Below are 115,343 nucleotides of genomic sequence, written 5' to 3'. Positions count from 1 at the left end.
GAGCGATCGGCTGTATCCGTAGCGGGATCTGCGCAATTTGGCCGCGCCCGGCCAAATCTTCAAATTCGGGCAATACCTTGCGGCTAGTCTGGCTGGCCAGGAGACGGGGCGGCCTTGCGCATATTGATCCGCACATCGAGAACGGCCATCTGGGCGCGCCGGCTGGGCAGCATTGCCGTGCCGCTGGTAATCCTTGCCGTCGTGCTGCATCGGTTTCGGCTGATCACGTCGGATCTGTTTGTCGTGGCAGCGCTGGTGGCCGGGGTTGTCGCGGCGCTTGCAGTGATCGTCTCGGTGCTGGCGCTTGGGCGGCTGTGGCAGAGCGGTGACCAGGGCTGGGGCAGGGCGCTGGCCGGGCTGCTGTTTGGTCTCGTCAGTCTGGCGCCCTATGGCTGGTACGGGAGCCTGTTGCTGCGCTATCCGGCGGTGACCGATATCGCCACCATGGATCGTGACCTCTTGCCGCTGGTGTTCGAGCCGGGCACTGCAGCCATGCCGGCCCCAAAAATGCTGTCAGCGACAGAAATGGCCGCGGAATTCCCCAATGTCGAGACGCGGACCTATCCGCTGGGCTTGGTGCCGACCTTTGGTGTGGTGCAGCAATTGGTGGCGCAGAATGGCTGGGACATCCGCCTGCTGCGCGAGCCGGGCGAGGTCGGCCAGCTCAATGCGCAGGTGATGACGCTGCCCGGCTGGCGCGAGGAAGTGGTGGTCCGCGTCACCGGTACGATGGACAGATCTGTGGTCGACATGCGTTCGGCCTCATTGCATGCGCTGCATGATTTCGGCGCCAACGGGCTGCGCATCGAGGCGTTTCTGGCGGCGCTGGACGATGCGGTGATGGTGCTGCTGCGCGACAATCCCGGCGCCAACCAGCCCGTCGAAGCGGAAGCCGAGGCGCAGGTCGAAACCGAGCCGGCGGCGGCCAATTAGGCCAAGATCGTGCTGCCCCACAGGCGACGCTTGACCGTGAGCCGGCCCAGGCCCTCCAGATATTCGACATGCGCATTGATGGTCATGGCGGCGGCCAAGCGGACCGTCAAGGATTGCTCGGGATAGATGCGCGCGACGATTGCCGAGATCGTCCGGGCGCCGGCCTGCACGGCCTCGACGACCTGCTCATTGCGCATCTGGCGATGAGCCCGAAGCGCCCTGGCATAGGCCGGGCCGTCCGCGATCGGGCCGCCATGCGCGGGAACATAGGTCTGCTGCGGCAGGGCGATGACCTTGTCCAGCGAGGCGAAATAATCCGCCATCGAGCCATCGGGCACCGAGACCAGCGTCGAATTCCAGCCCATGACGTGATCGCCGCTCAGCAGAATGTCGCCGCTGGAAAAACCCAGGTGATTGGCGCAATGGCCGGGCGTGCTGTGGACCGTGATGGGCAAGTCGCCGGCCATGATGGCCTCGCCATCGACCAGCGTCCGATCGGGCACCAGGTCCCAGTCGCACGACTTGCGGATCGGATTGCGCTCGAATCGGCGCAGTGGGCGCGACAGGCGATGCGGGCCGCCGAACCACAGCGGAGCATCGAGCTCACGGCTGAGTCGGGCGGCCGATGCGCTGTGATCGCGGTGGGTATGCGTCAGGATGATTGACTCGACCTTGCGGCCGGCAATTGCGCTCTTCAGCGCTGCAAGATGCGCGGCATCGTCGGGGCCGGGATCGACCAGCGCCAGCCGCTCATGGCCAAGGAGAAAGCTGTTGGTGCCGGTAAAGGTATAGGCGCTGGCATTGGGCGCGGTGATGCGGGTGATCCCTTCGGCCACGGCAATCGGGTGGCCGGTCTGAGGGGTAAATGTCCTGTCGAAGGAAAGGACTGGACCGGGCACTGCCATTGCGCTCACTTTGCCGAGAGAATATGAAGTCGATGACGAACGAGAGCGGCCCGGGAGGGGACGCCGGTTCACATGTAAGCACGGAAGGTATGAAATGGCCGTCACTTTGACCACGCCCAACACGCTGCTCGGCGCGTTCCAACCCAAGGGCGATGCCGCCAAACTGGCATCCAATCTCGCGACGGTTGTGCTCGGCACCTTGCTGATCACCATTTGCGCCAAGATCAGCGTACCGGTCTGGCCGGTTCCGGTGACCCTGCAGAGCTTTGCCATCGTGGCGCTGTCGGCGGCCTTTGGCCTGCGCATTGGCGTGGCGACGGTTGCGCTCTACCTGCTCGAAGGCGCTTTCGGCCTGCCGGTTTTCGCCACCGGCGGTGGTCTCGCCTATCTCGCCGGCCCGACCGGTGGTTTCCTGCTCGGCTTCCTCGTGCTGGCTGCCATCGTTGGCTTTGCCGCTGACCGTGGCGCCTCGGCCAGGCCGCTGACGCTGTTCGCCGTCATGGTGGGCGCTGAAGCCCTGCTGCTGGTGATCGGTTTTGTCTGGCTGCTGACCCTCTCCGGCCAGGCCGGCTGGATCGACCAGAACAATGTCGTAGCCTCCGCCTTTGCCGGCGCGATCCAGCCCTTCATCGTCTGGGATATCCTCAAGATGGCCCTGGCGGCGCTGACCGTCACCGGCCTTTGGAACCTCGTCGGCAAGCGCTGATCGGTATTAGAAGATTTGTTGAAAGGCCGGCCTCGCGCCGGCCTTTTGCATTTCAGGGGAGCCGCGCCGCAATCTGCTCGAGCGTGCGGCTGAAGGCTTCGCATTCGCCCTCCGGCAGGGTTTCAAGCACCGCCTGCAGCTCCAGTGTCGGATCGCTTTGCAGCAACGCTTGCCCCGCGCCGGTCAGTTCCAGCAATTCCGCCCGCCCCTTGGGCTGGTCGGCGGCCTTGGCGACAAAGCCCTTCTGCAACATCGTCCGCACAGTGCGGCTGACCGGACCATTGGCGAGGCTCTGGAACCGCGCCAGATCACTGGCGGTGCGCAGCGCCTCGGGCGCATTGGCAAAATAGCGCAGGGCGACCCATTGGGCGGGAAACAGCCCACCGGCATGGCCGCGCGAATGCAATTTGCGTGCGGTCAATTCCAGCAGTTCGGCAAGCGCGACGGGGCAGGCCACGATCGACTCCGGCGGACCCGCTGCTCGCAAAGGCGCATCAGCATGGAAAGGGTCCGGTTCCGTACAAATAATAGCGGATCGGCAGCCATTTGCCCAATCACGCGTCGCGTGAGCGTTAAGTTTTAGCTGTGCTCACTGGTACAATAGTCGGCATCCCGGCAGGCCGGCCGTGCGGGCAGGGGGCTGGTCCTTTTGGCCCAGACTGCCTAGAAGGCGATCCCACCAGATATCAATCGATGAGGCAGCAAGGGCTGCCGGATGGAAAGACGACATGAAGGTTATTTTTGACACCGATCCCGGCATCGACGATGCCATGGCGCTGCTCTATCTGAGCAAGCTGGCCGAAGTGGAATTGCTCGGGATCACCACCGTGGTCGGCAATGCCGATATCGCCACCACGACGCGCAATGCGCTGTTCCTGCGCCAGCAGTTCGACATCAGCGCCCCGGTGATCCGCGGCGCGGGCGAGACGCTGGACGGCGTCAGCAAGCCCGAGCCGGTTATCGTGCATGGGGTCAATGGCCTGGGCGATATCAAGATTCCCGCAGTCAGCGAAGACGGGCTGCAGGCCGGCACTGCCAGCCAGTTCATCATCGACACGATCCGCGCCCACCCCGGCGAAGTGACCATCATCGCCGTCGGCCGCATGACCAACCTGGCGCTGGCTCTACGGCAGGACCCAGCCATTGCCGGCATGGCCAAGCAGGTCATCATCATGGGCGGCGCCTTCGGCTACCAGGGCCGCAGCGGCAATATTTCCCCTGCGGCCGAAGCCAATATCCATGGCGACCCGGTCGCCGCCGACGAGATTTTTGCCGCCAGTTGGAAGGTTGTCGTGGTCGGCCTCGACGTCACCCATGACATCATCCTGACCTCCGATTATCTGGCCACGCTGTCGGCCGAAGTCGGCGCCAATGGCGAACTTCTGGCGCAGATGTCGGACCACTACGCCAAATTCTACATGAACGTCATGGGTCTCGCCGGCGTCGTCGGCCATGACCTGCTGGCCGTGACCTATCTCCTGCATCCCGAATGGTTCGAAACCCGCGAGGGCCCGGTCGTCGTCCTGACCGAAGGCATTGCCGCCGGCCAAACCATCCAGATGCCCTCCACCCGCAAAAACGGCCCGTCCCCCTGGGCCGACCGCCCGGCGCAGCTGGTGTGTATCGCGGTCGAGGCGGAAAAAGTGCTGCAGCATTATCGCGCGACGCTGTCGCGCTAAGCCAACAAAAAGCCCGGCTTCCAAGGAAGCCGGGCTTGATTGGTCGGAGTAGAGTGATTCGAACACTCGACCCCCTGCTCCCGAAGCAGGTGCGCTACCAGGCTGCGCTATACTCCGTCAGGAAAGCGACACGGGATCCATGATAGCGTGGCCTTGCGGCCTGTGCTGTCCGTCGCGATGGGCCGGGTTATAGCCGCGCTTGGGCTGGCGTTCAAGCGTCTCGCACAGGGTTTTTGCGGGTGTTTCCGGTGTGTTGCGAAGCACGGTTAAACCGTGTAGGAACCGCGCCACGGTGGGGTGTCGCCAAGTGGTAAGGCATCGGTTTTTGGTACCGACATTCCCAGGTTCGAATCCTGGCACCCCAGCCAACTTGCCCTAAGCCATTGAGCTGCTTACGGTTCTCCAAAAATGCTAGGCCAATCAGCGACTTGCTACACAAGTCTGCTACACAGATGGCTGGGGAACTGACTTGAAAGGAAGCTCCAATGTGGTGCGTCGCGGGGGGTGGTTACACTTCCGCCGCCGAGTGCCGCAGCACCTCACAGGGCGCTTAGGCCGCCGCGAAATTACCGGCAGTCTCAAAACCTGTGACCATCGGCTTGGACGCCTACGAAGTAAGTATCTATACATTCGGACTGAAGCCCTCTTTGCCGCCTTGGAGAGCAAGATGCTGAGCGACGACGACGTGGCCAAAATCGTCAGCGAGTTCTACGCAGTCGTAGCTCAGATCGACAATTTGAACCGGCTGACTGCCCCTCCTTTGACAGTCGACGAACAGGCGGCACAGCTTCTCGATCTTGCCGACCATAGGGAGCTTCTCAAGTCCGAACTTGGTCGGGGGGACTACACTTTCGCGTCGCTTGCGGCGTCAGTCGCAATAGCGAAGCTTGGAAAAGAAGTCAGCGCGCTAGAGCGCCGTCAGATCGAGCAGGTTCTGATGAGGGCTGGCCTGGACGCGACCAAAAATGTCGAAGCCCGGCTCAGCGGGGATTTCGGCTATTCGCCAGCCGACGCGTTACTGCAACCTCGTCGAAGAGTGGAAGCCGAGGAGCGCATTGCGGTCACTTCTGCACTGCCAACGTCGAAGCAGCCCAGCAGAAAGTCGGCAATTATTTCACAGGCATCCGAAGTCTTTCTCGCGCATCAGACCAAAGACCGGATCTGGGACGCGCAGACATTGTCCCAGGCTCGAAAGACGTATTCCCTTTTGGTGGACGTGTGTGGCGACGGCGACTTGATGCAAATCGGTCGAAAGGAAGCACGGGCGTTCAAGGAAACTCTACAGGATCTGCCGGCTGATTATGGCAAAGCTGCTCTGTTCCGGGGGCTCCGGACCAGCGAAATCCTCTCTATCGACAAGCAGCGCGAAGGTTTATTTGAGCGGCTTTCCACACGAACAGTGAAGCGCCATTTTTCTGCGGCCAGTGCACTTTGGCGGTGGGCAATAATAGAGGACATCGCCTCAGAGAACCCCTTCCTTGGCTTCGCGTTCCCAAGTGCGCTAAGGGCCAATGAACAGCGTGACATGTGGCTTGATGAAGAGCTGGAACGCCTTTTCGAGACGCCTGTCTGGACGGGTAGCCATTCAGCAGGGCGCAGATCGATTGCTGGCGACCACATTATTAAAGATGAGCGGTACTGGCTACCGCTCATCGCGGTTTACTCAGGACTGCGGCAAGAAGAGATCGCGCAGCTCCACCTCGAGGACATCCGACGTGTTGAAGGATATTGGATATTCGATATCAACGCTAAACCGCCGCGAAAGCTCAAGAACCGCAACGCTGTTCGCAAAGTTCCGGTACACACGCAGTTGATTTCGCTGGGTCTCATGAAGCTCGTTAGCGAACGTAAAGAGGCAGGACAAACCTTCTTGTTTGATTTTACCCCCGGCGGCGCCGATCAGCGGTTTGGACATGCCTTTTCGAAGTGGTTCACTCGCTACCGGAGGGATGTGGGGCTATACCGCAAGGGCCTGGACTTCCATAGCTTCCGACATACCGCCACAACCTTAATGCAACGGGCGGGTGTGCCAATCAGTGCGATCGATGAACTGACGGGCCACGCGACGCCTGGTGAGACTGCGCGCTACAGCCACGGGCTGTCGATGGAGCAGCTTGTGGCGGGCATAGAGGCGATTGATTTTCGCGTCAGGTGGGCCCCAAAGCCTAGTGAGGCGAGCCGATAATTTGGCCCTGCGGTTTGTCGACGCTTCTTAGGAACCGAACCGCTTCGGCGGCGCGCGCTGCGGCGACGAAGATTGCTCGACTGTCCTGCCTGAACATACCGAGCCAGTGGGTGAGATACTGGGCGTGATCTGGGCGCGGGACATTAGTGATGCCAAATTCCGCGCAGAGAAATGCCGCGCCGAGCTCGGCCACGAGTTCCTCGGCGCAGTAGGCATGGTCGCCGAACCGTTCGCCGAACTCCCTGTCAAGTCGGTTGCGGGCACCCGACCAGTGAACGAGCTCATGGAAGGCCACGGAGTAGAAAGATTCCGTAACGGTGCTGGTTGTCGTCCCCATGAAACATTCAAGCGCGGGTATCTGGATGAGATCGGACTTTGGGTCGTAGTAGGCGCGGTCGCCTGAGTACCGAATTTTTGCCTCAGTGGTTTCGATGAACCTATCGACCTCCTCAAGCCGCTCTAGCTGTCCGTTTGTCGTGATGGGCATAGAGGGTGTGGCAGGTAGATAGCCTGCAACTTGTTCTGCATTAAAGACATGGGAAGCTCTCGCGAGACGGCGCCGACCGGTGTCTTTCGGATCGTTTGGATCTGGCTCCGCCTCGTGCTCTTTGTAGAAGACCACCGTCACCGCTCGTTCGCCCTTAAGAACTTGTGCGCCACATTCCGCCCACTGCCGATATGTGGCCCAAATTGGGTGAGTGAAATTTGATCGTCGTGCTGCGATCCAAAGACTTAGTATATTTATGCCGGAATAGGCCTTTCCAGTTAGGGCGTTGATCGGCAGATGGAGTCGTGCGCTGTCCATATGCCAAGGCATCACGAAAGTGCCCGTACCGCGTTCGATCGCAGCGATAAGCTCGCGTGTCACATCTGCATGAAGGTCGCGAGGCGAGGGGGCTGGCGTAGGCATCTGGCGCTCCAAAGCGGGTGGCAGGAGCTTCAAGGAAAGTAGCCAGAACTTTCGTCAATCGGCTAGGCCCGGGGGACGTAGCCGTTGATCAAGGCTGCAGCGATACATCAACCAGTACCGAATCTGTCGGCTTCACTGCTAGATTACCAGCGAAGCCGCTGGCTAAGGTTGGAGTGTCACCTATGCTGAGGCCAGCTAAGACCGAACGGCGGCACTGCCCTAAGGTGAAGTGGGGGGATATGCGGCATAGATCCCATGAATGTGGAATTGATACCCACAAGCCGCCATCTGCCCCCAACTCTCATTGTACATGGCGGCGCCGCCATAGGGGCTGCCATATTCAAGACGCGCGATGTCAGAGATCAGTTTGTCTTGAAGCGCAGCGTTGTAGTCCGAGCCTGATAGCGAAGAAAGGGCCTGGTTGAGGTCTGCTACAAAGGGGGCGGTATGAACACCGATAACGAGGTCCAGATCTCCATAAGTCGGCGGGAGGTCAAGCCCGGCCGCTGCAAGGTTTGCCCTACTAACCTCTAGGTAGGTCTGTGCTCGGACAACGCAGCCAAGCATCAGACCCAGCGTGAATGTAGTAGCGCTGACCGAAGGAGGAAGGCGACTCTGGGCATTGGCCTGCGGTGCTAGCATATGAGCGGTCGCAATGATGGCACAGGCGATAAGAGCTTTAGAACTAATCATAGAGAATCCTTATTGGCCATGATGTGGCCGTCCGCTCTGAGAGCGGCGACCAAGATCTGCCGAGAAACGACGGGCTATGCGGGCAGGGCAGCGGGCTTCTTGGTGCGGCCGCGTGAGCGGCCGGTGGGAAGGGGGGCGGCCGACAGTTCGATCTCTCCTGCCACCTGGTGGAAGTCCGTGTACCGGCGGCTGAGGGCAAAGCCGAGCTCCCTGTCGCCGATCTCAACCATAGTGTCGAAGCACTCCTCGAGAGTGCAGTTGACGAACCGGACCACACCGTCTTGGGTCTGGTCGAGGCAATCGGCGTAGGCCTTAGCTGCGTTCTGAACCAGATGGTTGTCATTAGGGCCGATCAGCATGAACCAGCCGACATCATAAAGTTCGGCATCGAGCATGCTTTGAGCGAGGCAGTGCTCACGAAAGAGTTGCTGATATGGAGACTTCGAGACCTCCACGGCTTCCAAATCGACGAAGAGGCGTGCCTCATTGGAAATCGCAAAGTGTCTTGGGTTGATGACGCTTGGGGCCGGCTCGAACATCCCTTCGGAGTATTTGACTTCAACGGCTATGAAACCGCGCTGCCCTAGGGGCGTCCGTCCTCTGATGATGACGTCAAAGGCGGTGTAGTCGCCGGTGAAAAGTGCGTTGCCACGACCCGGGGAGTGCTCGAACCGAATGTCCTCTACCTCGACCAAAGTGCCCGGTAGAAGCGTTGCGATGAAACGGCTTGCCGCATCCAAATCGAGCTTCAAAGCAGCGAACAGATTGAATGTCAAAGGCATTGACGAGAGCAGGTTGCTGGTGAGGCGTTCGACTTCAAAGAGTGCTCCGATCTCTCGGAAAATGAGTGATCGGCGCACCACCTCAACAATCGCAGGCGAGAGGAAATTGGCGCCTGCTGCTGCGTTTGCCGGCGCTAGGCGTGACCCTAGCTTGTGCCTTTTGTCGTTGCCGTCAATGTAAGAGCCAATAGAGAGGTTCCGATCTTTGCGCCAAAGGGCCTGGAGAAGGCGGGCGGCGCTTCGAAACCTCAGATCGGTAGGGACATAGACCTTGTGGCGACGAAGCACGGCTTCTGGAACCAGCGGTACGACGTCGAGCCGAGGTAGCATGTAATGATCGGCATAGGCGGTAGATGCAGTGCCGATCGGGACAAGTTGATTGCTCATGAACTCTCCTTTTGAGGAGATACGATTCATCGTTGCAGCCAATTTGTTTCGTCAGGAAGGCGCCGTTAGCTGCACATGAGAAGGTGCCGCAAAACCTTAGCTGTCTGCGCTCTGCTACTCAAGTTCTGACTGAACTGCAGTGGAGTTGCTGAGTGTGGATTATGCAGTGTGAATGCTCGAAGTGTCGCGAGCAGTTAAGGGCATTGTCTACAAGAGCGGCGAACGTAAGGGAAAGCGGATCGAGGTAGGTAGCTAGATTGTGGGAGTGTAGTGTAGCAGAGCTCAGCTTCTGAGAGGATGAGACAGCTCAGAGTGGCATTATCAGGGGGCAGGCTCTTGATAATACAGCGTTACGCTAGGTGATTGTGCAGGCCAAAGTACCTTTGCGCCGCTCCTTATAGGCTTAGGGCTGTAGCGTTTGCTGTGACTGGTAGCGGGTGGGGGAGCTGGAAACTGCGCGGGAGATGCCTAGGTTGAGCTGGGACTAAATGAACGAGCGTGATAGTTTCCCACCTCAATGAGCTTTTCGCGGTCAGCTTAAGGTTCTCACAAGCACAGATCTTCAAGCTTTAGCAGACGCTTGAGGCAATATTCCGGTGCGTATCGCGAATGCTGCGTTGCGAGACGACACGCTCGACAATAGTGTGCTGAATTATTCCAGATTAAGTGTTTAACGTGATCGATATTACCATCCGTCGCATGCTTGAGATGCACCCGCGGGGGGTGTCGAATTCTCAATTGCTTTGGCGTTTGAGATCTTCGGGCATCCGAGTCGCGCCGAGTGACCTACTCGATGGCTTGAATGCGCTGGTTCAGCGTGGCGAGGTGCGGCACAACCCCGACGGGAGGTGGTCTGTCATCCGTGTGCCAGCTGCCCAAAATCAGAAAGAGCCGCGAGATGTAAACGTCCAGAATGCAGGCAAGGCAGGTGTCCTTTACGGCGTTTCGGCTAGCGTTAGGTCAGTTCCTACAGAACCTCCAGAGACGGCCCCGGAGATCGAAGACGGACGGCTCCCGGATCTTCGTGCTCTGCTGACGTATTATGCAGCTACTCAGCGCCAGGACCCGAGAGGTCAAATTGAAGAATATGGCGACCGCCATGGTGTCGCGTGGCAGTTGTTTCATGCCCGCGGTCATTGGTGGACTGACGCTGAAGTGCGCGTGCCCATGGAGCGCTTGCCCGAAGCGTTCCGAGAGGCTCTAGTTCGTCGCAACACAAAGTCTGCCGCTATTGGCTGGCCGATGACCGTGTTCAAGACCGCCGAAGGCGATGCCTGTGTGCCTGGGATCCTGGTGCCAGTCACCTGGAGTATTGATGGAAGCGACTTGCGCATGGTGCCAGAGCCGCTCCCGCCCAGCATCAACCCTGCTTGGCTAAAGCGAGTGGCCAGAAACTCCAAATGGACCGCCGACGCTCTCTCAGAACTTCTTGTCAGTGATGAGGCCCCAGGACTTGGCGAGATTGGTGATCGGATTCGTAATGGGCTAGCGACGCTAGGCGGGGGAGTATTAAGTCCGGGCGGCCTTGCCATGGAGATGACCCTCGGCGAACCTGGTATCCGGAATGCCGCAGGCGTTTTTCTCGCCGAAGACAGATCCTTCACCAAAGGTACTGCCAACGATCTGGAGACTCTGGTCGGTCTGCCCGAGGCCGCACTAACCGAAACATCTCTCTTTGCGGCTCTAACAGGTCAGACAACTGATGCGACCGGGGTTCACCCGCTGCCGGTGTCGGACCTGACCGACTCTCAGCTCGATGCGGCAGATACGGCACTAAGTCAGCGTCTGACCGTAGTGCAAGGGCCGCCTGGTACAGGGAAGAGCCAGCTTATCCTTACCCTAATCGCGTCTGCCGTTGCGAATGGAAGCTCAGTCCTATTTGCTGCGAAGAACCACCAGGCGCTAGACGAAGTCGAATCGAGACTTCAAGACGTCGTGCCAGATTTACCGCTGCTCATACGCGGGCGGGACAGCGAAGGCGAAAGGGATGTGAGTTTCCTCGACGTCTTGAACCATCTCGCCCGCGAGCCCACGCGGAGTGGCCAGCAGGTCTCAGCCCTCGATGCTCAGTCACTTAGCGTGCTGGATCGCTCGGCGAGTAAGGCTCAAGGCCGTCGCGATGCCAAGCTGTTAAACGACGCACATCTGCAACTCTCGGAGCTTACGGAGAGGAATTTTGCGCGCTCCGAAGCCCGAGTCTCGCCGGTCGCGCGGTGGATTGCGGAGTTAGGTGCCCTGTTCAAGCGCAGAAAGGCCGGTTCACTGGCAGATAGGCTTTCCGCGGATGCAACGGAAGCTGAGGTAATCCGGAGACGATCTGAGCTAAGTTTGCTGATCTCAAATTTGGAGCAGGCCGAGAAAACTCCTTCCAGTGATGGTGATGACGTCGAGGCGAATAAAAGGCTGCTCCTTGCGACATCGCAGGACCTTACTCGACCAACGGTCGAGCAGGGGCAGTGGTTGGCCGATCGTAGCGGTGATTTACAATTCAAAGGAACGAAGCGGGCCAGAGGTCTAACACCAGAAGATGCTCGTGCGGTTCTAAAAAATCGACCTGTTTGGGCGATGAGCACCTTGTCGGTACCAGCCAGAATACCTTTGGTGCCCGCGCTGTTTGACTATGTCATTTTTGACGAGGCCAGCCAATGTGACATCGCATCGGCGCTGCCATTGATGGCGAGGGCCCGGCACGCGATTGTGGTCGGTGACCCCATGCAGTTGCGCTTCATTCCTAGCCTTGGAAACCGGACGGAGCATAGTTTGATGGACGCGGCGGGTTTGCCGCAAACTAGACGCTTCGACTATGCTCAAAGCTCCAATTCTCTTTTTGACTTTGCTGCGCGACGCCCACTTGCCGTTCGCCACTTTCTCCGCGATCAGTTCCGGTCGGCGCCTGAGATCGTCAACTATTTGAATGACGATTTTTACAACGGTCGGCTCGTCAACCGGCGAGAAGATGATCACTTCAGGACGCCGCGCGACTACAAACCGGGTCTTGCCTGGGAGGACGTGCAGGGGCAGACCAGGTTCGATGAAGGCGGGACCGCTAATCCCCGCGAGGCGCAGCGGATATGCGAGATTCTTCTTAGGCTCTCGGCCGATGCGACCTTCTCCGGATCAGTCGGTGTCTTGTCGCCGTTCAACGCGCAGGTTGGGCATATTCAGCGGGAAGTGAACACCAGACTTACGGCCGAGCAAAAGAGCAAGATTGCCCTTCGCATATCGACGATCGACAAATTTCAAGGCGGCGAAGCAGACGTCATAATTTTCTCCTTAGTGCTCACGGACATGGCTCCGATGAACGCAAAGTCCTTTATTCAAAAAGAGCGTCGGCGGTTGAACGTGGCAATCAGCCGTGCGCGAGCGGTTTGCATTGTAGTTGGAGATTTAGCCTATGCGCAGCGCTGTGGGATCAAGCATGTACAGTACTTGGCTCAACGTGCGTCGGGCGTCCGAACCACACCACGGGCGCCGTTTGACAGCTTGTGGGAGCGCCGTATGGATACGGCAATGCGCGAGCGCGGCTTAAATCCAATTCCGCAATATCCTGTCGGTTCCAAGTCGCTGGACTTCGCGCTTGATCCGGATGGTGCAAAAATCAACATCGAGGTGGACGGGCGACGCTGGCATGTTGATCAGGACGGCGAGCGCAAGATTAGTGATCGTCGTCGAGATGCGGAAATGGCCGGGCGGGGTTGGTCTGTGATGCGCTTTTGGGTTCACGAACTCGCAGACGATATGGGGGCATGTATTGACCGAATTGAACGCAAATACGCCGAGCTCAAGCGTGGTTGATCGCAAGCACAGGGCCGGATTTGGGGTGTGGGTTTGGCTCGTAGGCGGGCTAGGCGGCCTTGTTGTCGTGCTCAGCCTTTCTGTCTTTGTGCTCGTTCAAGACAATCAGAGGGCAATGGATGCGCGAGAAAATGCCGTGCTTCGCCGGGAGCAACAGGCCGAGCTCGTAGGGCAGCAAAGACAAGCGCTCATAGACGAGATAGCCCAGCTAACAAGTCGTCGTGACGAGGCTTTGGCATCATCGACGGATGCACAGCGGGTCAAACGAGATCGAGACCAGGCGCTAGAGGCGCTCAATGAGGCGCTGGCCGAGAAGGATCGCGCAGAACGAGAGGTCCAGGCGGCAGAAAACGCACGGCTTGATTCACAACAAGCGGCCAGTTCTGCCGCAGCCTTGCTTTCCGATACGGTCGCCGCAAGAGCAAGTGCCCAGGATGAGGTCGCCGAAGCTCGAACAACCCTATCGGGAGTACAGTCCCAAATTACCCAAGCTAACCAGGAAAGGCTCGATGCGGCCGCCGCTTTTGAAGCTGCAGCCGCCGAGCTAGAGCGCATTCAGGTCGCTCTCTCTGAGGCCGAAGCTGAAAGAGCTCAGTTAACAGATGACGCAATATCCCTTCGGCGTGAACTGTCTGAAGGTGCGATTGACCTGGCGGCAGCCAGCCGATCAGAAGCTGCCGCCGAAACTGCTGCGGAGAAATCGAGCGAGAGGGCGACCGCCGCGGAAGCGCGCGAAAGCGCCTCGGAGGCCCGCGTTGTCTCATTGGAGACTAGGGCTACCCAAGCTCAGGAAAGAGTGGATGTCCTTTCGGCAGAGGAAGTGCGCGTGCGGCAGGCGGTTTCAGATCTAGAGGCGCAGCGAACCTCTCTCGAGACTGAGACAGCAACACTGGCCACCAAGGTTGCCGCCCAAATTGTATCGGCAGAAACGGCGGCTGCCCAGGTCGAGGAGGCGCAACTTGCGCTGGCAGAGGTCACCGCTAAGGTGGCCGATGCCCAGTCAATGATTTCGAGGGCCGACGCTGATGCAGCGCGTGCAGCTGCTGCAGAAACATCCAAGAGAGAGGCAGAAACGGCACTTGCAACTGTTGCCGCGCAATTGGACGCTCGCCGTAGTGAGCTTGGCGCGGTCGAGGCAGAGCTGACCGCAGTTCGGGCCAAACTGGCTGCGATTGAGGCCACAGATGAGCAGCTGCAGACGACCCAAGCCAATCTGACGGCCACGCGCGCTCGTCTCGCCGAAGTCCAGGCTGAACTTGGCAGCTTGCAGTCTCGGCGCGAGCAGGTTGTGAGCGAGATAAGGACACAAGAAGCCGAGCTTGCCACGCTCCGAGCCACGATCTTGGGTTCTGAGGAATCTCCTGACGACCAAATTGAGCCTAGTCCGCCTGAGGATGTCCCTCCTGAAAATGCCGCTTCTGGCAACTGAGATATAGCCCGATGGAAGCCTCTACACTCGTCTTGCCGGCGCTTATCGCTTTGTCACTGTTGGCAATTATTACGAGCGCAATTGGCATCGTATTTCAAATCAGGCGCGAGCGGATGCCCGACGCAACGCGCTTTGAGAATGTTCGGGAGTTGCGCGAGCAAGAAGAGCGGACATTGGCAGACCGCCGCGCTGAACTCAGCATCGTCGAGCAGAAAATCCAAGATCGCGATCGCTTGATCGCGGAGGTGTCCGCGTATGACGAAAGAGTACAGCAGCTTCGTGCAGAACTTGAATCCCTCGAACCTGCGCGGGCAGACATTGAAGCAACAAGACGGGACGCGGCGGACGCTGCGGCTGAGTTAGCAGAACAGGTTCAAAAACTGGCTGACGTCGAGGAGAGGTTAGCTGAACGCAATAGGCAGTGGGACAATCTGGACGAAGAAAAGGAAGCAAAGAAACAGGCCATCGAGGCCGCCGTACGGCGCCTTGAACAAATCGGCTCCGACATCGAGCGCATGTCAAGTGAGCGACTAGCTGTCGAAAAGGAGCTGGGCCCACTACTGGCCGAGCGGGACGCCGCATTGCGTGCCATTGCCGACTCGCAGCTGGTTGAAGCCCGCGTCGCTGCCATGACAATTCAGCTCGAAACGCTGGCGGCGGGCGTGTCGGACGCGCTTGAGCAGAAGCGGGACTTGGACACAATTCAGGCGGGGCTGGCCCAGTCCCGAGTGGAACAGGCTCGGCTGGAAGAAAGTGTTACAAGGCTTGCGGCCTTGAGAGCCAAACTCTCGGCAGAGACTTCAGGAGATGTGAGCGAAGCAGATGAGGCCGCACTGATCGCAGATCTGCGGCAAAGTCCCAACGCTCTAGCTTCACCAGCCATGCTTCGAGGCAGTAGGCGGTCTGAGACCGAGGCTCTCCAGAGTGTGTCTGGGTACCTCAGAGATCTGGGTCTAAAGTACTCAAAGAGGACTGTTCGCTCATTTCACACGGCTCTCAAAATCAACGACTTCTCGCAGCTCACGGTGCTCGCGGGCGTCTCTGGGACCGGTAAGAGCCTTTTGCCACGTCGCTACGCTGAAGCAATGGGTATCCATTTCCTTCAGATTGCGGTGGAGCCCCGCTGGGATAGTCCGCAAGATCTCCTAGGGTTCTATAACTATGTCGAAAAGCGATACCGTGCGACCGATCTCGCTCGGTTGATGGTGCAGCTCGATCCGTACGATACGAGTGGTCTTCGCGAAGGTGACCGATCAGATCACATGGGGCTTGTCTTGCTAGACGAAATGAATCTGGCCCGTGTTGAGTACTATTTCTCGGAGTTTCTCAGCCGTTTGGAATCGCGCCCGCGCCAGTCTGATGTGGCTGATCCTGTCAAACGAAGTGACGCGAAGATCCCTCTCGATATCCGCGGACTTAGCCGATCTCTGTCATTGTTTCCGTCACATAATGTGATGTTTGCCGGAACAATGAACGACGATGAGAGCACCCAAGCTCTCTCGGACAAGGTTTTGGACCGCGGCAACGTCATGCAGTTCGCCGCGCCAAAGACGTTCGAGAAGCCCCGTGCGGATGCAAATGTGGAGCGACCAAAGGGCGCGCAAAGTTTCAGCCAGTGGCGGGAGTGGATCCAGACTGCTGATACCATGGTGGTTCAGAGGCGGCAGTTGATTGACGGTCATGTCGAAAAGCTTGCTGACATCATGGAACGGTGTGGGCGTCCGTTTGGACATAGATTGCGCGATGCGATGCTTGCCTATGTCGCCAACTACCCCGCAAACGATGGTAGCGGTGGAGATGCTGTAGCGCTCGCGGATCAGGTTGAGTTTCGTATCATGCCCAAGCTACGCGGCTTGGAGATAGATGGTCATGCGCAGGAGCTTGATGACCTAGAGATCTTGCTGCGAGACCTTGGTGACATGGAGTTCGCCAATCGCGTCGGTGATCTGCGTTCTCAGCAAAGTGCGGGAACGGGTTTGTTTGTCTGGCGAGGCCTGACTAGGGGAGAATGAGCACCGAACCTGAAATCTGGTTTCGACCATGGGCGCTAGCGGATGCAGAGGGGCGCCATAGAGCAAGGATTGGCGCTGATGGCCTTATCGTGCCAGAGGCTCATCGAGCCGCGCTGTGGCTCTATCATCCGAAGACGCGTACTGTCGATTACAGTCATAATCGCGGCCTCGAGCCGCTATTAGGTTTCGATATCGCTGGCGCTGATCGCAGCTTGGGCCTCATGCCCATGGCATTGCGAGGACAGACGCGAATCAAGCTGCCGGGCGTTTCCGGGACGGTGATTTCCTGGCCATCAGCGCCTGCTCGCCCGCCCGCAAAGCAAAATCCAACCACGGATGAAGAGGTCAGGGCCCATCGCCTCATGTTGCGCGGGGAATCGGTGTGGGATCGCCTGCACGAAGTTGATTTGGCAATCGCTGACCCCGCAAATCTTTGGTCCGAACTCAGGCGTCAATGGGTGGACGAAAATGATGACGCGGATCCAAGAATGGACGTCATTGTACGCCACGCTTTTCAACTGAGCCGCACTTTAGATGAGTTGGACCGTGCTCCTCGGCGGGTGCTACGTCGTACTCATCAAATGACCCCAATCTCTCGTGTCCAGGAGATGGATCGCCGAGCAATCAACTGGCTGGTCAAACAGCCTGGAGAGACCTTAGCCGAACGGGCCGGTGACAGTCAGCGGTTGCTTGCTGTGGCTCGCCAAGAAAGCTTCGACACGCTTGAGAACCGGGTCGTTAGATCATATGCGGAGCTAGCCGGTTATGTTGCCAGGGACTATTTGGAGCGCATTGGCCGAAAGCGGCATTCCCGAAGAGCGGAACGAGTTCGCGACTTTGGCAAAAAAGCAAAGCGGCTGGCACGTGACCTAGCAGCTCGAGGGGTCAGAACGGCCGAGCCAGGGATTACGCCCAACTATGTGCTTCAGCAAAATCCGCGATATCGTTCTGTCTGGAATGGTTGGCTCGAGCTCATCCGTCAAGATCGGTTGCTTGATGAACTATGGCGTTGGCAAGCAGCGTCATGGGAGGAGTTCTGCGCTCTTGCTCTAATGGTCGCTATCACCACCGTCCCGGGGTCGCGTTTGATCGCGTCGTCGCCGCTCCGCTTTCGAGATGAGCAGAAGAACGGATCCTGGGTTCAGCACGATAACCCTCTTGGTGTGTTTTTTCTGCCCGAGCAAAAGCTGGTTATCGATGTGCAGTTCAGGATGACCGAACGCTCCAGCGCACAAGCGGACCTGGGGGCATCGCTTTGGATCCGTTTTGGTCACACGGACGACCCGAACGGATTTCACAAGTATGTAGCAATTTGGCCGATTTGGGACGTTACGGGCGGAGTGGTTCAAGGCGAGGCGCAGGAGGTCGCATCATTCCTGCCACGGTATCGCCAGGCGTCGGTTATCGGCGGGCTAATAATCCGACCGGCAGCAGAAGGGCGGTGCGACACAGAGACACATGCAGGCGCACACGTTGTAGCGATGGGATGCGAGGGGGAAGCGCTCCGAGATGCAATCGCCGCAATGTCGAGGTTTGTTTCTTCTCAGATAGTGCGTGAGGCCAAACAGTGAGGCGCTGGGTTGGACTCGATCTTAATGGATGGCGAGACATCGCTGCGCGTGACTGGGAGCCGGAAGATCCGGACGCTCTCTTGTCAAAGCCAAAGTTGATTGAGGGTGGACTGGGAAGCTTGTCTGTCCGCCAGGACGCGGGCGATTGGATCGGGGGGCCACAGGCCGCACTTGCTCCGCATGGCCGCGGGGCGGGGTGGGGCAGAATTGGCGCGCCGATCCGGCGACGGCGAGTGGCGGATCTGTGGCAAGAACTGCTAACTACACCAGTAAGTGATACGGCCGCGGCTTGGTATGCTGCAGTGGACGCATTGGCTAGAAATTCGCAGTCGCTGATGCTGACCGTACCTGACCTTCCCGTTTTTGACGAAGTCGCGCAGTCCCGCACGCTCGCGGCGCTAAAGGGCATAAAAAGAGCGCAGCCGAGACTGCTTTGGAGGTCAGTTGCAGTTTTTTTGGACAGTCTCCACGAGGGAGTATTATCGACTTCAACCGAGCGGAAGCCCGTGCTTGTCCTTGTTCATGGCGAGGACGGCATTGAGGCGCAGCAACTCGTTCTTAGACGTGTTGAGGAATATCCCGGACATTTCGCGCCCGAGCGAGATGGATATGGCCGATTGCTCTTCCCCGAGCTCGGGTTAAAGACGCTGCACGAGCGTCTTGCGCGCGCAATGTTAGAAGCTAACTTGGAGTTGGCAGAAGGGCGATCCGAGGCCAGTAGAACTCCGATTGGGATGCTGATGGGAGAGGTATCGGCAGGTGATGTTGAAATCCTAAGACGGAACAATGGGACTTGGATGGAGGTCGAAGCGCCCGATCTGCCATCCCGCTTGATGCCGCCGTTGGATCGACCATCGCTGGAAGGGCTCAATGCCGAAAAGGTTCTTATAGCCTCTCCGTTGTCTCCCCCGCTCCGCGCCCAACTCGTTGAGGAATTGAGAGGCATCTTCCCATCCATCGAAGTCCTGCCTTGGGAATCTATTGCCCGGGGCGCATTGAGGGCTGGCCGGCTAATTGAGCGTGGACTGCCGCATTATTTGGATCGGCTTACGCCAATTAGTTTGGCGGTGATGGACGGGGAAGGGCCGTCGTTCCACAGTCTTATGCCAACGACCGCTACTGTCCCCGCTAACCGGGAGTATGTTTCTGAGCCTATCACTGGTCTGCGTTGGGGGAGGGGGAAGACCCAAATTGAGTTCTTCGTACTTAAGGGCCACGTTCAGACGGACGACGTCGAGGTGCGACATTGGACTGTGAACGCCGATACCAGCCCTTCACAGGATGCGGGTGTTGAGCTGCGGCTCCGCCAAACACCAGGGCAGAGCTGGGCGAAGCTTTCGTTGACCTCCAAGAACTGGGACGGCCTACAAGCAATCGAGCTGGAGTGGGACCGTCTTCGCCCAGACCCACGATCTCCAGAGGAGATACTTGCCGCACTGGAGCGCCCAAATCCGACGGTTCCGCGGAGGATTATAGAAGAGCCCCATTTGTTGGCTTGGATAGACGACGGCGGCGTTGTCGGCCTTGCTACGCGGCTAGAATCACATGCCCCAGTTAAGGACCTAGCCCAGGCGATCCGCCGCAGCAAATGGGTAGCGGATCTGGGGCTTGGTTTCCGCCCAATCGGTACCGACGGCACTTTTCCTGCCAACTTGCTGCCCCACACACAGAGATTGTTTAGTGAACGGCTGGAAGAGGCAGAGCGGCAGATTGTAGAGGTATGGCGCGGGAATGGAGTTTTCAGAGACAATTCGGCACTTCTGTTCGCAACCTGGGCTTTTGCCAGATGTCCGGTTCAAATTCAGGAAGCGTTGGTCGAAACGCTCGAACGCGAAGCTGAAACTGGAAGGGCTCCACTGCTTGCCACAAATGGCGCGAGAGTGGTTATCATTGCAGGTGCTGGGCGCGCGGTTACAGGCACAGAACGTTTAGGTCGAATGTTCCACACCCTGGTCAATCGTCAAACAAATACGGTGATCCTATCAGCGCTTTCATCTGCCTTATCACGGCGAGCAGAGGCACCTGGCGCACTCACGCCGGCGCTTGTGGCCAAAATAGCCAGCCGGCTAGATTCCGTGCTGGATGATCTTGTCGCGCAGCGCAGTTTCAAGATTAAGTTCAAAAATGCTCTAACGGTTCTAACGGGGCTTTTGCGTTACCGAGAGATAGAGCCGTGGGCTCTGGTCCGAGACAGAAATTTATCGGCGGAAAAGCTCGCTCTCCGATTGGAGAGCGCTAAAGAAATACTGTCCTCTCACGCCGGCACAGTTCCGCAAGGTGCTATGAAAATCGCAATCGTTAGTGATCTGATCGACTACCTGTCAGGTGTCGGTGGAGATCCCAACATCTTGCGTCAGATTGAAGATCTGGGCGACACCGAAGAGTAGCGGAATTGCGGGGCACGACATTTTCCGTCGAAGTTAGAGATCTCGAGTTCGCAGTTGCGCCTATCGCAGAGGCTGAAACGTTTACCGCGGTCAGCTCGAACAGCTGGGCATTTGGCATTAGCGAGGGTCTATATCCCGCCGGAGGCAATCGGAGAGGATTCTGGCATCTAGGCCGCACTCCCAGACCGTGGCTTCAATGCCGAAGGCAGCGAATGTTTCTTGAGCGGCCAATGAATTGCGGAGGCAGCTGTCCTCGGGCCTTCTGCAGATCAGTATGAGACCTGGGACCAGCGCGGTGGTTGTTGAATATGTGAGGGACTGACCAACGCCCTCTTTGAATTTGTCAGCCCACTCCACTTCGATTGCATGAGTGCGACTGATGCAATCTGCTCGACCATAGTCGGCAAGCCGAACTTCCGTTCGCATACCCGCGCAAAGCGCGTCTCTGAAATCTGCCTCGCGCCAGGTTTCGTCGCCGCTGGCCAGACTAGCTGGTATAGAAAGAGCGATAACCACACCCTGCATTGCAAATCTCGTGCGGCGTAAGCGACGGTGCTCGATTGGAGATTGGGTCGCGGTACGGCCCCGGTTAGCGCGGAAGATAAGATCAGCCTGCAGCGCTCCAAGCATCATACAAACACGGCTATGAATGCCGTAACGGCCTAGTCGCGGGACCTTCATGTTAGCTCAGCAAAATAGTTCATAACGTCGCGCGCTTGGCCGAGGCCACTGCAGTGGAAGCGCGTTAGAGCGCGATCCTGGAGTTCAGGAACGTTGACATTGGAATTTCTGGATTTGTCCGCCGCATATAGCGTTCGATCGATTGCCGGGAGCACGCGGGCTGGGGCTATGGCAAAAGGCATGAAGATTGCATTGTTAGATCCGGACGACAGGTCAAGTGCCATCGCATCGCCACGTCTGTTAAGAAAGATGGATATGTACTGAGTTCCTCCAACGGTTCGGCTCGGATGGGGGGTGAGCCGCTTGTCATGTAGGGCACTGTTGTTCAGGGACTGAATGATCTTGCTGATGGCCATTAGCGATCTCCATTGAGGGCAGGGAAGTGGCGCGAACTTCAAAGTCCGCGCCCACTCGAGGGACGCAGAAGTTTCATAACGCTGTCGTTAGGCACTGGACTTCGTGTGTTTCGACAAGTTCGGAACAGGTACTCGTCACCTAGCCCGCCGCGAGGCGATCACGTCGACCTAGAATAGCCATCACCGCTTTGCCCACGAACACGGGTACCGGTGCCTTCAATGCGACCGCAAGTCGTTCAAGCGCTTCAACATCAACTTCGAGACTTTGGTCTGGAGAAAGCAGTAGTTCAACGAACTGATCAGTCACACGAGCCTGCTGCAGCAGTTCAGCTTGACCACGGGAGAGCATGCCGAGGGCCTTGTTCAGTGCTACCTCAAAGGGCACGCTATCAGCGTTGAACAGACTACTAACTATTTCCGCTGCATCATTTGCCTGTTCGCCGAAGCGCTTAGTGGGCACAAAATTTCGTCGGCCCAATAACCAGGCCAGGGCCTCGTCGTTATTGACTTGGTTCTTTTCACCTTTTTTGGAGCCGGCGATTGTCTTAATGCCTTCTCCGCTGAGTGATGTTCTGACTGCGGATTCGCCCATATTGGCGAGCAGCGCCAGGTCTGAAACCGTCAGATCCCAGCCGGTGTCGAGGCCATAGCGGGCCATGAACGTGTCCAACACTTGCCGCAGCTTCTGGGGGTTGAGTTGGTCGAGGGGCGTCGGTTCGCCGTTGTAATCGGTTTGTGGAAAGCCGGTCAGGATACCGCTGACTTCATGTGCCCGCTCGTCCCATCTGACGCCGTCAGCAATAGCCACTCCGACTTGATAGGCGTGATCGTAGGCATCCATGACGACGTGATAGAGGAAGTGATCTTCTATCGGGATTAGCGATAGCTTCTCGGTGTCGTCCCCTCCGAAGTCGTAGTCCTCAAGTTCGACGCCAAGATAATGTGCGGCGACTTCCAACTGACCTTGCATATGGCCGAAGCCTGCAATTAGCGAGGCCATGCCAAGGGCCGCTCGCCTAACCTCAGTGACAATCTCTTCGCGCGTGAAGGGGGCACGGCCATCAATAGGCTTTCGGAGTTTGGTCAATTGCGACCTCCATTGAGTTCCGCGATTTGGGCGCGCAGGGCGGCATTTGCGGCAAGAAGTGGAACTGGGTTGGTCTTGGCTGAAGCGAGACGAGGATCCTTACGTCCTAGGAAGATCGCCACCCGTTCGGCGTTCGCACCGCTAGGATGAGGAAGTCCCGCCAGAATGCGCGACTTATCGAGGAGACCTGCACCGGCTAGATGGGTTAGTGCAGACTGAGCTTTAGGCCCTAAGGGCAGCCACAGCGCATTGGGCAGCAAGACCGCTTCTTCGGCTAGGTAAGTCTCCACCATCTCGCGCAGGATCGGTGTCCGCAGCATATCGGGATTACCATTATAGTTCAGACCGTCCACGAACACTGGATAGCGCAAGGCGGACGTGAAATGAACGTGCTCGGCGCCGGGACTGAAAAGCGCATTCGTGCTGGTGAGAGAAAATAGTCGGTTCACGCCAATCGCGTCCAGCATTGACACGAGATTATTCCGCATCGCGCCACCGCTGAAACTAGCTGTCAGCTTTGCGCGGCGGAGCACTTCTGGAAGGGGCACTCCAGCCAAGTGGTGCTTACGCGCCTCAGTAAGAGCGGTGGTCGCCTGCGAGAGACCAGGCGTGATGCCAACAACAACCAGCTTTGCGCTGGGAGCGACATGGTCGAAAGGCGCGTAGGTCACCTGGATCTTGCTATGCTGAGCGTAGACAAGCTCGGGGATCACGCGAGGGTCGGGAGCATTCCAGTGAGAAATGGCGGCGAGAAATTGCTGTGCAGTGGATAGGTCGTAAGCCAACAAGACTTGTTCCTGTCTGTTTTATCGATTGCGGGGGCCGCGGCATTCTCCGCGAGCGGCTGTAACGATCGTCTTGTCATCGCCGACCACGACTTAGACGCCGAGGTAGCGGGAAAGGGTTGAGACGACCTGACGAGGGTAGAAGTCGCTAGCAAGATCGATTGCTGTCCGGTCCAGCGTGTAGGAACGCAATGCGCCTCGGATCGAGCGGCTCGTTCCGAAGTCGTAGGCTGCCGAAAGAACGTAACTTGGTAGGGACCGCTGACACTTGCGGGCATGGGCGTGATCGCTAAGAACCATTTGGGCACCTCGTTTGCTGATATGCAGTACATAGCGATATCAATCGAGCTATGCAATCATAAAAAGCATGCCAGCATATGCGGATGTTATTTTTGATCACCTCTGGGTTGGTGAGGATTGGATGGCCTGTCCCATGAGATCGCTCCACGATGGCGGAGCCATTCCGTTGGCGCCAAGGATAAGGCTAGTCGTTCCCTCGCCGACTACATGTAAAGCAACCCGGTGGCAGGGAGCTTGGGAGCGATCTAGAGTGCGCAGTGGAGCACAGGGGAATGCATGCCTGAATTGGACTGGACCAAAGATCTCGCCGCCGCCGGCGGGCTTGCCAACACCACTCTTTATCGGATGGCCGCCGAAAATCCGGGACACGCGGATGCACGACTCGTCGCCGATAAGCTGCTCGTAATCGGTCGGGTATATTCGGCCGCCGTCACACGTGGCGCTGGCCAACGCGATCATCTTAACGAACAGCTTCCAAGGAAGCTCTACGACCACCTCGCCGAACGTCTGGTCCGCGTCAATTCTACGCTCGACGGTCAGCTTGCTCAGCTTAACAAAATCGATCGCATTGATGTCGACAACTTAGCGGCAGTTGTGGAGTGTCACCGTTTTCTCAACGGCGAGCTGGTACAGTCGATCAAAGATTGGCAAGGACCGAATAGGTCCCGCGAAGTGCAGGCACGCGACTCCTTTGTCTCAAAATACCTACACTTTCACGCACCGATGGCCTTCTTCATTCTTGATTCCTTAGCGCGAAATGCCCTTCGGGTTGACGGGCGTAGTCGGCCGGTTGAATGGCCCACTTATTTCGGCCCTGAACTCCGCACGCCATACGCTGCCCACTGTCTGAGGTTGCTCGCGTACATTGAGCTCAATTACCGTGATCAGTGGTGGACACCGCGAATGGTGGATGGGCATCTTTTGGGGTATCTCCCAGATGAGCGTTAGAAAGGGCTCGCGGATGCTTAGGTCCGCCGATGAGCCGACTTTCTATCGTTTGGGCCACCCTTAGAACCTCCAAAATCGGCCATAGCGCGAGGAAGAAATTTATGAGGATGTGCCATCCCAGCAAACACTAGTTAAGCCTCTCATCAAGCTGACATCGACACGCTACTGAGCTCCGGGCAGTTTGGCGGCATGGAAGATCAGGCAAAGCGTCAGGCTCAGCGTTCCGACGGCAACGTCTTCGCTTTCCGGCGCCTAAAGTGGGGTGGTCCTCCGGCGCGGTTTCGTGTGGATAGTATTCTACGTGGAGGCTTTGTCGCGCCGCTTAAGCCGCCCGCAGTGTTGCTCGACAATGGCCGAAAGCAGGATGACGGCGCCGTCGAAACTGGACACCCAAACAGCACATTTCCGGGCCCGTGCGTCACTGATTTGGATCAGCGGCGAACACGCGAGCGCATTGTGGATGTGACCATCTGGATCGCCACGGTTATCTGCGTGTCTGCTTGTGTAGCCGCGATTGTCTGGACCGGTTGGGGCGCGTGAGTAAATTAGGACCGACCAAGGACGATCTTCACGCCGAGATCGGTCGTACCGTTCTCATTTGGGGGGGCTTGAGGGCGAGTTGATTGATGCCAAAATCAGCTGGAGCCACAGTACCGCCTACACAGGTTCTGACCGCCTGATGGCCTTCCTAACGGGCCTTGAAGAGCCGAGAGGCATACTAACGCTATCCCCGCTCACTGCTTCTCTTCCGCTGCGCGTCGCCGACGCTCGACTTCTAAACCAGCTCTGTTACCGACCAGACCGCCAAAAATGGTAATGACCACGACACCGAGGCCCCAAGCTGAGAACGCGCCGCCAAACACTGCGATGCCGAAGCCCGGCATGAAAATCAGCGCCATCCCAAACGCCAGCGCAATACCTACAGCTGTCCACTTCCTTTCTGATGTTTTTCCGATGTAGTCGCGAGCCATCCCGTAAGTTGCGATCGCGGTCTTCTTGAAGTCGTTAATTTCCAGCGCCATCGTTGCCCCTATTGCTTGGCGTTCATTCTTTTCATCGTCAAACCCGAGATCGACGCCATCCAGCTGCACGAGCTTCCTCTTCAGAACAGAACCATCGCTCACCATGCGAAGCGCTGATGCGAGTGTCATTGTAGTATTTCTGGCCAGGCACATGGTAGATGCGCTCGCCCTGCGTATTGATATTGCCTTTGATAACGCAATTCCCTTGCTGAGCTAGGACCAACGTAGAGTTCAGGAAGATTGCTAATAGCGCAGGAGCAATGAGCTTCAGATTGCGAGCTAGTCTCACTTTAAATGCCCTACCCAATGTTCCTCGGAGACGATTGATATCGGATAGCCTTGCTCTCTCCATTCTACAGCCTGAAGGATTTTGTTTCCAAACGAAGAGTGCTTCCAAGACTCCGTTGCATAGACGCCGATGACCAGAACGTTCGTCTTCTGAGCTATGCCGCCAGCTGTTGCGCCCCGCTCTATCACCGCCGCCTCGCAGTGTTTCCGCTGACCAAAGTTAAACGTTCCAGTGAACGTATAGCGAAGGCCAGGAAAAGTTAGCGCCGGCGTTGGACTGCACAGCGGCAAACTAGTCGACTTTAGCGGCTCGCCAATCTCGAAATCACGATTCGAAAAGCGGCTCAGGGTGTCGAGAAGTTCGCTCTTCTCCTCTTCGTCCGCGACGCCATCCGCAAGGATTTCATTGACGCGGTTGTAGAGTACACGGACGAGCGGCTGACCGCTGACCTCAAGGTTTGCTGCCAACCACTTTTGCAGAAACTCGACCTCGCTCTGGTTGATATGGCCGTCGGCAACTAACCCTCTGGAAATTCCGATAAGTTCATCAATCTGTCTGCTTGAAATTCGATCACCGCCGACGCGGTTGTTAAATTCTTCGGTCATGGCCCCCTCAGCGCACCAAATATCTCACCACTTTTCACCGAGATTGGAAAATGTGCAAGCCGAGTACACTTCGAGGTGAGTTCGTTGACATCGCGACGGATCTCCCAGCTTTCTCAGTTCATCATTGTACAAGGGCGCCTTGAGCCCCAGACCCCGCCCTAGGCCTGTCGGGCACTAGGCGCCCCAGTCCGGCGATTAAGCGCAGCTTTTCGATTTCCCAAAAGCGGTCGTTTGATGAGGAATCATGACCGGCGGCAACGGAGGTGGTTTGCTGCCTCAGCCGAGCAGAGCGCTATGATGACGCTGCGGCAGGGGTGTAGTGGAGGATTTGTGCCGTGGGGCCGCGCAGCGTATAGGGCCGATCAAGTTCCTGATAGAGAACCTGGGCTGAACTATACCGTCGACGGTTCAATCCCGAGGTCGCTGAGCAACGCCAAACATGTCGCTTCGCCCTCATGGGCACATTCTGCGTCTCTACGATGTGCCGGAACACGCCTGAACCGTGCCAGATCGGCCTCCAGCTTGCGGACCAGTCGGGCGCGTTCGGGATTGGTATCTGGAACCCGGGCTGTCAATTTGCATCCACCTTGTTGTACGCGATGGCGATGTCGATTTGCTGTTCGATTTCATCGAATACCGCAATGACCAGTAGTTCGCGCTCAGCGTCCGTCTGACCCGAAGCGGCATCAACCTTAACGGTGAGGGATCGCAGTTCACGGTCTCGGCGCAACACATAGCCAGCCCGGAACTCTATGAAGTCGGGCTCGCTCCACAGGTCCACCAAGAACGTTTCGAGATACTGGACATACCGCTCCGAAAGCTCCGCGCTCAGCCGCTCGACCGGTGCCTTCATGTCGACCTCCTCCGTCACGCTACCCCGCTTATCCCCGTCAGCGCTAGTGGACCTATTCTTGCGGCACCAGCACGGAGGTAGACATGAGACTTGATCGAGAAAGCAGGCGGGCTGTAGCGCAGTTTTTGAACGGTATCGCTGTGGCAATCATTGGTATCGGCGCAATTACCCCAATTCTGGCGGGCAATCCGTCGTGGACGGTACTCGCGTCGATGTTCTCGAGTGCTGGTCTATGCGCTGTGGCGTTGTGGGCGGTCAGAGGCCATTGAGGTTAGCTGCGATATGGCGCGATGGGGTTTGGCAACCTGGCCGGCTCAAGGGAACGAGCGGGATCCCAGACGTCCGAAATCTTGGCATACTCTCGCCAAACTCCGCCGTGCAGGTTGGCTCGCCAGTCTCGCAATTCGTCAGATCGCCCTCGAGCCGCCTCGTCGTTCTCGGGGCTGACCGGCGTAAATCGCTGCCGCACTTCAGACTCTCGGATTTGAGGTGCCAGGTGGCCGTAGGTGCGAAGAACTGTTGTGGGATCAGCATGGCCCAGTTGGGCGGCCACGGCGTAGACCGTAGCTCCGGCCTGAACCAGCTGGCTCGCATACGTGTGGCGTAGTCCATGAAAGGTGAATTCATCCGGTAGCTCGGCGGCACGCACTGCATTCTTGAAGAGTGACTTCTGGTTGCCAATCCAGGGTTTTCCGCTCTCGCGGACAAAGACGAAGTCTTTCCGCTTGCGGCCGCGCACCAGGTCCAGGAACCAAGCCATTCCCTCGTCAGGCAGAAATATGAAGCGTGCCCGGTAATTTTTGGCTCGGGGAATGTACACGCCATAGCCGTCGCGCCCGACGTCTTCGCATCTCATGTTGAGCAGTTCGTTTGAACGGCAGCCAGTGTAAAGCGCGCCCAGGACAAGGCGTTCGAGGTCGGGTCGGCACTGAGCGATAAGGTCTCGGCACTCTGCCCGCGACAGGTGAAGTGACCGGGGGCGATCAACTGCTGGCAAGCGCCGCAAGCACCGCCACGCGCGTTCACTCTCGACCTTCCCGCTCTCCCAGGAAATCTGGAAGGCCACGCGAAGAATTCCGATAAGCGTATTTACGGTCTTCTTGCGCTTGCGAAGTTGCTCATCGTCGAGGCTCGCGATGGAGAGCTGCGGCCCCAGCGCGCGGCGCCCACGCTTTACCGGTGTTTCGAGCACGTCCCGCACAAAGTGGCGCAGGTGCTCGCTGTTAAACTCGTCGACGGCCAAGTTCGCGAGGCGCGGGATGATGTGGTAGTTGATCAGCGAAATGCATGTTTCGAAGTGACTCTGCGCCGCCACCAGACGTTTCCATTCGACATACTCGTGCATTGCGTGGGCCACGCTGTATGAGCCTTCGATCGGGCACACGATGAGGTCTTGTTTTACTCCCAGTGGGCTGGGTTCGGCGGCCCAGGGGAGAACGGTGGAACTGTCGAACCACTGATGGGCCGCTGCCAATGCCGTTTCATATGTGAGGCCCGCTGGACGCGCTGGAGAGACCGCCCAGCCTAGCCGACGGCGATAATAGCCACCTGCCCGCGTCCGTATCCGGGCGTACCACTCATCACCTTTGAGACCCTTGCGATAGCCCAGGTGGCGGGTCTTAGCGATCGGCTGGTAGTATGGGCCATACCTGACGGCCAGCCCCGCCAAAACGTCGTCTGCACTCAGATCGTGCTTGCTTAGCCGCATCGTGGTCATGCCGTGTCCTCTGGGGGAGACCGTGCGGCATTTTCCGAATGACTTCTTGTTTGACGTTCAGCCTGATGGAGCTTTCCACGCTGTTTGCTTTGCGTGGTTACCCTTAGCCAAAGATGCTCATCGTGAGTTTAGCCATCGCGCCGGCGTGGCGAGAACAGCCCGGTTGGCCGACCGTCAGAGCCCGCAATGCGCCCCATTCGGGTCATTTAGGTACCTCGCGCGTTGCCACAATTGTGGACATCAGCCCTTCCACGTGTGGATCGATGTGTGAGGCCATAGTTTGCCTGATACGCCGTCGTCAACGGTGGCCACCGAACGCACTCCGTTTGTCTCGCTAACCGCCGATATCGATGACCAAAGCATCGAGCGGCTTGCCGTTGCGAAAAGTGTTGGCAAATATGAGAAGCCCGCGGCACAGGCACTGCCCACACAGCTGCTAAGAAAACGCCTGTCAGAACGGTCAAGCCGGACAGCGACTACATGCAGCCGGATGAACTTTGAAATTGGAATTACCAGATTATATCAGAACCGAGTTGAAGATCATGGCGGTACAGCAGCAAGCGAGCCTGCGCTACGTCATGATTATCTCCTGAAGGCCTTGCGGGCAGAACATCCGAGGTCGAAATGATCGAGGATGGAAGAAGAAACCTGTAGAAGCTGGATTGCTATTTCTATGGATGTTCACTCTACTTAAGCTGAGGGCAAACCATGGAAAAACAACAAGGGGCGGGTAAACCCGTCGCCGTCGAAGCAACAATCCTATTAAGTGGCGGGATCGATTCAGCTGCTTGTGCACATTTGCTGATGCAGCAAGGCGCAACGGTGAGGGGCGTTTTCTTCGACTACGGTCAGGCGGCCGCTGTTCCTGAGTTTCAGGCTGCTAAGCGCCTCGCAAAGACCCTCGGGATCCCAGTCAAAAAGTTCAAATTTCCCAGCTCTACAAAGCTCGGCGCCGGTGAACTTACGGGCCGAAACGCATTCCTGATCTGGGCATCCATATTTGTAGCACGTGCGCACACGGGTCTGGTCGGGATCGGAATCCACTCCGGCACGCCGTACTATGATTGCTCCGCAACGTTTCTAGAGCGCATGCGCGTCTTAGTCGAAGAGCATACCGAAGGTGGCCTTACAGTGGTGGCTCCATTTGTGAATTGGTCAAAGGGGCAGATATTCGACTATTTCATCGCGTCTAAACTCCGCGTCGACCAGACATATAGCTGCGAGGCCGGGACAAATCCCCCGTGCGGTATATGCGCCTCATGCGGCGACCGCAGAGCACTAGGATGCTAGCGGCCCGGAGAGGATTCGGGAGAGAAGGGGCCTTGGCGATTGCGACACCGCTGCTGGTGCCTTCGTTTTCCAGCAAGGGCTTTCCAGACCTACAAGCTATTCTCGCCGCAACAGAGCGGGTTATCGATTCAGCGATCTTGGTGAGCGCCTATGATTATCATCATCGGCATCTGTCCGGAGATGTGGATTTTGCCGAGGCGATTATTCTCGACAGTGGCGGTTACGAGTCGGGGACCGATTTAGACCTGTCTGAAGTTGCCGGCGCACCGCACGTCCCACTCTCGTGGACCAGGACTCAGCATGCGGAGACGGTCACAGGGTGGAATAGTAGTCGCCCTACAATCATTGTCAGCTACGACCATCATTTGGATCGCGTAAGTTTAGCCACACAGATCGAACGCGCCAGAGCCGACATCCCATCGGGGGGACTGCTTTTCTCTGAACTGCTTCTCAAACCCGAAGCCGTGGGCTCAGCGTACTTGGATATTGCTCGGATTGTAGCAGTCGCAACTGAACTAGTTACCTTCGACGCAGTTGGGGTCACCGAAAAGGAAATTGGTGACACCGTCCTGGCCAGGATGGTCAATATCGCCAAACTCCGGATGGCGCTTAACAAAGCAGGGGGCGAGGGGACGCCGATCCACGTTTTTGGGAGTCTGGATACAATATCTACCCCCCTTTATCAGATCGCGGGTGCCGATGTGTTCGACGGCCTTACCTGGCTCCGATATGCCTTCGACGAAGGACTTACAATTTACCGGCAAAATTACGCGGCTCAAAAGCTTGGCCTCGACTTATCCCCTGACCTCTTGAGCGTGACTACATGGTTCAACAACTACCGTTACCTGCAGGACCTGCAGCTGCAAATGTGCGCGTTTGCTGAATCAGGCGATTTTTCTGCGTTCCGCCACAACGCCAGTCTTTTTGCTGGTGCTTGGGAACAACTTAGTTCGACGAGGGAGACCTGATATGGGCGGCAGCGGCGGCGGTGGTGGTTACGGAGGTGGTCTTGGCAGCGCTGCGCAGCAGTTGAAAGCTGCGCTGCAGGAGGTGCAGAGCCTCGCCTTCCAGACCGAGCTTTCATCGAAGCTGAGTGAGTTGCTCTCTAAATTCAATGACCGGGACGTTCAGCTTGTCAGAGAGCGCCTCGATCAGATCGAAAAGGTGCTGGGCGACAAGTTAGATAGCGACATCGAGCAGCGCTTTGGCGGATCGGTCGCCAAGCATACCTACGTCGACGGCCTCAGCGACATAGACTGCCTGATGGTCCTGAGGGACCAGGCCTTGATCGGCAAGGGGCCGCAAGCGACGCTCGCAGCGTTTACCGATGCCCTGAAAGAGAAGTTGGGCTCTCAGGCCGAGGTGACAAAAGGGAACTTAGCCGTCACCGTCAGGTACGGCGATGGGATGGAAATTCAGCTGCTTCCGGCGGTGAAGCAGGGTGAGGGGATGAAAATCCAGTCATCTCGCGACCAGCACAGCTGGTCCAAGATCAATCCTGGAAAATTTCAGGAGGCTTTGACCCGCCGCAACGCCGAGTGTGAGGGCAAGCTCGTTCCCGTGGTCAAATTGGCTAAGGCCATCATCTCAAACTTCCCAGAAGCGCATCAACTGGCCGGTTACCATGTTGAGAGCTTGGGGATCGACGCATTCCGAGGCTACACGGGTGCCAAGACGGTTTCTGCGATGCTGCCGCACTTTTTCCAGAAGGCGCAGGATCGCGTTCTTAAGCCGATGACGGACAGTACCGGCCAGTCAGTGCATGTCGATGGATACATGGGCAACGCTGATAGTGCCGTTCGGACGAACGCGAGCCATTTGTTAGGTCGCATCGCTAAACGCATGTCGAATGCATCAGCGAGCGGTTCGATGGAACAATGGTCGAACTTGTTCGGTGAAAAATGACGACGCCGGAGAGAACTCTGACAGACGAACTCCGCTCCATCCGGCGGCGCGCCAACCAGCAATCGTCAATTCATGCCCATTTGCGCGACAGTAATGCGTTTCGTTCTAGCCTGCTGGACTACGGCACACTGGCCGTTTCCACGTACTTGGTCGCTCTTATTTTTGTTGAGCCGCAAATAGGCATACGCCTGACCTTCGGGCTGGACGTTCAGCTTTGGGTTGGAAGCCTCTCGCTACTGACCTTTTTTCTGTCGATTGTGCAATTCAAAAGCGACTGGAAAAGCAAGACTCAGGCGCATGCCCGTTCCTGTAAGGAATACTCTGTCGTGACCGGAGATTGTCGTGAACTGCTGTCGAAAGGCAGGTCTGTCACCAATCAGGAATTTCAGCGCCTACGTACGAAATATGACTTGGTCTCTGAGCTTGGAACGCACATCCCTGATCGGGATTTCCTCACTGGCAAGGCGCATCACCTGCGGAAGGTATTCATAAGCAGATACCTCGACCGCTATCCGGGCGCCTGGGTGCCTTTGGTAAGAGCACGCCTGTTACTTAGGGACACGTTGAAACCACTCGGGACGGACGATGGCAACTGAACTTCGCACCGATCGGGCTCTTGAGCTTTTCGAACTTGCTGCTCGCACAGTCGCGGCTGCAGGGTACGAGTGGGAGAAAGAATGGCAGAGGGCGCTCACCAAGCAGCCCTTTTCAGAGGCAGATTTTCTGCGCGAGGCCGCGTGGGTCGTCCTTTGTAGCGGGTTTCGCGAAGCAACGGTGCGGAGTGCCTTCGACTATGTTTCACTTTGCTTTTGTGATTGGGAGTCGGCACAGGACATCGTGACATCAGGCAACCGGTGTATTGAAACTGCCTTGTCAAAATTTAGAAGCAGGCCGAAGCTTCAGGCCATAATGTCAATTGCAGAGACTGTGGACGGGGTTGGGTTCGCCGACTTTAAGCGCCAAATCCTCGCAGGGCCGCAGCAAACACTGATGGGCTTGCCCTATATCGGCCCGGTGACATGGGCGCATCTCGCTAAAAACCTTGGGCTCGATATTGCCAAGAACGACCGGCATCTGGCACGCTTCGCAGAAAGTTGCGGATTTAACGATGCACAGTCGCTCTGCGAGGTTATCGCTGTCCGCACAGGCGAGCTGGTGGGCGTCGTGGACGTGATCCTCTGGCGTTTTGCGGCCCTCGACGCGGGCAACCGGCAACCTGCCTAGCCTCAAATTGCCTCAAATGCGACACGCGATGCGCGACTTCAAATCCCGGAATCAGGGATAAGGGTTCGGGAGGGAGATGTGAAATGGCTCCCTCGTTACGTGTGATAATTGCCGCCATGATTGGAAAACGCTTTCATCGCACCTTTTAAGACGTCGACGACGTGCAGATTGGTCTGTGCCTTTCAATGGCGCCAGCATAGTACGTGAGAGGACCCTCCGGCCCCAAATGTGTCGCGGGCACCATCGCGCGCCCGATGGCTGCTTTCCTTAGCGCGCCGACAAAAGCTGCCAGTCCGCCGTCGGCCCCATTTCAGCCGTTTGGCACCAGGCGCTTCCAACGTCCGCTATCGTCGGCGCACCGCAAAAAAAGCCGCCGGTCAGCTCACGGCCCCAAAACGGCCGATCCAAGCTCTGGCTCCCTGCAACCCGCTGTCAGGGCGGTCGAGACTAGACTTCGCGATCGGGATAAGAGTTGGACATGTCCAAGGTGTCGCGGGTGTTATGCCCCTGCTGTTGATACCGCGCCGCTGTTCACAGATATAAGCGCGAGCAATTGCTCGCGAATTTTCTGCCAAGGCTGGTTTAGATCAACTGTGGCCACGGTGACGTACTGCCCATGGACTTCGAAGCGTTCATTAAGCGTCGTGCCATTGCACGGGTAGAGTAGCAGCCCCTCAGCCTGCTGCAGTGTCTCATCCTGCGCACCAGCGTTCTTGAGATAGCTGAACAGCTGATAGAGATTTCCCGAATGAACCGTCTCAGCCTGATAGTAAGTTTGCAGCGCAGAGGCGTAGTACTTCGTATCGATGATGATGTTGCGTTGCTTTGACTTAAGGAATACGTCGACGCGCATTTGGGGCAGGGGCGTACCTCGTATTGACGAGATGGAGTTGGCTTTCCATCGGATCGAGAGCGGCTCCACTGAGAATTCTCGCTGCTCAACGCGGTAGAAATTGCGAACAAAATCCTCAAACACCCTGGCCATCTTGCGCTCATCGCGAAGAACGTCCCGGAACGTGAAGCCGCTTCCGCCGTCATCTGGAAGAAGGCAATCAAATGCCAGTTCAGCCACGCGCAGCAGGAAGCTGTAGTGTGCGTTGTTCCTGTTGAGGCGGATGGCCGCAAAGTCGCTGGCTCTAAGCCAGAGATCCGAGACACCACACATCTGACGCGCGACGGCAATGAGTTCGGTGCTCAGCTCTCTGTCTAGCGTTGCTAATGCGGCCATACGGCGTAGCGTGGCTTTGAGAACACGATTGTGGTGGAGATCTTGGCTGAGCTCATCAAACTCGCAGTGCAGACGCCGGATACCAGCCGCCCGCAAACGCGCGCTCGCGCCGATGGCAATTCGGCCGCGTACTGTCGCGATCTGATCTTCAACCGGCAGGTAACCACGGTCCAGCCCTCGCCTTAAAAGAGAGCGGGCACTGGAGAGCAGTACTCGAGCAAGTAGATTGGGAAGGTCGGCAGTTCCAGCGTTGCCAACCTCGACTGCGCTCGCCTCCTCGAACCTGTTCCAGGCGTAGGCGAAGAGATAGTAGATATTGCCAATGGGTATGGTTGAATTGGTCACTGAGCGATCAGGAGCTCATCGCGCCAAGTGTCAGCCTTTTGCGGCGCATCGAACCAATACTCCCTTAGAAGGGGAACAATTTCTGTGCGAATGATCCTATTGTACCAGGTGCGGTCGGTTTCTCCCGCAGTCGGGGCGCCACAGAAGAAGCTATGACCAATGGCAAATCCGGCTCCCAGGTTGCTGGTATCGCCTACAATCTCGCGATTGAGCCTCCCTATTTGAGAGATCAGCGTTTCTGAGACCGCGCGCGTAATCCCAATTTTCTCAAGGTGCGTCAGGAACTTTGGCGAGTCCAAATTTGGCGCGAGATCAACGAATGCGAACCGCCGCCTCAAGGCATAGTCCACCACAGCCAGAGATCGGTCTGCCGTGTTCATCAGGCCCATGAGAAAGACGTTTGCTGGCACGTGAAATTGCGCTCTTCCGGACGCCAGCGACATTGCCCATTTGGGGGACCGCTTATCGCCTTCGATGAGGAGCATAAGCTCGCCCAAGATCTTGCTCAGGTTTCCGCGATTAATCTCATCAATTATAAACACGTAGGTTCTGTTCGGGTCGGCCTCGGCTTGCCGACAAAACTCGACAAACTTCCCTGGACGAAGCTCAAAACCGGAAGTGGTGGGGCGGTAACCCTCCACAAAATCCTCGTAGGCGTATGACTGGTGGAATTGAACGAAGCCGACGCGACTTGGGTCTTCTTCTCCCATTAGTGCATAGGCAAACTTGTGCGCAGCAAAGGATTTGCCGACGCCGGGTGGGCCTTGCAGGACAACATTCCGTTTCGCTCGCCACAGGATTAGCAACTCTTCGGCAGTTTCTTTATCCATGAACAAGGGCTCGAGTGCGTCCTCGAGAGTGTATGTTGTGCGAATTTGGTCGGGGGCGTCGGAATTGTCGGATTCAACGAACGGCAGAGGCTTGCCGGCTTGGTGTTCATAAGCGCGGCTTAAAATTGAAAGAAGTGTCGGTGTTGCTTCCGTCAGATATGCACCTTGATTGAGTGCCAAGCTGCGATTGAAGAACAAACCTTTGACGCCGCTAGAGGCCAATTCGCGCAACTCTGACGCGAACGGATCGGTCTCTAGGAATGCTGCCCGGGGAAGGGGTGGAACAAGCGGCTGGTGGTCTTGCAACGGGATCCGATATGCCGGCTGACTGGACCATTCGCTGCCCTCTAGTCCGACAAAGTTAGGATCGGCCACTTCAGCGGCTACCGAGACGCTCGATATTTCCTCGTTGTCTGTGAGGTGAAATACGATGTCCCCAGCCTGCACCTGGAGCATGTTGCCATAGATGTTTTTGCCGTCTTTGGATTGCTGAGGGGACCATAACGCGAGTCCCAAAGCATTTTGTCCCTCCAGCCGGTCATCTCGTCCCGCTACGATGGTCTTTTCAATCCAATATCGTTTGGGCAGAGGTCCTCGATCGTCACCATACTGTTTGGCCCAAGACGGATGGTTGCGAAACCATGAGATGTCTTGAGACTCGTCGAAGAAGACGAAAGCGATCAATCTATTGGCAAGCTCACTGCCAGGTCTAACGGCCCAAATTGTCGGCCGGTAGGTATAGAAATACCATTCGCACGGCTCAAACTCTAAATCCCAGGCAACGGAGACGCTTTGACCGTTTGCTGGGTTGTCAGTTATCACCCCGCGCGCTTTGATGCGCATAACCGAAACGCTTTGATTCCTGTTGTCGAAGGGCAAGTTCCGCTTCTGGACAAACGCAGCCTTGATGGCAATGCGATCACCAATTTTCATTGATTTGATTTGGGTAGTTTCGTTTTGGTCGGGAGTTCTGATCTCCCACATCCCATCCTGAACAAAGCGTTGGGTCTGGTCGTCATTGCCGCCAAATGATGCGCCCACAATCCAAAAGGTATCATCAGTTCGCACTTCGTCGTTCTGAGCTGCGCCGCTTAGGAACTGGGCATATTGTCCAAGCCAAGCCTTGGTGTTCGCTATCCTGTTGAGGGGATCACTGGACTCTGGAAACAATGCGCGGAAGACGGTGCCGCCGGCGCGCGCATCATCACGCATCTGATCAAGGCTGATACGGATTGAAGCGAACTGATCGTCGCTGAAAGCGCTATCGAGATCGCTATGCGAGATGTTCAGCTGACCAAGCTCGCGCTCGAGCTTCCGAAGGGCATTAGATCGAGTATTTACGCTGTTCTTTGCGCCACCGCGCCCAGCGAGCCATTCCTTGAAGCTGTCATACTGCACAGAATCATCCCCCTCATTGTGGTATCGAAGCTCTCATGTCCTTCGAAACTGTTCTAGGCTGTGCCATGCTCCTGCAACTGACGGGATAGTCAGCGGCCCAGGCAGCAGGACGCTGGCGACCCAAGCAATACATTGGCCACTGCACGTTGCATCTCTATGGGACGCGTCTGCCAAGGCAGCTACTGAAGGTTTTGCCAATCTCTTTGAGCGTCTTAATCGTCTCAGGAAAATCAGAGTTGCCAGTGAACACTTCCAGCGATCAGCTCACGCAATCATTCTCATTGGCTTTTGACACCATCCCGCGTGTCGATGAGGTCGTGACAGACGTCTTAGCGATGGATCTGTTGTACAGCTCGCCACAGTTTTTGAGGAGACTGCTGGACCTTGCGGGTGAACCGGGTGAGGCAAGCATTATTGCCATGCGCCGGTCAGTGTTTGATACATCCCTGGGCGAAACGGACATTGAACTTGTCGTTCGAAGCGAACGCGGTCGGCACGCCATATTGATCGAAAACAAGATCCGCGCGCCGCTGATGGATCGCCAGTTTGAGCGCTACCAGATGCGGGGTACTGAGGGCATTGCCAAGGGAAAATGGGACCGCGTTAGCATTATTCTAATGTCGCCCAAGGCGTACTTCGAAGCTCTGGATCGGAACCACGCGCAGCATATCAATGCCAATCTGACATATGAGGCGATTGTGGCGTTTCTCGCGGATCACCCAGAACAAGCTTTCAAGCGACATGTGTTCTTGTCGGCGATTGCCGATTTCAAGAAAGGATATCAGCGACTGCCCGACGCGCCGATGATGGCGTTTTATGAGCAGTATTGGTCACTAGCCTCGTCAGAATTCCCGCAGCTTCGCATGCCAAGGCCTGGTGTAGTTGGCAAGGACGGTAGTTGGATCTATTTCTCACCACTCTATGGCGGCGGCGCCAAGGTAAGGTTGATCCACAAGTTCAAAGGGATTGGTTGCGAGCTTGGGATAGCGACCTATAGGGCGCAAGAATTGGCAGAGGCAATCGAACCACTCCTTGATGAGGACATGGTGATGCGCGTCACCAAATCTGCAGCCTACGTCAACCTCAAGGCCCCGCCACTCAAACATTTGCTGCCTTTTGGCGACATTCGCGATGACGCAAAGGTGGGACTAGTTCAGCTCGAGAGACTTCGAACTTTCGCGCTGAGGGATGAGGTTCGTAAAGTGATCTTAGCTGTGATCTGAACAAGGACCGGTATGCCGCCAGTGTTAGGGCAGGGCCGTAAAATCGGCGCGTTGGTATCCTTCGACGAGCTTCGCCAAGGCTTTGGGGGCGATAACTTGAACCGCATCCCCCCACTGATAGAGGTGCCAAGCCATCTCGTAATGGCCCGAGGCTTTGAACCGAACCGTAATCGAGCCATCGGAGTTTTGCTCGACCGTTTGATCGGGATGAAAGCGCCAGTTCGCTGCTGAGACGGCCGCCCTGGCAGCGAACCGCCATTCAACGTCCTGATATTCTTCCTCCCTCCAGAACACGCCAAAGCAGCGACGAGCATGGTCGGCCAGGGTGAACCCTTCTGGCATCGACCTTGCTGGTTGATCGGAGACCCTTGGCTCGAGGATCTTATCCATGCGCCAGTGATTGGCGTCTGCCCATTCTGGTGAGTTCGTAGAGCGAGCTATGAGGTACTTGCGCGGTCCGAGGAGGACACCCACGGGTTCAACACTACGTCGCACCTTTTGGTCTCGGTTCTGGTACACGAATTCCAGGCAGCGGCCCTTGAGAATGGCTTCGCTCACCGCCTGTTCAACATCACGGCTAACTTCGATCTGAGGGCCAGGCTGGGCGACAATCGTCTGGGAGTCCCGCAAGGCCTCAAAGTCGACTTCAAAGCTCGCCCTCCGCCGGGCATCAAGCGTCGTCTGAAGCAAGATGTTGATCCGCGATAGCCGCTCTGCGCTATCCCGATCGCCCAACCTTGAGAGGATTTGGGTCGCGTGTTCGATAGCTGCCAGGTCGGCAGGGTCGATCAGCGGCAGATTGGCTAGATCTTTGGTTCTGAGTGACCAACGCCAACGGCCGTCATCTGCGTCAATCGACATCTCGAGCGCCGGCCCAAATAGCTCGTCGAGTTGGTTCAACATTCTTTGTCGCTGGCGGATGAGGGCCGAGCTCGACTGGTTGCCACGACCTTTGTTGGCGAGGAAGTGCTCGATCTCTGTGGCGGACATGCCGTACCGACTGCTGGCGAGGAGCAACGCTAAGTCTAGTAATTCCTTGGCTTTTTCATAGGCCATTGGGAGTGCCCTGCATAATCTCTCACCCCCAGATTATCTGGTCGACCATTTTTGTCGACCCCTTCTGGCATTCTCAGTTTTGTCAGCGGCTGGTGCCGGAGAGACGGGAGCGAGAGAATGAATGGCCTAAACTTGAGTGCACATGCCACCACCCGCATGCATCAACGTGGCATCCGGAGCGAAGTTGTTGAAGCCCTGCTTACATACGGGCGGTGCGAGCGCTCTCGCGGTGCCGATGTGTACTTTGTGGACAGGCGCACTCGAGAACGGGTTCGCGAGGAAATTGGGGGCAAGCGTTTCGCAAGGATCGAGAAGAGCTTGGATGCCTACTTGGTGGTTGGCGAAGACGGCACGCTCATCACTGCCGCTCGCAGCCTTCGTCGCTTTCGCCGTCAATAGGGGGCATTGATGCTTCGCAGTTTGAGCGCTCAATGGACAGCTTTGTTTGATGCACCGTTTGGTGCCTATGAGCAGGATGTTCTTCGCCGGTATGCTCTTGCAGCATTGCTGCCTGAAAAGGGCCAACGGGGCCACGCCATCTCGGAATCGTTCCTGAAGTGGTATCAGAACCATCGTGATCTGTTGGGTTTTCGTGTCGCGCCACTAGAAGCCATCTTGCGAAGAAGCAAGGCAAGTCGGGAGTTCCCGAGCTTGATCGAATGGCAGTACACGATGCGAGATCTCCCAACCTATACAGCCAAGCGTCCGACGCCTTCGGCGTTTCAAACCCGTCTCAATTGGGTCGCCGATACATTAGGTTTGAGCGTTAGCGAGAGTGCCTTTCTGGGCGCCGTCGTTCGGATGACCCGTGTCCAACCGTTTTTCGAATTTTATGACGCGGTAATGGTTGGTCACAATAGCGACGACGAAGTTCTGGCCACTACCGCGGCCAGGATGGCTGGACTGACACCACGCGAAAGCTGGGGCATTACCGACCGCCGGGGCGCGCTTGTCCAGCTGGGTCTCATCGAAGACCGTGGAGGCGGGGACGTTGCAGCATCCGCTACCGTAGTTGATCTGCTTGCGACAAGGTCAAGCGACCCACAGGTGCTGCGCCATTCGCTTTTGGGCCAGGCCTCCAAAACAGAGCTTTCGTTGGCTGACTTCGACCATCTAGGGGCGAGCAGCCGAACGGTTTTGACCCTCCTCGATGGAGCTCTTGAACGCGGTGAGAGTGGCGCGAGTCTGTTGTTTTATGGAGCGCCTGGCACGGGCAAGACCGAGTTTGCAAAGCTCGTGGCTTCTGAAATTGCAGCTGACGTCGTGTTCATCGGGGAACGGCGGACTGACGCCAGCGCTCGCAACTTTCGATCCGAGCCGTCGCGGTCGGATCGACTGTCTCATCTCGCTTTTGTCTCAGCATTGGCGTCGCGTGCGGGTAGGGTCGTTCTTGTCATTGACGAGGCGGATGAAGTTTTTTCTGGTGTCGACGACGAGGATGGCTTCAGCCGCTCTGGCTCGAAGGTCTTTATGAATCGGGTCGTCGAGAATTGTCCTGTACCCATGATCTGGATCACTAATCATCCCGACCGTTTGGGCGAAGCTGTTCTGCGCCGCATGCTGTTCGCCGCAGAATTTCGTGATGCAGATCGCTCCACAAGGCGCCGCATCATTGAGCGCCACGCGTCCGAGCACAAAATCCAATTGTCTCCTCTGGCACTTGAAGGGCTGGCTGGGCTGCCAGCCACACCTGCACTTCTAGGGACTGGGTTGCGAGCTGCCGCAATAGCCGCTGTTCAGAGTGAAGACGCAGGCCAACTTGCAATCTCTGTAACTCGGTCATTGCTCCGGGTCGCAGGGCGAGTGATCCCGCCGTCATCGTCGGGTGAAACCATGGCTTTCGATGCCAGTTTCTCGCAGGCCGATGTCGACCTTCCCGAGCTTGAGAAGCAGGTCGTGGCTGCAGGTCCAGGCGCCTTATCGTTTCTTCTGTCTGGTCCGCCGGGAACAGGAAAAAGCGCATTTGCCCGTCACCTTGCAGAGCGCTTGGAGCTCGAAGTGCTGGAAAAGAAGGGGTCAGACCTTCTTGGTATGTTTGTGGGCGAGACAGAGAAGCGAATAGCGGATGCTTTTGCCCAAGCTGCTGAAGCAGGTCGGTTCTTGATCTTGGATGAAGCTGACTCGTTGCTGTCCGATCGCGCCGGTGCCCAGCGCAGCTGGGAAATCAGCCAAGTCAATGAAATGCTGACCTGGATGGAGCGACATCCGACGCCGTTTGCGGCCACAACCAACCTGTCAGGGCGTTTTGACCCCGCAACGCAGCGCCGCTTTCTATTTAAGGTGCAGTTTGCTCCCATGGTTCCAGCACAGATACAAGGTATCTTCCGTCGAACCTTCGGGGTGGATGCACCACCGCATGTCTCGAGTTTGCCCCAGCTCACACCTGGCGATTTTAATGTTGTCGCCCGCCGAGCAAAAGTGCTCCGAGTGACCGATCCTATCCTTATAGGGGACATGCTCGAAAAAGAAGTTCTGGCAAAACCCGGTGTTACGCGCCGTATCGGCTTTTGAGAACTCTCTCGAAACTAAATGCCAACAAGGGTGATATTGCGATTTGAAGTTGAGCAGTATCATTTCTTTGTCGATGGGCTGATTGATTCCGAACAAGTTCCGTTTTCTGAGTAAGTTATGTTCTATCCATTCCTCGTGTCTGATCCTCGCTCTGGGTTGCGTTTTCGTCCAAATGACAAGCTGCTGAGTGAGCTCGCGCTTGCTCCCGCAGAACTTGAGTGGCTTCCAGGCAAAGCGATAGCTCGCATTGTGGAGCCGGTTTGGGCCGATAGCCTGGCCAACGCTCCCGTGGAGACAATTGCCGCTGTGTCGTCGGCTTTGGCCAATCTGGTGGTTGCGACGCCGAATCTGCGGCTACCAAACTTGGAGGCTATGCCGGAGGGGCGCGCGAGACGACATCTTCTAGCGCTAGCTGGTATCTGGCGTGAGTTAGGGGAGGCGCTGCCTCAAGGTTTGGGGGCCGTTCGACACGCATTGGAGTTGTCGCATGGCCGCTTTTTGAGTGCACTACCTGTTGTCGAAGGATCATTGGATCCTGTGGCGCCAGCCGCGATGCGGGCGCTCTATTATCGACTGAAAAGCGAGTTTGGCACGGTTCCAAATCAAGAAGGCAGTCGACTAGCGGCCCCTGGCACGCGACTTCACGCCGTGCAGGGTGGGCTCACGGAAGCGACCATCGAAGTTGGCAAACGGGATGGCAGCATCTCCTTTTACGGACTGAGGGACCCCAACGCCTGCGCTAACTTTGCTGCTGCCCGGGCCCGAATGATGATCGAGGCCGGTGAGCCCGCAAACTCGATCGCGGTTATGACGACGGGTAACACACGGCTTCTGGAGCGGGCGTTCGCGCATCAAGGCGTCCCACTTTCAGGTCTGCCGGGACAGCTTCCGAAAAGAGATGTGCTGGGGGAGACGGCGCTATTCTTGCTTTTGGCTAAGCGTTCACCGACGCCGTCCATGGTGCTTGCTAGCTTGGCGTTGTCGCCGGTCATGCCTTGGGATCCCCAAATTGGGCGCGATCTAGCCGAAAGCCTTGCTGGCGGTGATTATCGGGGTACAGCCCTGCGTGATACGCCAGCTCATGTGGCACTGTGGGATGACATTCGAGCCTCGGCGAGTAGCCTTTCACAGCTGCGATTTCTGATTGACCGCATTTGCTCGCAGCTTTCTCAGGGCCAGGCTTTGCGCGAGCTTATCGCGATACCACAGGTCGAAGGAACGCCAGATTGGGATGGACTGCTCCGTGCGATTTCAGTCGGACCGCACGCTATCGGAGACCCGGTCCGAAATCTGGAAGGTGTCAGCATTTGGAATGCCAGTGAGAGCCCATGGCGGCCCTGCTCTCACCTGATCGTTGTCGATTTTACCGAGGGGGCCTATCCAAGCCGACCCCGCCCGAACCCCCTATTTTTGGATAGCGAAGTTGTTGCGGTGCGTGAAGCAACTGGCTTGACGCTTTTCGGTCGGGCAGAGGGTTTAGCTGCTAGCCTTTCCCTGTTTGACCAGCAGATCCAGGCGGCGGCACAAAGTGTCACATTCTTGGTGCCAAGACGCGACTTGGCTGGGTCACGGCAGGCGGCGTCTGCTGGCATGTCACTTATGGCGAGAGTATTTGATGGGTCGCCCGATGCGAGTGACTTGATTGTCGATTTGTCGACGGTGCCGCCCGAGCAGTGGCCCATTTCTCATCATCAACCGCCACCGCCATCCACGACATCGTCGCCGCTCGGCGCGTTGGACCTATCCGGAAGAGACCTGCTGGCGCTGAGGCTCGACGAAAACGGCGTTGCGAAACCACAGTCTCCATCGCGCCTAGAAACTCTATTGGTCAGCCCCTTCGCATGGCTTTTGGAAGAGTTAGGTGTGCGAGATCTGTCTTGGGCGTCCGAAGGTCTGGACGTGATCATTAAAGGTAACATCGCCCACGACGTTTTCGAGAACCTGTTTGTGCCGGGTGATGCTTTTCCGGATGCAACGAGCATGCCCGAGACGTTGCAGACGATATTTGATCGTGCGCTTGGGCGACACGCAGGTTTCCTTCGCGGATCGGCGTGGGAAATGGAGCGGCGGGGCCTAGAGAGCGATATCTTGCAGGCGGCGCTGAGGTGGCGCGAGCATTTGGTCAATCTCGGCGCCAAGATCGTCGGCAACGAGATTTGGCTGGCCGGAACGGCGCATGGGGTTTCATTGAGAGGCAAAGCCGACGCTATCCTTTGTATGCCGGACGGCAGTCTGCTTGTTGTTGATCACAAGAAAAGTGGCACTGCCGGGCGCAGGAAGAGAATGGAGGCTGGATGGGATCTGCAAGCCGGCCTCTATCGCGATATGATCGCGCGCCCGACGCGGTCGGAAGGCGATGGCATGGATCCGCTCGTCGGTCGCAGGGTTGGCATTGGCTATCACCTTATGAATGACGGCGGTTTGCTGACGTCGGGTTTCTTGCCTGTCGCAAGCTCTACGGCGCGAGACATGGGAGAGCTGATCAACGAGGGGGCGGTTGCCAAACTCGGCGAGCGCTTAGGTGAGCTCAAGTTGGGGCGGATCGTTCTCAATACGACCGATGACGAGGCCTTCTTCAAGAAGGAAGCCGGCTTCACGCCCTATGCTCTGACTGATGGTTTGCTTTTGGTTCGAGCCTTCGTCCAGCAAGCGGTGGCGGAGGAATAATTATGGATCAAGGACTGACCATTGTCCCGGCCGGCGCTGGGGCAGGCAAAACGCATCGCATCAAGACGCAGCTCTCAAACTGGGTGAAGCGCGGAGTCGTTCGCCCTGACCGCATCTTGGCTGTGACGTTCACTGAGGCTGCTGCTAGCGAGTTACGTGAACGCATTCGGTCGGGCTTGCTGGCTGATGGTCTGGTGACGGAGGCAATGGCCGTTGAGCGCGCCTATGTGTCAACCATCCACGGTTTAGGGCTGAGACTGCTGAGCGAGCATGCCTTGGCGGCAGGCGCATCACCCCAGCCGCGCCATCTCGGTGATGCTGAGCGGGATCTACTGATTCGCCAGTGTCTTGCTCATGCCACGGCCCTTGATCCGATAAAGGCGGAACCAGCCCGCTTCGGATACCAAGCCAATTGGCAGTCGGGCGATACAATCGAGGATGCCCTACGCGGCAGAGTTTTGTCGATGATCGACTTGCTCCGAGGTCTGGGCGATAACGGGCGATCCCCACACATTACCGCGCCCGCACTAACGCGACTTGACGCATTGTATGGGCCCGTTTTGAGTGACGCTAGTGCAGCAGCGGCAGCTCTTCATTCTTGCGTCCGGGCAATGACCACCGCCTTTCCGAATGGCGGCATGGAAACCGTGACGGCAAAAACCCCGAGAGAACGGCTCGATAAGGAAGCCCAGCTCTTTGCACGGGTGGTTCGATCGCCAGACCTGCTCGATCGCGATTGGACGATCTGGCAAAGCCTCCGCAACCTGTTCCTATCAAACAGGAGTAGCAAAACCCCGCCTGGTTACGATGAATTGGCAACGACGATTATGTCCGCCGCTGATGTCCTGCCAAGTCATCCAGGGCCGCTCGAGGACGCAAAGCTCCATCTTCAATGCTTGGTATCGTGCGCCCAAGAGGTGATGACTGCATATGAGGCGCGCAAGAAAGCGCTCGGTCTCATAGATTTTGCTGACATGATCACAGGTGCCGAAAAGCTGTTGCGAACGAATAGCTTGGTTCGCGACGCGGTGTTGGGTGAGATTGACTGCGTCATCATCGATGAGTTCCAGGACACCAATCCTGTTCAGTTCGCCTTGCTCTGGCAATTGGGTTCAAGGGCGCCCCGCAGTTTGCTCGTTGGCGATGTGAAGCAGTCCATTATGGGCTTTCAGGGAGCCGATCCAAGATTGTCGCAAGCTCTGGCGGCGACCAACCCGGATGCGACTGAGCCACTTGGTTCAAATTGGCGCTCAACGCCTGCGATGATGGAGTTCATCAATTCCATGGGCGCTGGGTTGTTTGGAAGCGGATACAACCGACTCGAGCCAACCCGCAGCGCCGTCGACGGCCCGGCGCTAGAAGTTCTTTACGCGAGCAAAGGTCGAAATGTTCAGGCTTTCGCAAAGCCGCAAGAGCATGTGGCTGAACGCATCGTTCAGATTCTCAACAATGGGGAACTGGTCACCGATAGAACGACGCAAGCTGAGCGCCCAGCGAAACCTTCAGACATAGCGTTGCTTGTCTGCCGTCATTCTACAGCTATGCGATATGCCCAAGAATTGCGGGCCCGGGGCGTTCCGGTCAGAATTGCAGAAGATGGTTGGGCAGGAAGCCTCATAATCCAAGTTGCGCGGGCCGCGCTGAGCTTTGCTGCAAATCCATCTGACACACACGCAGCACTGGTGTTGCGTACGCTAGGTCCCGATCCGTTGGACCTACAAAAGGCAGTGTCGGACCTGGCTGATGGAACGTTGCGCGAGGATCCAGTTCTCGTCCGCCTTGCTGAGCTTTCGGATCGGCTGGTTGGAGTGCCAGTTTCTGTGGCTCTGGAACTCGTTCTTGAAGCGTCAGCAGTCTACCGCTGGGCAGCGTCGCTTGTTGATGGGTCCCAAAGTCGTGCCGACTTGCTCCGCCTTCAGGCCGAGGCTGAAGCGTTTGAAGCTGCGCACCGAGATCTCAAGGCTGCCTCGGGATTTCACGGGGAGACTGCAAAAGTCTTTCTGGGCTGGCTGGATGCGCAGGGAGGTGAGCGTGACTTTGATCGCCGTCCGGACCCATCGTCCATCGGTGCGGATGCTGTTGAGATAGTGACCTGGCATGCCTCTAAAGGGCGAGAGTGGCCGATCACCGTTGTAGCGGAATTTGACAACGGCATTGAGGAGCGACCGGGGACATCCTCGACGCGATTTGAAGCGCTGGACAATATCAACGACATAGCTGCTGTCCTTGAGTCAGCGCAGTTGATCCATACTCCGACGATGGTTGCCCCAGAGGCTCAAACTCGGTTTGTCGAAGATCGCCGAGGTGATTTTGAGACCAACGCACGGAACTTACTCTATGTAGCGCTGACGAGGGCTAGGGATAGGCTAATCCTTGAATGGCCAGGGTTTATGAAGGACCGCGAGGACGACGCCCAGCTGGCTCGCGCCCTGTTTCACGTTTTCGAGGACGCATGCCGGCCACGCCGTAAGGCAAATAGTCTTGCTATCGGCGACGTTGAGTGCGCTGCTTTGATCACCAACCTTCCAGAGCAGGCTGGCTTTACCGCATATGTTGCGCGGCAAGCCACGGGCCTACCCGAGATGGGTCGCGCTACGCCTTTGCCCTCGATCAGTCTAACGCCATGGCGACTTCAGCCCTCCCAATCGTCTTCGTTGGGCTACGTCCCAGAGAGCCACGCGGTTGTGTTGGGTGAACCGTGGGCGAAGTCCACAAACGACATAGATCGGGGCACCGTGTTGCATTTAGCACTGAGGACATATTTGACACGGCCAGACCTGGGGCCAGCGCTGGCTGAAGCGACGGGGCTTAGTTCGGAGGTCTTGGGGCTCGTCAGTGAGCGCGCAGAGGCCATCAGACTTTGGCTCGAAGCTAAAGGTTACAAACAGTTTGAATGTGAGGTGCCTTTTCTCGGGCGCACGGCGGGAGGGGCTGAAATCCCAGGCGTGATCGATTTGCTGGCCACCAATGCCGCCGGCTCGATTTTGATCGATCATAAGACCGGAGGAGCAGGGACTGGGCTTGGTGGGTATTGGCCACAGCTCGCAGCTTATGGGCGAATTGTCTCTCAGCTGATGCCCAATCAGCCGCTTCAGCAGGTCGCCATTCATTGGGTCGATCAAGGCACGCTGGAAGTCGTCGACTTTGCGGCGGTTGGGCTTCATCCGCAAACAATGGGACTGAAATAGTGGCTTGGGGAATTTTGTCGCCGGATGCGGTTATTTCGCAGCGACGTCAGCAGAATTTGGAGCTTGGCGCAGCAGTTCGTTATTTCAACGACGCCGCCGTTCCGGGTTTGGGTGGCATGTGGTTCGCCATGCCCGTCGTGTGGTCTGTAGTAGCGGTCTCGATTGCTGAGAAGCTTCAGCAACCTGCGCTACCCGTTGGAAACGCCATCGAAGCTCTGGCTATGAGTCAAGCCAAGGACGGTCCGATTGATCGGCGTGTGCGCGGAAAGCGTAAGCTGCAGGGACTGACTGACTGGAGCTTTGAGAAGCTTCGTAAGCGCGGCACTTATGTCGTTCAACCAATCCGTATGGCTATGGTCCAGCCGTTGGTCGCTTTGGGGTTTGCGCAAGGCAGCCGCTATGGCGCTTTCCAGCTTCACACGGCCGGCAAGCGGATGCTCGAGTTGCCGATTGTAGAACACTACCGTGATACGTTGCTCGCCTGGGCTAACGGCAAGAACCCGCGTGGACTTAGCGAAGTCATAGCCGCGATAAGCCCGACCGAAGATGTTCGCCCTGAAGTGCGAAAATTGATCCTCGCAAGGCTTATCGATGGGGAAGATCAGGCCAGTACGCGCAGGCGCAATTTGGTCTCGTTGGGAACCGGCCCTTCCTCGCAGCAGCTTGAAAACACGCGGCCACCGCCTGGTGTTGACGACGACCATTGGCGCGACTTGCGCGGTGGCGCGGCATTCATGGAAATCCGGGATGCGGCACTGTCTGTTCTTGATCGCCTTGAGCAGCGGCTCTTGAAGCTTCGCGACGACAACGAAGCGGTTCGGCTATCGGAGGAACAAGCTGCGTCCGCCGCTGAAGAGGAAATTGAGGCACTAGGTCGTCTAACGGATCGCCTTGGTGATCGCGTCAGAGGCGCAGACGAGCCAGTTAGTAAGGCTTTCCTCGCCGAGCTCGCCAGCCTTGATCCACCACACCTTGTGCGACGATTAGCAGAGCGCGATGGAACGGTCATTCGCTGGCACGGCGACCAGTTGCGATTGGGGGCAGCGGCCGGCGAGCTTAAAAGAAATGATGAGCTTGGAGAGGAAGGTATTCCGCCGAAAGATGATGTATTCGCCCCGCAGCTCTTTCGGCTGTACAACCTTCATTGCTTAGCCACGGAGCTATCTGGGAAAGCCAATCCAGGTGTTACTCGGCATGAGGGAATTGCGTAATGCAAACAACCCTTTATACGCTCTTCATGCCGCCAGAGGACTGTATTGGCGATTTTGGCTTCATCACCGGCTTTACGGCAACTAAGCAAGTCTTGGATCAGATCAAGCGCACATTCTCAGGTGAGGTTGCTCGGCCTGCGCTCGCGGCTTTCATCCATCCCACGATAGATGCACAGTCTGACATACCGGGTCTGGCGTGGATGTGGATGCGGTTGGAGAAGCGAGGATACAACTTGCTTCATGCCAAGGTGGCACTGCTTGGCTTTCGGAAGCGAGAGGGCCGGGGATATGTCATCCGATTGGTGGTCAGTACGGGCAATTGGACCCAGGACCCATTGACCGACAGCATTGATCTGTTCTGGTCGATAGATGTCGATCTCGCGCAACCTAGCGACCAAGACTGTTCTGATGTTCAGGCGGCCTGGAAAATGTTCTCATGGCTCCGACGAAGGGCCGACTGTTCATTGATTGAACAGGAGTATGATGGGCATCGACCCGATAGCTTGCTCGCTGACGCCGTTGCGTTGCTGCCCAAGACCGATTTGGCGCCTCGCTTCGTTGACAGCAGAACGCAACCTCTCCTGTCCCAGGTGACTGAGCGAGTGAGCGGTCTAACGAAGGCGAACCGTTTGATCGTCGGCTCCGGTTACTTCGAAGCCGCTGGCGACGGCGATGCTGGTTTGCTTGAGCGGTTGCGTGAAGCGTTCGTTAAGGACAAGGCGCTGACCAAGAATGCTACGCTCGATTTATTTCTCAACCCACTGTCCTGCCAAGGGATTGCCGAACGAGCCACAGCACTCACAGGTCGTGGCTGGGCGTTGCGACGGGCATTCTCGGAGAAGCATGGCGAGGACGGAAAACTTCATGCAAAATTTGTTCTGGTCGCCAAACTTAACGCCAACGAGGAAGTAAAGGGCAAGCTGTACCTGGGATCGGGCAACCTAAGTCGGGTGGGGTTTGAAACAGCAGCCAGCTCAGGTGGTAATCTTGAGGCTGGCGTCGTCATTGATCTACCAGACAACGCCACCTGGCGTGGCAAGGCCGGCATTTCCATAATGCTTCCGTTGCAGTTCGAAAACACAGTGACCTTGAAGGCGCTACGGCCGGGCGACGATTTTGTTTCTCCCGAAGAGCCGACAGAGCAACCACCTGTATCTTGGTTGGTTTGGCGCGATGGGGTGCTCATGGGCCCCGATGGTGCTGAGATCGATGTCGTAGACGCGGGAAATCAAGTGGTTTGCACGCCGTGTGAATGGCCTGGCCCCCCGCCGTCCATTGTGACGTTGGCGCATGGTGGTTGGCGTCTGCCGGTCATTGCGGAGGGTGTCTTGGTTGTGCCGCGTCGATCAGAGCTTACTGTCGAAGATATCTTAGCGGGTCTGGCAACATTTCCTGAACCCCAGGAGATAGATCGACCGGATGATGCCCCAGAGGGGGAAGAGCCGATTGTGACTGATCAGCCATCAGCAGGGGCTCCAGAATCCGCATATGCTATTCGGAGGATGATGCATCTCTTGGTCAAAATCAGCGAGGCGCAAAAGCGCGTTGATCAAAGAGACTGGCAGCGCTGGTGTCGTGAGCTGCGTGGCAATCTGAGCGACATCGTAAAAACAGAGCATGCGATGCTGGAGTTTTTCCGCAGCGCCGGCGCAGACCCGCTTTCTATTTTGGCGGATCCGCGCATGAGGCCACCGCGAACCCAAGACACGATCCTTCGTGCGGCACTTGCAGATGTAAAGCAGGTCTGGGGCCTCGCGTCATGTCCATCGCTTTGGGACAGGGAGGCAGATCACAAATGAATTGGGAGACTGTCGCCGAAGAACTAGATGCGTTTGCAGTGCAGCAAACTGAGCTGCTGGACCTTGGTCAAAGGTCAACCTTGGCCGAACTCGCACGCCGGATTCGAGCGGGCCAACGCGCTGCTCTGCTGGCCGATGAGGTGGGTATGGGCAAGACGCGGATCGCTGTTGCGCTCATCGAAGCAGTGCGACGCGCTGGTGGTCGCTCCGCCATCGTTCTGCCAGCAGGGTTGGGCGTTCAATGGCAAAAGGAGCTTCGTCGCTTTAGACAAGACGACCGCACGCTTTTGCCGCTGCGCAGTTACTATAGCTTCATCTCGGGCTATCTGCGCGATGGAGATCCTGAGGGTAATGCGACGCGTATCGAAAACCACAAAAAGTGGATGAACGATCGGCGGCAGCAACGGGAACTCCCAGAAAATGACTGGAGCAGCGAGAGCGTTGTGATGATTTCTCACACCTTCGCGGCGATGCGATTTCCTCATGGCGGTGAAAATGCGGCTCATGGATGGCGACGGGAGCTGTTGCCAAATGTAGCTCGTCTTCTTGAGGGGCGGCGCCGCAACTTTGTACGCGGCAATTTCTACAACAACGAAATTGAGCTTGTTCGCGCGAGCCGCAGGGCAGCTGAAGTGATCGCCGAGGCGATCACGAAACATGCGCTAGAGTGCGATCTATCTGGTGATCAGAAGTGGCTATCGGCCGCTGAATATAAGCGCAAAATCTTGCCGCTGATCGGCTACGCTTTAGGTCAGTTCGACTTGGTGGTGGTCGATGAGGCCCACAAATCGCGCGGAAGCGACTCCAGCTTATCCAACATTTTGGGCCCGGTGACATGGGAGGGTTCGGATCCATTCCGCTTAGGAATGACCGCGACACCGGTCGAGTTGGAAGCAGACCAATGGGTCAACACGCTGGAGAGAATAAGCGGCCGCGACGATGATCGAGACGTGTCTGATTTGGGCGAACTGGCAAAGTGGATCCGCGGTTACGTTGAAAGTGTCCAGCGCATCAAGCGGGAGGAGCTGGACAACCCGCTTACCTCGGCATTCGAAAGCGCAGCGACAGAGTTTCGTCGAGCACTGCAGCCCTTCGTCATACGGCGCGACAAGCGTGACGATCCCGAGTTCCAATCCTTCCAAGATCGCTTCGGAGACTATCGTCTTGTGAAGGACTTGATCGTTGTGCCGAAAAATGAGGGCTTCACAATCGATTGGCTCCGACGGTTTTGCGCTGCGGAGGCATTGTCTTTTTTACCGCAAGACGATCAGCGCATTAAACGAGCCAGGATTTCGGTGGCACAGGGATATGGCTTTGGCCTATCGAGCGACGAGGATGCCGACACGCCTCTGAGCCAAGATGAAGGCAATGAGGGTACTCACGAAGTTTGGCTAGATGCGTTCGGTAAGGACGCCGGTGATATTTACGATCACCCGGCAATTTTGGCTGCGACGCGGCTGATTGAGGGCTACGCTACGCGCGGCGAGAAGGTGCTCGTGTTTGGGCGGTTCATTAAGCCGATGGACGCCCTCACCAAGCTGCTAGACGCTCGAGAAATGCTCCGACGGTTGCGCGATGGGCAGCATTGGCCTGGCAAGTCTGTCCATAAGGAGAGCATTGCCGCAGTATTGGCTGCGGCACGGGACCAAGAATTGGCGGCACCAGCAGCAGGGATCGCAGCCATCGATGCCATTCTGGCTACGAGATATGGCGAATGGTCCAATGCCAGGCGTTCGGAGCTAGCGCGCTTACATCGTGAAATCGAAATGCTGGCCGAGCATGACGCGTTGGCAGCACTATTGGTGCGCTTCTTGGCCCCAGATCCAGCTCAGGAACTACACGGCGACATCGGCTCTCTGCTTGAGGCGCTAGATGCTCGTCGTCCGTCGTCAGCACATCCTTGGACTGGCGATGAGATACTGATGCTATTTAAGGCACTGATTGGGGAATTGTCGGGCGACGACGAAGAGGAAAGTCATGAGACCTTACAAGCGCGTCTGGCATTGCATCTGGCTGACTATTCAGGGCGCGAGGGCAACTTTGCGCGTATGATGTCGGGCGCGACAAATCCGCAGACGCGGCGCCTGCTTCAGGCAGCGTTCAACCGGCCCGCAAGTTGGCCCATGGTACTGATAGCCCAGTCGCGCGTTGGTCGTGAGGGACTGAACCTTCATGAAGCCTGCCGTACGGTAGTCCTGCTGCATGCAGAGTGGAATCCTGGCGTTGTAGAGCAGCAAATCGGGCGGGTTGACCGCAAGGATAGTCTTTGGCTGAAAGAGTTACGGGAGTGGGAGAGTAGGGGGGCTGTTGGAGATCCGCCTCGCATCGTGATCCACCCGGTTGTCGTCCAGGGGACCTATGACGACTACAATTGGCAGGTCCTCAAGGAACGATGGTCCCAACTGCGGGCACAGTTGCATGGCGATGTTTTGCCTCATATCGTGCGTGCGGGTGCCCACAGTGCAGAGAAACTGTCCCTTATAGATCGCATCGATAACGCCACGCCTCGTTTCGCGCCTCCCAGCGTTAGGCTGGAGAAAGGCGATTAACTAGGCCACGGTCAGCGTGAAAACGCCTCACCATCGTCACCTAGATAATTCCGTGCGCGCCGTTCATGGGGCCGACGCTCGAACTCCGACCATGTCGTCACACACTCTAGAGGTGTCGGACAGGGTGAAGTCATTCCTACGTCGGAGCACGGGGGCATTGCCGATTGCTCTGCTCCACAGCGCCATTTCCGATGTCAAAGGCCTTGCGCCCAATCCCGGGTTTTGCTGGGCAACACTGGGAGGTCTCTCATTTCGAGGCCGAGGAGCATCGCTTCGCCAATAAGCTGTTTTGACAGACAAATTGTGCCAGTCGCAGCCCGAGGGCATCCAAAAGTGCGTTAGAAACGGTTTCCTAGAATGGACCCTTTGCCATCTCTAAGTTCGGAGAAGCAGGGCTTAATTGAAACATTCTACCTTTTTGATACAGCCAGCTACGGGGATTTGCGCCAGCTCTCTATATACTGGGCAGGCAACTAATTTCCGCCTGCATCCGAAACCAAGTCAGGATGCAAAATGGCCGCCAGCCATCACGATAATCTCCCCGTTTCTATCGATCACGTCCAGCTGGACGCAGACAGTGTGTCGTCCGACACCAATTCTCAGATTTACGCAGGAGCACCTAATCCTGCCGAGTTGGAGATCCGGGCCTACCTCGAAGCGAACGACCTATATGTGGGAAGCGACGGCGACATCCGTCTCCTTGAAATCCCCGCCAGCTCTGCTGCTGACATTGCAACTGTTGCCACTGCCGCCGCACCAGCGGCACAAGCGGTTATTGATGACCTCTTGCTCGCGTGTTCGCCCCATAAAACGAAGATTTTGAATGCTGCGCTGCGCAAGGTCTTGCGCGACGATGGGCGAGATAGAAGGAAGTCTATTGTCGATGGCATTGCGTGCCCCACGCAATCCGACAGACAATGCGAATTGACGGTCGCATCTTTCCGAGATCTGCTCGCCAAAATGTTAGACGGTGACGCGGATATCAACACCAAGGTGCTGTGTCACTTCATCTATCAGGTCAAGCGCAAGCTCTCAAAACTCCCTGTTCCTGACCACTTGATGCCCGTCATTGTGAGCAGGCAGCAGGGTGTAGGCAAGACCACCTTTGTCAACCGGTTGGTTGAGCCGATGGCCGAGCTCGCTAAGTCGGTTCTGTTCTCCGACATTGCGGACCCTCGTTCCATCCACGTGTTTCGGCATACTGTGCTCGTTGTCGACGATATGGAAAAGCTTAGTGCCCACAACATCCCTGTCGTTAAGAACCGGATCACTGGCGAGGATGTGACAGGCCGAGGAATGCGTTCGAACCGGGAATTGAGTACCCAACAGCGAGCAACATTCATCGGAACCTCCAACATGTCCGTCGCCGCTCTCGTTCCCGATGAAAGCGGCAACCGCCGGTTCTACGAGATGACGTTCCGCGCCAATTCGGCAGCGGCGGGGAACACTGGGATCTGGGACGATATCAACGCCACCGACTTCAAAGCCTTGTGGCGCTCGATCGACCCATTCGGTGCCTCGCCCCTGGCGGATGTCCGACTGGAGATCTTTGGCAGGGGTAGTCAGTCAGAGAGCAAAAGCAGCGTGCATAGTTGGTCCAGGCGGCTGGACATTGATAGCGAGGCGGTGGGTCGCGTTCTTCAACCGCAGGGTGCACCGTCGCTCGACTTGTACGATTTATACTGCGAGCAAACCCAAGACACTCAAACCTCGGTACAGAGCTTTGGCAGGTTGATGCGCGAGGCGACGAAGGATGCGTCCGTCCCGTTCAATTGGCCCAAACGTCATGCACGTGGCTTTTTCTTCCCGCTTCGTGGAAAGTAATCTTCGGTGGGCGAAGCGAATTACCATCGCGCCGCGTATACATCATACATATCCTACATTTTCAGCATAATGCCGGTTCCGAATATGAGTGATTTACACGCGGAGTGGAGTGACCTCTATCGTCCTCAAATTTACGAAGACGTCCTTGGTCAGAAGACGCCTTGCGCGTTCCTAGGAGGGCTAACTGCAAACGGTCAGAAGCACAAGCGCAACATACTCTTGTTTGGCGATGTCGGGTCCGGCAAAACTTCCCTTGCGCGCATTTTCGCGGCAGCGCTCAACTGTGCTTCTCCGGACCCTGAAACTGGTTCACCATGCTTGAAATGCAAGCATTGTGATGGCGAGCCGGATAATCTGTTCGAGTATGATGTTCCTGGGAGTGGGGGCAGCGTCTCCGAGATCGGCCGGTTCGTCGAACAGAATGCTAGGAACGGACGGCCAGATCGGCCGACTGTCTTATTTTTTGATGAAGCGCAGAGCCTTGAGCTAAAGGCCTGCCTTTATCTGCTCAAGCGTCTAGAGGCGGCTCAGATCGATGCCAAGGCTCCGGTTTTCGTCTTCGCGACCACAGCACCAGAGAAGCTCGCGCCCGCCCTTCGGTCGCGCCTAGAGAGGCTGCACGTCGCCGCATTGGACCGTGATGACTGCCATAATCTCCTTCGATGGATTACCGATAGCGAGGGCCTGACTGTTGAGGACGGGGTGTTCGATTTAGTCATACGGTATGCTGGCCGCCAACCGCGCAATTTGATTGCTGCCCTAGAGCTCGTCGCGGATCGCAGGTTGAAGGTGGTCCAAATTGCTGAGGCTAAAGAAGCGTTCGGTTACGATCAGGTCAATGATCTCGAGGAGTATTTCATCGCCCTGGGCAAGGGCGACATAGACGCGGTGTTGCGTATATTTTATCGATGGCGCTTGCCCATTGCGCAAAGAATTCAATGGGTGGAATCCTACCTCGCATCATTCTATCTGCGTACGATCAACGGCTATGATGCCCCGGGCGACGCTGTGGTCGATAGTCTGAATCGAAGCCGCCAACGGGTAGCGGATGCCTTTCTTCAGCGCCTAAATCTGACCAGTATCGCCGAACTGGCACCAACCTGGCGCGCCATGATGGAGTTTTGGGCTGACTTTCCAACTCGCCCATCGGAAGCAAAGTGCGAGTTGAAAATGGGACTGTTTCATGGGCGCACTATCGATGCCAACTGGGCGGTGTCCGTACGGACCGTCCTGCCCAAAGCAAATGTTGGATCCGGCATTGCAGAGCGAATTACTGACGACGCAGATCTGGATGAGGGTTATCTCACATCTGCAGAGGCGAGAGACATTATCAATGCGTCGTCTTTTTTTACTCAGCGTAGCGGGAGGCTGTTCAACTTCCTGATTAAGGTGCTGCCAAAATCGGGGGCTCATACTTCAGATGATGCAGCAGTCGGTCATATTGATGACAAGGTGGTCGAGATTGAAAATCTGCTGGCCTTGGTAGACCCAGCGGTGCCGATGGCCGCTATCCGTGTCGCCGAAAACACGCCACTGGGCCCGATTGGTTTCGTCGCAGTGAGTTTGCCGAGGCAAGAGCATCCAGACGACCCAAAATTGTCTCCGCTACTGCGCATAGAAGATTGGGTAAAATCCGTCCCAGACCTGACGATTTTGTTTGGCGCGACGACGCGATCACGCGCCATCAACCTGCATTGGAGTATCGTGCGTACGCTATTGGCTGGCCATGTGTCGACTGAGATCGGCATGGTCGAGAAGATGCAAAACTCGGGCTTGGCATCAAACAGCGGCCGTTACACCACTCGCCTTCTTGTTGAGCGCGTTCGCTACTGGGGCCAAGCTTGCCCAGCACTCAGCCAAGGAGAGCTAAGTGGACCTGCCCAACTGAGCTCGAAATTTGCGGCGGGACTTTTCGACAAAGTTACGACCGGCTGGGAAGTTGAGGCCTTTGCCCGGCAAACACTCCGATCGAAAGGACCATTACGATGAGCGATTATGCTTGATTTAGAGTTCATAGCCAACGGGCCCGCCTTGGGCTCACTGGTGCTCTATCGATATAGGCACGAACACCTTCGGCGTGCCGTGCTCGCGAAAATCCAACAGGGCGTCGCGGCAAGTGGCAATCAACTGGTGCTCTGTGATCAATCTGAGTTTGTGAGGCGGATACACGGAGAGGGACTGTTTGTCTCCAAAACGGAGGTGCCATTCCTCGACTGGAGTGAGTTTCTACAGGAGTCTCTGAGGCGGAGTGGACTGCGCCCCGCCGTTCTCACGGACAGCGATGAGCTATCTTCGTGGATGGATGGAGGAGAATCAAGCGAGCAAGATCAGGTTGATTATGGCCTGGGTGGGTTGGTCGAGATGGCGAGGCATCGACCATCAGGGTCACCCTCGGCTATCTTGCTGGTAGATCAGGTATTCGTAGAGGATTGGTGGCACGACAAGTCTGCTGACGAGCTGCAAATTGACAGTGTGGCCGATTTCAAACGGGCCGACTTACCGGCACTGGTGCGGGCTCTTGCGGATGGGCAAGACACTATAAGACTCTTGAAGTTGAATAGCGTCGCCCAAGAGGCATGGAACGCTGGCTATCGCTCCGGCGACATGGTGGAGATCATTGACACAGCATCGGTGGCTCTCCTGGCCAATCCTAATTGGAGTTTGCCTGACGAGGAGAAGGCTAACCAGTCAGCGCGTCTATCCAAATCTGTCATGGAGGACGTCATCTTTGGCGCGCAAACGAGACGGCTTGAGGTAATCGAGACCCTTCTTCTCACGGGCTTTTCTGGTGCGCGCATACTAAGAGAGCTGGTCCTAGCAACTATGCGCGCTAGACCGTCGCCAAGCGCTTCGCAAGGTGCCGATGGGGTCTTGTTTCAGCTGAGCTGTCATCGATGGGCAGTTTGGCTCGGTGCTTTGCTCAAACGCGCCCCGAGCCTGGCTTCTGCCGAAGACAACAGCGATGCCGTTTGGACGCGGCCAGATCGCAGGTTAAGCTCGCTATTCTACTTCTTAAGTGAATTTCAAAGGGTGCAAAGCATCGCTAATGCTTGGGACGAGGACCATGAACGTTTGGTTGAAGCTGGCGCTCGATGGTTGAGAAGCAATTTCTTGGACTTGAGCGAGCGGATCTCCAACGGTCTCGAAGGCTTGAAATATGGCAACGGCGAAGCCGAATTCAAATATTTGTCCCGTGATGCCGAGCTGTTGGTCAACGCGCAAAGCTGGCTGACCAAAGACGCTGATGAGGTCACCGCGCGGGAAGAGGCAAAGTGCTACGACGCGCTGGAATCCCTATCCGAGCTAGATGGGCAATCCACGCTAAAGTCTATGTTCTTGAGGCCGTTCGACCACCGTCTTGAGAACGACCGAGCTTACAAGAAGCCATTCCTGCTTGTGGGAGAGCCTGAGGTTGGAAAGCGGAGGGCGGCGGACATATTGGCGCGATTGTTCATTTGCGAGAAGGCAACAGTAGAAACGCCACGGGTGTGCGGGAATTGCGCTGGCTGTCATTCGACCGGTTTCCGCATCGCCAATGTAGACACTTTGGATATAGTTGATCTCGGCGACATGAAGGACTTCCTCCGTGGGCGAGCCCGCAACCGCGGTACAGTTATGGGTCCTCCGGTCACGGTGCTTCACAACATAGATTACTTGCCGGGCGCGATGTGCTTGGAGCTCTTGAAGTCCTACGAGTCGGCCTTTGGGACAGGCCTAACGATTTTCACAGCCACAGATAAGATCGACGTGGACGCGGCTCTGATGTCACGTTGCGTTGTCGTTCATCTTTGGCCTCATAGACCCTGAAAGCAGTGCTATGGCTCTGGGTGGGCACGTTGGATGCGGCAAGTTGCGCGATATTGCGTATGAATGCCAAGCCTAGAACATCAATGAGCTACATCCGCTTGACCCTGACCATGCGGAGTTGGTCTCCATAAGCGGTGGTAATAGACCTAGTTCGTCACCATTCTATGCAGCTAGCCGTCCTCCACAGAGAGCACGGGGACCACGCCTCAGACACGGTCATCAAACCCGTCTCATGCGTGGTCTTCATTCTACCCCATTACCGCCGGTCTCCACTCGACCCCATTTCGGACGTTCAAAACCTTCCTGGAACCTGCCAATAGCAGACGTCGTCCAATAGAGACTTCACCACTATTCAGGTCCACCGCAAGTATCTCGACGGGTCCGGTTTAGCTGAAATGCTCGTAGAGCCACAAATTGCAACTGCGGGAGTAACCCCCGGGCCACCGCCCGGGGAAACTATGCTCAGGCCTTCAACTCAGCCAGAATGCGGGTCGTAATATCGACGTGTTCCTTGAACACGGCATGTGACAAAGTCGCCAAATGGCGGCCATGCATCTCAGCCATGTCAGTGTTGTCAGCTGATGAGTTGGCCAAGAACCCTTCTGCCAGGTCGCGCAGATACTCATGATTTTCGAGCTGTGCCTGGATGTAGGCGATGTCGAAATCTGCACCCGAAGCGGCTTCAATCTTTGCTAGGGTAGCCTTGGCCTTTTCGTCCATTTCAGGGACCTCGGTGCCGAGATCACGCAGGACCTCGGTAACTGCCATCGCTTCGGCAAGCTCGTATCCGGCAAAAATCTTGGCGTGCTCATTGGTCGCCTTTTCTACGGCGATCTTGCTGGTAGCAAGCGAAAGTTCGGCTGGCCCGATGACGCCGTTCCGGAAATCCGCTTCAGTCTTTGCCGCGCTGGGGTCGATCATCGCGGCGAAGGCGGCGGTGCGAAGGATTAGCGGAGAGGCTATGGTCATAGCCACACCCGTCAGAATTACACGACGATCCATATTGTCTCCTTGATGCGCACTCGACGGGAAGCCGGGCGTTGGCGCATCGGGACCACAAGGTTTCGCGACCGTGGACGTTCCGTCACGTTTAGCAGCGTGCCTGACGGTTACGTGAACACCATGCTGGCAAATCCCGACCCCATTTCGGTCATCAGCGAGCGTCGGTGCAACATCCAAAAGCTGCCGTCGTTGAGCGACTGCCTCACCGCCGATGGCGGCAAGGCAGTGGTGGCGTACTAAGCGGTCATAGCGCCGTCGATGGTGACAGCCGCGCCATTAATGAAGCCGGCGTCTGGGCCAGCCAGATAGGCACGAGCGCCGCGGGCTCGGACGCATTGGCCATTCGACCCGCGGGCACCCTGCCGATGATGAATTCTTCCATGCCCGAGGTCATGTCGGTGGTCGTCGGCCCAGGCTGGATGGCGTTTACGGTAATGCCCCTTGGGGCAAACTCGTGCGCCAAAGCGCGCGTCATGGCGGTCAGCGCCGACTTGGAGAGGCCATAGACGCTGGCGCCCGGCACCGCCGCGCTCACCGCGACATTGCTCGAGACGTTGATGATGCGTCCACCCGACTGAAGGTGGCGCCCCGCTTCCTGCATAGCAAAGAACGGCGCCCGGACGTTGATTGCCATGGTGCGGTCGAAATCGGCCTGGGTGAAGTCGTCGATCAATGCATGGACCAGCGTTCCGGCGTTGTTGACCAGAATATCCAGTCCCCCGAGACGCTCGACCGCTTGGCGGATGGCGACCTGCAGACGTGCCGGATCGGCGCTGTCGGCGTGGAGGGCCGAGGCTCTGCCGCCTGCAGCGACGATATCTCGAACCAGGACCTGTGCGGCGTCGGGACTGGCCGAATAGGTGAAGACGACCAAGGCGCCTTGCTCGGCGAGCTTTCGTACAATGGCAGCGCCTATGCCGCGTGAGCCGCCGGTCACTACGGCACGCTTGTTGAGCAGGGGAAGGTAGGCTGACATGTGGTATCCTTTAGTAATGCAGGGAGAGGCATTTTCTGGACTGTTCAGTCCAGAATTGGGCAGGTTGAGCGGTGATGTTGTTTGGCAGGCGCGACTACATGGCTGAGAGCGCCTTCATGGCAAAGTCGGCGACCGCGGCCAGTTCGTCACGACTGGCACCGGCCTGGGCCCGGACCGTCAGTCCCTGCAGCGTGGCATAGAGGAAACTGGCTGCCGCCGTGGCGTCAACGGCCTTGGAAAGTTTGCCCCGCGACTTGGCGGCTTCAACGAGGCCCGCCAGCATGGTCTCAACGCTCGTTGCCGTGCCGCGGGCCAAGGCGGTGACTTCCGGCTGGGCATGGCCAAAGGCGGTGGTCGCGTTGATGCCCATGCAGCCGCGGGCATTCTCGGCAGCGCTGCGCCGAGCAAAGATTGCTAGAAACCCGTGCAATAGGTCGAGCGGGGAAGGGTTGTCCCCCAGGTGGTCGAAGAAGTTCTTGTTGTCGAGCTTATGGTAGCGCCGCAGGCTTTCGAAAAACAAGGCCTGCTTGTCGCCAAAGGTGTCGTACATGGACTGGCGACCGATCTTCATGCCCTTGAGCAAGTCGTCCGTCGATGCAGCTTCGTAGCCCTTGGTCCAGAACACCTCAAGTGCTCCGGCCAGGGCTGCGTCGCGATCGAATTCTTTGGTCCTTGCCATGGACTTCAACTAAGCATTCTGGACTGATGAGTCAAGAATTATATTGCGGTGGAGCGCAGCAGCATCGATCAACCGATCGACACGCCCGTCATGGCCTCAGAGACCTGCCACAGCCGCTCGGCCAGGGCATAGTCGGCGGCCCACGGGGCAACGCCCTTGCGACCGGCTTCGGCCGTGTTGATCGCAGCAATGTCGCAATCTTCCAGATAGACCCCGCCCATCCCGGCCAGTTGCGCACTGGTTGCGGCCCAGACCGATGTCGCGGCCGCCTGCGGCACGGTCTTCATGCCGCGGGCCGGATCGACCCGCACATTGCCATGCTCATCGCGTGCGTCGAAGCCGGCAATCTCCTCCTCGGACAGATGCCGCGCTAGGCCGGTTAGCACCTGGCCCGGATGCAGCGAAAAGGCGCGGACGCCGACTGCCTTACCCCCCGCATCCAACCCTAGGGCGAAAAGCGCATTGGCCGTCTTGGATTGGCCATAGGCCACCCATTTGTCGTAGGGACGAATGATAAAATCGATGTCGTCGAAATCCACGCCGGCAATCTGGTGGCCGCGCGAGGAGACGCTGATGACCCGCGCATCGCCGCTACGGAGCAGCGCAGGCCACAGGGCTGCGGTCAGCCGAAAATGGCCGAGGTGATTGGTGGCGAACTGGCTCTCATGACCGTCGGCGTCGCGCGACAGGGGGGCGGCCATGATCCCGGCGCCATTGATCAGGGCGTCGATAGTCCGGCCGCTTGCGACCACGCGCGCGCCCAAGCCGGCAATCGAGGCAGCGTCGCTGAGGTCAAGCTGGTCGATCTCTACATTGGCGATGCCGCTGAGGGCTTCTGCCGAACGCTGCGGATCTCGCGCCGGAACAATCACCTGTGCGCCGGCCCCGGCCAGGGCCCGCACCGTTTCGAGCCCGATGCCGGAATGGCCGCCGGTGACGATGGCGGTCTTGCCGGTGAGGTCGATGCCCTTGGCGACCTCCGCCGCGGTGCTGGCGGCTGAAAAGGGCGAGCCGATGGGATGTTGAAGATGGGTCATGCTGGGTCTCCACTGGTATTAGCCCTGCATATGGCTTATCTCGGTGGACAATACAGACAGTGAAATCCGAGATACTATCGTGATCGTCCAAACCATGCCGAGCGATGCTCTGTCGGCCATCCTGACCACCATCAATGCCGTGGCCCTGTGCTCGATCAGCCTCGAAGCCGGTGGCGACTGGGGCATTCGCTTTGCCGCTCCGGCCAATATCAAGTTCAACGTGGTGCGTCGCGGCAGCTGCTGGCTGCTCACGGCGGACCAGGAGCCGGTGCAGCTGACAGCCGGCGATTGTTTCGTCGTTACCAACGGCGCCTTCGATCTGGCCAGCGCGCCAGGTGCGGCGACGGTGTCCGCCCATGATGTCTTCGCCGACTCGAGCATGGCCGCCCGGCTTGGGGACGGCAGCGAGTTCGCTATCCTGGGGGGCAGCGTGCGGCTCGATACCGTGGATGGCGTGCTGCTGTCCGATGCCCTGCCGCGCATCCTGGTGATCAAGGGCGGCGCGGCGGCGCCGATCGCCTGGCTGCTCGACCAGCTCGACCGCGAATGGGATTCGGGCGCGCCCGGAGCGCAATTGATGTGCAATGACCTACTGCGCCTGGCCTTCATCCATGTGCTGCGGGCGCATCTGGCACAGCGCTCCGCCGGGGATGCCGGCTGGCTGAGCGGGCTGACCGATCGCCACGTCGCCCCGGTGCTGCAGGCCGTGCATGCCGCACCGGAACACGACTGGACGCTCGGCGAATTGTCACGCTTGGCCGGCCAGTCGCGCTCGAGCTTTGCCGCGCGCTTTAAATCCCGTGTCGGCATCGCGCCAATGGACTACCTCACACGCTGGCGCATGCGCTTGGCGGCGGGCAGGTTGCGGCGGGGGGGCGAGCCGGTCTCCAGCATCGGCGCGGCACTGGGCTATCGCTCAGACAGCGCCTTCGGCGCCAGCTTCCGCCGCATCTACGGCATCTCGCCGGCACGCTATCGCAGCGACCTGAGGCTTGCCACCGCTGGCAGCGCAACGCATTGACGTTGGACCGCTGACGGCTCAGCCATTTACGTGGCTCAGCTTGTCGGGATTGCGCATCATGTAGATGGCGCGGATCTTGCCGTTTTCGATGGCAAAGGCGGTGGTCTGGAGGATCGCGCCCCGCTCGCGGCTGACATAGCCGGGCAGGCCATCGATCCAGGCCGGGCGAATGAACCGGGTCCAATCCGGACCGAGCTTGCGATAGAGCCCGCCATACATGCGCAGCACGTGGTCCATTCCGATGATCGGGCGCAGGAAGGCAAAAACCTTGCCGCCGCCATCGGAGTGCAGCACCACGTCATCGGCCAGCAGGGCCCGCAGCGCGGTGACATCGCCGGTATGGGCCGCGGCAAAGAAGGCCTGGGCGATACGATCGCCATCGGTCCGCGTGACCGGAAATCGCGGCCGCGCCGCCTGCACGTGCTTGCGGGCCCGCGAGGCCAATTGGCGCACCGCCGGTGCATCGCGGCCCAGCGTGGTGGCAATTTCGTCGAGCGGCTGGCCAAACACGTCATGCAGCAGGAAAGCGGCCCGCTCCAGTGGCGAGAGCCGTTCCAGCGCCAGCATCAGCGTCATGGTCAGCTCGTCCGTATCGAGTTCTGGCTCCTGCTGTTCTAAAATCGGCTCGGGCAGCCAGCTCCCGACATACAGCTCTCGTCGCGCCCGGGCCGATTTCATTTCATCGAGGCAGAGGCGCGTGACGATGCGGGCTAGGAAGGCCCCGACATTGCTGACGGCCGATTGATCCGTCGTGGACCAGCGCAGCCAGGCATCCTGCACGATGTCCTCGGCAGCCGCGCGGCCGCCCAGCATGCGATAGCCGAGACGCACCAGCCGGGGCCGGTGAGTCTCGAATAAGTCCGAGGCCTGATCAGGCGTCATAATCAGCCTCGGGAAAGGGCGGGGGCACGGCAAAGCCGACCTGCAGCCGGTTCCACAGATTGATGGCGCCGATGGCCAGGGTCAGGTGAACCTGTTCCTCAGCCGTGAAGGCTGCCTCGAGGATTTCATACTCGGCTTCGTCGACATCGGTCTCAGACAGCCGGGTCAACGTCTCGGTCCAGGCCAGTGCTGCCCGCTCGCGCGCGGTATAATGCGGCGCCTCCCGCCATGCGTCCAACAGGTACAATCGCATCTCGCTTTCACCGGACTGGCGCAGGGAGGTGGCGTGCAGATGGATGCAATAGGCACAGCCATTGATCTGGGACGCGCGCAACTTGACCAGTTCCAGCAGGTCCGGTTCGAGACTACTCGCCTTGAGCGCCGCTTCAAGCGCCATCATCGACTTGATGGCAGCGGGCGCAAGGGCGAGGTGATTATGCAGCCTGGCTTTCATCGCCTGCTCCTCAGCGCGGGGTCTGGCTGGCGAGCCAGTCGGCATAACCAATCGTGCCGAGGCGGGCCTCGCCGCGCGGCAGCAGCGTGTCGTCGGCCAGGCGGGCGCCGAAATAGGGCGCTTCCGGCGTGCCGATGACGGCGCGAGCATCGCCGATGTCGCGCAGATACCGGGCCAGCAGCTCCGACATGCGGACCTTGTCCGGGCCAGCGATTTCCAACGTGCCATTGAGCGGGGCGCCGAGCGCGATATCGGCCATGACGGCGGCCACGTCGGGCGAGGCGATCGGCTGGATGAAGGCGGTCGACAGGGTAATCGTGCCCTCGGCGCCGGCCGACTTGGCGATCCCGCCCAGGAATTCGAAGAACTGGGTGGAATGCACGATGGTGTAGGGAATGGGCGCGGCCTTGACCAGCGTTTCCTGCGCCTGCTTGCCGCGGAAATAGCCGCTGTCGCCGAGGTCCTGCGTGCCGACGACCGAAAGTGCCACGTGATGGTGCACGCCGGCTTCCTGTTCGGCGGCCAGCAGGTTGCGGCCGGCGGTTTGAAAGAATTCGAGCACCTCCGCATCCTCGAAGGAGGGCGAATTGGCGAGGTCCAGCACGACTTCAGTGCCGGCCATGGCCTCAGCCAGGCCTTCGCCGGTGATGGTGTTGACGCCCGAACTGGGCGAGGCGGCGATGACCTCATGGCCACGGTCGAGCAGGATTTTGACCGTCTTGGAGCCGATGAGGCCGGTGCCGCCGATAACGAGGATTTTCATGTTTTTGGCCTTGCTGAGGGACGCTATGCCGGGACGGCGACGTCTTCAGCACCAAGACGAGATGGCCAGAGGCTTGTGTGACATGGGGGGCTAAAAAAGAATCTGCCGGCGGCATGTCACACCATGGGCAAGCGTCTCGTCTTGTGGGCATCAACCTGAGATCGGGGCCGCACATGCACGTTGGAAAATCCTATCGACCCATGGAATTTGCGCTGTGGTCGCGCGGCAGTATCGTTTTCATGGTCGTCGTGAGCCTCTGCGCTATCGGCGTCTACAATATCCCCTCGATTGCCGGCTTTGCCGTGCCCTGGCCGATCATCGTGGTGTTGGGCACAACGGTGTCGCTGATGGCCGGGTTCAAGAATGCGCAGGTGCTGGCGCGCAGCGGCGAGGCGCTGCAGGCCTTTGCGCAGGTATCTGCCAGCAGCCGCATGCTGTCCCGCTTCTGCTGCGATTTCACCGACGAGGCGACGAAGCGCGCGCTGATCTATCGGCATATCGCCTGGATGACCGCGCTGCGCTTCAGCTTGCGCCGGCCCATGCCGTGGGAGTCGATGGGGCGCAAGGCCAATACCGAGTTCCGCAAGCGCTACCACATCATCGAGGACACGACGTCCCTTCTCGACGAACTGGCTGCTTTGCTGGGTCCGGACGAGTCGGCAAAAGTGCTGGATGGCGGCATGCTGGCTGCGCCGCTGCACCTGCTCAGCAGCCAGGGTCACCAGATCAATCTGCTGTTTCGCGACACCGGCCTGGCGCCGCAGGTCTATACCGAGCTGCTCAAGCTGATGCGCGACCTGCACGACCAGCAGGCGCGCTGTGACCGCATCAAGAACAGTCCTTACCCGCGCCAATATGCCATCGTCAGCACCATGTTCGTTGCCATCTTCTGCACCCTGTTGCCGTTCGGCGCCGTACCCGTCTTTGCCGAGATGAGCCGGCTTGGCGGCATCTGGAGCGTGATCTCGATCTGGCTGACCATCCCCTTCAGCACGCTGCTGGGCTGGATGTACATGTCGCTCGACCAGGTCGGCGAGAACACGTCCAACCCCTTCGAGGGCGGTGCCAACGACGTCCCCATTTCGCCGATCTGCCGCGAACTCGAGATCGAACTGCGCTCTGCCATGGGCGAAGTCAACCTGCCCAATCCATTGCTGCCGCGCAATGGCATCGCCACATGATGGCCAGCCAGACTGTCATGCGCCGGGACAACCGAAGGTGTGCTATTTTCCATTGTGTCAGAAAGGGGGGACAGTCCGGCTCCCACCCAAGATCAGCCGGTCAGCTACCGACCCCATTTCGGTCGTTCGCGTCTACCTGCGCAGGCGCTAAAAGCGGCCATTCCTCGCACCCTCGCAAATAAGTCGCAGCCTTGCGAAGCGGAATTTTTGACTTTCGGATTACAGTTCCCGAAAATAACGAACCGCACGCCAGGGTTCAAAACCTGAAGCCTCATAGAGGGCGCGAGCTGGCTGATGGCCAGGATCATCCCCAGTTTCAATAAAGATTACCTGCAACCCTTGGCTACGCATAGTCTCGACCGAATATTCGATGAGAGCCGTGGCAACACCACCTCTTTGAAATTCTGGATCTACCGCCAACATGTATATCTCGCCCATTTTGATTTCTTCATGGGTCTTCACCGCGGCCCAACCTATAACCCCATTTTGAGCAACTGCCACCGAGACGCAATCCGCCTCGCCATCGAGCACGCGTTCAATGTCACTTACCTGACGGGTAGCCCATCCATCGGGATAAAAGGCGCTGTAAGCAAATGTCGGCATCGTAAGCTGGATGCCATCGAATACCCGCCGCCAAGCGCTGAGAGACAACGAAAGTATTTCTGACTTGTGTTCGGGCCGATACATTTCAATATTAAATTCCAATTTGTGTACCTCAGTTCATCCTTGAATTGATGCTTGGCAGTAAGTGAACGGCAGCTGACAGTCATCATCGTGACGCTGCGTTCCAGCGCGCTTATATTCGAGTGCATAATTAATCAGGTGTGTGAATGCTTCAGAGTGGCACCAACGCGGTGGCCTTGGCTCGGCCATCACCGAGGAGGTCTTGTCAGCGCATGAATTGACGGAGAACCGCCTGACCCCCTCAAGGCCGCTTGGCCACCAAGTCTATAAATTCTCGCTTTGCCGCTGTGTACGCGGCGCGATTATTCTGGAATTGCCCACTGAGACGCACTTTCAAATCCTCGTACCTAGCCGCCAGCGTGGGATCGGACCGTAGCGCGTCTCGGAACCGCAGATTATGATGCCAGACCGCTCCATCAAACTCGACAACGTGCACCAGGTGGGTCCGCTCCTCTCCCTTCCCGAAAACATGGTCGTGAGGGACACCGGCGTTGCGGGCATAGTCATAGCCGAGTTTGGCAAGCATGGGCTCGAGTAGTGGACCGGATGAGAAATCCTCGATGCCGACCATTATGTCCAATATAGGCTTTGCTCGAATGCCCGCGATTGCCGTGCTCCCAATATGCTCGATTTCAATGAAGCGGCTACCCAGGACATGTCTGATCTCCGATGCCTCAAGATCATAAGCGTCGGTCCACGATGGATTATGGGGAACGAGCTCGACCATTCCTTGGCGCAGACCAAGCCCGAAGTCAGTTCCTATGTTTCTGCCGCTGCCAACTTTCAAACTCATTCTCAAGGTTGGTCCATTCATAGATTTGGCCGGATGGCAGGGACCAGTTTTTCTTCCAGCATCGCCCGATCTGTCACAAAGAGATGGTGTCCAATGCGGTTGGTTTCGCCAACAAAGTCCTGCAGCGCCTTGCTACGGGAAAGGTGAAACGAAATGTCGCCCAATATGACAAGACGGATCCCATAATTCTGCATCTTCTGAAAGAAGTGCCCTGCCAGCTGGTTGTTGAGACGGAAAAACTCAGAAATGAAGCGTTCGGCGGAAACGACAATGATGTCGACGTCCCGACCGTATGTCGCTCCGATCAGGTCGAGTGCATCCTGCTCCCTCGACAGCATCGGACCACTGCTCCCGACGAACTGCACATTATGCCCGCCTATGCGCTCCACACTTTCGTTTCGGATATTGAAGCTCTTCCACTCCTCCTGAAGCATGGCAAAAACCTTTTCATCGCCCCATTTGTCGCCGAAGCGGTCGTTCGCGATCAGATGGCCCTCCTGACGCATACCTAGCCGTTCCAGAAGTCGGACCGATGGTCCATTGGCAGCATCGACCCTGCCAAAAATCCTGTGAAAGCCAAACGCCTCGAACCCGGCGGCGAGTAGCGCTCTGGCCGCTTCTGTCGCGTAGCCACGACCGCCAAAGTCCGGGCTGAGGAGGTAACCCAATTCGGCCTGTTCAGCCTGGACGCTGGTCAGTTTCAAAACCACTTCACCAACCAGATTGTGATCTTCCTTGGTGACCACGGCCAGCTTGAGCGTGTCACCATCGTTCAAGAAGGGTTGGCGCAACAGGGTGTTGAACTTTGTATCTAACTCGGTCTCGCTGGGCACAGCCGAATAGAGGTATCGGTAAACCTCGGGAATCCGGTGGTAGGCCGCGTACTGGGCCCGATCGCCTTCGGTGAAGGCCCTGAGGGTTAAACGATCCGACTGTAGAGGCAGGATTGTCAGGTCGAGCTGCATGTTCATTTCCAAGGTCTTGGCCGCAAATGGGTGACTATCGACAGACCTGGACAGATTCCGTCAGCTGCGCGCCGGCTTGAAGGTGACAGGACTTGTCCAACCGCTTTCGTATGTGGCCGCCGGCGAACCAAGAAGGGAACTGCCATGCAACGACGTGATTTCCTGGCCCTGTCGATGGCGATGGCCGTTGTTCCGCCAGCCTTTGGAGACCAGACTATGGAAATGACTGCAAAAACTGTCTCTCACGCCGGCATCGAGCTGGCGACCGAAGCCGCGGGCTCACCGGAGAAGGGAACAATCCTTTTGGCGATGGGTGCCACGGCATCAATGGTCTGGTGGCCCGACACAATGGTGCAGGCCCTGGCACAAGGAGGCTATCAGGTTATTCGCTTCGACCATCGCGATACCGGTCAGTCGACGACCAATGCTCCTGGCGACGTGCAATATGAGGCACAGGATTTGGCTGACGACCTGCTTGCCATCCTCGATGCCTATGACGTGCAGTCCGCTCATTTCGTGGGTATGTCCTTGGGCGGTTATGTCTCCCAGATCGATGCGATCGAGCATCCCGATCGGGTGCTCAGCCTGACCTTGATCGCTTCGGAGCCTGTGGGAATTGAATACCAAGGTGAAGGCATCACGCCAGAATTCATGGAGCACTTCAGTGCCATGGGCACGCTCGATTGGAGCGATGATGCCGAAGTGGCCGACTTCATGCTGGGTATTGCCCGGCTCAGCGCAGGTTCCGGTCGCCCTTTCGACAGCAAGCAGGCAATGGCACGCATCGAACGCGAGCTGGCGCGTACCGACAGCATTCAGAGCGCCTTCAATCACTCCATGGTCGGTGGTGAACTCGGCGCCGACGTCACGGCGGCGGGGATTACCCAGCCCTTGCTTCTGATTCACGGTAGCGACGACCCCATCATCTCGGTCGCGGCAGCCAGAAAGTCGGCCGACGTTGTGTCTGACGCAACGCTCTTGGTCCTGGACGGGGTCGGTCACGAATTGCTCGCGGAGGACGTGCCCAAGATCGTGGAGGCCATCCTGGCCCATTGCGCGAAGGTCAATTAGACAAGTGATCCGTGAGGCGTGTCCCGGATGCGGTGGGTCGTTCGAGCAATCGGACGGCCCCGTTCACGCCTACATGGCTTCGTCGCCGGCCTGCTTTGCAGCCTTTGGCGCTGTACTGGCTGTGGAATACAGTTCGCCCGACCTGCAAGCCACGCATCGCCTGACGGTGGACACCTGGGCGGTGCAGCATGTCGGCGACCCGAAGGACCGGCGCGCCGTTCAGTCGGTCGGTCTGCACCTGTCGCGGCTCTACCTGCAGCTTGCCACACCGCGAACGCCGATCGAGACCAATGCGGTCATGCTCGATTTTTCTCGCTTCAAGCAGACGCTGAAGCCCTTGGTGTCTCCTGGTCGTTTTGCGATGACTGTGGCCGATATTGTGCCAGTTATCGGCTCCGACGCGCATCCGGGCGTGGTCCGGGAATGGGCCATGCGCACTTGGTCCGATTGGTCCGATCAACATGCCTACATTCGAGACTGGGTAGTGCGGAACGGCCGATATGGCGGGGGCGCCTAAGCCCGTCCCGTTTCAGTCACGTCATCCAACTTCGAAATCGACAGTATTGGCGACAGCATGGCGAGCAACAACTGCGCAGCAAATCCAAGTGCCACCACCATCAGGCATAACCCGACGCCACCGACGCTGGCCGCCAAAGTCCCCAATAGAGCCCCGAGTGGCCGAACCCCGAACGTGGCCAATGTCATCAGACCTGAAACGCGACCCAACTGATGTCGGGGCACGATTGCCTGCATCAGCGACATGCTGTTGATGGTCCAGAGAACCGGTCCGAAGCCGAAGATCAACATCCCAGCGGCAGCAAAGCCCCAGCTTTCAGTTGTATAGGTTAAAACCATAAGCGCGGCGCTAAGAAACCCACATGCCGGACCGATGATCATCACGATCCCCATGGGCAGCGCTCGATGGAAAACAGGGGCGGTCAGGGCTGCCACGATCATCCCGGTGCCAAGGAGACCCAGGATCGAACCAACCAGCGTGCCGGAGGCGCCCAGTATATCCGCCAAGAACACCACGAGGACGGCGTGGAGAGCGAAGGCGGAAGCATTGAAGACAAGGGCGACGGACACCACCCATCGCAATAGGCCATTGTGCAAGATGATACTGGCGCCATCCACCAAGCCACGGAAGGGCCTAATGGAGTCGCGACCGTGAGTAGACGCCGGCTCCTTGATAGCAACGAATATGACCGCGGAGGTCAGGGACAGACCCAAGGCCAGGGCTAGACCTGCAGCGCTCCCAATGCGCGCGACCAGAAGTCCTGCAGCGGCCGGTCCTGCGGTCATGGCAATACTCCGACCGAGCTCGAGCCAGGTGTTGGCACCGGGCGTGTCCTGACGCGACACGATCGAAGGCAGCAAGGCCGGTGAGGCTATGACGAAGGTGAGCGTGCCCACTGCGCAGAACGCGCCAATGATTGATAGTGCAACCAGATCGAGTTGCCCTGACATGACAAGAAATATGCCGCAAGCCAGACCGAGCACGCGCAACAGCTGGCCGGTCGCCATCAGGTTCGCTCGATTGGTGCGATCGGCCAAAACACCAAGCGGCAAGGCGAGCAGGAAGTAGGGCAAGGTCTGCGCCACCTGCAACAGGCCGGTTCCGGTAGCATCAGCGCCCGCGATGAGTACTGCGATCAATGGGAGCGATGTGAATAGGACCTGCTCAGAACCGTGGGCCAGGAAACTTGACCAGGCCAGCCCGCGGAAGCTGGCCGTGGAAACCGGTGCCACCATTCAAGTCACTCCGAACTATCATCGAGGAAACCAATGACGGTCCCAGCCAGACTTGGACTGTCGAATATCGTTTGGTGGGTCAGACCAGGAAGGACGGCGAGTCTATTGCGGTTCAGGTCGCCGCCGACCCACCCGGATTCTGCTTTACCGCCCCCCAGGAGCTCGAAGAACCGCGCCGCATGCGAAATCGGGACTGCGTCGTGATCGCCGACCACGATCATAGTGGTAACATTCATCTCCTGCAGGTCGTCAGCGTAGTCGAACCGGTGGCTGACCAAATTCCCCAGTTGATCAAGCAGCTTCGGCCAATTGGCCTCAGGATCAGGGTTGAAAGCTGCAAATTCGTCGTAGACCGGCGTGTTCTTCATGGGTTCGGCAAGACCACTGCTTAGTCCTGCCATCTGCTGGAACTCTTGGGATTTCCATCCGCCATTGTTGAAGGGCACGGACACCAGGACAAGTTTGTCGACAATATCGGGATGACGAATGCCCAGTTGCATGGCCACGCCGCCTCCGATTGAATAACCAACGACATCGGCCTTGGCATATCCCAGTTGAAGAAGAAGGTCAGCGACATCGTCTGCCAGGTTTTCGTAAGTCATCGGACGGGCATGCGCCGGTGTACGGCCATGTGCTTGGAGGTCGATGCCGATGACCTGTCGATTGGCGGCCAACAAACTAAGGACTGGGCCGAACATCTCGACCGTACCTAGGCCACCGTGGAGCAGAACGAGCGGCACGCCTTCCCCGTAAGTGGCATAATAAACGTCCACGCCGTTGGCGCGAGCATATCCAGAAGTGGTCGGATTAGGAGCGCCATGCTCTTGAGCTGCCAACCCCGGCACGGACAATGCCAGCGCCAGCAGGCACGCATTCAAACGTACTAGCATCGTAATCTCCTATGTGTCTCAGCGCGTCGTCGCGGCAGCAACACGGTAGGTTGACTGCGTGAGACCGGATTGGAAGGTGGACGTTGCGACGTGTTGGAGGGAAACCTCTGAGCCGTCGCCAAAAAGGCCTATTCCTCGTCCGAGCAGGATCGGCACACGCGTCAGGACCAGATCTTCAACGAGGCCATCAGCGATGAACCTGCGAATGACCGAGCCACCGTCAACGTAAATCCGTAACAGGCCTTCTTCGGCAGCAATGGCCATAATTTCATGAGGAGACCCGGATACGATGCGGACCGAGCTTTTCAGGTCTACCGGAACATCTTGTTCTGACAGATGGCGCGAAAGTACGAACACCGGCTTGTCGAATGGCCATTTTCCGAAGGTCAGGATTTTTTCGAAGGTGTTGCGGCCCATGACAACACCGTCGATGGACTCCATGAAGCAGTCATAGCCGAGGTCTTCACCTGTCCCGGTGTAAGGGTCCAACCAGTCGATGCTGCCATCCAACCTGGCGATGAAACCATCGATACTGACTGCGATGTAGACATGGCCAGTCGATTGGGTGCTCATGGGGCACACCCTTCGATGGCCTCGCAGATGTGCAACCGGACCTCGACAATCCTACGGCCTGAGAAGGTGAACTGTTCGGCGAGAAAAATAATGGTCGGACTGTTGAGGAGCCCGGCTTTGATCGTGGCGAAGACCGTGTCCCCGTCACCGAACACGTCCAGCAAATCGAAGCGGTCAAAGTCGTAGAATTCGCGGACCGCAGGATAAAATTCCTTAAATTCGGCGAGCCCCCTGAAGGTCCCGCCAAAAGGCAGTGACGCGGGCTCATGCATGACTAGGTTTTCGTCGAACCGCTCGGGATAGTCTTCCAGCCGCTTCTTGTTGCCGATCATATCGCGGATGAAAGCTTTGTTTTCTTCGGTAGTGCTCATGGCTTGAACTCCCTCGCACCAATCAAGCACCGAGGGTTGGACAGTTGTTGTCACCAGCGATCGCGCCATGCTGCCGATCTAGATCAGACGAACCGACATGCCGCCATCGACCTGCATGGGACTTCCGGTCATGAAGCTTGCGCGGTCGGACAGCATGAACATGGCAGCCTGTGCGATTTCGGTGGGGCGGGCCATGCGCTTGACTGGATGCAGGCCGGCTATGAAGGCCATGGCGTCAACATTTCCCCCGCCACCCGCCGGGGTAACCGTGCCGCCAGGTAATAGGGCGTTCACACGAATTGCGTCGATGGCGTGTTCCGACGCGAGCGACTGGACAAGCCCCAGCATGCCGGCCTTTGAGGCGGCGTAAGCGGCCATGCCAGGCATGCCGCCGTTGCTGAAACCCACAAAGGACGAGGTGAACACAAGCGATCCGCCCCCACGACGCATAAGCGCGGGTATTTGCGCCTGTGCGGCCAGAAACGCGGATGTCAGGTTGACGGTCATGACCGTGCTCCAGTTCGCATGGGTCATTTCTGTCACCGGCACCATATCGCCAACGATGCCGGCATTGTTGAACGCGCCGTCAAGGCCGCCGAACCGTTCTTCAGCGCGGGTGACCAGCTCGTTCGCATAGGCGATGTGTGTGACATCGCCCGGCACAACCAAGGTTCTCTGAAGAGCTGGATCGATTTCTTCAGCCAGAGCTGTGAGCTTGTCCTTGCTCCGGGCGCCGAGGACGACATTGGCTCCTTCCTGCAGGAAAAGTCGCGCAGCGGCTGCCCCGATACCCGAGCTCGCACCGGTGATCACGATCGTTTTGTTGTCCAGTTCCATCTCACTCTCCATCGATGTTGGACGTGTACTGGCCGGCCCGCCACGCAGCGACCCGGTTTTGGCGACCAACATGCTGACAAAAACTGTCCAACATGCATGATGAATTGCAGGTACACGACGAGTACGGACCAATGATCCGATCACAACGCCTTATGGAATTGCTGCAGCTGCTACGGGCTTACTCACAGCCCGTCAGTGCTCGCGAGCTAGGTCGACGGCTCGGCGTGTCCTACCGCACTATCTATCGCGACATCGAAACCCTGATGGAAACCGGCGTCGATATCCGGGGCGAGCAAGGCGTCGGTTACGTACTGGAAGACGATGGCAGAATTCCCCCGCTACGATTTACCGAGGCTGAGGAAGAGGCGCTGTTCTTCGGGCTTCAAGTCGCCGCGGCACGCTGCGATCCGATGTTGCGAGAGGCGGCGCTACATGCTGCGGCAAAACTGCGTGCCAGCATAAGAACGCCCTCGTCGCAAAGGCGTGGCCCGCAGCGCGGCAAAACTGTGTTTGGAACTGTCACTCCCACCAACTGGACGCCGATGATGAATGTGGTCCGTGCGGCCATGAGTGCACAGGCCAAGCTTCTGGTGGACTATCGAAGCAGCGAAGGCACCTTTAGTGCGCGTACCGTCTGGCCTCTGGGCCTGTCGATGAGCGACGAGAACCTGCAGGTGATCGTGTGGTGCGAGCAGGCCGATGACTTCCGTCACTTGCGAGCGGATGGCCTGGAAGACGTTCGAGCATTGCAAGAAACCTTTCCCGGGGATCGCGATCAGCTTTTCTCGGAATGGAGCATCCGCGCCAATATGCCCGATACGCTGCGTAGCTCTGCCTATCCGCCAGACCTCAATTAGCGGTCTCTCGCTGGCGTTGTAGGTGCCACTTTCTGTCCAGTTCCGGAGCGAGACTGGGCGCCCAATCACCATGCGAGGTTCTGATGTCCTATTTCGATTGCTATCTTATCCCGGTGCCTGTCTACAAAATGGCGGAGTACAAAGAGTTCTCGGCCGAGATGGCTGCCGTCTATGTCGAATATGGCGCGATCGCCGTCGTGGATTGCGTTTTGGATGAGCAACAGGCTGACGGCACGCAGTTTCATGCAGATGGCGCTAAGGATGAGGTTGGTGCGCACGACCTTCGCGACTTCATGATGGCAGCGGCCGTTCGCCCGGGTGAAACCGTTGTCATTTCCTGGACCGAGTGGCCGAACAAGGAGTTTCGCGATCGTCAGCTACCGCAGGTACTGGCCGATCCACGAGTGCAACCTACAGAAGATCAGGGCGTGATTTTCGAGGGTGCCCGGCTCGTATCCGGCGGTTTCATCGGGCTGGCGAAGACCGATGGAAAAGTCGCATCGACTTAGTCGACCAAGACTTCGAAGGGAACTTCGGTTGGTGCGCCGTGCCGTGCATAGTCTTCGACGATAGCGGCAAGACGCAGAGGGGTGAGCCGCTCCTGCGCCCTCTTAAGGTCCTCGATCTTCCACCAGCGGAAGCAGTCCAGAACCCGCACCTCCACTTGATCGCTCATGACGGGCTCGAACCGGTGGGTGTGCACGACGAAATACTCTTCGGTCTGTTGGTATCGGCAATCAAAGAAGTTGAAAGTGTGCCGGCGCCGCCAGACCAGGGGACCAATCTCGAATTCGAGCAATCCCAATTCTTCCCTGAGCTCGCGCCGTAGTCCTGTGGCGTTGTCCTCGCCGGCTTCCTTGCCGCCACCGGGTAGGATCCAGATCAACTCGTTCGTGTCCAAGCGAATTCGCATCATCAGAATTTCGGCTTCGGGTGTGAGGATCAGAGCACGAACACCGTTTCGGATCGTTACATCTTGGTCAGTCACTGTCGCTTACTCCGGCCCATCGCGAATCTAGTCCAACGCTGCGAAACTAGATCCGGGGATGGACACAAAATGTCACCTGACACCGATCGTAGCTGACAGTGACTGTCCAACCGGCATGGGACAAGGCGGCGTTTTCATCCGTCCAGCTCTAACACGGGGGCCCCCATGAGCTTCACACCCAAAAGCGCCAGCGTCGTCTACTATGTCAGCGACATAGCGCGCACCGAGACATTTTATACCGAGACCCTAGGACTGCCTTTGCAACGGATGGAAGGGGCTGAACCCTTCTGGCTGCAGGGCACGCTCGAGAGCGGGCTTGAGATCATCTTTTTCGAACAGGAGGGTGCACACGGTAGCACACCGGCCCTGGTGTTTTCGATGAGTGAAGGCGGTATCGACGATATCGTCGCCGATCTCGCGGGCAAGGGCGTCAATATTGTCACGCCGGTCAGCGAGGCTCCCGGCGGGTGGAGTGCTGATTTCCTCGACCCGGACGGCTTCGGTATCGGCCTCTGGCAATCGGAAGAGTTTCCACGTTCGCTGAAATGACCCTGTAGAGCCGGACACCCAAGGTGTCCGGCATGCTTCTTAAATGACACATCCTGTCCGGCCGGGGCCCTAGCTTCGGGCAAAGTATGGGAGATGTCATGAACCAGAATTTCGAACATTCGGATAAGGAATGGGCGTTGCGGTCATCGACGACGACACTGCTGCAGCCCTTCGATCTCAATGGCGTCCTGAGGCTGCGTAACCGGATGGTCATGGCGCCGTGCACGCGCAATCGCGCCGAGCCCGACCTCAGGGCGAGCCGTGGCGCCATCGCCCATTACGCCGCCCGCGCCGCCGCTGGCCTGATCGTGACCGAGGGTACCATCATTTCCAAGGAGGCCCAGGGCGGTCCGGGCATTCCGGGGATTTTTCTCGCCAGCCATGTCGAGCGTTGGCGTGAGGTCACTGATGGCGTCCATGCCCAAGGCGGGTTAATTTTCAACCAGCTCTGGCATCAGGGGCGCATGGCACACTCCTTTTATTCGGGCAGCCTGCCGCTGGCGCCGTCGCCCGTGGTCGATCTGAGCAAGCATCGCGGCGACCGTTATTACGACTTCACCCACGAAGCGCCCCGCAGCATGAGCGAGGGCGATATTGCGCGAACGATTTCCGATTTCGCGCGTGGTGCCCGCAATGCCAGGGCCGCCGGTTTCGATGGCGTCGAAATTCACGGCGCCAACGGCTACTTGCCCGAGCAGTTTTTGCGCCAACATACCAATCGACGCACGGATGGCTGGGGTGGTGCCGCCAGGAACCGAGCGCGCTTCGTCATCGATGTGATTGATGCCTGCGCCGCCGAAATCGGCTATGAGCGCGTCGGCCTTCGCGTATCGCCGGCAGCCCATTTTGCGGAGATGGTGTTCACCCCCGGCGACGAAGATGCGCTGCTCGAAGTGATCGCGGCCATGAACGCCCGACCGATCGCCTATCTCCATACCGGTGTCGATGAAGACATCCACTATGACTATCTCGGCGGCACGTCTAACGCCTTCCTGCGCCGCCATTTTCACGGCTTTCTGATCGGCTGCGGCGGCTATGATCCGCAGACCGCGGCCGAGCAGGTCAGACATGGCAATTTCGACCTGGCGGCCTTCGGTCGCCTGTTCCTCGCCAATCCGGACCTGGTGACCAAGGTGAAAGGTGGGCAAGCCTGGACACCCTATTCGCGACAAGTCTTCGAGGACCTGCGCTGAAGTAATGGGGCCGATCGCAAGGACCGGCCCAGGTCGATCAGGCTGATAGGGCGGCCTCACTGTCGTTGAGCGGTTCGCCCTCGTTCGGATGGCCTTCACCGGTCGTGATCAATGCCTTGAGGCTGCCATTGATGTAGGTGCCCCAACCATTCGAGCATACATCGAAGCATTCGAAATGCGGCACCAGGCCAATGTGGGTGAAGGTCAGCTTTGTGCCGGTTGCATCAGGCTCGATCTCGAAGACGATATCGGTGCCCGTCCACTCGGTTTCGTCCTGGGTGAAATTGAAATAGTTCTTCACCACATGCCAGACAACCCGGCGTGAGGGCGTTATCTCGGTGATGGCGATCTCGGTACGATGGATGTCGCGGAACCCATAGTGGAACGTCGCACCCTGCTTGTCCGTGTCGCCGATTACGTCTTCGGACCACCAGCCGCGCACATTGTTAATGGCAGCAAAAACCTCATCTGGGGTCTGCGGCACGATATAGTTGGTTGTATAGTTTTTGTCGTTCATGGTCTTCTCCTTGGTTGAAACATAGGCATGACGGAGCGATCGCGCCGAAGCACGTCATTGCGGGTCGCGAAGATTTGGTCGGCGAGACTAGGGCGTTAGGCGAACGTCATTGAGGCCATAGTGATCGACATAGATCGCTTGGCGCTTTTGCCAACCATCAGGGTCGACGCGTGGGTTCGCTTCTAGCAAGGCGCTCCCCAGATGCTCGAGAAAGTCGTGCCAGCCGGGCAGCATGAGGGCGCTATTCACATACGGCATACCCTGATGGGTGAAGATCAGGCGCGTGCCCTCGCCTTGTCGCTGGAGCTCGTACCGAACCACCGAATCCGGTGCGTGCGTGTTCGACCAGCTAAATTCCAGCACTTTTGGTGGATCCCACACACGAACCCGGCCAGTCATTGGATGCGGTCCACCGACCATCAGTTCAAATCGGCCGCCCACACGTGGCTCAACATAAGCCGCACCCATCCAGTCAGCCAACCGTTCGGGTTGGGTCAGGGCGCTCCAGACAGTATTTACGGGACGCGGGTAGAAGCGTTCGAAATGCACGTCAATATGGTCACCTTGCCTGGTGAATTCACCGAGAGCGTCATTGCTCGACATCTCAGTCGCTCCTCATCAAATGCTCATCAAGCGCATCGAGCTTGCCGGCCCAGAACGCGCGGTAGGGCTGCAGCCAGTTGTCGAGTTCTGCCAGCGGTCCGGGGTCAATTCTGTAGAGCCGTCGCGGCCCGTCTATCCGGACCTGAACGAGCCCTGCCTCGTGCAGCGCTTTGAGCTGCTTTGATACATTGGGCTGAGCCAGGCCGAGTTCGTCAACAATCGCGCCAACCGGCTTTTCGCCGGTGAGGAGCAATCCCAAAATGTCGCGCCGCACGGGGTCGGCTATGGCTGTAAATATTAACATAGAGGTTATATGCTCAAATAGGAATATTCCTGTCAAGGAATATGATGACGAACATTGCACGTAGCTGACAGGTCCTGTCCTTCCATTCGGACAGAAGGAATTCAACAACGGTCCTCTCAATGCGCGGGGGGCATTCAGCGGCCGGTTCGGAGGATGAGGATGGAACTGAAAATCGAGCGCTTCCAGCGATCTCAACGCTAAGAGGCCATCGATGTGTCACTCAGCGCATGGCAGCAGGCAAGCTTCAATGCAGGACAAGAATCGACCGGACGATGATGATCCTTAATGACAGGGGAAGATTGTGCACGATCCTGCCGAACTATTCGCCTTTGCCCTGGTAGCGTTCGGCATGGTGCTGACGCCCGGTCCCAACATGATCTACCTCCTGTCGCGGTCCATCTCTCAGGGCAGGCGCGCCGGATTGATTTCGCTGGCCGGGGTTGGGCTGGGTTTCGTGATATATGCTCTCTGCGCTGCCTTCGGTCTGTCGGCATTCTTGCTGGCCGTGCCCCATGCCTATGACGTCATTCGCCTGGTCGGCGCAGTCTATCTGCTGTGGCTTGCTTGGCAGGCCCTCCGCCGGGGCGGCGATAGCGCATTGAGTGTTACCATTCTGCGTAATGACACACCGCGCCGGCTCTTCTTGATGGGTCTCTTCACCAGCGTGCTCAATCCAAAGATTGCAATCATGTATCTCTCGCTGTTGCCGCAGTTCATTGACCGCGACGCCGGAAACGTCCTGCTGCAATCCATCGTTATGGGTATTACCCAGATCGTGGTCAGCATGTCGGTCAATGCGATGATCATCATCTCGGCAGGATCGTTCGCGGCCGTTCTGGCGCGGCGTCCGGCCTTCGCACTCGCCCAGCGCTGGCTGATGGGTACGGTGTTTCTAGGCCTCGCCGCTCGCCTGGCGGTGGAAGGACGCAGCTAGTCTGCCTGAACCCTTCCAGTTCGCACGCAATGGGCGATATCGGGGAATCCGAAGGCCTCGGCCTGACGCGCCGGGATTTCCGTGTGGTAGGGGATGGCATGCAATTGCGCCGACCAATCACCGTTGCGACGCTCGATGATTGCGAAGCGCGCCAGCGGACTGCCGGCTTCGATCACATGCGGCAGAATCTGGTCGACGCGATAGCCTGGCATTCCGACGCTGCCTGGATTGACCACTAACGTCCCGCCAATCTTGGCGATGCGCTGCGTGTGGGTATGCCCGCAAAGAACGACCTGCGCCCCACCGATACCGTCCAGCTTGGGAAGGATGCTCTCGCTGTCGTCCAGCACGGCTTTGCCTGATCTGACATCTTCGAGGAGATAGTCCATATCTCCGCCCGCAGGGCTGCCATGGCAGGCAAAGACGCGGCCATCATCAAGCGTCAGCGTTTGAGGAAGGTGAGCGATCCATGCCAACTGCTCGTCCGACAAAAGAGGGCGGGCAAGGTCATCCAAGTCGCCCTGAACGCGTTCCACCAGCTGGCGCTCATGGTTCCCGGCAATGGTCAGATACCCTGACGTCATCTGGCGTTCGGCACTACCTCGGGGGTCGAACGGCCCGGAAACAAGGTCACCCAGGTTGACGACGTGATCGGGCGTCAGTGATGAGATTTCATCCATCACCGCGTTCAACGCCGCCAGGTTTCCGTGCACATCCGAGATGACTGCTATCAGCATCGAGCTAGCCTTTCGTTGCTTGGCAGCATGGTGGACCGAAGCAGCTATCAAGAAGCTACCGGACGGACAGGAAATGTCATCTACCTGCGACCGCCAAATCTACGAGCGCCAGCAACGCAACCGATGACAGCTACGCAGACCACGATCATGGCGGGCGATACAGGTTCTTGTAGCAAAGTCGCCGCCAGTGCCAAGCCGAAGAAGGGCTGGAGCAACTGCAGCTGGCCAACCGATGCAATCCCACCTTGAGCCAGTCCGCGATACCAGAAGACGAAACCGACCAGCATGCTGAACACCGATACGTAACCGAGGCTCAACCAAACCGGCGGGGTGACAGCAGAAAAAGAAGGTGGCCAAGTGATCACGGTTATAGCTCCCATGACGGGGAGCGAGAGAATCAGCGCCCAAGAGATAACCTGCCAGCCGCCCAGATGACGCGATAGCTTGGCGCCCTCCGCATAACCCAGACCGCAAACAATTATTGCGGCTTACATGAAGCCGTCCCCGATAGGCGAGGCTGTCAACCCTTGGGAGAGTGCGAAGCTGGCCACAAGTGCGCTTCCAACTATCGAGAACACCCAGAATACGGGCTTTGGTCGCTCCGCACCCCGGATCACGCCAAAGATGGCTGTCGAGAGCGGCAGCAGAGCGATAAATACAATGGAGTGAGCCGAGGTAATGTGCTGCAACGCCAGTCCAGTCAGCAGCGGAAAGCCAACAACAACGCCGAGTGCGACGATCGCCAACGACATCAGATCATTGCGGCTGGGTGTTCGTTGACGAAAAATGACGAGCAGGGCAATGCCAAGCAGTGCGGCGATTGTTGCGCGTGCTGTTGTCAGGAACAATGGATCGAAAACTTGAACCGCGATGCGGGTCGCAGGCAAAGAGCCGCTAAATATCAGGACGCCGACCAATCCGTTTAACCAGCCGGCTGTTGAACGCTCCATGCAGATTTCCTTGAGTTGGCAAGAATTGCCCGCTGTGGATGCGTATCCACCGTCACGCCACCATCTCATTTGTAGCTGACAGTTTCTGTCCGCTATCACGCTGGAACCCCCACCGACAGTGTCCGATGTATCGGCATTTTGTCGAAAAGCTGCCGGTCCGTTTTCCACCCCATAGGCGCCGGTATCCTGGCGCCCAAAGCAGCCAGTCTGATGCCGCCCGCTTATCGGTCATTTGACCTATGTCGAAGATATCCTAAAAGCCGCCGTTCGCCCTGCGGGAAATTCTGAATATCCAGCGACGTTCCTATTCACTCAAGTCGAGATCGACTGCTCTGTTCAATGCGTCGTCGACGGGAAGCCTGTTCTTGGCTATCGATATAGAGCGGCAGGAGTCCGATTTCGAACTGGCCGCCAATAGCCTCGAAAGGTTTTCCGGCTGCTTGGAAGTCGTCAATCGATAAGCCGGGGAACATGAAATATTTCGCCGCCACCTTGTCTTGGGTGGCGCCTAAAATCACCCGCTCCATGCCGGCAAAGCGCAAGGCGGCAAGGCACATTTCGCAGGGCTGCAAGGTGGAGATCATTATGCAGCCGGAGAGATCCGATTGGCCCATAACATGGGACGCTTCCGTCAGGGCAACCATCTCGGCATGCTTGGTCGGATCAGCCTGCAGTCCGACCTCGTTTTCGCCTCGACCGATGGAAACACCATCTCGCAAGACGGCGGCGGCAATCCCCGCTCTACCGGACTGATCCTTGGCCCACAAAGCGCGGTCGACAGCGTCTCGCATGGCGGCGCGTTCATTCGGTGACAGCTGATCATAGGTCATTTCGTGGCCTCGTTGGACTGGAGCTGTGGCAAGGCATTGGGCTGCCGCTTGGGCCGAAGTCATCCTGCGAAAACGCAACGTCACCGGCGGTAGGAAGTTCAAAATCGATCCGCTATGACGATGCCGTCAGGACGGAACCGCTATGCCTCCCGTTCATTGGTCTGGTCCAACTTTGACGAGAGAGACCCATGACCGATCGCTTGACCATGCAGGATCCCCGCATCCAGTATCCACAGCCGCCCTTTCCGAAACAGCCCCAGCCGGTGCCGGGCCTGCAGTCGAAAATGGACCCGGTGCCGGACCATGGCGAGACCAGCTATCAGGGTAACGGCAAGCTGAAGGGTCGCAAGGCGCTGATCACTGGTGGCGACTCCGGCATCGGTCGCGCCGCTGCTATCGCTTATGCCCGCGAAGGCGCCGACGTCGCCATTTCCTATCTCGGCAACGAGGATTCCGACGCCAAGGAAGTCATCGCGCTGATCGAGGCCGAAGGTCGCAAAGCCATCGCTCTACCCGGCGACATCACTGACGAGGGCTGGTGCGTCGAACTGGTCAAGCAGGCCGTGTCCGGCCTCGGTGGTCTCGATATCTTGGTCATCAATGCCGGCCGCCAGCAGAACCGCGAGTCGATTGGCAAGGTCACTTCGGACGATTTCGACAAGACCATGAAGACCAATCTCTATGCCATGCACTGGATTGCTCAGGCCGCCGTGCCGCATCTGCCGGCTGGCGCCGCCGTGATAGCCACGGCCTCGATCCAGGCGTATGAGCCCTCGGCTATCCTTCTCGACTATGCCACCACCAAGGCTGGCATCGTCGCCTACACCAAAGCGCTGGCCAAGCAGTTGATTGAAAAGGGCGTCCGCGCCAATGTCGTGGCACCCGGCCCGTTCTGGACCCCGTTGCAGTCGAGTGGCGGCCAGCCGCAGGACAAGGTAATGAAAATGGGCGAGGACGTCGATTTCGGCCGCCCCGGCCAGCCGGTTGAACTGGCGCCCATCTATGTCCTGCTCGCCTCCCAGGAAGGCAGCTACATTAATGGCGAAGTCTTCGGCGTCACTGGCGGCGCCGGCATCGCCTGACAGGTCCAAGCCATTGCAAAGTCCCGGGGTGACGCGCTTCGGGACATTGCTTGCCAGAATATCTCCAAAGAAAGTCCGGCATGAAGAAGCGGAACGCCGTCCGTCAGGATGGATACCTTGCCCTCGACAACTACGCCGCCATCGGCGAGGGGCGCTCCGTAGCTCTCAGCGGCACGGATGGCTCGCTGGACTGGTGGTGTGTGCCCAATATGGATTCGCCGCCGCTGTTCGATCGCCTGTTGAACGCCGAAGACGGTGGCCGTTTCTCGATCACGCCGGTGGACGCCTTCGCGGTCGAGCGCAACTATCGCGACGGCAGCAATGTTCTGGAGACGACTTTCATCACCGCCAACGGCCGGGTCCGGCTGACCGAGTCGATGAACAGCGGCCCAGCCGGCCGCATGCCATGGTGCGAACTGGCGCGCCGGCTCGAGGGACTGGAGGGCACTGTGACCTTCCAGCTCGAAATTCGCTTCGGCACCCGCGCCAACACCTGTTCGCCCTATCTAACCCAGCGGCACGATGAATTTGTCTTCCACGCGGGCACCACCCTGGGCATCGTCAAGGCCAGCCCGGACATTGCGCTGCGAGCAGAAGACGAGGCGCTGTCTGCCACCTTCACGGTCGCACAGGGCGAGCGGCGCGTAATCGCCGTTGTGGCCGGCGACGACGAACCATTGGTCATCCCCACCATCGAGGAAATCGACATCCGTATCGACGTGTCTGATCAGGAATGGCGGGCCTGGAGCGATCGCATCGGCTACGACGGCGCCTATCGCGATGGCGTGCTGCGGAGCGGTCTGGCACTGAAGTTGCTGCTCTATTCCCCGACCGGCGCAATCGCGGCGGCCGCGACCACGTCCCTTCCCGAACGGATCGGTGGGGACAAAAATTACGACTATCGCTACGCTTGGGTGCGAGACGCAGGCTACACCATCAAGGCCTTTCTGCTGATCGGCGCCGATGCTGAAGCCAAGGCTGCCTTCACCTGGTTGATCAAGCGCCTCATCAAGCACGGCTCGCAGGTGTTCTACACACTGGGCGGCGACATGCCGCCGGACGCGATCGAAGTCGAAGTTCCCGGCTATCGAAAATCCAAACCGGTGCTGCTGGGTAATGCAGCTGCGAAACAACACCAGCACGGCATTTATGGTGACATTTTCGAGGTGGCCTATCGCTTTGTGGAGGATGGTAACATCCTCGACGATCGGACCGCCGTGACGTTGGCCGGCCAGGCCAACGAATGCGCCGAGGGCTGGCGCAAGAAGGATTCCGGCATCTGGGAGCTGGAGGAGCAGCGCCACTACACCATGTCCAAGATCAGTTGCTGGCAGGCGCTCAACCGCGCTGTTTATCTGGCCGAGCAGGGCCACATTCCCAATACCCATGTTCAACGCTGGCGGCGGGAGCGCGACCGCGTGGCAGAATGGGTCGACGCCAATTGCTGGTCTGACAGCAGGCAGGCCTATACCGCCTGGGCCGGCACAGATGATCTCGACGCCTCGATCGCCCTTGCGGTGCGTTTCGGCTTTGACGGAGCGGATCGCCTTTCCAGCACGATCGACGCCATCGACAGTGAACTCGGCAGTGGGCCCTTCCACTATCGCTACACCGGTGCCGAGGCAGAAGAAGGCTGTTTTCTTGCCTGTAGCTTCTGGCTTGTCGAAGCTAAGGCGCTGCTCGGCAGGCGGAACGAGGCCAAAGAGGCTTTCGAAGCGTTGCTGGCCGAACTCGACAGCTGTGGCATCTATCCGGAGATGATCGACCCCAAAACGCTCGAATGGCTCGGCAACCTGCCACAAGGGCTGACGCATCTGGCGATGATTCATGCGGCGGTGGCGCTGGACGGCGAGGTGCAGACGGAGCTGTGACGGAACCGGTCCAGCCCCGCTCCCATTGCTGTCAACGGAGATCATCATGCAGCAAACCGTTCCGACACCGACAACCGCCCCAGCTCCACGCAAGGGCATGCCCAGTCCCCGCCTTTGCGAAACCGAATTCAAATCCCGCTTCCGAGCCCAGTTCATAGATCCCAATTTCGATAGTCTGCAGCAGGCGCTCGACGACATTACGCAGGCCGCCTGGGACGCCTATGAGCACGAGCGGAAGGCGCCTCGTACTGTCAAAGCCGGCGCGGGGTATGCCGATCCCGATTATGACTTGGCTGAGGATTGGGTGAAGGCTAAGGCCGCTACCGACCGCGCTCAGGCAGATTATGAATCCAGCGATCGGCCGCAGCGCGTACTGCTGGTGAACGGCTCGTCGCGCAGCGAACACACCTGCCCCGGCGAGATGAGCAAGTCCTTTCGCATGATCGAGCTGGCCCAGATCGAACTGGAAGCTGCGGGCATCGAGACTGAGGTTCTCGACCTGTCTCGCACGGTCTCCGAATATGGCCGCAACATCCACCCCTGCAAGGCGTGCTTCTCCACGGCGGCGCCGCTCTGCCATTTTCCATGCTCCTGCTATCCCAATTATTCATTGGGCCAGTCGCAGGACTGGATGAACGAGATCTATCCGATGTGGCTGCGCGCCGATGCCGTGCTGATCGTCAGTCCCGTCAACTGGTACCAGGTCTCCTCGCCACTTAAGGCAATGATGGACCGCATGGTGTGCTTTGATGGCGGCAATCCAGACCCCTCCCTGACGCAGGGCAAAAAGGCCGATATCGCCAAGCAGGTCGAGCTGGACGGTTGGGACTATCCGCGCCGGTTAAAGGGACGATTGTTCGCTGTGATCGTGCATGGCGATGTCGAGGGAACCAAGGACGTGAGACGGTCCATTTCAGATTGGCTGAAATTCATGGACATGGCGCCGGCCGGCCCCAAGGCCGAGCTTGATCGCTATATCGGCTATTGGGAGCCCTATGCCACCAACCACGAGGCCCTCGACAAGGACCTGCCAATGCAGGGTGAGGTCAGGAATGTCGCGCGCACCTTGCGCGATGCGCTGCTCGCACACCACGACCGCAAAGCTGTCCCAGGCAGCGAGCTAGTGCAGCCGCGCAACAAATAGTAAGGACGAATGCGTGGTGCCGTCCGGGCCACGCATTCGTCCCCGCGTCATTCCTGCGGCCGGGAGGTTACCTGCTGGAGAACCTTGGTTATGTCCGCCTGCGTGTAAGGCTTCGGAAGAATGGCAAACTGTTCGTTTGGCCCGGGCACATAGCCCGTAACGTCATTGTCGCCGGTCGCGAATACGACAGCGATAGTTGGAACCTGGCTTTTGGCGGCAGTGGCCAGTTCCAGTCCCGACATGCCCGCCATGTGAACGTCGGTCAGCAGAACGTCGATTTCAGACGTCAGCAGGTCGAGGGCCTCTTTCCCACTGCCGGCGTCCAAAACCGTATGACCCAGATCTTGCAGGATATCCGCGGTATTCATGCGGATCAGCATTTCATCGTCAACGAGCAAAATGCGCAGTGGCTTCTGCTTGCCAGGCACCGACGACGCCGAGCCCTGCGATGTCTGGGGATGACCTTGCGTGGCATTGTTGATCTGGGACTGATTGGCCAGCACCAAGCGCACCTTTCGTGCAAGAGCCTCGCGCGTGTAAGGCTTGGACAGAAGGTTGACACCAGCGTCCAGTCGCCCGCCATGTACGATGGAATTTTCGGTGTAGCCGGAGGTGAACAGGACGGCGATATGCGGCATCCGTTCGCGAGCTTTCCTGGCCAGCTCGGCACTTTTGAGTGTCCCGGGCATGACGACGTCGGTGAACAACAGGTCGATCGGCACACCGCTTTCGATGACATTCAGCCCGCTTTGCGCATCGATTGCCTTGAGCACTCGATAGCCCAGGTCGGTCAGCAGTTCGACGACGGTCGCTCGAACATCGGCATCATCTTCAACAACCAAAATAGTCTCGCTGCCACCCTGAATAGTCGCGGCATCGAGGATAACCCTCACGTCTTCGGCCTCGACGGAGCGCGGCAAGTACAGCTTGATGGTCGTTCCTTCGCCCACTTCGCTGTAGATTTTAACATGCCCGCCAGACTGTTTGACGAAGCCATAGACCATGGACAGGCCCAAGCCGCTGCCCTTGCCTTCTGACTTGGTCGAAAAAAACGGGTCGAAAACTTTCTCCAGAATGTTCTGGGGAATGCCCGATCCAGTGTCAGTAACCGCCAGCAGGACATATTGCCCTGCCGTGACCTCATTATGCGCCCGGGCATAATCATCGTCCAGGCTGGCATTGCCTAGTTCGATGGTCAGCTTGCCTGTGCCGGCCATGGCATCCCGCGCGTTGATGGCCAAGTTCAGCAATGCGTTTTCCAGCTGCGCGGGGTCGATCAGTGTGTTCCACAGGCCTCCCCCAACGACAGTTTCGATCTCGATCTCCTCGCCAATGGCGCGTCGAAGCATGTCGTCCATGTCCCGCACCAGCCGGTCGATCTTGACGATCTTTGGCTCCAGCGCCTGACGACGACCGAAAGCCAACAATTGGCTGGCCAGCTTGGCGCCGCGGTCGACGGCGGACATGGCATTGACAACGCGCTGACTTGACTTGTCATTGCCTGCGACATCCTTCGCAACGAGCTGCAGATTGCCCGATATCACCTGCAGCAGATTGTTGAAGTCGTGTGCCACGCCGCCGGTCAGCTTGCCGATCGTTTCCATTTTCTGGGATTGGACCAAGGCCTGTTCGGCCAGGCGCCGTTCGGCGATGGCGTTTGCGATGCGGGATTCCAGGGTCTCGTTGAGCTGTTGCAATTGCAACTCGGCCCGCTTCCGATGCGCGATCTGACGCTCTAGCGCGTCGGCATGCTCGGCCAGGCGGCGCTCGGCCGCGACCCTTTCGGTATTTTCGATGACAGTACAGAGCACCCCACCGACATCACCGTTTTCGATGCGAATAGGGGTGTAGAACAAATCAAAGAAGACCTCCTCTTCCCGTCCGTTGCGGCGAAGGACCATCGACTGATCCTGAAATCCCTGCACCTCGCCACGGAAGCCGGTTTCCAGAATCTTGCGGTTCCAGTCCCATATCTCGGGCCAGATGTGGGGAACGGCGCCGCCCAGCGCTTTTGGGTGATAGCCTCCGGCAATGTCGATATAGCCGTCATTGTAAATCATGATGTGGTCTGGCCCCCACATCAGAACCTTCGGGACCGGCGAGTTGACGAGGTTGTCGACCGTCGCCCGCAAATGGCCGCCCCAGCTGTCTCTGGGTCCGAGGCTGGTCGAGGCCCAATCGAAGGTGCGGACCAGTTCGCCGGTGCTGCCGCCTTTGACAGGCCAGATGGTGGTGTGGAGGTCAGACATGGGCGAACGGTCCCGAGATGATCGGAGACCGTATCTAAGCTTGACCGAACGGAATTTCTAGCGAGAACACGCGCTAAGGCCTGCGGCACTCCAAAGCAGATCGTACGCGCTCAGCTAGGCATTTTGTGCCAGGCGGTTGATCAATTCGGCGATGACCTCGAGAGAGTATGGCTTCCCGACAAAAATGCCCTGTGGCGGCAGATCGGCGCTTTGTACGTCGCGGTGACCTGACGTCACGATGATGTCTATCGGCGGCCAAGCACTTTTCACCAGGGCTGCCAATTCCAACCCATCCATGTCGCCTGGCATGTCGACGTCGGTGAACAGGCACTCGAAGCGCTGTCCGGATCGGAATATCTTGACCGCCTCCTGGGCATTTGCTGCCTCCATCACATCAAATCCATGGTCAGTGAGTTCATCGACCGTGTGGATTCGGAGGAGAGGTTCGTCCTCGACGACAAGAACGGAAATTTTGCTGGTCATGGCGTCTACCTGGCTCGAGATGTTCTCGGGCCCGACCGAGTGAAGCTCCAACGCGGCAACGGTCGAGCCGATCCCTCACGGCCGACCGATTAATCCAGGCGCGTCTGACAATAAAATTGTGCTGTTCGATTAAATGCCGAGGCGCCGACAACTGGCGTAATTGTGCATTTCGCGATAAGCCCATTTCAAGGTGCCCCCTTTGTATGCCCCCTGAAGGACTCGATGTCATCTATGTCTGCTCCATCGCTCAATTTTCTGGCCGGTGGCGGCGAGATGGGAGAGATCATCCGGGCCACGGATTGGTCAGGGTCGCCGCTTGGCACGCCGGAGACCTGGCCGGGCAGTTTGCGCACCTTGGTGCAGGTGATGCTGATGTCGGGACAGCCCATGTTCATCGCATGGGGGCCAGAGCGTATCATGCTCTACAATGACGGCTACGCACCCATGTGCGCTAACAGGCATCCTTGGGCGCTTGGGAAGCCCTTTGCTGAAGTTTGGGCCGATATTATCGATGCCGTAGGTCCGATCATGGATGCCGCCTATGCTGGTATCCCGACCTATATGGACGATATCGAGTTCTTGATGACCCGGCACGGCAAGCAGGTCGAGACCCATTTTTCGTTTGGCTATACGCCGGTGCACGATCACGAAGACCGCGTAGCTGGCATGTTCTGTACTGCGCTTGAGATCACGTCCGAAGTAGCCGAGGCCAAGGCCCGCAAGGCGGACGCCGAGCGCCTGCGCGAAATGTTCGAGCAGGCGCCCAGCGCTATCGCCGTGTTGCGTGGCCGGGACTATGTGTTCGAGGTCGCCAATTCGGCCTACCAGCGGCTGGTCGCCAAATCGGACTTTCTCGGCCGGCCGGCAGCCGACGTGATCCCGGATTTGTTGGAGCAAGGCTTCAGTGATCTGCTCGACCGCGTTTACGAAACCGGCGAGCCATTCATCGGCGCCGGTGTCCCCATTACGGTGACCGATACCGAAACCGGAACAACCATCGATTACATGATGGACTTCGTTTATCAGCCGATGCGCGACGCAGATGGCGAGATTGATGCCATCTTCGTGGAGGTGGCTGACGCCACCGAGCGGCACAAGGCCGAGAAAATGCAGGCCATCCTCAACGAGGAACTGGCCCATCGCATCAAAAATCAGATGGCGGTGGTGCAGGCCATAGTCAGCCAGACCCTGCGCAACGCGGCCGATGTCCGTTCAGCCCGGCAATTGATCAATGGTCGACTGGTTGCACTTTCGAGTGCCCACGACCTGCTGGTGCGTGGCAAGGGCGAGCGGGCCTCGGTCCGCAAGCTTATCGAAACAGCAATGGAGCCCTATGGCAGGGGTGACGGGCGCCAGATCAATCTGACTGGGACAGAAATCGAAGTCGGCCCCAAGGCTGCATTGTCTCTTGCCTTGATTTTGCATGAGCTTGCGACAAATGCGGTGAAATACGGCGCTTTGTCAGTGCCGGAGGGGCACCTGGACATTGCCTGGGGCACATCGGTCGACGAGGAAAGCACCACCTTCGATCTGACCTGGACTGAAAGCGGCGGCCCGTCGGTCGACGAGCCGTCTGCGCCAGGGTTCGGAACGCGACTGCTTCGCGGCGGGATAACCGGAGTCGAAAGCCGCGTTGAGCTCGACTACTCGCCCGGAGGTTTCACTTTCGTGCTGAGCACCCCTCTGGCAGACATCGTTATATCCTAGGGTGTCCAGCCGACGCGCTCGCGTAAACGGCCCCCGCCTTATCGATGCGCTTCTCACGCTGAGCTGGGCGTAGGTCAGCCTCTTCTTTGCCAGAAGCCCCCGAGGATTAGATCAATTTCTGCTGGAAAGATTGTGATCGTCCGTTCGAGGAACGTCGCTGTCTTGGAGCCGTTTGCGGTTTGATGCCAAACACGGCTCCGACGCCAGACAGGACGACCCATGCGCAATCTGCTTCTCGCCACCACCGCAATCACCGCTCTCATGTCCCTGCCAGCTTTTGCCCAGGACGAGCCCAGCCCGGTCGATGAAGCGGTCGCTACGAGCAAGGACAGCGGCACGCTTGACCGTGCCAATCCCGAAATGGCCGCCGTCATCACGAAGCTGTTGGAACTGGGTGCAAAGCCCGTCAATACGCTCTCGGTCGAGGAAGCCCGCAGTCAGCCGACGCCGGCGGACGCGGCCATGGCTGTCGCTGAAGACAAGGCCGGTGCGCCTCCAAAACCGGAAGCCGTCGCACGGACCGAGGACGTCATGATCCCCGGTGCTGCCGGTGATCTCGAGGCTCGTGTCTATTGGCCAGAAGGCGCCGCTGAAGGTGAGGCACTTCCGGTCATCGTCTATTTCCACGGAGGCGGCTGGGTCATCGCCGATCTCGATGTCTATGACGCATCTCCGCGCGCCCTGGCCAATCAGGCCGATGCCATTGTCGTTTCGGTGCATTACCGTCAAGGGCCGGAGGACAAGTTCCCGGCAGCCCATGACGATGCCATAGCCGCCTATAGCTATGTGGTCCACAATTCCGGTCAGTGGAACGGCGACGCCGAGCGCATCGCCGTTGCTGGCGAAAGCGCTGGCGGCAACCTTGCCATCAACGTCGCCATTGCCGCGCGAGACCAGAAGTTGACGGCGCCCGACGCTGTACTGGCGGTCTATCCGGTGGCTGGCGACGATCTTGAAACGCCGTCTTATATCGCCAACCAGAACGCGGTGCCGCTCGGCAAGGCGGATATCGAATGGTTCGTCGGTCATTACCTCAACGAAATGACCGAGACTGCCGATCCGCGCATCGACCTCGTCGGTGCGGCGAACCTGGCTGATCTGCCACCGGTGACCATCGTCGCAGCCGAAATCGACCCACTGAATTCGGAAGGCATGTTGTTGCGCGACAAGCTGGAAGAAGCGGGCGTCGAGGTTGCCTACCAGAACTGGAACGGCGTGACGCACGAATTTTTCGGCATGACTGGCGTCGTGCCAGAAGCCAAGGAAGCGCAAGACTTCGCCGGTGCTGAACTGCGCGCAGCGTTTGGCGCCCAGTAATCCTTTAAGGCCCGGCGAAAGCCGGGCTTTTTGCTTTCCAGACCACGAACATTCAAGAGGCCTGAAATGATCCGACCGCTTCTAACGCTTGCCGTGTCGAGCGCAACATTGCTGGTGGCCATTCCGGCCTTCGCCCAACCTCAAGGCACCATCGGCGAATATTCCGACGTGACCGTGCAAGGCTCCATCCTTGAACCCGAACCCGTCACCATTTCCGACGACGCCGAACTTGCAGCGCAGATCAAGGTGCCCGAGGGCTTTATGGTCGAAGTCGTAGGTCGCGACCTGGGCAATACCCGGATGCTGGCGACCCATGGCGAGCATGTTTATGCCACGCGCCGCACCGAAGCTGATGTGATCCGGCTCAATGATGCGGATGGAGACGGCAAGTATGATGCGGATGGAGACGGCAAGTATGAGGATTTCACCATCGTCGCCGCCCGCCCGGGCATGCATGGGCTGGCCTTCCATGGCGACACGGCCTACCTCGCAACCGTCAACGAGGTCTATACCGCGCCGGTCAACGAAGATGGCAGCTTTGGCGAGCTGACGCGCATCATCGATGACCTGCCCGATGGCGGCCAGCACGCCAATCGCACGTTGGCGATCGGCCCCGACGAGATGCTCTACATAACGATCGGCTCGACCTGCAATGAATGCATAGAGACCAATCCGGAAAGCGCCACCATCCTGCGCGCCAGCCTCGACGGCAAGAGCCGCACCATCTTTGCTTCGGGCCTGCGCAACACCATCGGCTTCGGCTGGGAGCCCGAAAGCGGCATGCTGTTCGGCGCCGATCACGGCACCGACTGGCTGGGCGACGAAGCCCAGCAGGAAGAGTTCAACCAGATCGAGCAGGGCGCCAAGTATGGCTGGCCATATGTCTTCGATTTCGGCAATCTCAATCCGCATATGAACCCGCCCGAGGGGATTGCGCTGGAACAGTGGGCCGCCCAGAGCAAGGAGCCGGCCGTCGGCTACACGGCCCACGCGGCGCCGATGCAGATGACCTTCTACACCGGCACGGCTTTCCCCGAGGAATATCGCGGCGACGCCTTCATCGCCATGCGTGGTTCCTGGAACCGCCGTCCGCCAAGCGGCTACGAGATCAGCCGCGTGGATTTCGTTGACGGCAAGCCAGGCACCTGGGACCACTTTGCCGAAGGCTTCCTGGTCGAAGGCGAAGACACCAATTACGGCTTCCTCGCTCGCCTCGCCGGCATCACCCAGACCGAGGATGGCGCCCTGCTGCTGGCCGATGACTTCAACGGCATCGTCTATCGCATCAGCCACGAAGCCGGCGACAGCGCAGACGCTGCCACTGTCGCTGAAACGCCCGACGTCACCATGAAGCCGCGGCCGTCCGACATTGCCATCAATCTCGTCGAGGCCGAGGGCACGGTCGAGGTCAGCTCACCCTCCTTCACCACGGGCGAGACCATCCCGCTCAAGCATGCGGCCGAAGGCGACAATGCCTCGCCGGCTTTGGAATGGGGCACCCCGCCGGAGGGCACGCTGTCTTTCTTGGTCATCGCAGATGATCCGGACGCGGCCGAGCCAAAGCCTTTCGTGCATTGGGTGCTCTACGATATCCCCGGCGACGCCACCGGCATCAGCGAGGGCCTGTCGACGGACGCCGTGCTGCAGCAGCCCGAGGGTGCCAAGCAGGGCAGCAACAGCAAGGGGCAGACCGGCTACATGGGTCCGCGCCCGCCTCTGGGCGATCCGGCGCATCATTACCATTTCCAGGTCTTTGCGCTCGACCTGGCGCAACTGCCCGTCGACCCCGGCGCTACGCGCGACGAGGTGCTCGCCGCCATCGAGGGGCACGTGATCGCCAAGGGTGAACTGGTTGGTACCTATCAGCGTCCAGGCGCAGAAAAGCCGATCAACTGATCGCATGGGGCCGGCATATGTGCCGGCCCCAATTCACATTGCGGAGTTGCTATTCGAACTCAAACAGGGCCGCTTCCGGATCCGGCCTGCCCAAGATACTTGCGGCAATCAGGTCTGCCGCAATCCGGCTGAAGGTAATCCCGTTGCCGCCATACGCCATGGCGCAATAGACATTCTTCTTGCCGGGCACCTTGCCGATCGAGGGTAGTCCGGTTTCACTTCCGCCGAAACTGGCTCCCCAGAAGTGTGTGGTTTCAAACCTCTCGTCGGGAAACAGCTTGGAGAGCTTGCGCTCCAAGGCCTTTTGTTTCTCCTCCATGACCGCGTCGCGCTTCCCTTCATCGGCGAAATCCTCGTCCTCACCGCCAAAGATCAAGCGTCCGTCTTCGGACGCACGGCCGTAGACGTAAGGGTCGGAGGATTGCCAGAACAGAGGGATGTCGAAACCTTTGACCGGCGCGGTCGCCAGGGCCCAGGTCGAGGCAATGTCATGCTTTTTGGGATGGACGCCTTCCGGCATTTCATATCCTGACGCGTAAATGGCGTGGCGGGCGCTGATCCGGACACCATCCGAAGTGGTAAACTCGATTCTGTTGGCCGTTTCCGTAAGGCTCTCGACCGTCACCGGCGAATATAGCTTAGCGCCGCGTTCGATAGCGGCTTTCAAAAAACCGGCGGTCAGTTGGACGGGATTGCAGGTCAGATTGTTCTGATTGAGAAGCGCCGCGTCGCACTTCATCCCGTAGTCCTGCCTCAAGGTCTTTCCATCGACCAATGCTGTTGCGAGGCCAATCGCTTCGCGTGCTGACGCCTCGGCTTCCAGCCCGTTGCGATCCAGCAGGTCTCCGGCCAGATAGAGGCTGTCCTTGCGCTCGAAAGCGCAGTCGATCTTATTGGTTCTGATTTTGGCCGCTATGCTCTCCACCGCCACCCGGGAGCGGCGCCAAGCCGCGGCGGCACGTTCAATGCCGATCATCTCGGTCAGTTGGGTCAACGGTATGTCGATCTCATATTGAATGAGAGCAGTCGACGCTGCGGTTGACCCGGTCAGCGGCTTCCGCCGATCGACGATTGCGACGTCGAGACCATGGCCGCTCAGAGCCTCCGCAATCATCGCTCCGCTGATACCGGCGCCGATAATAACGATATCGGTCGAAAGCGGTTGGCCCAGTTCCTCGGCAGGGACGCGCGGTTGCCGGTAGGCGGTCCAGACCGGTTCACCCGTATAGAGCTTTCTGGCCTCGGTGATCATCAGGCCACCAGGATGTTCTTGAACTGCCACGGATCCGTCTCGTCGACATCGCCCTTGAATAGTTCATCCCGCGATAGAGGCGTCCAGTCGGTATAGTGACCTTCGACCGTCCCCAGATATGGACGCTGGATCTCGAGGCATCGCGCGTGATCCATCTCGTCGGTCTCGACGATGCCGGCGTCCGGGTTTTCGAGCGCCCAGACCATTCCGGCCAGCAAGGCCGACGTCACCTGCAATGCGGTTGCATTCTGGTGCGGCGCCAGCGCCCGGGCTTCGTCGATGGTCAGGCTCGAGCCATACCAATAGGCATTCTTCGCATGTCCAAACAGCAGGACGCCAAGCTGGTCCATGCCGGATCGGATGGTCGTCTCGTCGAGAATTGTCTTGTTTTCGGGCTCGGTGCCACGACCCAGGGTTTCGTGGACGGACAGAATTGCTTCGTCGGATGGGTGGTAGGCGTAGTGACACGTGGGCCGGTATTCCGGTGTCAGCCCTTCGCCAACCGTGAAGTAATCGGCGATCGAGATCGACTCATTGTGCGTGACGAGAAAGGCTTGCTGGGCGCCGGCAGTCGGGCACCAGGAGTAGACCAGCGTCTGTGCACCGGGTCGATCGATATAGATCGAGGCTTGGCAACCTTCGTTAAAACTGTGGGCATTGGCTGGCCAATGCGTCTCATGGGTGCCCCAGCCGAGTTCGGCAGGCTGCAACCCCTCTGAAACGAATCCATCCACCGACCATGTGTTGACGAATGTGCCAATTGGCTTTGGCTGGCCGGAGCTTTGGGTGTCGCGTTCCGCGATGTGGATGCCTTTGACACCCAGCTGTTGCATGAGGCGAGCCCAGCCCTCCCGGTTTGAGGGCACGTCGGATACCATGCCTGTGTCCTTGGCGACGTTCAGCAACGCCTCCTTCACGAACCACGACACCATGCCCGGATTGGCGCCACAGCAGGACACGGCCGTCGGCCCGCCTGGACTTGCCCGCTTTTCGCGACGGACGGTTTCGCGCAGGGCGTAGTTGGTTCTCGCCGCCGTATCGTCCTTGTTGGCTTCGTCGAATCCCGCCCATGGCTCAACGACCGTGTCGATGTAGAGAGCGCCCAGCTCCCGGCAGAACTTGAGAATATCCAGCGAGCTGGTTTCCACCGAAAGGTTGACGCAGAAGCTCTGACCGCTGGATGACGAAAGCCAGGTTGAGAGAATGTTTCGAAAGTTCGCTGGAGTGATAGCTTCGTTGACGAAACGAATGCCGCGTTCAGCCAGGAATGAGGCATGCTCGGGATCGGGATCGATGATCGTAAGGCGATCAGAAGCATATTGAAAATGTCGTTCGATGAGCGGCAGCATCCCGCGCCCCACGGAGCCAAATCCTATCAAGACGACCGAACCAGATATGTGGCCGTGAACTGAACTGCTGACTATTTTACTCTCCCACCGCGTGGATATATCAAACTGCATCTCACAGCATGCAGTCACCGGAATGGTTGCTAGTTGTTGGATAGACTCATCGCAGCCTGTTGAGCGAAAAGCAGGTCGGCGTGAACAATTGGCACTCGGGCCAAGCACCTCGACACGGGATTTGCCGAGGGCTTTCGGACCCAGATCGAAGCTGGCTAGCGTAAGTAAACTTTAATCAGGCTGCGCCGAGTTGCTTAAGGATGCCGAGCTCGTCGGAACTGCCCCAACGTTCGACCATTTTTCCATCGCTGAATTTTGAGATCTGCAGACCGCGCACTTTGATGGGCTTTCCCGTTGGTGGCACATTCATGAATGTGCCACGGTGAGTGCCCGTCAGCGTGTAGGCGAAGGCGACATTGTCTGCGTCAGCAACCAGATGGATCGGGTCGATCTTCATATCCGGGAAGGCCGTGCGCAACGCGCCGAAAAACGTCGCATAGCCTTCTGGACCGGCAACCTGCCCAGGTGCTGGATCGTGATCAATGCAGTCCGGCGCAACCAGCTCGGCGAATTGTTCAAACGCGCCGCTTTGTGCAGCCGCACCAAACTTCTTCTGCTGTTCGATATTTTGCTCTTGGCTCATGGCGTCCTACCCTTTTGGTTCCTCGTGCAAACGGCACAGCATGATCAATCGTTCCGGCCTGGGCCAACGGCCATAGGACGGTCAAACGGAGAAGGCATATGCGCTTATCCCCCGCCAAGCGCGAGGCGCATCACGAACGATATAGCGCAATGTCTGTCGGCCAATCCGATCGCAGTGGCCAACTTCGAGGCGCTGCCCAAATCCGGACACTACATGCCGCTGCGCGACATCGCCATCGTGAAGAAGCCGGAGACCCAAACGCGAAAATCCGAGATTTTGCCGATGTCTTAGCGCCTCACCATGCATCCACATTCAATTCTCAACCGACAATCCAACTGCCCGAAATTGTCAGTTGGGCTGAACTATAAGAAACCTATCAACCGCCTGCTACCAAAGGACTGTCCCGTATGCTTGCCCCATTTGCCGGAATTCACTGGCTCGCCGTTGTCGCTGGCACATTTGTCTTCGCCGCGCTTGGCGCTGCCTACTTCATGGCGATCGTTCCCAAGCAATATCTCTACGTAACCGGGCGAGAAAATCTGCCACGAGAGCAGCAGGCGACGCCTGGTCTGATCTTTATCCTTGGACCCATTCTGTGCGGCCTAGTGAATGTCATCGCGGACGCATACTTCATTGCAGCTCTTGGCATCACCCATTCTGGTGACGCGGCGCTGCTTGGCCTGATCATCGGCCTGGGCTTTCTGGTGCCGATGGCGTTCAACATCGCCATCAATCCACTGTTCCCCCGCCCTCTGCAGTATGCCCTGCTGAACGCGCCTTATTTCCTGGTCTCAAACATTATCGCCTGCATCCTGCTGGTTGTGATCCCTTGGTAGGACCATCGTACATATTTGCCTGACAGACAGGATGTGATTGGTAACCCCGGGCCGAGACCCGGGGTGATTGGCCTATGCCCGCAGCTCAGCCAAAATGCGGCTGGTGATATCGACATGTTCCTTAAACACGGCGTGTGACAGGGTCGCCAGATGGCGGCCATGCATTTCGGCCATGTCCGTGTTGCTCGCCGACGAGTTAGCGAGGAAGCCTTCGGCCAGGTCGCGCAGATACTCGTGGTTTTCGAGCTGTGCCTGGATATAGGCCACGTCAAACTCTGCGCCGGACGCAGCTTCGATCTTGCTCAGGGTCGCCTGGGCCTTCTCATCCATCGCCGGCACTTCGGTGCCGAGATCACGCAAGACCTCGGTGACCGCCATCGCCTCGGCAAGCTCGTATCCGGCAAAAATCTTGGCGTGTTCGTTGGTCGCCTTCTCAACGGCGATCTTGCTTGTCGCCAGCGACAGCTCGGCAGGCCCAATGACGCCGTTTCGGAAATCCGCTTCTGTCTTTGCCGCTTTGGGGTCGATCATAGCGGCGAATGCGGCGGTGCGAAGGATTAGCGGGGAGGCTATCGTCATAGCCACCCCCGTCAGAATTACACGACGATCCATATTGTCTCCTTGATGCGCACTCGGCGGGAGGCCGGGCATTGGCGCATCGCGGACCACAAGGATGCGCGGCCACATACGTTCCGTCACGTTTCAGCGGATCTGTTACCGCGAATACGAGGGTGGTAGCTTCGCGGGGCCAAAGCAGACAACACTAAACAGTCCCGCCTTCGCTGGCCGTGCAGCGTCCGTTAAATAGAGCGACAACACCGCAGCTAACAGGCTTGGTCGAAAACGCACAGAGCCGCTTGGGAAGATGCTCCCGCTGCGGCCGCCGCGCCTCACGTGGCAACACCCCTGTCATCAATACCTTCGCGCGAGCACGCGCACGTTCCAATTGTGGCGCTGAGGGGGCAGTTTGGCTGACAGAAACGTTATCGCGCATTTTAAAGGCTCAAATCCAAGGATTTGATTCCGATCACTTTTTTCACCGCAACATAACGCGGAACGCATGCACCCCGAGCGGATTACCCTCCCCGACACCGCAACAGCGGGTCACTCATGAGAGACACGCAAGTGTAACTCCCACGCCCGCAGAACGGGCAACGAAGAAGGAACAATAAAATGTCGATTCTTGATAATCTTCTTGGTGGTGGCGACAACGCTTCCATCTCTGAGAACTCGGATACTTCGAACAATGAAGTGGGCGCTAATCCCGTCTTTGGCTTCGCTCTCGAAGATGTCCTGCATTCGTCCAGCACCGATGATGACGGCGACTCCTCGTCGTTCACTGGCATTGGTGGTCTGAGCCTCGGCCTCGGCGCTCCGATCTATCTGGGTTCCAGCTCGTCCAGCGACAGCTCGGACACGCAGGTGACCGATAGCGATAGCGGTGGCCTGCTGGGTGGCCTGCTTTAAGCAGGGTCCACAGGATTTGGCGGGGTTCGCAAGAACCCCGCCTTTTGCGTCTCAGGGTGTTCGAATGGCTGCCGACAAAAACAATAATGAACTGAGCACTGCCGTTCGGGAACAGGTCCCGCATTTTGCGGTCGCGGGCGTGTTCAGCGGCGTCATCAATCTGCTCTATCTCAGCTCCCCGCTTTATCTGATGCAGATCTACAACCGCGTACTGGTGTCCGAAAACGTCACCACGCTGGTACTGCTCACGCTCATTCTCGTTTGCGCTTTGCTGACAATGGGCGCACTCGATGCGCTGCGCGCCCAGCTTCTGGTTCGCGCTGGTATGCGGCTCGACCGCTCACTGGCCGGACGCGTTTTCGATGCGCTGGTGCGCAAGTCGGCGCGGCTGGGCTATTCCAAGGGCAGCCAAAGCCTGCGCCAGCTCGATCAGTTCCGAACCTTCATCACCGGGCCGGGCATCTATTTCGCCTTCGACCTGCCCTGGATCCCGCTCTATCTGCTGCTGCTTTTCTTGATCCACCCCGTGCTGGGCATCGTGTCCACCGTTGGCGCGGCTATTCTGCTGCTGCTGGCTCTGGTCAACGAGCGCACGACGCGCCCCTCGCTGCGGGTTGCTGAGAGCGAGGGCAACCGGGCCTATGCTTTCAGCGAAAACATCCTGCGCCATTCCGATGTGGTCGTCGCCATGGGCATGCAGCCCGCCATTGAAGGCCACTGGCAGCGCAGCCGCGATACCATGCTGGCCAGCCAGGGCATGGCCAGCGATCGCAATGCGGTAGTGTCTTCGGGAATCCGCTTTGCCCGTCTCTTACTGCAGGCGCTGATGCTGGGCGCCGGCGCTTGGCTGGCCATTGGCGGCTCGATCCAGCCGGCCACTATCTTTGCGGCCTCTATCATCATGGGACGCGCACTGGTGCCGGTGGAACAGGGTGTCGCGACCTGGAAACAATTTACCGAAGCGCGCAGCGCCTATCGCGAAGTGGGCAGGCTGCTGGGTGAAGTGCCCAGTCGCGAAGAAAAGACCGTGGTGCCCGCCGACCGGAACGGCTTGGATGCCGAACATCTGGTCTATGCACTGCCGTCGCGGCCCGAACCCATCCTGCGCGACATCAGCTTCTCTATCCGGCCCGGCGAGGCCATCGGCATCGTCGGCCCGAGCGGCTCCGGCAAGTCGACCCTGGCCAAGCTGATCATCGGCGCTGTTCCGGCGAGCTCCGGCACGCTGGCTTTTGGCGGGCTGAGCTACAGGAACTGGGACCCGACCTTGCTGGGCCGCAACATCGGCTATCTGCCTCAGGATGTCGGCCTCTTTGCCGGCACAGTACGCGAAAACATCGCGCGTTTTGGCGAGGCCGACATTGAAGAAATCGTCATCGCAGCCAAAAAAGCCGGCATCCACGACATGATCCTGGGCCTGCCCAAGCAGTATGATACCGAGCTCGGGCCGGAGGGTGTTGGGCTTTCCGGGGGACAGCGCCAACGTCTGGGGCTCGCCCGAGCACTGCTCGGCCAGCCGGCGCTCTTGGTGCTCGACGAGCCCAATGCCAATCTCGATACCGCCGGCGAAACTGGCCTGCGCCACGCGCTGGACGCACTCAAGGCCAGCGGCACCACCATCGTGCTGGTTACCCATCGCACCACCGTGCTCGAGGTTGTCGATCGGCTGATGTTCATCCGCAATGGGCGCCTCGAAATCCTCGCCCCGCAGGAAGAGGTCTATCGCCACATCAAGGAAACAGTGGTTCCGGAAATGAAGGCGGCCGAGTGATGACCCCGAGCGAAACGCTTCAGAAAAAGTTCATGAATCCGGGTACGCCGGCCAGGCTAGGTGCCGTGGTCATCGTGGTCTTCATCATAGCCATGCTTGGCTGGGGCGCGCTGGCCCCGCTGTCCGGCGCTGTCGTTGCCAATGGCGTGCTGCAGGCCGAAGGCGGCCGCAAGGCGGTGCAGCATCCCTATGGCGGCGTGGTCTCTAAACTGCTGGTGCGCGAGGGGGATACCGTGCGGGCAGGGGAGGTGCTGATGCGTCTCTCCGATGCCGAACCCAAGGCGCAGTTCGAAGTGCTCGCCTCTGAGCGCGATACGTTGCTGGCGGCACAGGGCCGGCTCCTCGCGGAACAGGCTGGAGAAACCGAACCGCGCTTTGGCGATAGTCTGTTGTCGCACGTTGATCAGCCAGGCGTGCAGCAGGCGATGAACAGCGAGAGGGCGCTGATGGCCGCCCGAGCCGAGCAGTTCGAGACGAGCGCCAATGTGCTGGAACAGCAGAAAGCCCAGTTGGCAGAGCGCGTCACCTCGGCTGAGGCGCAGATAGCCGGGCTAGAAACCCAACGCGCGTCGATCGCCGGCGAGCTGGAAGATGCGAAGGCGCTGCTGGCGCAGCAGCTGATCGAGCGCAATCGCGTGCTGGAACAGGAACGCGCGCTCAATGATATCGATTCCCAGATTTCCGTGCGGCGCAGCGATGTCGCTTCGGCGAGCAAGGCCATGGCGGAAGCCGATTTCGAGATTGCGGGACTGTCGCGTGAACGCCAGTCCGAGGTGAGCGAAGGCCTGCGCGCCAACCAGGCCGCGCTCGCCGGTCTGACGCCACGCCTTGCAGCGGCGCAGGATGCCTTGGCCCGCACCGAAATCGTCGCCACGGACAATGGCACGGTGGTGGGGCTCGCAGTCTATACCGAGGGTGGGGTGATCTCGCCTGGGCAGGAGCTGCTCGGCATCGTGCCCAGCGACGCGCCGATGATTGTCGAAGCGCAGATGCGGCTGGCCGATGTGACCGACGTGGCGCGCGGCGAAATCGCCGATCTGCGGCTGCTGTCGCTGCCGGCCTCGACCCGCCCGCGTCTCAGCGGCACGGTCCAGACCGTCTCGGCCGACCGCGTCGTCGATGAGCGAAGCGGGCAGTCCTATTACGCGCTCCAGATCGCGCTCGATGCGCAGCAGGTGGCCGAGGCGGGCCTTGATCTCACATCCGGCATGCCGATCCAGGTGGTCATTCCCACCAAGGGTCGCACACTCATTGACTATCTCACCAGTCCGCTGCTCGACGAAGTGAGCGGCGCTTTCCGCGAACGATAAGGAGGCTTCCATGGCACCGCGCAGGCAGAAGCGGCAGGACGACACCAGTACGAGGCCACAGCAGGCCGCACACGCGCCAGTGGCAGAAGCCATCGCCATCGGCGCCGCGGCAGGCGGTCTGGTGCTGGGCACCATGCAGGCGCAGGGCGCTATGCCGGATGGCCAGGACGTGGCGCCTTCGCCAGCGCCGGACACGGCCCAGCGACACGACGGAGAGACCTTGGCAGCTCAGGCGGCCGACACCGAGGCGCCTGCACCGGAAAGTGCCCCGATTGCTCCCCAGCCGTTGGTGCATCAGGCGGACCCCGCGCAGACCCCGCCGCCCGTATCTGCCTACTCACTGCCGCAAGGGGCGACCGATGTCGCTGTCGCCAATTCCATCCCGGCTCCGATGCAGACCCAATTGGTGAGCGAGCTCTCCGAGCAGATGACGGCAACCCTGGTCAAGGTGATCGGCAATGCCGAGCCAGGCCTGTCAGCGGATGATCTGGGCCAGTCCATCGCCGGCGACATAATGGCCTCCGCCCAGCAGATCGTGGCCAATCTCGATATCGGCTCCCTTCTGGCCGAGACCCAAAGCCTGCCTGACGGCATTCTGGCTCAGATCGACCCGCCCGGCATCATTGCAAATGTGCTGGATGCGACCTCGGGGATCGCCGACGGAGTGCTCGGTGAGGTAGCTGATATCCCATCCAGCATCCTGGGTGACACGGACCTGTTGGACCTGCCCTCGTCGCTGCTTGGCAATGACGGCCTGGAAGGGTCTGGCGGCCTGCTGTCGGAAATCTTCTACGCTGACGGTGCCAGCGACAGTCTCGAAATTCCCCTGCTGGGTGAGGTGGCCAGCACATTCATGACCGGCGGCGACGGTGGTGGGTTGGGGCTGCTTGGTCTAAGCTATATTGACGTGACCGATCATCAGTCAGGCAACGGCCTCAACGCCCTTAGCCTGCTCTAACGGGTGGTTGGACAGTATGCGCTGCCAAATTCTTCGCATCGCGCCGGCGAACGGCACCCGGTGGAAATAGTTCCTGCGTTTTACTTGCTCACTGGTTAAATGTGATCGAAACTTGATCACCTCATCTCCGTAGCTGCTTGCAGTTACCAGCCAACGGAGACTTCGATCATGATCACCGAATCCAGGCTTACCCGGCGCCACCTGCTTAAATGGACCGGCGCTGCCGGCACCGTGGCAGTTGCCGGTGCCCTGCTGCCCAACTTCGGCATTTCCGCCGCCCTCGGCGCCGAGCTGGGCGATGGCGATATCGGCGTGCTGAACTATGCCTATGCACTCGAACAACTCGAAGCGGCCTTCTATACGCAGGTTCTCGAAACGCCGTTCGGCGAGATGCAGGTTAATGATGAACGCATCCTGCGCCAGATCCGTGATCACGAAATCGCCCATCGCGATTTCCTGAAGGGTGCCCTTGGTCGCAATGCCATCCCGGGTCTTGAGGTGGATTTCTCCGCCGTCGATTTCTCCAGTCGCGCCAGCGTGCTGGGCACGGCAGACGTGTTCGAGAACCTGGGCGTCGCAGCCTATAATGGCGCCGGCCAGCTGATCTCCAACCCCGATTATCTCGTGGCCGCCGGTTCGATCGTCTCGATCGAGGCCCGGCATGCGGCCGCCATTGCCGACCTGCTTCGGCCCTTCAGCGCGGAAGCCGCCGGTCGCGGCAATGTCGATCACCAGGGACTCGATGGTGCCCTGCTGCCGTCCAAGGTGCTCAATGCCGCGGCGCCTTTCATCAAGACGCCCGTCACCGCCGCAACCCTGCCGTAAGGATTTTCGCCATGAGCAATCACAATTCCATCCTGAGCGCGATCGAGCCTGAACTGGCCGATACCATCGTCGCAGGCCGTCGCACGATGTTCTCCCGCTATGCCAAGGCGGCAGGCATCATGACCAGCGCGCCGTTGGTACTGGCGCTGGCGTCCAACCAGGCCTTTGGCCAAAGCCTGCCCAAGATAATCGAGGACACGCTCAACTTTGCCCTGACGCTGGAATATCTCGAAGCGGCCTTTTACAAGCAGGGCAATGCCTCCGGCGTCATCCCGAGCAAGTACAAGTCGGTGTTCCGAACCATCGGCCAGCATGAAGACGCTCATGTGAAGCTGCTCAAGGGCGTGCTGGGTTCGGCCGCCGTGGCGGCGCCGGGCGTCGATTTCACTGCCGGTGGCAAATATGCCGACGTCTGGGAGAACTTCGACACCTTCCTTACCCTTAGCCAGACCTTCGAAGACCTTGGCGTCGCCGCCTACAAGGGTCAGGCCGGCAATCTTATGGGCAGCAAGGAAGTTCTCACCGTTGCACTCCAGATCCATTCGGTGGAAGCACGTCACGCCTCGGAAGTACGCCGCATCGGCCTCAAGTTCGGCTGGGATGGCGCCTTCGACAAGCCGTTGAGCAAGAGTGCCGTACTGGCCGCAGCAACACCCTTCCTCGCTTAGTCGCATACAGAACAGGTGGCCTAGTTCACCAAATCTTCGACCAAACTTCCCCAGCGTCTTGACGCTGGGGTTTTTCGTTTGGGGCTCGGGTGAGCTACCAGATGAAGCCAGGCGTCCGGTTCTTTCACACTCCGCACTAAAAGCGGTCAGGCCGCTTGCCACCCATCGCTGTCGCTCAGCCAAGGTCTTCAGTGCGCGCTAATGACACACTTCAGCGGTGTTAGATTCCACCTGGATCGACCAACTCCATCAATCGGCGGATCAGTCGAGGCTTTAACTACGCGTTGGAAATGAAGCGAGGGTGGCGTAATATTCCATTATGAGAAATGTCGGCAAACCGCACGCGTACCTTCCGCGTACCATCGGTCCAACGAACCTGACCACGAACAGGAACCGCCAAGTAAGGGGTCTCGCACTCAACTGCCTCTAAAGATTTCAGCAAGATCCTGCGTCCCGTTGAGGTCCAGCCAGTCCCCACACGGCCTCGATAAGTCCACTGGTCTCCTTGATGGCTTGCCACAAGCAGCGACTTTACGATCGATTTAGCCGGATCCATTTGCCAGCCGATTACCGAATAGCTCTCCTCTTGAAAAACTTTCACCTTGACCCAGTCTGATGAGCGTTTGCCGGCTAGGTAGGGAGCGCTAGCGCGTTTTGCGATGATGCCTTCATGACGGTTCTCAACCATCTCATTGAACAGTGCATCTCCCGCCGCGGTTTGGAATGGGACGAGGCGAACGCATCCCGTGCCATCCAATGCAGCGATAGCCGAGGCTAGCAGCACTTTCCGCCGGCAGAGTGGAAGGTGAGAGACGTCCTCACCGTCAAGCCTCAGCACATCGAAGACGTAAAGACGGAAGGGGCCACCGTGATGAAAAGTCTGGTTTAATGTACCGAGGTCGGTTCGGTCGTTCTCAGAGCCATCACACAACTCCGCGTCGAGGATTAAATCCTTAAACCTGAGGGCCTCCAAAGCTGGAAGCAGGGTCCTCAGCTTCTCCGAGACATCGATGCCAGAGCGGGTAAAAAACCGAACTGCTCCACCTGTGATCGAGACCTGCAGGCGGTATCCGTCATACTTGCGTTCGTAGTACCAACCGGCTCCTTGAGGCGGCTTCGCCGAAAAGGCAGCGAGCTGAGGCAAGATGAAATTGGCGGACGCAGTATGGAAGGCGGTGACAGGTACGGGCATTGCATAGTCCTGTTCGATCTGGCCAGGACGATTCTGTGAGGCGCGCGAAAAGTTGCTATCCTCTGCTCAGAGACGTTCCCAGTTCACTGGCTAGCAGATGTTAGCGTTTTTGATGCCGCGAGTAATTTCCGCCAACTCTCAATCCGTCTGGAAGTCTGTCAGCATGACATAGCCGTCACCTCAATCGGAGGCAGTGTCATCCCGAGGCTGTTCCACGTAGTTGTTGTCAGACTTTAGGGTAGTTGGATCTTAGGACGCCAGGACGGGCTGTCGTGCTGAGCGAATTTAAGCAAGAGCCCGCATCCAGCTGCAGTGGTGGAGCTGGCAGGGCGAGAAAGTCAGACCAGGGTGAGTAAGAAGGCAGTCGGAACGGTTGTCTGGGCAGCAAGGGCGCAGGGGATTAGATGGATGCAGCATGTGTAGGGAAGGGAAGTCTTGCGAACATATCTGGATCTGCCAGTTCATTTTACAGTTGTGAGCTGCGTTAGCGCCAGTCTCATGGGCCTAGGGGGGTAGCGTTGCGGGCGGTAAGCGCGGTCTCGAAAGCGGAACCAATTTGGTGACGAAACTCATGAGCTTTCCCCCGATACTGGCACAGAACCTTGTCACACTGAGCCATTCTGCTAGTGCTTTTGAGTCTTGTAAGTCCATGAAAAATATGAGATATTGCTGTCGGATTTGGGGATCCTGGCACCCCAGCCAATTTCCCGCCAAGTTATTGAACCTGCTCGGCTCAGACGCAGCAATGCGTTTCTGTGGACAGCAACTGGATTGTATGGTGGTCGCTTGCCGGCTGTTTCGCACGGCTTCGTCGCGACCAGTGATCTATCGAGGCAGGTGGAACGCGCCATTAAGGCAAGCTGCTTGTCATGCCCGAAACGGGCCGTCGCTTAAGCCCTCGACGAGATCGAGTGGCACCACCTTGCGCACGACGCCCAGCGGATATTGGGCGGCATAGGCCGGCATGGTGGCCAACAGCGCCTCAGCGAGCTGGATGCCCAGGTCGCGCAGGGAGAGGCTGAAACAGGTGAGCTTGGGGTTGAGATAGTGCGCATGCGGGCTGTCGCGGCCAATGACGGCGAAGTCCCGGCCGGGTCGTAACCCGGCATCGTGCAACCCCCGATAGAGACCAACGGACATGACTTCATTGGTCAGCACGAAACCGGTCGGCCGCTGATCAGGCGGCATGGCCGCGATCCGCTCGGCAATGTCGTGACCGCCGCGCTCATTGGGATGGGCGACGAAGATCATGGCGGGATCGAAAGGAATGCCGTGTGCGGCCAGCGCCTGCCGATAGCTCTCGATGAAGACAAAGGCCAAGTTGCTATCGTCATTGGTCGAGAAGACGCCGATGCGGCGATGACCCTTTGCTACCAAGCGCCCGACGCCTACCCGCGCCATGCCCTCGAAATCGAGATCGAGCCAGGGCTGGCCGGCATCGGTCAGGCTGCGACCCAGGGCGATGAAAGGGATATTGCGCTCGGACAGATAGTCGATGCGATGATCGTGGCGCTTGGTAGCCGAGATGATCAGGGCATCGGCGAAGCCCCGCGCCACGACGCGCTGCAGATAGGCGTCGGGGTCTTCTTCCGACGAGCACAGCAGGGCGACAAGGTCGAGCTGGTGCCGAGCGAAGACGGTCTGCACGCCATCGAAGACGCTCATGAAGAAGACGTCGCCCTCGCCAGTGACCTCCGAGCCGGTCTGCATCATGAAGCCGACTACGCCGGTGGAGCCCTTGCGCAGGGCGCGTCCGGCCTGATTGGGCACATAACCCATGCTCGCGGCTGCTGCTAGCACGCGCTGGCGCGTCTGCTCGTTCACATCGGGCTTGCCATTGAGGGCGCGCGACACGGTACCGATGGAAATATCGAGCTCCTGCGCTAAGCGTTTGATACCCTTCATGTTTTCGGAATCCTTCCCCAGCCGTCAAGCATCACCAGAAACGTTTACGAAATTGCATTGACACAGATTACCTCCCGACTATAGCGTCGTAAACGTTTACGGGGCATGCGTTCTGACAGCCGCACAAGACGGCGCAGGCGCATGATCCGAGGAGGATCAATGACATTTACGGCCGTTCTTGCGGGTTGCGGAGCTATGTCTAGAGGGTGGCTGTCGGCGCTGGCCGAGCATCCCCTGCTGGCTGGTCGCGTCGAGGTCGTCGGGCTGGTCGATCTTGATCGCGCCACGGCCGAAGCGCGGGCTGCCGAGTTCGGCCTGTCGGCAGCGGTGATTGGCACAGACCTCGATGCCGTGCTCGCAGAGACCAAGCCCGACCTGCTGTTCGACGTGGTCATTCCGGCGGCAAGGCAAGGCGTGGTCGAGACCGGCCTGCGCCACGGCTGTCATGTGCTCAGCGAAAAACCGATGGCGGCGACGCTTGAAGCCGGCCGGCAGCTCATCGCTGCAGCGAAGGCGGCGGGACGCGTTCATGCGGTGGTGCAGAATCGGCGCTTTATTTCAGGCGTCCGGCGCATTCGCCGGCTGATCGAGAGCGGCGCCTTGGGCGAGCTGACGGCGCTGCATTGCGACTTCTTCATTGGTGCGCATTTCGGCGGTTTCCGTGAGCAAATGGAAAACGTCCTGCTGCTCGACATGGCCATCCACACCCTGGATGCCGCGCGCTTCATGGCCGGGGTCGCGCCCAAGGCGGTCTATTGCCTCGAAACCAATCCCAAGGGCTCCTGGTACGGCCATGGCGCCGCTGCCAATGCGATTTTCGAGTTCGACGAGGGCGTGGTGTTCAACTATCGCGGTTCCTGGAGCGCCGAGGGCGCCAATACCAGCTGGGAAAGCGCCTGGCGCATTATCGGCACCAGAGGCACACTGATCTGGGACGGTGGCGAGACGTTTGATGCCCGCGTGGCGGTGGATGGTCCCGGCCTGCTGCGTGACGCCGTCGCCATGGATGTGCCAGCCCCCGCTGATATCGAGCAGACCCACGGCCATGCCAGCGTATTGGCTGAGTTTCTCGACGCCATCGAGCAGGGCAGGGCGCCCGAGACCGCCAGCACCGACAATATCAACAGCCTCGCCATGGTGTTCGCCGCAATCGAAAGCGCGCGGACCCGCCAGCGCGTCACCATTTCAGTCTAGGACCTTTCCCGTGAGCAACCCCGCCAAGTCCATCCGCATCGGCACCATGATCCAGGCCACCGCCGGCAAGGGCGCCGAAAATATTGCGGCCATCGCCGATCTTGGCTTCGAGAGTTTTGAGCCCTTCTTCTGGCAGACCACCAATGGGCAGGACATGGCTGAACTGGGCAAGCGCAGCCTCGATGCCATCGGCAATCGCGACATCACCATTTCCACGATCGGCATGTTCGGCAATCCGCTGGAAGACCAGGAAATGGATCGCCAGACGCTGCAGGGCTGGAAGGACTGTATCGACAATGCGCATCATTTTGGCGCCACCACCGTGGCCGGCTTCACTGGCCGTGTGCGCAACAAGCCGCTGACCGACAGCCTGCCGCAGTACAAGAAGGTCTGGTCGGAACTAGCCAAGCGCGCTGCTGACAAGGGCGTCAAGATCGCCTTCGAGAATTGCGCCATGGATGGCAACTGGGCCAGCGGAGACTGGAACATCGCCCATAATCCCGACGCCTGGGAGCTGATCTTCAACGAGACGCCGGATGACAATATCGGCCTCGAATGGGAGCCCTGTCACCAGATGGTCTATCTGATCGACCCGCTGCCGCAGATTCGCAAATGGGCGCCAAAGTTCTTCCATGTGCATGGCAAGGACGCGACGATCCGCTGGGAGGTCATCAAGGAACACGGCATTTTCGGCAAGGAGCCCTTCGTCTTCATGCGCACGCCGGGCTTTGGCGATACCAACTGGACCGACGTCATCTCCGAACTACGCCTCGCCGGCTACACCGGCTCCATCGATATCGAAGGCTGGCATGACCCGGTCTATCGCGGCGACCTCGAAATGACGGGCCAGGTCCGCGGCCTCAACTATCTCAAGAATTGCCGGGGTGGCGATTACATCGCCGCCGCCGGCTAGGCGCTGAGCGGGGCCGGGGAGGGCTCTGCAAGGCATTGTCGTGAGCAGCAAGTCTGCATTTTGGGAGGAAGTCTATGACGCTGAAATCAATTGGCCTGATGGCCGGCATCGCCTTGGCTGCAATGAGCATGGCCGTACCCGCCATGGCTCAGACTGTGATCAAAGTCTGGTCGATCGATGGGGCCAATGCGCCCGGCATCGCCGACACGTTGAGCAAGGAATTCAACGAGAAAAACACCGATATTCAAATCGACTATCGCATCGTTCCCTTCGACGATCTGGTCAACGAGGCCCTGCGCGCCTTCGCCACCGGCCAGGCCCCGGATATCATCTCGCTCGATAATCCCGACTTTGCGCTGTTCTCCTCGCGCGGCGCCTTCCTCGATATCACCGAGCGCGCCGCGGCTTCTGACGTCATCGACACCAGCGTCTATTACGAAGGTCCGCTCAATTCGGTGAGCTGGGATGGCAAGCTGTTCGGCCTGCCCAAATATACCGACACCATTGCCCTGTTCTACAACAAGGACCTGTTTGCCAAGGCCGGCATTGCCGAAGCACCCAAGACCTGGAGCGAACTGGTCGACACGGCTGCCAAGCTGACCGACCCGGCCAGCAATACCTATGGCATCACCTTCTCGGCCCGCGCCGGCGAAGAAGGCACATTCCAGTATCTGCCCTGGATCCAGATGGCCGGCGGCAACTATGACAATGTCAACGTCCCCGGCGCCGTCGAGGCGATCGACGACTGGAAGGCAATGATCGACGCCAAGTCGGCCAGCCAAGACGTCTTGAGCCTCGGCCAGTGGGACTCCACCGGCACGTTCAATTCGGGCAATGCCGCCATGGCCATCTCGGGCCCGTGGGAGCTCAACCGCATGTCGACGGACGCCAAGTTCGATTGGGGTGTGGCCCTGCTGCCGACCCAGACTGAAGGCGGCGCGCGCTCCTCGGCACTGGGTGGCTTCAACTGGGGCATCTTTGCCAGCACAAAGCATCCCGACGAGGCCTTCAAGGTCCTGGAATACTACATCAGCCAGGATGAGCGCATGTTCCCCGAATTCTCCAGCATTCCCGCCCGCAGCGATATCGCCCTGCCGGAAACCGGCGTGCCACTGAAGGATGCGGCGCTGAAGGTGTTCCAGGAACAGCTGCAATATGCCCAGCCGCGTGGTCCGCACCCGGAATGGCAGAAGATTTCCAAGGCCATCTATGACGCAATGCAGCAGGTTTTGACGGGCCAGGTCCCTGCCCAGCAGGCACTCGATCAGGCACAGGCCACCATCAAGGGCATCACGGGCTAACCTCCTCCCTGACATGGGCCGGCCGGAGCGATCCGGCCGGTCATATTCTTCTTCCCTGGGGGTCCCATGTCCCGTTTCTTCAACAGCATGCGCGACGGCGTGGGCTTCGACCTGATCCTCGTCGGCGCGGCCATGCTGTTCCTTCTGGCCCTGGCCGGCCTGCCGCTGGTCTATAATGTGCTGATGAGCTTCCAGCAGGTGGATATGTTCACCCTGGGCTCGCTGATCCGGCCCTTTGCCGGCTTCACCAATTATGTCGCCGTGGTCGCCCAGCCCGAATTCTGGCTGGTCACCAAGAATACGCTGATCTTCGTCTTTGCCTCCATGGCCGGACAGTTTGTCATCGGCTTTGCGCTGGCTATTTTCTTCGCCCAGAACTTTCCGGGCGCATCGACAATCCGCGGCCTGTTCCTCGTCTCCTGGGTGATGCCCGGCCTCGTCGTCGGTGCGCTGTGGAGCTCGATCCTCGCCGGTGACTTCGGAGTGCTCAATTTCCTGCTCCGCTCGGTCGGACTGATTGAGGGCACGATCTTCTGGAAGTCCGACCCCAATTTCGCCCTCTGGGCCGTGGTCATCGCCAATATCTGGCTGGGCCTCGCCTTCAACATGCTGCTGCTGTCGGTCGGTCTTGCCGCCATTCCGCGCGATCTTTACGAGGCCGCCGAACTCGACGGCGCCAATGCCTTCCAGCGTTTCTGGACCATCACCCTGCCGATGATGCGCTCGACGATCGGCGCCGTTATGTCGCTGGGCCTGATTGGCACGCTGCAGCAGTTCGATCTCTTCCCCGCGCTCACCGAAGGCGGCCCAGCCAACACCTCCACGGTGGCTGGTTACTGGGCCTGGCAGATGAGCTTCCAGCTTTATGACTTCGCCAAGGGGGCCACGATTTCGGTGATGATGTTCGTGCTCGTGCTGTTCGCCTCGGTGGTCTATGTGCGCTCGACCCGCCATGAGGTGCGCGGATGACCCGGCCCTATGTTCCCTGGCTGCTGCTTGGCCTCGCGCTGGCGCTTGCGGCCGTCTATCTCTTCCCGCTCTATTGGATGTATGTGACCAGCCTCAAGACCGGCTCGGAAATCTTTGCCAATCCGCCGACGTTTTGGCCCATGGCGCCCGACCCCAGCATCTATCCGGCGGTCTGGACGCGCCGGACCATGGGCACCTTCATGTGGAACTCGGTGCTCATCGCTTCAGGCGTCACCGCCATCACCGTGGTGCTGGGCACCGGCTGCGCCTATGTGCTGGCCCGCTATCGCAGCGCCTGGATCGATTTCGGCCTGTTCCTCATCCTGATGCTGCAGGTCCTGCCGGCCTCGGTGATGATCACGCCGCTCTTCGTCGGCTTTAACCAGATCGGCCTGCTGAACTATCCGCGCACCGCGGTGGTGCTGGCCGCAGCTGCCAAGGCCATGCCCTTCTTCGTCGTGCTGGTCCGCGCCACCTTCATGAGCGTGCCACGCGAGTTGGAGGAGGCGGCCCTGGTCGACGGCAATTCGCGGGTCGGGGCGTTCTTCTCCATCGTGCTGCCGCTGGCGCGCAATGGCATCCTGGTCTGCGCCATCCTCACCTTCATGAGCGCGTTTGGTGAATATATCTATTCCAAGTCGATCATCCAGGACACCAGTCTCCAACCGGCCAGCGTCGGTCTCTCGGGCTTCCTCGGCCCCAATTCCACCGACTGGAACTCCATCATGGCCTATTCGGCGATCTATGTGACGCCGATCCTGGCCGTCTTCGTCCTTCTGCAGCGCCGCATCGTCTCCGGCCTTACCTCGGGAGCCCTCAAATGAGTGCACAGATCGAGCTCAGCAATATCGAAAAGCACTATGGCGCTTTCCACGCCCTCAAGAACGTCAGCCTCACCATCGAAAAGGGCAGCTTTGTAGCGCTTGTCGGGCCCTCGGGCTGTGGCAAGTCCACCCTGTTGCGATCTATCGCGGGCCTTGAAACCATCAGCGGCGGCACGCTCAAGATCGCCGGCGCGGTGATGACCGGCGTGCCGCCACGCAAGCGCGACGTCGCCATGGTGTTCCAGAGCTACGCGCTCTATCCGCATATGACGGTGGAGGAAAACCTCACCTATTCGCTACGCCTGCACGGTGTGGGCAAGGCTGAGGCCAAAGCCAAGGCGGCCGAAGTGGCCGCGACGACAGGACTCTCCGCCCTGCTCAAGCGCTACCCGCGCGAACTATCCGGCGGCCAGCGCCAGCGTGTCGCCATGGGTCGCGCCATCATCCGCAATCCCAAGGCTTTCCTGTTCGACGAACCGCTGTCCAATCTCGATGCCGCGCTTCGCGTCCACATGCGCAAGGAAATTCGCGCCCTGCACGACCGGCTGGGCGCCACATCGGTCTATGTCACCCATGACCAGATCGAAGCCATGACCATGGCCGACCATGTCGTGGTGATGCGCGACGGGGTGATCGAACAGCAGGGCAGCCCGCTCGAACTCTATGACACGCCGGTCAGCAAATTCGTCGCCGGTTTCATC

The 115,343-nt window shown here is 58.5% G+C and carries 99 protein-coding genes, 2 tRNA genes and 1 pseudogene (2 of these 102 cut by a window edge); 56 read left to right on the top strand and 46 right to left on the bottom strand.

All coding sequences use genetic code 11. The features are described from left to right. Together pdxH and BM045_RS05405 are read left to right on the top strand one after the other, a co-directional pair. Positions 1-22, top strand: partial view of a pyridoxamine 5'-phosphate oxidase gene (gene pdxH, locus BM045_RS05410; RefSeq protein ID WP_092180336.1) — the 3' portion only. Its footprint begins 608 nt before the window's first position; 22 of the gene's 630 nt are visible here — the last part of the coding sequence; its start codon lies off the left edge, out of view; it ends in the stop codon at positions 20-22. Between the two features lie 92 nt (positions 23-114). After that, the gene (locus BM045_RS05405; protein WP_139198714.1) at positions 115-933 is read left to right on the top strand and encodes a DUF1499 domain-containing protein; all 819 of its coding nucleotides are present in this window, start codon (positions 115-117) and stop codon (positions 931-933) included. On the opposite strand, the gene BM045_RS05400 is transcribed toward BM045_RS05405, so the two are convergent. Beyond that, positions 930-1,838, bottom strand: a complete 909-nt coding sequence (locus BM045_RS05400) for an MBL fold metallo-hydrolase (protein WP_170848383.1) — start codon at positions 1,836-1,838, stop codon at positions 930-932. The genes BM045_RS05405 and BM045_RS05400 overlap by 4 nt on opposite strands. Positions 1,839-1,932: 94 nt before the next feature. On the opposite strand from BM045_RS05400, the gene BM045_RS05395 reads away from it, so the two are divergent. Then, complete coding sequence (locus BM045_RS05395; protein WP_092180330.1) at positions 1,933-2,544, top strand: biotin transporter BioY; 612 nt, start codon at positions 1,933-1,935, stop codon at positions 2,542-2,544. A 52-nt stretch (positions 2,545-2,596) separates the two neighbouring features. Here BM045_RS05395 and BM045_RS05390 read toward each other — a convergent pair whose 3' ends face one another. Further along, on the bottom strand, positions 2,597-3,001 hold the full coding sequence (locus BM045_RS05390) for a MarR family winged helix-turn-helix transcriptional regulator (RefSeq protein ID WP_092180328.1): 405 nt from the start codon (positions 2,999-3,001) through the stop codon (positions 2,597-2,599). Between the two features lie 271 nt (positions 3,002-3,272). On the opposite strand from BM045_RS05390, the gene BM045_RS05385 reads away from it, so the two are divergent. Next, positions 3,273-4,223, top strand: coding sequence for a nucleoside hydrolase (locus BM045_RS05385; RefSeq protein WP_092180326.1), 951 nt, complete (start codon positions 3,273-3,275; stop codon positions 4,221-4,223). A 40-nt stretch (positions 4,224-4,263) separates the two neighbouring features. Here BM045_RS05385 and BM045_RS05380 read toward each other — a convergent pair. Next, positions 4,264-4,340: transfer RNA gene (locus BM045_RS05380), tRNA-Pro, on the bottom strand. Positions 4,341-4,516: 176 nt separating this feature from the next. On the opposite strand from BM045_RS05380, the gene BM045_RS05375 reads away from it, so the two are divergent. Both BM045_RS05375 and BM045_RS05370 read left to right on the top strand, forming a co-directional pair. After that, positions 4,517-4,591: transfer RNA gene (locus BM045_RS05375), tRNA-Gln, on the top strand. 299 nt (positions 4,592-4,890) lie between these two features. Next, on the top strand, positions 4,891-6,408 hold the full coding sequence (locus BM045_RS05370) for a site-specific integrase (RefSeq protein WP_139198713.1): 1,518 nt from the start codon (positions 4,891-4,893) through the stop codon (positions 6,406-6,408). On the opposite strand, the gene BM045_RS05365 is transcribed toward BM045_RS05370, so the two are convergent. The 3 genes from BM045_RS05365 to BM045_RS05355 all read right to left on the bottom strand — a co-directional run bounded on the left by BM045_RS05365 (position 6,389) and on the right by BM045_RS05355 (position 9,180). Continuing rightward, positions 6,389-7,318, bottom strand: coding sequence for an ArdC family protein (locus BM045_RS05365; RefSeq protein WP_092180980.1), 930 nt, complete (start codon positions 7,316-7,318; stop codon positions 6,389-6,391). The genes BM045_RS05370 and BM045_RS05365 overlap by 20 nt on opposite strands. Before the next feature lie 219 nt (positions 7,319-7,537). Beyond that, positions 7,538-8,011: a hypothetical protein gene (locus BM045_RS05360; RefSeq protein ID WP_139198712.1), complete on the bottom strand. Its 474-nt coding sequence runs from the start codon at positions 8,009-8,011 to the stop codon at positions 7,538-7,540. A 74-nt stretch (positions 8,012-8,085) separates the two neighbouring features. Further along, a complete protein-coding gene (locus BM045_RS05355; protein WP_139198711.1) occupies positions 8,086-9,180 on the bottom strand; it encodes a PGN_0703 family putative restriction endonuclease in 1,095 nt (364 codons plus the stop codon). 675 nt (positions 9,181-9,855) lie between these two features. Between BM045_RS05355 and BM045_RS05350 the strand changes: the two genes are divergently transcribed. From BM045_RS05350 to BM045_RS05330, 5 genes are all read left to right on the top strand, one after another. Continuing rightward, on the top strand, positions 9,856-12,975 hold the full coding sequence (locus BM045_RS05350) for an AAA domain-containing protein (protein ID WP_139198710.1): 3,120 nt from the start codon (positions 9,856-9,858) through the stop codon (positions 12,973-12,975). After that, a complete protein-coding gene (locus BM045_RS05345) occupies positions 12,932-14,404 on the top strand; it encodes a coiled-coil domain-containing protein (protein WP_139198709.1) in 1,473 nt (490 codons plus the stop codon). The genes BM045_RS05350 and BM045_RS05345 overlap by 44 nt, the downstream gene beginning before the upstream one ends. A gap of 11 nt (positions 14,405-14,415) precedes the next feature. Continuing rightward, positions 14,416-16,416: an AAA family ATPase gene (locus BM045_RS05340; RefSeq protein ID WP_092180314.1), complete on the top strand. Its 2,001-nt coding sequence runs from the start codon at positions 14,416-14,418 to the stop codon at positions 16,414-16,416. Continuing rightward, the gene (locus BM045_RS05335; RefSeq protein ID WP_092180312.1) at positions 16,413-17,987 is read left to right on the top strand and encodes a DUF2357 domain-containing protein; all 1,575 of its coding nucleotides are present in this window, start codon (positions 16,413-16,415) and stop codon (positions 17,985-17,987) included. The genes BM045_RS05340 and BM045_RS05335 overlap by 4 nt, the downstream gene beginning before the upstream one ends. A gap of 335 nt (positions 17,988-18,322) precedes the next feature. Further along, positions 18,323-20,374 (top strand): hypothetical protein, encoded by a 2,052-nt coding sequence (locus BM045_RS05330; protein ID WP_092180310.1) that lies wholly within the window; start codon positions 18,323-18,325, stop codon positions 20,372-20,374. 677 nt (positions 20,375-21,051) lie between these two features. Here BM045_RS05330 and BM045_RS05320 read toward each other — a convergent pair. The 3 genes from BM045_RS05320 to BM045_RS05310 form a co-directional block, all read right to left on the bottom strand. Beyond that, positions 21,052-21,411 (bottom strand): hypothetical protein, encoded by a 360-nt coding sequence (locus BM045_RS05320; RefSeq protein ID WP_092180307.1) that lies wholly within the window; start codon positions 21,409-21,411, stop codon positions 21,052-21,054. Between the two features lie 139 nt (positions 21,412-21,550). Further along, a complete protein-coding gene (locus tag BM045_RS05315) occupies positions 21,551-22,498 on the bottom strand; it encodes a hypothetical protein (RefSeq protein WP_092180305.1) in 948 nt (315 codons plus the stop codon). After that, positions 22,495-23,286 (bottom strand): uracil-DNA glycosylase family protein, encoded by a 792-nt coding sequence (locus tag BM045_RS05310; protein ID WP_092180303.1) that lies wholly within the window; start codon positions 23,284-23,286, stop codon positions 22,495-22,497. The genes BM045_RS05315 and BM045_RS05310 overlap by 4 nt, the downstream gene beginning before the upstream one ends. A gap of 573 nt (positions 23,287-23,859) precedes the next feature. Between BM045_RS05310 and BM045_RS05305 the strand changes: the two genes are divergently transcribed. After that, positions 23,860-24,531 (top strand): hypothetical protein, encoded by a 672-nt coding sequence (locus BM045_RS05305; RefSeq protein WP_092180301.1) that lies wholly within the window; start codon positions 23,860-23,862, stop codon positions 24,529-24,531. 734 nt (positions 24,532-25,265) lie between these two features. Here the strand turns inward: BM045_RS05305 and BM045_RS05300 are convergent. From BM045_RS05300 to BM045_RS05280, 4 genes are all read right to left on the bottom strand, one after another. Beyond that, positions 25,266-25,682: a hypothetical protein gene (locus BM045_RS05300; protein ID WP_170848382.1), complete on the bottom strand. Its 417-nt coding sequence runs from the start codon at positions 25,680-25,682 to the stop codon at positions 25,266-25,268. A 156-nt stretch (positions 25,683-25,838) separates the two neighbouring features. Further along, on the bottom strand, positions 25,839-26,447 hold the full coding sequence (locus BM045_RS05290; protein WP_092180296.1) for a BRCT domain-containing protein: 609 nt from the start codon (positions 26,445-26,447) through the stop codon (positions 25,839-25,841). A 571-nt stretch (positions 26,448-27,018) separates the two neighbouring features. Then, the gene (locus BM045_RS05285) at positions 27,019-27,300 is read right to left on the bottom strand and encodes a hypothetical protein (RefSeq protein WP_139198707.1); all 282 of its coding nucleotides are present in this window, start codon (positions 27,298-27,300) and stop codon (positions 27,019-27,021) included. Positions 27,301-27,571: 271 nt separating this feature from the next. Further along, the gene (locus BM045_RS05280) at positions 27,572-29,017 is read right to left on the bottom strand and encodes a tyrosine-type recombinase/integrase (RefSeq protein ID WP_092180292.1); all 1,446 of its coding nucleotides are present in this window, start codon (positions 29,015-29,017) and stop codon (positions 27,572-27,574) included. A 708-nt stretch (positions 29,018-29,725) separates the two neighbouring features. Between BM045_RS05280 and BM045_RS05275 the strand changes: the two genes are divergently transcribed. Genes BM045_RS05275 through BM045_RS05255 form a run of 5 tightly spaced genes read left to right on the top strand, consistent with a single transcriptional unit; the run spans position 29,726 to position 33,436 of the window. Further along, the gene (locus BM045_RS05275) at positions 29,726-30,307 is read left to right on the top strand and encodes a 7-cyano-7-deazaguanine synthase (protein ID WP_092180290.1); all 582 of its coding nucleotides are present in this window, start codon (positions 29,726-29,728) and stop codon (positions 30,305-30,307) included. A 32-nt stretch (positions 30,308-30,339) separates the two neighbouring features. After that, positions 30,340-31,275 carry a hypothetical protein gene (locus BM045_RS05270; protein ID WP_139198706.1) on the top strand — a complete coding sequence of 312 codons (936 nt, stop codon included), beginning with the start codon at positions 30,340-30,342 and terminating at the stop codon, positions 31,273-31,275. Between the two features lies 1 nt (position 31,276). Then, positions 31,277-32,212, top strand: coding sequence for a CBASS oligonucleotide cyclase (locus BM045_RS05265; protein ID WP_092180286.1), 936 nt, complete (start codon positions 31,277-31,279; stop codon positions 32,210-32,212). After that, complete coding sequence (locus tag BM045_RS05260) at positions 32,209-32,808, top strand: hypothetical protein (RefSeq protein ID WP_092180284.1); 600 nt, start codon at positions 32,209-32,211, stop codon at positions 32,806-32,808. Before BM045_RS05265 ends, BM045_RS05260 begins: the two co-directional genes overlap by 4 nt. Further along, a complete protein-coding gene (locus tag BM045_RS05255) occupies positions 32,798-33,436 on the top strand; it encodes a hypothetical protein (protein ID WP_092180282.1) in 639 nt (212 codons plus the stop codon). Before BM045_RS05260 ends, BM045_RS05255 begins: the two co-directional genes overlap by 11 nt. 499 nt (positions 33,437-33,935) lie before the next feature. Here BM045_RS05255 and BM045_RS05250 read toward each other — a convergent pair whose 3' ends face one another. Further along, entirely contained in the window at positions 33,936-35,009 is a 1,074-nt protein-coding gene (locus BM045_RS05250) for a 5-methylcytosine restriction system specificity protein McrC (protein WP_092180280.1), read from the bottom strand. After that, complete coding sequence (locus BM045_RS05245; protein ID WP_092180278.1) at positions 35,006-37,237, bottom strand: AAA family ATPase; 2,232 nt, start codon at positions 37,235-37,237, stop codon at positions 35,006-35,008. The genes BM045_RS05250 and BM045_RS05245 overlap by 4 nt, the downstream gene beginning before the upstream one ends. A gap of 242 nt (positions 37,238-37,479) precedes the next feature. Between BM045_RS05245 and BM045_RS05240 the strand changes: the two genes are divergently transcribed. After that, positions 37,480-38,460, top strand: a complete 981-nt coding sequence (locus BM045_RS05240; protein ID WP_092180977.1) for a PD-(D/E)XK nuclease family protein — start codon at positions 37,480-37,482, stop codon at positions 38,458-38,460. A 24-nt stretch (positions 38,461-38,484) separates the two neighbouring features. Here the strand turns inward: BM045_RS05240 and BM045_RS05235 are convergent, their stop codons facing one another. Next, a complete protein-coding gene (locus BM045_RS05235; RefSeq protein WP_092180276.1) occupies positions 38,485-39,516 on the bottom strand; it encodes a helix-turn-helix transcriptional regulator in 1,032 nt (343 codons plus the stop codon). A 408-nt stretch (positions 39,517-39,924) separates the two neighbouring features. Here BM045_RS05235 and BM045_RS05225 point away from each other — a divergent pair, with 408 nt between their 5' ends. The 9 genes from BM045_RS05225 (at position 39,925) to BM045_RS05185 (ending at position 59,072) form a co-directional block, all read left to right on the top strand. Further along, positions 39,925-42,027 carry an AAA family ATPase gene (locus tag BM045_RS05225; RefSeq protein ID WP_092180274.1) on the top strand — a complete coding sequence of 701 codons (2,103 nt, stop codon included), beginning with the start codon at positions 39,925-39,927 and terminating at the stop codon, positions 42,025-42,027. 117 nt (positions 42,028-42,144) lie between these two features. Continuing rightward, entirely contained in the window at positions 42,145-44,694 is a 2,550-nt protein-coding gene (locus tag BM045_RS05220) for a PD-(D/E)XK nuclease family protein (RefSeq protein ID WP_092180272.1), read from the top strand. A 2-nt stretch (positions 44,695-44,696) separates the two neighbouring features. Beyond that, entirely contained in the window at positions 44,697-47,882 is a 3,186-nt protein-coding gene (locus tag BM045_RS05215) for a UvrD-helicase domain-containing protein (protein ID WP_092180271.1), read from the top strand. Further along, the gene (locus BM045_RS05210) at positions 47,882-49,093 is read left to right on the top strand and encodes a hypothetical protein (protein ID WP_092180269.1); all 1,212 of its coding nucleotides are present in this window, start codon (positions 47,882-47,884) and stop codon (positions 49,091-49,093) included. Before BM045_RS05215 ends, BM045_RS05210 begins: the two co-directional genes overlap by 1 nt. Next, positions 49,093-50,892, top strand: coding sequence for a phospholipase D-like domain-containing protein (locus tag BM045_RS05205; RefSeq protein WP_092180267.1), 1,800 nt, complete (start codon positions 49,093-49,095; stop codon positions 50,890-50,892). The genes BM045_RS05210 and BM045_RS05205 overlap by 1 nt, the downstream gene beginning before the upstream one ends. Then, complete coding sequence (locus tag BM045_RS05200; RefSeq protein WP_092180265.1) at positions 50,889-53,441, top strand: helicase-related protein; 2,553 nt, start codon at positions 50,889-50,891, stop codon at positions 53,439-53,441. The genes BM045_RS05205 and BM045_RS05200 overlap by 4 nt, the downstream gene beginning before the upstream one ends. Before the next feature lie 513 nt (positions 53,442-53,954). Continuing rightward, the gene (locus BM045_RS05195; RefSeq protein WP_092180263.1) at positions 53,955-55,265 is read left to right on the top strand and encodes a VapE domain-containing protein; all 1,311 of its coding nucleotides are present in this window, start codon (positions 53,955-53,957) and stop codon (positions 55,263-55,265) included. A 6-nt stretch (positions 55,266-55,271) separates the two neighbouring features. Then, positions 55,272-57,254 carry an AAA family ATPase gene (locus BM045_RS05190; RefSeq protein ID WP_139198705.1) on the top strand — a complete coding sequence of 661 codons (1,983 nt, stop codon included), beginning with the start codon at positions 55,272-55,274 and terminating at the stop codon, positions 57,252-57,254. Between the two features lie 6 nt (positions 57,255-57,260). Continuing rightward, positions 57,261-59,072, top strand: a complete 1,812-nt coding sequence (locus BM045_RS05185; protein ID WP_092180259.1) for a hypothetical protein — start codon at positions 57,261-57,263, stop codon at positions 59,070-59,072. A 462-nt stretch (positions 59,073-59,534) separates the two neighbouring features. On the opposite strand, the gene BM045_RS05180 is transcribed toward BM045_RS05185, so the two are convergent. After that, positions 59,535-60,074, bottom strand: a complete 540-nt coding sequence (locus BM045_RS05180; protein ID WP_092180257.1) for a DUF4142 domain-containing protein — start codon at positions 60,072-60,074, stop codon at positions 59,535-59,537. A gap of 111 nt (positions 60,075-60,185) precedes the next feature. Here BM045_RS05180 and BM045_RS19270 point away from each other — a divergent pair, with 111 nt between their 5' ends. Continuing rightward, entirely contained in the window at positions 60,186-60,314 is a 129-nt protein-coding gene (locus tag BM045_RS19270; RefSeq protein ID WP_280139430.1) for a hypothetical protein, read from the top strand. Positions 60,315-60,318: 4 nt separating this feature from the next. On the opposite strand, the gene BM045_RS05175 is transcribed toward BM045_RS19270, so the two are convergent. From BM045_RS05175 to BM045_RS05165, 3 genes are all read right to left on the bottom strand, one after another. Next, a complete protein-coding gene (locus tag BM045_RS05175; RefSeq protein ID WP_244522878.1) occupies positions 60,319-61,050 on the bottom strand; it encodes an SDR family NAD(P)-dependent oxidoreductase in 732 nt (243 codons plus the stop codon). Positions 61,051-61,144: 94 nt separating this feature from the next. After that, on the bottom strand, positions 61,145-61,729 hold the full coding sequence (locus BM045_RS05170; protein ID WP_092180255.1) for a TetR/AcrR family transcriptional regulator: 585 nt from the start codon (positions 61,727-61,729) through the stop codon (positions 61,145-61,147). Between the two features lie 68 nt (positions 61,730-61,797). Next, complete coding sequence (locus BM045_RS05165) at positions 61,798-62,766, bottom strand: oxidoreductase (RefSeq protein ID WP_092180253.1); 969 nt, start codon at positions 62,764-62,766, stop codon at positions 61,798-61,800. Positions 62,767-62,845: 79 nt separating this feature from the next. On the opposite strand from BM045_RS05165, the gene BM045_RS05160 reads away from it, so the two are divergent. Further along, the gene (locus BM045_RS05160; protein WP_092180251.1) at positions 62,846-63,787 is read left to right on the top strand and encodes an AraC family transcriptional regulator; all 942 of its coding nucleotides are present in this window, start codon (positions 62,846-62,848) and stop codon (positions 63,785-63,787) included. An 18-nt stretch (positions 63,788-63,805) separates the two neighbouring features. Here BM045_RS05160 and BM045_RS05155 read toward each other — a convergent pair whose 3' ends face one another. Genes BM045_RS05155 through BM045_RS05145 form a run of 3 tightly spaced genes read right to left on the bottom strand, consistent with a single transcriptional unit; the run spans position 63,806 to position 65,886 of the window. Beyond that, positions 63,806-64,669, bottom strand: a complete 864-nt coding sequence (locus BM045_RS05155) for a sigma-70 family RNA polymerase sigma factor (protein ID WP_092180249.1) — start codon at positions 64,667-64,669, stop codon at positions 63,806-63,808. Further along, positions 64,659-65,123: a carboxymuconolactone decarboxylase family protein gene (locus BM045_RS05150; RefSeq protein WP_092180247.1), complete on the bottom strand. Its 465-nt coding sequence runs from the start codon at positions 65,121-65,123 to the stop codon at positions 64,659-64,661. Before BM045_RS05150 ends, BM045_RS05155 begins: the two co-directional genes overlap by 11 nt. 10 nt (positions 65,124-65,133) lie before the next feature. Next, the gene (locus BM045_RS05145; protein ID WP_092180246.1) at positions 65,134-65,886 is read right to left on the bottom strand and encodes an SDR family oxidoreductase; all 753 of its coding nucleotides are present in this window, start codon (positions 65,884-65,886) and stop codon (positions 65,134-65,136) included. 173 nt (positions 65,887-66,059) lie between these two features. Here BM045_RS05145 and BM045_RS05140 point away from each other — a divergent pair, with 173 nt between their 5' ends. Beyond that, positions 66,060-67,067: a bestrophin family protein gene (locus BM045_RS05140; protein ID WP_092180245.1), complete on the top strand. Its 1,008-nt coding sequence runs from the start codon at positions 66,060-66,062 to the stop codon at positions 67,065-67,067. 219 nt (positions 67,068-67,286) lie between these two features. On the opposite strand, the gene BM045_RS05135 is transcribed toward BM045_RS05140, so the two are convergent. The 3 genes from BM045_RS05135 to BM045_RS19355 all read right to left on the bottom strand — a co-directional run bounded on the left by BM045_RS05135 (position 67,287) and on the right by BM045_RS19355 (position 69,509). Next, the gene (locus BM045_RS05135; RefSeq protein ID WP_139198704.1) at positions 67,287-67,772 is read right to left on the bottom strand and encodes a GNAT family N-acetyltransferase; all 486 of its coding nucleotides are present in this window, start codon (positions 67,770-67,772) and stop codon (positions 67,287-67,289) included. A 220-nt stretch (positions 67,773-67,992) separates the two neighbouring features. Next, entirely contained in the window at positions 67,993-68,544 is a 552-nt protein-coding gene (locus BM045_RS05130; RefSeq protein ID WP_092180242.1) for a GrpB family protein, read from the bottom strand. A gap of 17 nt (positions 68,545-68,561) precedes the next feature. Then, a complete protein-coding gene (locus BM045_RS19355; protein WP_348271229.1) occupies positions 68,562-69,509 on the bottom strand; it encodes a GNAT family N-acetyltransferase in 948 nt (315 codons plus the stop codon). 144 nt (positions 69,510-69,653) lie between these two features. Here BM045_RS19355 and BM045_RS05120 point away from each other — a divergent pair, with 144 nt between their 5' ends. Next, positions 69,654-70,580: an alpha/beta fold hydrolase gene (locus BM045_RS05120; protein WP_092180240.1), complete on the top strand. Its 927-nt coding sequence runs from the start codon at positions 69,654-69,656 to the stop codon at positions 70,578-70,580. A 4-nt stretch (positions 70,581-70,584) separates the two neighbouring features. Continuing rightward, entirely contained in the window at positions 70,585-71,097 is a 513-nt protein-coding gene (locus BM045_RS05115) for a DUF5946 family protein (protein WP_280139429.1), read from the top strand. Here BM045_RS05115 and BM045_RS05110 read toward each other — a convergent pair. From BM045_RS05110 to BM045_RS05090, 5 genes are all read right to left on the bottom strand, one after another. After that, positions 71,094-72,332, bottom strand: a complete 1,239-nt coding sequence (locus tag BM045_RS05110; RefSeq protein ID WP_092180236.1) for an MFS transporter — start codon at positions 72,330-72,332, stop codon at positions 71,094-71,096. The genes BM045_RS05115 and BM045_RS05110 overlap by 4 nt on opposite strands. Positions 72,333-72,337: 5 nt before the next feature. Beyond that, the gene (locus BM045_RS05105; protein ID WP_092180234.1) at positions 72,338-73,222 is read right to left on the bottom strand and encodes an alpha/beta fold hydrolase; all 885 of its coding nucleotides are present in this window, start codon (positions 73,220-73,222) and stop codon (positions 72,338-72,340) included. A gap of 18 nt (positions 73,223-73,240) precedes the next feature. Next, the gene (locus tag BM045_RS05100) at positions 73,241-73,795 is read right to left on the bottom strand and encodes a dihydrofolate reductase family protein (RefSeq protein ID WP_092180232.1); all 555 of its coding nucleotides are present in this window, start codon (positions 73,793-73,795) and stop codon (positions 73,241-73,243) included. After that, entirely contained in the window at positions 73,792-74,166 is a 375-nt protein-coding gene (locus BM045_RS05095; RefSeq protein ID WP_092180230.1) for a nuclear transport factor 2 family protein, read from the bottom strand. The genes BM045_RS05100 and BM045_RS05095 overlap by 4 nt, the downstream gene beginning before the upstream one ends. Before the next feature lie 78 nt (positions 74,167-74,244). Then, complete coding sequence (locus BM045_RS05090) at positions 74,245-75,003, bottom strand: SDR family oxidoreductase (RefSeq protein ID WP_092180228.1); 759 nt, start codon at positions 75,001-75,003, stop codon at positions 74,245-74,247. A gap of 92 nt (positions 75,004-75,095) precedes the next feature. Here BM045_RS05090 and BM045_RS05085 point away from each other — a divergent pair, with 92 nt between their 5' ends. Together BM045_RS05085 and BM045_RS05080 are read left to right on the top strand one after the other, a co-directional pair. Further along, positions 75,096-75,860: an HTH domain-containing protein gene (locus BM045_RS05085; RefSeq protein WP_092180226.1), complete on the top strand. Its 765-nt coding sequence runs from the start codon at positions 75,096-75,098 to the stop codon at positions 75,858-75,860. Positions 75,861-75,943: 83 nt separating this feature from the next. Next, a complete protein-coding gene (locus tag BM045_RS05080; protein WP_092180224.1) occupies positions 75,944-76,369 on the top strand; it encodes a DUF1428 domain-containing protein in 426 nt (141 codons plus the stop codon). Here BM045_RS05080 and BM045_RS05075 read toward each other — a convergent pair. Continuing rightward, positions 76,366-76,848 (bottom strand): NUDIX domain-containing protein, encoded by a 483-nt coding sequence (locus tag BM045_RS05075; RefSeq protein WP_244522877.1) that lies wholly within the window; start codon positions 76,846-76,848, stop codon positions 76,366-76,368. The genes BM045_RS05080 and BM045_RS05075 overlap by 4 nt on opposite strands. Positions 76,849-77,013: 165 nt before the next feature. Between BM045_RS05075 and BM045_RS05070 the strand changes: the two genes are divergently transcribed. Continuing rightward, on the top strand, positions 77,014-77,397 hold the full coding sequence (locus BM045_RS05070) for a VOC family protein (protein WP_092180222.1): 384 nt from the start codon (positions 77,014-77,016) through the stop codon (positions 77,395-77,397). Between the two features lie 98 nt (positions 77,398-77,495). Next, a complete protein-coding gene (locus BM045_RS05065; RefSeq protein WP_170848380.1) occupies positions 77,496-78,590 on the top strand; it encodes an oxidoreductase in 1,095 nt (364 codons plus the stop codon). A gap of 37 nt (positions 78,591-78,627) precedes the next feature. Here BM045_RS05065 and BM045_RS05060 read toward each other — a convergent pair whose 3' ends face one another. From BM045_RS05060 to BM045_RS05050, 3 genes are all read right to left on the bottom strand, one after another. Next, positions 78,628-79,107 (bottom strand): SRPBCC family protein, encoded by a 480-nt coding sequence (locus BM045_RS05060; RefSeq protein WP_092180218.1) that lies wholly within the window; start codon positions 79,105-79,107, stop codon positions 78,628-78,630. 87 nt (positions 79,108-79,194) lie between these two features. After that, entirely contained in the window at positions 79,195-79,710 is a 516-nt protein-coding gene (locus tag BM045_RS05055) for an SRPBCC family protein (protein WP_092180216.1), read from the bottom strand. 1 nt (position 79,711) lies between these two features. Next, a complete protein-coding gene (locus BM045_RS05050) occupies positions 79,712-80,014 on the bottom strand; it encodes an ArsR/SmtB family transcription factor (RefSeq protein ID WP_092180214.1) in 303 nt (100 codons plus the stop codon). A gap of 349 nt (positions 80,015-80,363) precedes the next feature. On the opposite strand from BM045_RS05050, the gene BM045_RS05045 reads away from it, so the two are divergent. Beyond that, entirely contained in the window at positions 80,364-80,948 is a 585-nt protein-coding gene (locus BM045_RS05045; RefSeq protein WP_092180969.1) for a LysE family translocator, read from the top strand. Here the strand turns inward: BM045_RS05045 and BM045_RS05040 are convergent. The 3 genes and pseudogenes from BM045_RS05040 to BM045_RS05030 form a co-directional block, all read right to left on the bottom strand. After that, positions 80,945-81,685, bottom strand: a complete 741-nt coding sequence (locus tag BM045_RS05040; RefSeq protein ID WP_092180212.1) for a metallophosphoesterase family protein — start codon at positions 81,683-81,685, stop codon at positions 80,945-80,947. The genes BM045_RS05045 and BM045_RS05040 overlap by 4 nt on opposite strands. Before the next feature lie 80 nt (positions 81,686-81,765). Then, a pseudogene (locus tag BM045_RS05035) lies at positions 81,766-82,635 on the bottom strand (DMT family transporter). A 308-nt stretch (positions 82,636-82,943) separates the two neighbouring features. Continuing rightward, the gene (locus BM045_RS05030; RefSeq protein ID WP_170848379.1) at positions 82,944-83,465 is read right to left on the bottom strand and encodes a nucleoside deaminase; all 522 of its coding nucleotides are present in this window, start codon (positions 83,463-83,465) and stop codon (positions 82,944-82,946) included. Between the two features lie 188 nt (positions 83,466-83,653). Here BM045_RS05030 and BM045_RS05025 point away from each other — a divergent pair, with 188 nt between their 5' ends. From BM045_RS05025 to BM045_RS05015, 3 genes are all read left to right on the top strand, one after another. Further along, a complete protein-coding gene (locus BM045_RS05025) occupies positions 83,654-84,547 on the top strand; it encodes an SDR family oxidoreductase (RefSeq protein ID WP_092180208.1) in 894 nt (297 codons plus the stop codon). 80 nt (positions 84,548-84,627) lie between these two features. Then, positions 84,628-86,418 (top strand): glycoside hydrolase family 15 protein, encoded by a 1,791-nt coding sequence (locus tag BM045_RS05020; protein ID WP_092180206.1) that lies wholly within the window; start codon positions 84,628-84,630, stop codon positions 86,416-86,418. Positions 86,419-86,464: 46 nt separating this feature from the next. Then, a complete protein-coding gene (locus BM045_RS05015; RefSeq protein ID WP_092180204.1) occupies positions 86,465-87,562 on the top strand; it encodes a flavodoxin family protein in 1,098 nt (365 codons plus the stop codon). Between the two features lie 47 nt (positions 87,563-87,609). Here BM045_RS05015 and BM045_RS05010 read toward each other — a convergent pair whose 3' ends face one another. Together BM045_RS05010 and BM045_RS05005 are read right to left on the bottom strand one after the other, a co-directional pair. Beyond that, complete coding sequence (locus tag BM045_RS05010; protein ID WP_092180202.1) at positions 87,610-89,811, bottom strand: hybrid sensor histidine kinase/response regulator; 2,202 nt, start codon at positions 89,809-89,811, stop codon at positions 87,610-87,612. Between the two features lie 114 nt (positions 89,812-89,925). After that, entirely contained in the window at positions 89,926-90,294 is a 369-nt protein-coding gene (locus BM045_RS05005) for a response regulator (RefSeq protein WP_092180966.1), read from the bottom strand. A gap of 231 nt (positions 90,295-90,525) precedes the next feature. On the opposite strand from BM045_RS05005, the gene BM045_RS05000 reads away from it, so the two are divergent. The 3 genes from BM045_RS05000 to BM045_RS04990 all read left to right on the top strand — a co-directional run bounded on the left by BM045_RS05000 (position 90,526) and on the right by BM045_RS04990 (position 95,214). Next, the gene (locus BM045_RS05000) at positions 90,526-92,001 is read left to right on the top strand and encodes a sensor histidine kinase (protein WP_170848378.1); all 1,476 of its coding nucleotides are present in this window, start codon (positions 90,526-90,528) and stop codon (positions 91,999-92,001) included. 219 nt (positions 92,002-92,220) lie between these two features. Next, positions 92,221-93,318 carry an alpha/beta hydrolase gene (locus tag BM045_RS04995; RefSeq protein WP_092180198.1) on the top strand — a complete coding sequence of 366 codons (1,098 nt, stop codon included), beginning with the start codon at positions 92,221-92,223 and terminating at the stop codon, positions 93,316-93,318. A 66-nt stretch (positions 93,319-93,384) separates the two neighbouring features. Further along, complete coding sequence (locus BM045_RS04990; RefSeq protein ID WP_092180196.1) at positions 93,385-95,214, top strand: YbhB/YbcL family Raf kinase inhibitor-like protein; 1,830 nt, start codon at positions 93,385-93,387, stop codon at positions 95,212-95,214. Between the two features lie 49 nt (positions 95,215-95,263). Here the strand turns inward: BM045_RS04990 and BM045_RS04985 are convergent, their stop codons facing one another. The 3 genes from BM045_RS04985 to BM045_RS04975 all read right to left on the bottom strand — a co-directional run bounded on the left by BM045_RS04985 (position 95,264) and on the right by BM045_RS04975 (position 98,509). Beyond that, entirely contained in the window at positions 95,264-96,496 is a 1,233-nt protein-coding gene (locus BM045_RS04985; protein WP_139198702.1) for an NAD(P)/FAD-dependent oxidoreductase, read from the bottom strand. Next, positions 96,466-97,926, bottom strand: a complete 1,461-nt coding sequence (locus BM045_RS04980; protein ID WP_092180192.1) for a homospermidine synthase — start codon at positions 97,924-97,926, stop codon at positions 96,466-96,468. Before BM045_RS04980 ends, BM045_RS04985 begins: the two co-directional genes overlap by 31 nt. A gap of 175 nt (positions 97,927-98,101) precedes the next feature. Continuing rightward, on the bottom strand, positions 98,102-98,509 hold the full coding sequence (locus BM045_RS04975; RefSeq protein WP_092180190.1) for an ester cyclase: 408 nt from the start codon (positions 98,507-98,509) through the stop codon (positions 98,102-98,104). A 407-nt stretch (positions 98,510-98,916) separates the two neighbouring features. Here BM045_RS04975 and BM045_RS04965 point away from each other — a divergent pair, with 407 nt between their 5' ends. After that, a complete protein-coding gene (locus tag BM045_RS04965) occupies positions 98,917-99,345 on the top strand; it encodes a DUF1761 domain-containing protein (RefSeq protein ID WP_092180188.1) in 429 nt (142 codons plus the stop codon). A 72-nt stretch (positions 99,346-99,417) separates the two neighbouring features. Here the strand turns inward: BM045_RS04965 and BM045_RS04960 are convergent, their stop codons facing one another. Beyond that, complete coding sequence (locus BM045_RS04960; protein ID WP_170848376.1) at positions 99,418-99,957, bottom strand: DUF4142 domain-containing protein; 540 nt, start codon at positions 99,955-99,957, stop codon at positions 99,418-99,420. Between the two features lie 561 nt (positions 99,958-100,518). Between BM045_RS04960 and BM045_RS04955 the strand changes: the two genes are divergently transcribed. The 6 genes from BM045_RS04955 to BM045_RS04930 all read left to right on the top strand — a co-directional run bounded on the left by BM045_RS04955 (position 100,519) and on the right by BM045_RS04930 (position 106,344). Continuing rightward, a complete protein-coding gene (locus tag BM045_RS04955) occupies positions 100,519-100,812 on the top strand; it encodes a hypothetical protein (RefSeq protein ID WP_092180184.1) in 294 nt (97 codons plus the stop codon). Positions 100,813-100,876: 64 nt separating this feature from the next. Next, positions 100,877-102,583, top strand: a complete 1,707-nt coding sequence (locus tag BM045_RS04950; RefSeq protein WP_092180182.1) for a type I secretion system permease/ATPase — start codon at positions 100,877-100,879, stop codon at positions 102,581-102,583. A 32-nt stretch (positions 102,584-102,615) separates the two neighbouring features. After that, a complete protein-coding gene (locus tag BM045_RS04945; protein ID WP_170848375.1) occupies positions 102,616-103,893 on the top strand; it encodes an HlyD family type I secretion periplasmic adaptor subunit in 1,278 nt (425 codons plus the stop codon). A gap of 10 nt (positions 103,894-103,903) precedes the next feature. Beyond that, positions 103,904-104,851, top strand: a complete 948-nt coding sequence (locus BM045_RS04940) for a hypothetical protein (RefSeq protein ID WP_092180178.1) — start codon at positions 103,904-103,906, stop codon at positions 104,849-104,851. 168 nt (positions 104,852-105,019) lie between these two features. After that, on the top strand, positions 105,020-105,676 hold the full coding sequence (locus BM045_RS04935) for a ferritin-like domain-containing protein (protein ID WP_092180176.1): 657 nt from the start codon (positions 105,020-105,022) through the stop codon (positions 105,674-105,676). 11 nt (positions 105,677-105,687) lie between these two features. Then, positions 105,688-106,344 (top strand): ferritin-like domain-containing protein, encoded by a 657-nt coding sequence (locus BM045_RS04930; RefSeq protein WP_092180174.1) that lies wholly within the window; start codon positions 105,688-105,690, stop codon positions 106,342-106,344. Between the two features lie 277 nt (positions 106,345-106,621). Here BM045_RS04930 and BM045_RS04925 read toward each other — a convergent pair whose 3' ends face one another. Continuing rightward, positions 106,622-107,536 (bottom strand): ATP-dependent DNA ligase, encoded by a 915-nt coding sequence (locus tag BM045_RS04925; RefSeq protein WP_092180173.1) that lies wholly within the window; start codon positions 107,534-107,536, stop codon positions 106,622-106,624. An 867-nt stretch (positions 107,537-108,403) separates the two neighbouring features. Then, positions 108,404-109,441, bottom strand: a complete 1,038-nt coding sequence (locus tag BM045_RS04920; protein WP_092180171.1) for a LacI family DNA-binding transcriptional regulator — start codon at positions 109,439-109,441, stop codon at positions 108,404-108,406. Positions 109,442-109,600: 159 nt separating this feature from the next. Here BM045_RS04920 and BM045_RS04915 point away from each other — a divergent pair, with 159 nt between their 5' ends. From BM045_RS04915 to BM045_RS04890, 6 genes are all read left to right on the top strand, one after another. After that, complete coding sequence (locus BM045_RS04915) at positions 109,601-110,635, top strand: Gfo/Idh/MocA family protein (RefSeq protein WP_092180169.1); 1,035 nt, start codon at positions 109,601-109,603, stop codon at positions 110,633-110,635. 10 nt (positions 110,636-110,645) lie between these two features. Beyond that, the gene (locus BM045_RS04910) at positions 110,646-111,548 is read left to right on the top strand and encodes a sugar phosphate isomerase/epimerase family protein (RefSeq protein WP_092180167.1); all 903 of its coding nucleotides are present in this window, start codon (positions 110,646-110,648) and stop codon (positions 111,546-111,548) included. Positions 111,549-111,622: 74 nt separating this feature from the next. Further along, positions 111,623-112,849: an ABC transporter substrate-binding protein gene (locus tag BM045_RS04905; protein WP_092180165.1), complete on the top strand. Its 1,227-nt coding sequence runs from the start codon at positions 111,623-111,625 to the stop codon at positions 112,847-112,849. 66 nt (positions 112,850-112,915) lie between these two features. Continuing rightward, a complete protein-coding gene (locus tag BM045_RS04900; protein WP_092180163.1) occupies positions 112,916-113,818 on the top strand; it encodes a carbohydrate ABC transporter permease in 903 nt (300 codons plus the stop codon). Continuing rightward, positions 113,815-114,642, top strand: coding sequence for a carbohydrate ABC transporter permease (locus BM045_RS04895; RefSeq protein WP_092180161.1), 828 nt, complete (start codon positions 113,815-113,817; stop codon positions 114,640-114,642). Before BM045_RS04900 ends, BM045_RS04895 begins: the two co-directional genes overlap by 4 nt. Further along, a protein-coding gene (locus BM045_RS04890) for an ABC transporter ATP-binding protein (protein WP_092180159.1) crosses the window boundary here: on the top strand, positions 114,639-115,343 show its 5' portion. It continues 363 nt past the right edge of the window; the window shows 705 of its 1,068 coding nt (coding positions 1-705); the start codon lies at positions 114,639-114,641; its stop codon lies beyond the right edge, outside the window. Before BM045_RS04895 ends, BM045_RS04890 begins: the two co-directional genes overlap by 4 nt.

The organism is Devosia sp. YR412, from assembly GCF_900110945.1.
GTDB lineage: Bacteria > Pseudomonadota > Alphaproteobacteria > Rhizobiales > Devosiaceae > Devosia.
The sequence above is the reverse complement of the archived record's forward strand: the minus strand, read 5'-3'. Positions and strand labels throughout refer to the sequence as shown.

What these genes read in the sequence shown, in the direction of transcription:
- BM045_RS19355 (WP_348271229.1), bottom strand. Translation starts at nt 69,509, where the DNA reads ATGCAGCTCGACCTGACAATCCTGCCTCTACAGTCGGATCGTTTAACC.
- BM045_RS05120 (WP_092180240.1), top strand. Translation starts at nt 69,654, where the DNA reads ATGCAACGACGTGATTTCCTGGCCCTGTCGATGGCGATGGCCGTTGTT.
- BM045_RS05305 (WP_092180301.1), top strand. Translation starts at nt 23,860, where the DNA reads ATGCCTGAATTGGACTGGACCAAAGATCTCGCCGCCGCCGGCGGGCTT.
- BM045_RS05040 (WP_092180212.1), bottom strand. Translation starts at nt 81,685, where the DNA reads ATGCTGATAGCAGTCATCTCGGATGTGCACGGAAACCTGGCGGCGTTG.
- BM045_RS05205 (WP_092180267.1), top strand. Translation starts at nt 49,093, where the DNA reads ATGCAAACAACCCTTTATACGCTCTTCATGCCGCCAGAGGACTGTATT.
- BM045_RS05140 (WP_092180245.1), top strand. Translation starts at nt 66,060, where the DNA reads ATGCACGTTGGAAAATCCTATCGACCCATGGAATTTGCGCTGTGGTCG.
- BM045_RS05225 (WP_092180274.1), top strand. Translation starts at nt 39,925, where the DNA reads ATGCTTCGCAGTTTGAGCGCTCAATGGACAGCTTTGTTTGATGCACCG.
- BM045_RS05095 (WP_092180230.1), bottom strand. Translation starts at nt 74,166, where the DNA reads ATGAGCACTACCGAAGAAAACAAAGCTTTCATCCGCGATATGATCGGC.
- BM045_RS05355 (WP_139198711.1), bottom strand. Translation starts at nt 9,180, where the DNA reads ATGAGCAATCAACTTGTCCCGATCGGCACTGCATCTACCGCCTATGCC.
- BM045_RS04965 (WP_092180188.1), top strand. Translation starts at nt 98,917, where the DNA reads ATGCTTGCCCCATTTGCCGGAATTCACTGGCTCGCCGTTGTCGCTGGC.
- BM045_RS05395 (WP_092180330.1), top strand. Translation starts at nt 1,933, where the DNA reads ATGGCCGTCACTTTGACCACGCCCAACACGCTGCTCGGCGCGTTCCAA.
- BM045_RS05320 (WP_092180307.1), bottom strand. Translation starts at nt 21,411, where the DNA reads ATGGCCATCAGCAAGATCATTCAGTCCCTGAACAACAGTGCCCTACAT.
- BM045_RS04955 (WP_092180184.1), top strand. Translation starts at nt 100,519, where the DNA reads ATGTCGATTCTTGATAATCTTCTTGGTGGTGGCGACAACGCTTCCATC.
- BM045_RS05015 (WP_092180204.1), top strand. Translation starts at nt 86,465, where the DNA reads ATGCAGCAAACCGTTCCGACACCGACAACCGCCCCAGCTCCACGCAAG.
- BM045_RS04915 (WP_092180169.1), top strand. Translation starts at nt 109,601, where the DNA reads ATGACATTTACGGCCGTTCTTGCGGGTTGCGGAGCTATGTCTAGAGGG.
- BM045_RS04975 (WP_092180190.1), bottom strand. Translation starts at nt 98,509, where the DNA reads ATGAGCCAAGAGCAAAATATCGAACAGCAGAAGAAGTTTGGTGCGGCT.
- BM045_RS05145 (WP_092180246.1), bottom strand. Translation starts at nt 65,886, where the DNA reads ATGAAAATCCTCGTTATCGGCGGCACCGGCCTCATCGGCTCCAAGACG.
- BM045_RS05300 (WP_170848382.1), bottom strand. Translation starts at nt 25,682, where the DNA reads ATGACACTCGCATCAGCGCTTCGCATGGTGAGCGATGGTTCTGTTCTG.
- BM045_RS05030 (WP_170848379.1), bottom strand. Translation starts at nt 83,465, where the DNA reads ATGACCTATGATCAGCTGTCACCGAATGAACGCGCCGCCATGCGAGAC.
- BM045_RS05020 (WP_092180206.1), top strand. Translation starts at nt 84,628, where the DNA reads ATGAAGAAGCGGAACGCCGTCCGTCAGGATGGATACCTTGCCCTCGAC.
- BM045_RS04995 (WP_092180198.1), top strand. Translation starts at nt 92,221, where the DNA reads ATGCGCAATCTGCTTCTCGCCACCACCGCAATCACCGCTCTCATGTCC.
- BM045_RS05080 (WP_092180224.1), top strand. Translation starts at nt 75,944, where the DNA reads ATGTCCTATTTCGATTGCTATCTTATCCCGGTGCCTGTCTACAAAATG.
- BM045_RS05165 (WP_092180253.1), bottom strand. Translation starts at nt 62,766, where the DNA reads ATGACCCATCTTCAACATCCCATCGGCTCGCCCTTTTCAGCCGCCAGC.
- BM045_RS04935 (WP_092180176.1), top strand. Translation starts at nt 105,020, where the DNA reads ATGATCACCGAATCCAGGCTTACCCGGCGCCACCTGCTTAAATGGACC.
- BM045_RS05105 (WP_092180234.1), bottom strand. Translation starts at nt 73,222, where the DNA reads ATGCTAGTACGTTTGAATGCGTGCCTGCTGGCGCTGGCATTGTCCGTG.
- BM045_RS05260 (WP_092180284.1), top strand. Translation starts at nt 32,209, where the DNA reads ATGACGACGCCGGAGAGAACTCTGACAGACGAACTCCGCTCCATCCGG.
- BM045_RS05335 (WP_092180312.1), top strand. Translation starts at nt 16,413, where the DNA reads ATGAGCACCGAACCTGAAATCTGGTTTCGACCATGGGCGCTAGCGGAT.
- BM045_RS04930 (WP_092180174.1), top strand. Translation starts at nt 105,688, where the DNA reads ATGAGCAATCACAATTCCATCCTGAGCGCGATCGAGCCTGAACTGGCC.
- BM045_RS05060 (WP_092180218.1), bottom strand. Translation starts at nt 79,107, where the DNA reads ATGAACGACAAAAACTATACAACCAACTATATCGTGCCGCAGACCCCA.
- BM045_RS04980 (WP_092180192.1), bottom strand. Translation starts at nt 97,926, where the DNA reads ATGCAGTTTGATATATCCACGCGGTGGGAGAGTAAAATAGTCAGCAGT.
- BM045_RS05000 (WP_170848378.1), top strand. Translation starts at nt 90,526, where the DNA reads ATGTCTGCTCCATCGCTCAATTTTCTGGCCGGTGGCGGCGAGATGGGA.
- BM045_RS05330 (WP_092180310.1), top strand. Translation starts at nt 18,323, where the DNA reads ATGCTGACCGTACCTGACCTTCCCGTTTTTGACGAAGTCGCGCAGTCC.
- BM045_RS04960 (WP_170848376.1), bottom strand. Translation starts at nt 99,957, where the DNA reads ATGGATCGTCGTGTAATTCTGACGGGGGTGGCTATGACGATAGCCTCC.
- BM045_RS04945 (WP_170848375.1), top strand. Translation starts at nt 102,616, where the DNA reads ATGAATCCGGGTACGCCGGCCAGGCTAGGTGCCGTGGTCATCGTGGTC.
- BM045_RS05150 (WP_092180247.1), bottom strand. Translation starts at nt 65,123, where the DNA reads ATGAAAGCCAGGCTGCATAATCACCTCGCCCTTGCGCCCGCTGCCATC.
- BM045_RS04925 (WP_092180173.1), bottom strand. Translation starts at nt 107,536, where the DNA reads ATGCCCGTACCTGTCACCGCCTTCCATACTGCGTCCGCCAATTTCATC.
- BM045_RS05130 (WP_092180242.1), bottom strand. Translation starts at nt 68,544, where the DNA reads ATGAGTTTGAAAGTTGGCAGCGGCAGAAACATAGGAACTGACTTCGGG.
- BM045_RS05090 (WP_092180228.1), bottom strand. Translation starts at nt 75,003, where the DNA reads ATGGAACTGGACAACAAAACGATCGTGATCACCGGTGCGAGCTCGGGT.
- BM045_RS04940 (WP_092180178.1), top strand. Translation starts at nt 103,904, where the DNA reads ATGGCACCGCGCAGGCAGAAGCGGCAGGACGACACCAGTACGAGGCCA.
- BM045_RS05025 (WP_092180208.1), top strand. Translation starts at nt 83,654, where the DNA reads ATGACCGATCGCTTGACCATGCAGGATCCCCGCATCCAGTATCCACAG.
- BM045_RS05385 (WP_092180326.1), top strand. Translation starts at nt 3,273, where the DNA reads ATGAAGGTTATTTTTGACACCGATCCCGGCATCGACGATGCCATGGCG.
- BM045_RS05215 (WP_092180271.1), top strand. Translation starts at nt 44,697, where the DNA reads ATGGATCAAGGACTGACCATTGTCCCGGCCGGCGCTGGGGCAGGCAAA.
- BM045_RS04900 (WP_092180163.1), top strand. Translation starts at nt 112,916, where the DNA reads ATGTCCCGTTTCTTCAACAGCATGCGCGACGGCGTGGGCTTCGACCTG.
- BM045_RS05200 (WP_092180265.1), top strand. Translation starts at nt 50,889, where the DNA reads ATGAATTGGGAGACTGTCGCCGAAGAACTAGATGCGTTTGCAGTGCAG.
- BM045_RS05340 (WP_092180314.1), top strand. Translation starts at nt 14,416, where the DNA reads ATGGAAGCCTCTACACTCGTCTTGCCGGCGCTTATCGCTTTGTCACTG.
- BM045_RS04905 (WP_092180165.1), top strand. Translation starts at nt 111,623, where the DNA reads ATGACGCTGAAATCAATTGGCCTGATGGCCGGCATCGCCTTGGCTGCA.
- BM045_RS05400 (WP_170848383.1), bottom strand. Translation starts at nt 1,838, where the DNA reads ATGGCAGTGCCCGGTCCAGTCCTTTCCTTCGACAGGACATTTACCCCT.
- BM045_RS05275 (WP_092180290.1), top strand. Translation starts at nt 29,726, where the DNA reads ATGGAAAAACAACAAGGGGCGGGTAAACCCGTCGCCGTCGAAGCAACA.
- BM045_RS05170 (WP_092180255.1), bottom strand. Translation starts at nt 61,729, where the DNA reads ATGGCAAGGACCAAAGAATTCGATCGCGACGCAGCCCTGGCCGGAGCA.
- BM045_RS05055 (WP_092180216.1), bottom strand. Translation starts at nt 79,710, where the DNA reads ATGTCGAGCAATGACGCTCTCGGTGAATTCACCAGGCAAGGTGACCAT.
- BM045_RS05070 (WP_092180222.1), top strand. Translation starts at nt 77,014, where the DNA reads ATGAGCTTCACACCCAAAAGCGCCAGCGTCGTCTACTATGTCAGCGAC.
- BM045_RS05290 (WP_092180296.1), bottom strand. Translation starts at nt 26,447, where the DNA reads ATGACCGAAGAATTTAACAACCGCGTCGGCGGTGATCGAATTTCAAGC.
- BM045_RS04950 (WP_092180182.1), top strand. Translation starts at nt 100,877, where the DNA reads ATGGCTGCCGACAAAAACAATAATGAACTGAGCACTGCCGTTCGGGAA.
- BM045_RS05285 (WP_139198707.1), bottom strand. Translation starts at nt 27,300, where the DNA reads ATGAAGGCACCGGTCGAGCGGCTGAGCGCGGAGCTTTCGGAGCGGTAT.
- BM045_RS04990 (WP_092180196.1), top strand. Translation starts at nt 93,385, where the DNA reads ATGATCCGACCGCTTCTAACGCTTGCCGTGTCGAGCGCAACATTGCTG.
- BM045_RS05235 (WP_092180276.1), bottom strand. Translation starts at nt 39,516, where the DNA reads ATGGCCTATGAAAAAGCCAAGGAATTACTAGACTTAGCGTTGCTCCTC.
- BM045_RS05255 (WP_092180282.1), top strand. Translation starts at nt 32,798, where the DNA reads ATGGCAACTGAACTTCGCACCGATCGGGCTCTTGAGCTTTTCGAACTT.
- BM045_RS05220 (WP_092180272.1), top strand. Translation starts at nt 42,145, where the DNA reads ATGTTCTATCCATTCCTCGTGTCTGATCCTCGCTCTGGGTTGCGTTTT.
- BM045_RS05265 (WP_092180286.1), top strand. Translation starts at nt 31,277, where the DNA reads ATGGGCGGCAGCGGCGGCGGTGGTGGTTACGGAGGTGGTCTTGGCAGC.
- BM045_RS05100 (WP_092180232.1), bottom strand. Translation starts at nt 73,795, where the DNA reads ATGAGCACCCAATCGACTGGCCATGTCTACATCGCAGTCAGTATCGAT.
- BM045_RS05365 (WP_092180980.1), bottom strand. Translation starts at nt 7,318, where the DNA reads ATGCCTACGCCAGCCCCCTCGCCTCGCGACCTTCATGCAGATGTGACA.
- BM045_RS04895 (WP_092180161.1), top strand. Translation starts at nt 113,815, where the DNA reads ATGACCCGGCCCTATGTTCCCTGGCTGCTGCTTGGCCTCGCGCTGGCG.
- BM045_RS05195 (WP_092180263.1), top strand. Translation starts at nt 53,955, where the DNA reads ATGGCCGCCAGCCATCACGATAATCTCCCCGTTTCTATCGATCACGTC.
- BM045_RS04920 (WP_092180171.1), bottom strand. Translation starts at nt 109,441, where the DNA reads ATGAAGGGTATCAAACGCTTAGCGCAGGAGCTCGATATTTCCATCGGT.
- BM045_RS05370 (WP_139198713.1), top strand. Translation starts at nt 4,891, where the DNA reads ATGCTGAGCGACGACGACGTGGCCAAAATCGTCAGCGAGTTCTACGCA.
- BM045_RS05155 (WP_092180249.1), bottom strand. Translation starts at nt 64,669, where the DNA reads ATGACGCCTGATCAGGCCTCGGACTTATTCGAGACTCACCGGCCCCGG.
- BM045_RS05045 (WP_092180969.1), top strand. Translation starts at nt 80,364, where the DNA reads ATGGTGCTGACGCCCGGTCCCAACATGATCTACCTCCTGTCGCGGTCC.
- BM045_RS05005 (WP_092180966.1), bottom strand. Translation starts at nt 90,294, where the DNA reads ATGACCAGCAAAATTTCCGTTCTTGTCGTCGAGGACGAACCTCTCCTC.
- BM045_RS05280 (WP_092180292.1), bottom strand. Translation starts at nt 29,017, where the DNA reads ATGACCACGATGCGGCTAAGCAAGCACGATCTGAGTGCAGACGACGTT.
- BM045_RS05110 (WP_092180236.1), bottom strand. Translation starts at nt 72,332, where the DNA reads ATGGTGGCACCGGTTTCCACGGCCAGCTTCCGCGGGCTGGCCTGGTCA.
- BM045_RS05010 (WP_092180202.1), bottom strand. Translation starts at nt 89,811, where the DNA reads ATGTCTGACCTCCACACCACCATCTGGCCTGTCAAAGGCGGCAGCACC.
- BM045_RS05085 (WP_092180226.1), top strand. Translation starts at nt 75,096, where the DNA reads ATGCATGATGAATTGCAGGTACACGACGAGTACGGACCAATGATCCGA.
- BM045_RS05065 (WP_170848380.1), top strand. Translation starts at nt 77,496, where the DNA reads ATGAACCAGAATTTCGAACATTCGGATAAGGAATGGGCGTTGCGGTCA.
- BM045_RS05185 (WP_092180259.1), top strand. Translation starts at nt 57,261, where the DNA reads ATGCTTGATTTAGAGTTCATAGCCAACGGGCCCGCCTTGGGCTCACTG.
- BM045_RS05050 (WP_092180214.1), bottom strand. Translation starts at nt 80,014, where the DNA reads ATGTTAATATTTACAGCCATAGCCGACCCCGTGCGGCGCGACATTTTG.
- BM045_RS05180 (WP_092180257.1), bottom strand. Translation starts at nt 60,074, where the DNA reads ATGGATCGTCGTGTAATTCTGACGGGTGTGGCTATGACCATAGCCTCT.
- BM045_RS05360 (WP_139198712.1), bottom strand. Translation starts at nt 8,011, where the DNA reads ATGATTAGTTCTAAAGCTCTTATCGCCTGTGCCATCATTGCGACCGCT.
- BM045_RS05175 (WP_244522878.1), bottom strand. Translation starts at nt 61,050, where the DNA reads ATGTCAGCCTACCTTCCCCTGCTCAACAAGCGTGCCGTAGTGACCGGC.